The sequence below is a fragment of the Vogesella mureinivorans genome (assembly GCF_007644035.1).
GTDB lineage: Bacteria > Pseudomonadota > Gammaproteobacteria > Burkholderiales > Chromobacteriaceae > Vogesella > Vogesella mureinivorans.
Map to the genome: position 1 here is coordinate 114,680 of NZ_VMTV02000178.1, position 115,343 is coordinate 230,022.

Consider the following 115,343-nt stretch of genomic DNA (forward strand, 5'->3'; position numbering starts at 1 on the left):
CTTGGCGGTAATGTTCATGGCCGAGTTGATCACCTCGAACTTGCGGGCCTTCAGGCCGGGGATCAGCCCCTCGAACGAGGTTTCCACATAGCTGCACTTGGCGGCCAGGCGCTCGCAGATGGCGTTGCCCACCTCGATATCGAAGCCCACCAGTTTGCCGTCGGGCAGCTTGCTTTCAAACGGTGCGTAAAACGGCTCCAGCCCCATGCGGATGGCCTGGCCACCCGCCAGCGCCGGGCCGGCCAGCAAGGCAATAAGGGGGAGCAGATAGCGGCTAGCTGCGCGGGTTTTGTTCATGATGTTTCTCCTGGCCTGGTCCGGTATGGCCGCGCCGGCAGGCTACCGGCAGCGGGTGGCGGCACGAGTTGGCCGCTTGCCGGCAAGAATAGATAAAATTTCCATCGTGGACAATTTTTTTCTTGATCGCTAAGCTGTGGCCATCGAGACCCCGCACCCACAGACACCATGCACGCCATCGACCACCACGCTGCCCCCGCCGTACTGAACGCCGACGCCATCCGCCCGCACCTGCCCTACCTGCCGGTGCGCCAGATCTTGCAGCAGCTGTTTGCCGCACTGGGCCAGGGCCAGGCGGTGCAGCCGCCGCAAACGCTTACCCTGTTCCCCGGCAATGCCGGCGACATGATTACCTACCAGGGCGTGCTGGCCAGCCAGCAGCTGTTTGGCGCCAAGCTGTCGCCCTATATCGTGACCGGTGGCAAGCCACTGGTTACCGCCTGGACCAGCCTGTTTTCGATGCAGACCGGCCAGCCGCTGCTGTTTTGCGACGCCAGCCTGCTCACCGTAGAGCGCACCGCCGGCACCACCGCCCTGGCAGTAGAACAGCTAGCCCGCCCCGATAGCCGCCAGCTGGCGCTGATAGGCTGCGGCGCCGTCGGCCAGGCGCATCTGCGCCATGTACTGGCGCTGCGGCCGTGGCAGCGCATCCGCGTATTTGCCCCCGGCCTGGCCGCCGACAGCGCGCTGCAAGCGCAGCTGCTGGCAATGGATACCCGCATCGAGCTGGCTACCTCGGCCGAGGCCGCCGCGGCAGATGCCGACGTAATCATGCTGTGCACCTCGTCCGGCAGCCCGGTACTGGACGTAGCCGCGCTAAAAAAACCGGCACTGATTACCTCGATCAGCACCAATGTGGCCCAGGCACACGAGATCGCCCCGGCGCTGCTATCGCAGATGGATGTGTACTGCGACCACCGCGCCAGTACCCCTAGCCGCGCCGGCGAGATGGTGTTGGCCGCACGCCACCACCAGTGGCAGGCCGACGCCATCCGCGGCGACTTGGCCGAGCTGGTAAACAACCTCTGCCCGCGCCCGGGCTACCAGCGCCACGTGTTCTTCCGCTCCATTGGCATGGGGCTGCAAGACATCGCCATCGCCCACGCCCTGCTGCAGCGCGTACAGCAGGCGGCGTAAGCCGGTGGCAAAAGGTTGGCCGCGCTTGTGGCCAACCCCGCGCTGCGGCACTATGCGGGCTCTGCCCGGAACCAATACCCATGAGCCAAGCCGCCCACCCTACCGACCCCCTGCTGTCACGCTACGCCCACCTGGCCGACAGTATCGCCAAGCTGTTTTTCCCCTACGCCGAGGTGGTGATCCACGACCTGGCCGAACAGCGCGTGCGCTACCTGGCCAATAACCTGTCGCGGCGCGAAATCGGCGACGAATCCGGGCTGGAAGACATCGAGCGCACCATTGCCGACCGCTTTGTCGGCCCCTACGAAAAGCTGAACTGGGACGGTCGCCGCATGCGCTGCGTCAGCAGCGTGCTATTCGACGACAACGGGCAGGCCCTGGGGGTAATGTGCATCAACTTCAACATTGCCGTGTTCGAAGACATGCACGGCATGCTGGGCATGCTGCTCAAAGGCGCCGGGCTGGTAGAGCAACCAGCCGAGCTGTTCCGTGACGACTGGCAGGAGCGCATCAATACCTTCATGCACGGCTGGCTGCAGCAGCGGCAGCTGGCGCTGAACGGCCTGACGCGCGACCAGCGCCGCGAGCTGGTGGCTGCGCTGTTCGCCGAGGGGGCGTTTCAGGGCAAAAGCGCCACCCACTACATCGCCAATGTGCTGGGCCTGGGCCGCGCCACCGTATACAAGTACCTGAAAGAATTGAAAGAAGGCTAAGCGCCACCGGCAAAATCAAGGGCCAAAGATTGGCCGCAGGCAGCAAAAAGCCCACCGCATGCGGTGGGCTTTTTGTCAGGCGGGATGAGCGCGGCTCAGTCTTCCTTCTGCTGCAAAAACAGCGTCAGCGTCAGTTCGCCGTTTTCGCCCTTTACGCTGCGTACGTTCTGCAGGCTCAGGTCGGATGGCAGCAGCAGGCTGACACCGTGGCCGATGCCCACTTTGCTCCAGCTTTTTTCCAGGCGTTTGGCCACCGACTGCGCCGGTAGCGGCGCGTCGCTTTCCAGCGAGAAGCCATAGCTTTCGGCAGCGTTATCAAACAAGCGGCCAACCTCTTCCGACCCGACATAACGCTCGGCCATGCTGCCCATTTGGCGCGGCGACAGCTCGGGCTCGGTCTTGCACAGGTTCATCACTTCGTCCTTGAAGCGCACCTGCTCTTGCGGGTCGTCGATTTCTTCCGAGATCTGCTCCAGCACCTCGGCTACCACCTTGCTGCTGGTGCTGGTATCCGGCACGCGCATGGCCTGCAGGAAGTCGTCCAGCCAGAACTTGGCTTCGTTGCCCTGGCGGTCTACCGCGTACAACAGCGGGCCGTGTTCCAGCAGCAGCGCGCCTTTGTCGATCAGGCGCGGGTTGATGCCGCTGGCGTGGCTGATGTCGAACACCTCGCCACTTTCCACGATGGTAAGGAAGTCTTCCTGGATTTCGGCCTTGAACAAGCCCAGCGCGCGCACTTCGCGGTCGCCGTCACTCAGGCCGGAAAACAAAATCACCAGCAGGTCGCCGGCCATGATGTTGGGGTGCTGCGAGCGGGCGTACAGGTGCTTGGCAATGCGCTGCGACACTTCCAGCAGGTCGGCCTCGCCACGGAAGAACTGGCGGCTGTAGTGGTACAGCTCGTTCAGGTTCAGATCGCTCTCGTGGTAGAACTGGTACTTTTTCTTGTCGGACACAATGCCCTTCAGGTAGCCGTCCAGAATCAGCGCCGACACGCCCTCGTCCACCTGGGTGGCCTTGCCGGACAGCTGCAGCGGCTCGCTGCGGGCCGGGTTGCCAACACGGTGTACCACGAGGCGTTCTACGCGGGCTTCGGTTATCTGCATGATGCTTCCTGTTCAGGGCTGAAAAACGGGTGGGGATTATCGCACATCCGGCGGCCTTGGCGCCGCCCGGCACGCTGCGCCGCCACGCCTAGTCGTGACCAAACTGCAGTGCGGCCAACCTGGCGTACAGCGGCGAGGTCTGCAGCAGCTGCTCGTGGCGGCCTTCGGCCACAATGCGCCCCCCTTCCAGCACGATAATGCGGTCTGCTTGCTTCACAGTGGCCAGGCGGTGGGCAATCACCAGCGTGGTACGCCCGGCAGCGGCGTGCTCCAGCGCCTGCTGCACCAGCTGTTCCGATTCGGCATCCAGCGCGCTGGTGGCTTCGTCCAGTAGCAGAATGGGCGGGTTTTTCAGGATGGCGCGGGCAATGGCAATGCGCTGGCGCTGGCCGCCAGACAGGCGCACACCGCGTTCGCCCAGAAAGCTGTGGTAGCCCTCGGGCAGCTTTTCGATGAAATCGTGCGCGGCGGCGGCACGGGCGGCAGCGATCACTTCGTCGTCGCTGGCGTCGGGGCGGCCGTAGCGGATGTTCTCCAGTGCGCTGGCGGCAAAGATCACCGTGTCCTGCAGCACAATGCCGATATGGCGGCGCAGTGCGGCCGGGTCCAGCTGGTCTATGGGCACACCGTTAAGCAGGATGCGGCCAACTTGCGGGTCGTAAAAGCGCAGCAGCAGCTGGAACAGCGTGGTTTTACCAGCGCCGGACGGGCCCACCAGCGCCACCTGTTCGCCGGGGCGCACTTGCAGGTTCAGCCCCTGCAGCGACGGCTGGCCGGGGCGCGACGGGTAGGCAAAGGTGACATTGTCCAGCTGCAGGCCCTCGCCCTCTGGCGGCAGCGGCAAGGGCTGTGCGGGCGGCTGCACTGGCGAGCGCTGTGCCAGCAGCGCCAGCAGGCGCTCGGTGGCACCAGCTGCGCGCTGCAAGTCACCCCAGACCTCGGCCACGGCGCCAATGGCACCAGCGGTGACCACCGCGTACAGGATGAACTGCGCCAGCTCACCGCTACTCATCTGCCCGGCCAGCACGGCGTGGGCGCCCAGCCACAGCACGAACACAATGGCACCGAATACCAGCAAGATCACCAGGGCGGTGAGCTGGCTGCGCGCCACAATGCGCGCCAGCGCGGTATCAAAGCTGCGCGTGACAGACACATCAAAGCGCGCCACCTCGTGCCCTTCCTGCGCAAAAGCCTGCACTGTTTGTACGGCATTCAGCGCCTCGCCCGCCATGGCGCTGGAATCGGCAATGCGGTCCTGGCTGGAGCGCGACAGCGCACGCACGCGGCGGCCGTAGACCAGAATCGGCACCACCACCAGCAGCAGCGTCAGCAAGATATAGCCGGTCAGGCTGGGGCTGGTCACCGCCAGCATCACCAAGCCGCCCAGCATCAGCAGCACATTACGCAGGCCCATTGACAAGCTGGTGCCCACCACGGTTTGCACCAGCGTGGTGTCGGTGGTCAGGCGCGATAGCACTTCGCCGGTTTGCAGGGTCTCGAAGTATTCCGGGCTCATACCCACCACGTGCCGGTACACCGCGCTACGCAAGTCTGCGGTAATGCGCTCGCCCAGCCACGACACCAGATAAAAGCGCAGCGCGGTAAACAGTGCCAGCACGCTGGCCAGGCCAAACAGCGCCAGAAAGTAGCCGTCTACCGCCTGGCGCTGGCTAAAGGCATGGTCCACCAGGTAGCGAAACGCCACCGGCAGCAGTAGCGTTGCCGCCGCCGCCACCAGCAGCGACAGCCCCGCCAGCACAAAACGGCCGCGATAAGGGCGCATGAAGGGCAACAAACCGCCCAGCGGCGTCAGTTTTTGCAGCAGGCTTGGTTTATTCACCACAGCACCCCAAGAAAGATATAAACCCTGCAGATGGCCGCAAACGCCTGCTATTTCAAGAGCCCGGCAACGACACTGCGCCACGGCAGCCATGCACGGCATTTATTGCCAACACCGCCAGGCAAGCCAGCCAGTCCCGCCGGGGCGTGCCGTACATGAAGCTGGCAATGTGCCACAGCAGGCACAACAATGTCTCAAAACCACACCCGCCACCCCAGGCCGGCACCATAACCATAACGAGACACGCCGCATGCTGATCAACTGCGTGGCCTACCAGAACGGCCAGAAACTGGGCGATATCGCCAGCACCGACATACACGATTACCTGCGCCGGCCAGACTGTTTTGTCTGGGTGGCGCTAAAAGACCCGCTACCCAGCGAAATCAGCCAGCTGGCACGCGAGTTCGACCTGCACGAGCTGGCTGTAGAAGACGCCCAGCACGGCCACCAGCGGCCCAAGCTGGACGAATACGACGACATGCTGTTCTGCGTGATGAAAACCCTGCAGCTAGACGACGAGGGCAACCTGAACGAAGGCGAGGTGGATGTATTTGTCGGCGCCAACTACGTGCTGTCCATCCGCAATGGCACGCGCAAAGGCTTCCAGAACGTGCGCGAACGCTGCGAGCGCGAGCCGCACCTGCTACAGCACGGTGCCGGTTTTGTGTTCTACGCGCTGATGGACGCCGTGGTAGACCGCTATTTTTCGGTGATGCACCAGCTGGAAGACGAGCTGGAAGCGCTGGAAGAACGGCTGTTCTCGCGCAACGGCCAGGCACGGCAAAACATACAAGACCTGTACGCACTGAAACGCAAGCTGGTGATGGTCAGCCACGCCCTGGTGCCGCTACACGAAGCCACCGCCCGCCTGCACGGCGGGCGCGTGCCGCGGGTGTGCGGCGGCCTGCAAGACTACTATCGCGACGTGGACGACCACCTGGCGCGCATCATCCGCAACCTGGAATCACAGCGTGACATGCTGTCCACCGCCATCCAGGTGAACCTGGCCATGATTTCGCTGGACGATTCCAGCGTCAGCAAAAAACTGGCGGCCTGGGCGGCGCTGTTTGCCGTGCCCACCATGATTGCCGGTATCTATGGCATGAACTTCGAGCACATGCCGGAGCTGAAGTCGGTTACCGGCTACCCGACCACCCTGCTGATCATGGTGGTGCTGGATGGGGTGCTGTGGTGGCGTTTCAAGAAGTCGGGCTGGCTGTAGTGTCATCAGCCCGCCCGTGCGGCCAACTTGTGGCCAGGTTGGCCGCATGCAGCCCAGCAAACAGTGCCGCCATGAAAAAGCCCGCACTGTTAGACGCGGGCCCAGGCTGTCTTATCACTGACAAGACAAAACCCGCGAGCAAGGCAGGCGGGCTTTGTCAAAAGCGAAAAGCCCGTGTCTTTCAACACGGGCTTTTCAGTATTCTGGTGGCGGGGGAAGGATTCGAACCTTCGAAGGCAGAACCGTCAGATTTACAGTCTGATCCCTTTGACCGCTCGGGAACCCCGCCAGAACAGGAGGCGGATTATGTCAATGCGTCCCTCCCCCGTCAAGCCCCTGATTGCCATTTTTTTGCATTTTTTTCGATAAGCAAAAGCACGGCATGATTTATCAAATACTTACCGCACCGCCACGGTAGCGGCCATACCGCTACGCAGCACACCACAGCGCCAGCTTAATCCCAGTAACCCGGCGCGGCGTAGACCTCGCGCAGGTGGTCGATAAACAGCCGCACCCTGCCCGGCAGGAACTTGCGCTGCGCCACCACGGCATACACCGGGTAGTCTGGCGAGGAAAAGCGGTCCAGCACCGTCACCAGGCGGCCTTCGGTGATGTCGTCCTTTACTTCCCACATCGAGCGCCAGGTCAGGCCCAGCCCCTGCAGCGCCCAGTCGTGCAGCACGGCACCGTCGTTGCACTCCAGCGCGCCACGCACTTTCAGGTTCACCAGCTCGCCGCCCACCTTGAAGGTCCAGCCACGGCTCTGGCTTTCCCCTAGCGACAGGCAATCGTGCTGCTCCAGGTCGGCCAGCGCCTTGGGCGTACCGCGCTGCGCCAGGTAGGCCGGCGCCGCCACCACCACGCGGCGGTTTTCGGCCAGCCGCACGGCGATCAGGCTGGAGTCGGCAAGGTCGGAAATACGGATAGCGCAGTCGATGCGGTCGCGCACCAGGTCAGTCAGGCGGTCGGACAGGTCCAGCGTGATGCGGATATCCGGGTGCTGGCGCAAAAAGCTGGCCACATGCGGCGCCACATGGCGGCGGCCAAAACCAGCCGGGGCCGATAGCCGCAAATGCCCACGGGCGCGCGCGCTGCCGCTGGCCACGGCAGACTCTGCCTCGGCCAGCTCCCCCAGAATGCGCAGGCAATCCTCGTAAAAAGCCGAGCCTTCCTGGGTCAGCGAAATGCTGCGCGTGGTGCGCACCAAGAGCTTCACGCCCAGGCGGTTTTCCAGCGCGTCCAGCCGGCGGCCGATAATGGCCGGCACCACGTCTTCCTGCCTGGCAGCGGCAGAAAGGCTGCCTAGATTCACCACTGAAACAAAGGTTTCCAGCTGCTTTAGCGCGGCCATTGATGCACCAAAAGTAAAAAATGTTATGGCATTTTAGCGCTTTGCGCAGCGCAGCAACATGGCTACACTGACGCCATCGATACTTATTCCAAACCAATGCGCAGCCGCGCAACACGACACTAGAGAGCCTTCCATGACTGCACGTATCCAGAAGCATCGCCTCGCCGTTGCGGCCAACCTTCACGACTTTATCGAACAGGAAGCCCTGCCGGGTACCGGCATGGCCAGCGAAGCCTTCTGGCAAGGCTTCGATGCGCTGGTACACACCCTGGCGCCCAAGAACCGTGCCCTGCTGGCCGAGCGTGACCGCCTGCAAACAGAAATCGACCAGTGGCACCGCCAGCAGCCTGGCCCGATTGCCGACATGGCCGCCTACAAGGCTTTTCTGGGCAGCATCGGCTACCTGCAGCCCGCCCCGGCCGACAGCCGCATCGACACCAGCAATATTGATACCGAGCTGGCCGAACAAGCCGGCCCGCAGCTGGTAGTGCCGGTCATGAACGCCCGCTACGCCCTGAATGCGGCCAACGCCCGCTGGGGCAGCCTGTACGACGCGCTGTACGGCACCGACGCCATCAGCGAAGACGACGGCGCCACCCGCGCCGGGGCCTACAACCCGGCACGCGGCGGCAAGGTCATCGCTTTTGGCCGCGCCTTCCTGGACCAGGCGGCCGCGCTGGAAACCGGCTCGCACAGCCAGGCCGCCGCTTACCGCGTGGCCCATGGCCAGCTGGAAGTGCTGCTGCAAAACGGCAGCAGCACCGGCCTGAAACAACCGGCACAATTCATTGGCTACAACGGCGATGCCGCCGCCCCGACTGCCGTACTGCTCAAGAACAACGGCCTGCACTTTGAAATCCAGATCGACAAAAACAGCGCCATCGGTGCCCAGGACGGCGCCGGTGTAAAAGACATCGTGATGGAAGCTGCCATCAGCACCATCATGGACTGCGAAGACTCGGTGGCCGCTGTGGACGCCGACGACAAGGTGGTGGTGTACCGCAACTGGCTGGGCCTGATGCAAGGCACGCTGACCGAAGACGTAGCCAAAGGCGGCAAGACCTTCACCCGCCGCATGAACGCCGACCGCCAGTACAGCGCGGCAGCCGGTGGCAGCCTGACCCTGCACGGCCGCAGCCTGCTGTTCATCCGCAACGTGGGCCACCTGATGAGCAACCCGGCCATTATCGACGGCGAAGGCCGCGAGATTCCGGAAGGCATCATGGACGCCGTGGTCACCACGCTGATCGCCCTGCACGACCAGCAGCGCCGCGGCAACTCGCGTACCGGCTCCATCTATATCGTGAAGCCAAAAATGCACGGCCCGGACGAAGTGGCCTTTGCCAACGAGCTGTTCGGCGCAGTGGAAAGCCTGCTGGGCCTGCCGCAATACACGGTAAAACTGGGCATCATGGACGAAGAGCGCCGCACCAGCGTGAACCTGGCGGGCTGCATTGCCGCCGCCCGCCACCGCGTAGCCTTCATCAATACCGGCTTCCTGGACCGCACCGGCGACGAGATGCACACCTCGATGGAAGCGGGCCCGATGATCCGCAAGGGCGACATGAAAACCAGCAGCTGGATTCAAGCTTACGAGCGCAACAACGTGCAAGTAGGCCTGGCCAGTGGCCTGCGTGGCCGCGCCCAGATCGGCAAAGGCATGTGGGCCATGCCGGACCTGATGGCCGACATGCTGAAACAGAAAATCGGCCACCCGAAAGCCGGCGCCAACACCGCCTGGGTACCGTCGCCTACCGCCGCTGTGCTGCATGCCCTGCACTACCACCAGGTAAACGTGCAAGACGTACAGAAAGGCATGGAAGCCCAGCCGGCCGAAGACCTGCAAGACGCCCTGCTGACCATCCCGGTGGCGGCCAACCCCAACTGGAGCGCTGCCGATATCCAGCAAGAGCTGGACAACAACGCGCAGGGCATTCTGGGCTATGTGGTGCGCTGGGTGGACCAGGGCGTGGGCTGCTCCAAGGTACCGGACATCCACAACGTGGGCCTGATGGAAGACCGCGCCACGCTGCGTATCTCGAGCCAGCATATTGCCAACTGGCTGCGCCACGGCATCGTGACCGAAGCCCAGGTAACGGAAACCCTGCAACGCATGGCCGCCGTGGTAGACCAGCAGAACGCAGGTGATGCTGCCTATCAGAACATGGCAGGCCACTTCGACAGCTCGGTAGCGTTCCAGGCAGCTTGCGACCTGGTCTTCAAAGGCTGCGCCCAGCCATCCGGCTACACCGAGCCCCTGCTGCATGCCTGGCGCCTGGTGGCCAAAGCCCGGTAAAACCGCCCCATTAAAAACAAACTGCCGCATCAGCTTGTAGTATTTGCTTGCCAATTACACCAAGCTGACAGCGGACTCCCCAGCGACGCTATTTTGCGTCGCTTTTTTATTGAATTTTGCCAATATCTAACACACAAAAGCCACGCTCCTATGCCAAAATCCTATCTGCAGCAGCCGATTTATCTATCCGACAGGACCGCAGCGTGGATATACAAAGCAATCGCCCCATGGGAAACGGCAACTATCGCCCCATTTCCCTACGTCGCTTACGCATAAGCGCCAACACGCCGCGCAACCTGCTGCTGCTGGCATGGGTACTATCTACCATTGCGTGCATTGCCTTGGGGCTGGGCGCTGTCATCTTCCAGTGGTCGGGCATGGCCATGCATTTTGGCGGCGTGTCGTTTTATGTTTCTGCCTACCCGCCGCTAACTATCTGCCTGCTATGGACACTGCTGTTTGGCCTGGCCTGGGGCGCCATTCCGGCTTTCCTGTCTACCTTCATCCTGTCCGTCTATGCAGGGCTGCCCCCCGGCTGGGCAGCCTTGTTTGCCCTGGCTAACCCGCTGGGCCTGACCGTCTTCACCATCGCCTACCGCGCCATAGCGATTCCGCTTAACCTGCGCAGCATGGACTCGCTGCTGTTTTATGGCTTGCTGGCATTCTTCAGCAGCGTTTTCAGCGCCAGTGGGGCATTTATCTGGATACACACCAACCAGATGGCCTCGGGTGACGCCTTTGGCCTGTGGCAGGGCTGGTGGCTGGGCAACCTGCTGCAGATGCTGTTCATTACCGCCCCCATCCTGGCTATCGTGGCCGACCCGGTGTGCAACTGGCGCAACCGCGCACTCTTCCAGCTGGCCAATAGCCCGCGCACCAGCCTGCGCTGGATGTTGCTGGCTGCCAGCATGGTGGTGGTTGGCGTCTATATGTATATCGCCCTGTCTTTCTGGCTCAGCCACAAGGCCGTTACCGCCAGCACCGATCTGAACACATTAGCCGGCTGGCAGCAGGCCACCGAGCTGATTACCGCGTCGTCGTCATCGGTCTACATGGTGTTGTCCATCATGTTCCTGGCCATGGCGTCGCTGGGCTACCGCTTTGTGCGCAGCTGGATCGGCGAGCTGCAACAGGCTGTACGCCATGCCGAAGAAGCCAACCGCGCCAAATCCGGCTTTCTGGCGCGCATGAGCCACGAAATCCGCACACCGATGAACGCCATCATCGGCCTGTCCAACCTGGCGCTGCAGCACAGCAGCAGCCCGCGCGAACGCGACTATCTGCAGAAAATCCACCACGCCGGCAATTCGCTGCTGGTGATCATCAATGACATTCTGGATTTCTCGCGCTCTGAAATCGGCACCCTGCAGCTGGAGCAGCGCGCCTTCAAGCTGGAAAGCTTTATCGGCTCGCTGACCGACCAGCTGCGCCCGCAGCTGGACAGCAAGCAGCTGGAGCTGATTATCGACATTGCGCCGGACGTACCCCGCGTGCTGAGTGGCGACACGGTACGGCTGGGCCAGATCCTGCTGAACCTGCTGAACAATGCGGTGAAGTTCACCGACAGCGGCGAAGTCTGCCTGCACATCAGCCGCCACACCCAGCAAGCGGCGGGAGATGGCGTCGTGACCCTGGGCTTTGCCGTGAGCGATACCGGCATCGGCATAGACGAAGCCCACCTGGCACGGCTGTTCCAGCCATTTACGCAGGCAGACGAGTCCATTACACGCCGCTACGGCGGCACCGGCCTGGGCCTGGCTATCTGCCAGCAGCTGGTGGCGGCCATGGGCGGGCAGATCAGTGCCGCCAGCAGCCCGGGCAAGGGCAGCTGCTTCAGCTTTGCCATCACCCTGCCTTTTGAAGCCGGTACCGAGGTGCGCCCGCTGGCCGGGCAGAAAACCGCCTTGCTGATTCACCGCCACGACGGCATACGTGACAACACCTGCGCCATGCTGCAAGGCATGGGGCTGAGCGTGATCAGCGCCAGCGGCATCGGCACCGCCCGCGCCCTGCTATACCAGCATGGCGACGTGACCCCGGCACTGCTGCTGGCCGAGCTACCCGACCACACCAACGCAGCAGACCACCTGGCCAACCTGCGCCGGCTGGTACCCGGGCGCGAACCGGACATCCTGCTGATTGCCCCGCGCTACAGCAGCAGCACGGCAGAATACGATAGCCCGGTACCGCTACTGGTGAAGCCCCTTAGCCCGGAGCAGGTACGCCAGGCCATTCTGCACGAACAGCAAGCCCAGCCATTACCCACCACCAGCCAGGCGGCCAACAAGCGCGGCTGCCTGCAGGGCAAACAGATCCTGCTGGCAGAAGACAACGTAATCAACCGCCAGATAGCCTGCGAGCTGCTGGAAGAAGCCGGCGCCCGTGTAAGCTGCGCCGAAAACGGCCAGCAAGCGGTAGAAATGGCGCTGCACGGCCTGTTTGATGCCGTGCTGATGGACGTACACATGCCGGTCATGGACGGCATGGAAGCCTCGCGCCAGATCCGCGCCCAGGGGCTCACTACCCTGCCCATCATTGCCGTCACCGCGCATGCCTTTGACGCCGCCCGCCAGGAAGCCCTGGAAGCCGGCATGGACGAGCACCTGAGCAAACCCTATACACCCGAGCAGCTATACAGCCTGCTGTGCCGCTTCATCGGCCAGCAAGACCCGGCACCACCGGCCGGCAATGACACGGCCGCCAGCCCCCCCACCCTGCCAGGCATACAGCCAGGCCCGCTGCCCATGTCGCTCAACACCGAGCAGTTCCAGTCGCTGCTGCGCAAGTTCCGCCAACACCACGCAGACGACGCCAGCCAGCTGCGCCAGGCCTGGCAGCAAGGCGATAACGACACCATCCAGCTGATTGCCCACAACCTGAAATCGGTCGGGCACTACATCAACGCACCGCACATGCAGCAGCTAGCCAAAGAGCTGGATGCGCAAGCCAAAGCCGGCACCCCGCCCGCCCAGCTGGTAGAAGCGCTGGCGTGCGCCATCGACGACATCCAGGCCGGGTTAAGCGCCCATTTCGACCCACCGCAACACACGCACAGAGAAAGCAAATGACACGCTTTGCCACCCTAAGCCTCACCCTGCTGCTCAGCCCGCTGGCCATGGCGGACAACCTGATTGTGGACCTGGGCACTGCCGAGCGCGCCGCCCGGCTGTTTTCCTACCCCAACTGCCTGAGCAACTGCCCCGCCCCGGATAGCTCGCTGGAACAAACCGTCAGCCACTGGCTAAGCCAGAGCGTGCAGCGCGATGGCTACACCTCGGCCGTGCGTATCTACCGCAAAGATGACCGCCTGTACGCCGACCTGAACCGTGCGGCCAACCCCGCCAACAAAGACGAAAACAAATACCCGGTACCCGATGACTACAGCGATGCCATCCGCAGTTATCTGGACATCGGCGACATCGGCTACGCCAAAGCCGAAGAGCTGAAAAAGACCCCGCAGTGGCAAAGCAGCTGGCGCTTTTTCCTGACACTGGGCATGGCGCTGCGCAACCACAACACCGTCCAGCTGCTGCACTTCCCGCCAGACACCGTGCTGAACGACACGCAGGACTACCTGAGCGCCGCCACCACCGTGCGCTGGGGCAACCTGCTGGGCTTTAATGGCGTGGACGTGCGCCAGAACGGCCTGTACCAGACCATCGACGACATCGCCCCCATCGCCGCGCCCGCCAATGCCGGCGCCGCACTGGAAGGCGTGTACGACACCTTCACTCCCTACACCCTGGCGCTGATGCAAAGCTGGACTGCGCCCAAAGCCGGCCAGAGCGCCCCCCGCCCCATGGTGGTACTGGGCAGCCCGGCGCGGCAATGGCTGGCCAAACAGTTCAATCTGGGTACGCTGCGCGTGCTGGACCAGTTCCCGTTGGACATCGGCAGCAACAAACAGGTACCCGTAGCGATCGGCAACCACCCCAGCCTGATCTGGAACGCCGGCAGCGACAGCCAGGGCATCAGCATCATGCGCCAGGACCTGACCGTCGCCTGCTGGCAAGCTGCCATGGGCAAAAACCCGGCCGGCGATGCCAAAGCCACCATGGACAGCTGCACACAAACCTGGAAAAACGAAGTACAAGCCTGCCGCCTGTACTACACCTCGATCAAGAACACCAGCTACGCCACCGCCACGCAAAACTGCGCACCGGCAGTAGGCAAAAAACGCTAAGCCCCTGCAGGGCCGGCGGCTACGCCGGCCCTGCTACCTGCCCGCGCGGGCAGCCGCGCAGCCGATGCGCTACAATGGCGGCCAACTTCATACCGTGCACCACCCATGCTGAGCTACCGCCATGCCTTTCACGCCGGCAACCACGCCGACGTGCTCAAACACCTGATCCAGGTGCAGATCATTGATTACCTGGGCCAGAAAGCCAAACCGTTCTGGTATATCGACACCCACGCCGGTGCCGGCGCTTATAGCCTCACCGAAGGCTACGCCACCAAAACCGCCGAATACACCGAAGGCGTGGCCCGCCTGTGGCAGCGCGACGACGCCCCCGCGGCCGTCAAGCGCTACCTGGACGTGGTGGCTGCCATCAATACCGACGCCGACGGCGCGCTGCGCTACTACCCCGGCTCGCCGTGGTTTGCCGCCGAAACCATGGCCGGCAGCGAAAAGCTGCGCCTGTTCGAGCTGCACCCCAGCGACCACCAGCTGCTGCAAGACTGCTTTGCCGATGCCGGCCGCCGTGTACGCGTAGAGCGTGCCAACGGCTTTGAAGCCATCAAGTCGCTGCTGCCGCCACCGCCGCGCCGCGCCCTCACGCTGATCGACCCGCCGTACGAAGACAAAGCCGATTACCAGCACGTGGTTAAAGCCATGAAAGAAGCGCTGAAACGCTTTGCCACCGGCACCTACGCCATCTGGTACCCGCTGCTGCAGCGCGCCGAGATCAAGGAGATGGTGAAAGACCTGAAAGGCCTGCCCTGCCACAGCTGGCTGGACGCTACGCTGACGGTGCGCACGCCATCCAAGGACGGCTTCGGCATGCACGGCAGCGGCATGTTCATCATCAACCCGCCGTGGACGCTGCACGCCACACTGCAGGAAACCCTGCCCTGGCTAAGCCAGGCCCTGGCAGTAGACGACGGTGCCTGGCACAGCCTGGAATACCGCGAAAACTAAGCCCTGCCCATGACAAAGCGGCCAACCTTGCGTGACAAGGTTGGCCGCTTTGCTGTGTGTGCTTCACGTACAGCCCGGCTTAGAGCCTGTTCAACGTCTTTTCACGGCTGCGGCCAGTGACTACCGGATGCAGCGCCAGGAGAAGTGCCCGCCGCAGTGTCATTCACTGCCAGGGCGCTTCGACACCGCGATGCGCCGGTAGCCACTGGCCCCGCAGGGCTGGCCTGGCAAACCGCCATCTGCGGCGTTGGCCGCCTTGGCCTTGGAATGACCAAGGCCGGCAGCGTCCGCTTGGCATCTGACCCTTTGCCAGGCCAGCGCAGTCGCTAAAAGACCTTGAACAGGCTCTTACACCTGTACCGACGGCACCGACTTCATGCAGCGCAGGGTAAAGTGCGAACGGCTGTGGCGAATGCCGGAGATCTTGTATAGCTTCTCGCGCAGGAAGCGCTCGTACCCGGCGGTGCCGTCTACCGCCACTTTGATCAGGTAATCGTATTCGCCCGACACCAGGTGCGCCTCCAGCACCTCGGGCAGCGCCGCCAGCTCGGCACCAAAGCGTGCCAGCGTGTCTTCCTCGTGCGCGTTCAGGGTAACCTCGATCAACACCGTATCGCGCAGACCCATGCGTTTCTGGTCTATCAGCGCCACATAGCCCTGGATATAGCCTTCTTTTTCCAGCTGGCGGGTATGGTTCCAGCAGGCACTGGCCGACATGCCCACGCGCTCGGCCAGCTCGGCATTGGATAGCCGCGCATTGTGCTGCAGCTCGCGCAGAATCTTTCTGTCTTGCGCACTCAGGCTGTAGGTATTTTCTTCCATGGCGTAGCTCCGGTAGATCGTTCCGCCATTTTGCGCAATGGCAGAAGATTTATCCAGCACCATAGCAAAACAGCTGGCCAATCAAAAGCACCTTCTGCGGGCCGCACGGTACAGTAAACACACTGACACGCACCGCAGACAACGCGCCACCCGCGCGCTGACCACCGCCAGCCACCCACGCTACGGGCTGCACACACAGCTAGCCACCCCACAAGGGCCACAAGCTGCAGGCGTAAAACAAGGGGCATAAGCACCCGGGACAAAAGACATGCCGGCAGCGCGCCGGACGCATGCGGCCAACCTTCAGGGTTGGCCGCATGCGTGTTGGGCAGATACAAAAAACGGATACGAAAAAACCGCCCGCAGGCGGTTTTTTCAAGGACACGGTGCCGGCTTACTCGGCACTGGCCGTCGCAGCCTTGCGCTTGGCCAGGACAGTACCGGTAATCACCACCAGCGCTGCGCCTACCGCACCACCTACCTGATGCGACCAGGCAGGCAGCGTACCGATAAAGCCGGTCAGGCCTTTATCGCTCAGCAGCATGGAGCCGCCAATCCAGCCCAGCAGGCCGCCGCCCAGTGTAATCACCATCGGGAAACGGTCCATCAGCTTCATCACGATCTGGCTGCCCCATACAATGATGGGGATACTGATCACGATACCGAACACCACCAGCGGCATATGGCCACCGGATGCACCGGCAACGGCAATCACGTTATCGATACTCATCACGGCATCGGCCACGATAATGGTTTTGACCGCACCCCACAGGTGGGCACTGCCGTCTACGTCGTGGCCATCGTCGTCCTCACCCACCAGCAGCTTCATACCGATCCACAGCAGCAGCAGGCCGCCTACCAGTTTCAGGAACGGGATATCCAGAATCTGCAATGCAAACGCAATCAGCACCACGCGCAGGCCAATGGCACCCACCACGCCCCAGAAAATGCCTTTCTTGCGCAGGTCTTCCGGCAGGCTGCGGCAAGCCAGGGCGATAACGACCGCGTTATCGCCACCCAGCAGAATATCAATGGCGATAATCTGCAGCACAGAAATCCAGAAGGTGCTTTCACCCATCATTTCAAACATCTTGTCATCCTCCCTCAAAACTTTTACAACGAGCAGCCGTGATTATCGCTGCGGAAACTTTCAATTAGCTGTCAGGCCAGCACCATATCGTAAGCCAGCTTGCAAATAAGCACGCTCACCAACACCAGGAACAGCAGCCGCACAAACCCCGCCCCCTTGCGCATGGCTAGCCAGCTACCCACCAGGGCGCCCAGCACATTACACACCGCCATGGGCACGGCGTAGCCAAACAGCACATTGCCACTCGGGATAAAAAAGCACAGCGCCGCCACATTGGTGGCCAGGTTCACCACCTTGGCCGAGGCCGAGGCGTGCAGGAAATCAAAAGCAAAAAAGCGTACAAACAAAAACATCAGAAAGCTGCCGGTGCCGGGGCCAAACAGGCCATCGTAAAAACCGATACCCCCGCCAATGGCCAGGCCCACCAGCATCTCGCGCCGGCCTATCGCCACCGGCGCGTGCGTGGCACCCAGCTGTTTCTTGCGGAACGTGTAAATGGCCATCACGATCAGCAGCACCAGCACCAGCGGGCGCATATAGTGCGCCGGGATATAGCTTACTGCCGCCGCACCGGCGAACGACATGGCAAAAGCCGCCGCTGCCGCCGGCAACACCAGCCGCCATAGAATAGTCACCCGCTTCAGATAGGAGCGTGCAGCAAACACGGTACCCACCGCAGATGACATTTTATTGGTACCAAACAGCGTCGCCACCGACACCTGCGGCAGCGCGTTGAATAGCGCCGGTATCTGGATAAGCCCGCCACCGCCGACCGCTGCATCGATCAGGCCTGCCAGAAAAGCAAAGACGCACAGGAAAGCCAGCGTAAACATACATACCCCGTTTTTTTGCGAGGCGTCATTGTAACGGGATATATACCCGCTGTCGGGGCATTGCGGTTTTATCGACAAAACACTGCGTGCAGATTTTGCCCTGTACGCGGATAGTATCGGCTCTGCCCTTACTGCGCCAAAGCGCCACCACCATGAGCACCGACCTGCTGGGCTATATTGCCGCCTTTCTCACCACCACCAGTTTTTTGCCACAAGTCATCCGCACCCTGCGTACCGGCGACACCCGCAGCATTTCGTTCACCATGTACCTGATGCTGGTAGCCGGCGTAGCCGCCTGGCTAGCCTACGGCTTGCTGCTGGGGGCGCTGCCCATTGTGCTGGCCAACGGCATGACGCTGCTGCTGTCGTCCATCATTCTGGCCATGAAGTGGCGCGAGATACGCGCTAGCCGCCAAGCATCATGAAAAAAGGGGGCCACGCCCCCTTTACTTAGCCACCATCCGCGGCAGTGTCTATTTGCCTATGCTTTTCAGCAGCGGCTCTACCAAGCCAGAGAAGCCTTCCCAGATGATCTGCACCCCCAGGCACAGCAGGATGAAGGCCGTGAGGCGCAGAAACACCACCGAGCCGGTACGGCCCAGATAGCGCATCAGCTTGTCGGCGTGGGTCAGACACCACCAGGTCAGCACGCTGATCGCAGCCACTGCCGCCACCGCCGCCAGCGGGGCCACGGCAAATTTTTCCAGGCCACGGCCTGCACTGCTAAGCGACGCGCCCACGGTAATGGCTACCGAGATAGAGCCTGGCCCAACTGTCAGCGGAAAGGTCAGCGGGTAAAACGCCCGCTGCTTCAGCACTTCGCGGTTTTCTATTGTCTCTACGCCCGGCGAAGCTTCAGCCGGTGCGTCGTTCAGCATGCGCCAGGCAGCAAAGGTAATCAGCAGGCCACCGGACAGCTGCACAACCGGCAGCGACACGCCAAAAAAGCTCAGCACAAAGCCACCGATATACATGCTGCCCAATAGCAACAGAAAGCAGTAAATCGCGATGCGTCGCGCCAGAAACGCGCGCTGCGGCTGGCTATTGTGCGCGGTAAGCGAAATGAAAAAAGGCACCAGGCCGGGCGGGTTGATGATGGGCAGCAAGGCGGCTGCCACAAACAGGAACTTGCTGACAAACAGCGACATCATCGGGGTCATGCACGGGCACCAAGCTTAGTAAAGAATGAGCGGATTCTAGCATTGCCACCCGGCATTACCAGCCCGCTGGCGCAATACGGCCACCTGCTTTATGAAAAAACCTGCTAAGAACATCAGAAATCAAGCTTTGGGGTGATAAAGGCAGGCTCTACACTGCAGCCAACCTTATCCGGAGCCTCACCATGCTGCACAGACTGCGCCGCCACTGGACTATCTACTCGCTACTGGCCGTACTGGCCAGCGCCGGCCTATTACAGCTGGCCGGCACCCTGCACCTGGGTGACACCGCCCGCCAAGCGCTACTGGCTGCCAGCGGCTGGACCAGCGACCCGTTGTTCTGGACCTTCATCGCCATTGGCTTTATGGCGCAGATCATCGATGGCGCACTGGGCATGGCCTATGGCGTCACCGCCAACACCGCGCTGATGTCGGCTGGCGTGCCGCCTGCCGCCGCCAGTGCCGGCATTCATCTGGCCGAGATTTTCACGACCGGTGCATCCGGGCTATCGCATTTGAAATTCGGCAATATCGACCGCCAGCTGTTCAAGCGCCTGGTGGTACCGGGCGTACTGGGCGGGATAGCGGGCGCAGCCGTGCTGGCTTTTGTCGATGTGAGCATCATCAAGCCCGTGGTGTCGGCTTATCTGTTGCTGATGGGCATCTATATCCTGCTAAAAGCGCGCCAGCAGCTGGCGGATCGTGGCCAACCCAAACGTATTGCCCCGCTGGCTTTTCTGGGCGGCGCGCTGGACTCTATCGGTGGCGGCGGCTGGGGCCCGGTGGTGACGACCTCGCTGATCGGCCGTGGCGGCGCCCCGCGCACGGTAATTGGCTCGGTGAATGCGGCAGAGTTTTTCCTGTCTGTAGCCGGTGCCGCGTCGTTTGCGGTGTTTATCGGTGTATTCGAGCAGCTGGAGCTGATTGCCGGCTTGGTAATCGGCGGCATGGTTGCCGCCCCGCTGGCCGCGTGGACCACGCGCTACCTGCCCGCACGCGCCCTGATGACGGTGGTAGGCTTGCTGATCACTGGCTTGTCGACCTGGAACCTGTACAAAGCCCTAGCCTGAACGCACTACACCCCATCAACACAAAAGGTTGGCCGCTGCGGCCAACCTTTTGTCGTTTCAGGCACGGCGTACGGTTTAGCTGGCCTGCGCGGGCAGGGCTACACCTTCCGTGCTGAACTGGTAGTCGCGGAACACGTGCTCGGCGCTCAGCACCTGATAGCTGCCATCCGCCAGGCGGTGCGATGTGTCCTTGAGGCGGTAGGTGTAGTGGCCACAGGTCCAGCAATCGAAATTGCGCATGTGGGTACACAGGCAGGTTTTATCCATCACCTTCACCCGGCGCTCGCCCGGGTGGGCGGCTACTGCGCGGTTATAGGCCTCGATATACTGGCAGCTGCCGCTGGCATCCAGCAGGTAGCCATAGGCTTCGCAGTTGGGGCGAATGCCATCGCCAATGGCCGGGCACTGCTTGATCATGCGCATCGGGTAGCCGGTAGGCGACAGCTGGTTGACCTCGATATCCTCTTCGCTGGCGCGGAAGTATTCCTGCTTGATCTTGTCCGGCAGGCCGCATTCGTGCGTCACGGTAAAGCGGGTGGCTACCTGCACACCCTGTGCGCCCAGCTCTAGCATGCGCACTGCGTCGGCACCGGTAAACACCCCACCGGCGGCGATCAGCGGAATGGTCAGGCCCTCAGCCTGCATCCAGTCGCGAATTTCGACCAGGATGGTTTCCAGGTGGTAGTCCTGCCAGTCCATGCCGAAGCCCAGGTGGCCACCGGCCAGCGGGCCTTCGACCACGATATAGTCCGGCAAGCGCTTGGTGCGGGCGGTTTTCTTCAGGAACAGCTGCAGGGCGCGCAGCGACGACACGATGATACCCAGCTGTACCTCGTGGAAACGCGGGTGGTCTTCGATCAGTGCAAACGAGCCCAGGTGCAGGCCGGCAGCCAGGGTAATACCATCAATGCCGGCGTCCATGGCGGCACGCATACGCACACGCAGCGTGTCCTTGGGCGCGTTCATGGTGAGCTTTTCCATGCAGTTGATGAAAATCAGCCCGTCACCCTGCTTGGCTTTCATGGTGGCCTCGACGTGCAGGCGTGTCGACTCGGCCACCTCTTCCAGATCAAACTTCACTACCGACTTGTCGGTGTTTTCTACGTTGAACTTGTACTGTTTGAGCTTGTTCTTGACGTATTTGGTGTCATAGCGACGGTCTGCCACGGTAGGCAGCATGGCATCGGAAATGTGGCCGATACCACCCAGACGGGCCACTTCCAGCGCCAGGGCTGCAGTAGAAATATCCACACCCATGCCACCCTGCATGATGGGCACCAGGTCCTTGCCCGCAAGGTGCAGACGGAAATCATCCAGACAACGCATTACACATCTCTCCATTTAGATGGCCGGCATTATCGCCCAAGCAACTCGATAAAATCCAACAAAATAGAGCATTTGCTCGTTGCCGGTATTCCATACGGCTGCGGCCAACCCTGGCCTGCATGGCAGGTCAGGCAAATAATTCGGTATCACCTTCTGCGCCGGGAAATGCCACCAGCCCCTGCGACTGCAAGCCGATAGCCTGCAGCACACGGGCCGAGGCCAGGTTGGCCGGGTCGATAAAGCCCACCACCCGCGGCAGGCCCAGCTCGCCCAGGCCGTAAGCCCGCGCCGCCGCCGCGGCCTCTACCGCATAACCGTAGCCACGCGCCGCCGGCATAAAGGCATAGCCTACGTCTACATCTGGCACGTTATGGCGGCGTATCAGGCCGCACATCCCCACAGGCTGGCCATCGCACAGGCGCTCCACACACCACAGGCCGAAACCGTTGGCCGCATAGCTAGCCAAAGGGCCATCGGCCAGATACTGCTGTGCCTGCACCAGGCTGCGAACCCGCTTATCGGCAATAAAGCGGATAAAATCCGGGTCGTTCAGCAGCAGCAAGACAAAAGGGGCATCCGCCAGCACAAACTCACGCAGGCGCAAACGGGTAGTAACAATAGGGAGCATGGCAGCCAGGCCACCTGACAAAGTGACAAACAGCCGGCACTGTACCGCAGCCAGGCAGCGGCGTCTGCCCCCAGGCCCGCCAGGTGGATTTTTCGCACATAAATCCATAACCCGGCTATTGATATTACGGAAACTGCCCTCATACACTGCCCTGTTGCGCCAGATAGCCGGCAGCAAAAGACCAACTCTCCACAGGAAACCGACATGTCCATTACCGTAAACGGCGTAGAAATCACCGAAGCCATGGTGCAGGCCGAGCAGGCAAACCACGAAGACACCGCCAGCCCGCGCGACGCCGCCGTTCAACAGCTGGTACTGCACCAGCTGCTGCTGCAAAAAGCCAGCGAGAGTGGTTTTGACACGGCCAACGAAGGCCAGGCCATCGGCGCCCTGCTGGACCAGGAGCTGAGCTTCACCCCGGCGGACGAAGCCGCCTGCCAGGCGTACTACGACGCCAACCCGCAATACTTCAAGCAGGGCGAAAGCGCTGTAGCCAGCCACATCCTGCTGCCGCTGGGCCAGGGCGACGAGTTGGCCGCATCGCTGGCCAAAGCCAAGGCACAAGGCGTTCTGGAACAAGTACAAGCCAACCCGGACAGCTTTGCTGCCCTGGCAGCCGAGCACTCCACCTGCCCTAGCGGCAAACAAGGTGGCGATCTGGGCCAGTTTGGCCGCGGCCAGATGGTGCCGGAATTCGAACAAGCCGTCTTCAGCACCGAAGCCGGCCAGATCACCCCAAGCCTGGTAGAAACCCAGTTTGGCTACCACATCATCCAGGTAAAACAGCGCGCCGAAGGCGGCCAACTGGCATTTGCCGATGTGTTCCCGCGTCTGCAGCAGTACCTGAACGAAATGGCCGGCCGCCAAGCCATGCATGAATACCTGAGCTCGCTGGTAAAAACCGCCGACATTCAGGGCTTCAGCATGCCTGCCCTGTAAGTCAGCCTGATGAAAGCCCTGCCCGCCACATGGCCGGCAGGGCTTTTTGCTTTATACAGGCCGCAACAAGCACAGCCTGCTGCCCTGCGTGTTTTGGCGTAAAATACCTGCCATTCGCGGCAGCCCCACCCTGCAGCGCCGCTTATTGATTAATGGAAGACACTTTGTGAAAAACGCGTTCCTGAACCGTATTGCAGACAAATCTGCCGTCATCGGCATTGTCGGCCTGGGCTATGTCGGCCTGCCGCTGATGCTGCGCTTTGCCGAAGTCGGCTACAAGGTACTGGGCTTTGATATCGACCAGAGCAAAGTCGATGCCCTGCACGCCGGCAAAAGCTATATCGAACACATCAGCGCCGACAGCATCGCCAGCGCCCGCGCTGCCGGCTTCGAAGCCACCACCGATTTCAGCCGCGCTCCGGAAGCCGATGCGCTGATCCTGTGCGTACCGACCCCGCTAAACAAATACCGTGAACCAGACCTGTCTTTCGTGCTGAATACCATCGACAGCCTGGTACCGCACCTGCGCGCCGGCCACCTGGTATCGCTGGAATCCACCACCTACCCCGGCACCACCGACGAAGAGCTGCTGCCACGCATCGAATCGCGTGGTTTCAAGGTAGGCCAGGATGCCTTCCTGGTGTTCTCGCCAGAGCGCGAAGACCCGGGCAACCCGAACTTCACCACCCGCACCATCCCCAAAGTATGCGGTGGCATTACCGAAGCATGTCAGGAAATCGGCGTAGCGCTGTACGGTGCAGTGATCGATAAAGTGGTGCCGGTATCCAGTACCCGCGCCGCCGAAATGACCAAGCTGCTGGAAAACATCCACCGCGCGGTCAACATCGGCCTGGTCAACGAAATGAAAATCGTGGCCGACAAAATGGGTATCGACATTCACGAAGTGATTCGCGCCGCCGCCACCAAGCCATTCGGCTTTGTACCCTACTACCCCGGCCCGGGGCTGGGCGGCCACTGCATCCCTATCGACCCGTTCTACCTGACCTGGAAAGCCCGCGAGTACGGTGTGCACACCCGCTTTATCGAGCTGGCCGGCGAAGTTAACTCGTCCATGCCAGACTATGTGGTGAGCAAAATTGCCTCGGCGCTGAACGAACGCAAAAAGGCCATCAACGGCAGCAAAATTCTGGTACTGGGTATCGCCTACAAGAAAAACGTAGACGATATGCGCGAAAGCCCGTCTGTGTTCCTGATGGAAAAACTACGCGACCTGGGCGCCGAGATCAGCTACAGCGACCCGCACGTGCCCACTTTCCCCAAGATGCGCGAACACCACTTCGACCTGGCCAGCGTAGCATTATCAGCAGACACCCTGGCCACATACGACTGCGTATTACTGGCCACCGACCATGACAAATTCGACTACGACATGATCCGCCAGCATGCCCAGCTAGTAGTGGATAGCCGGGGAAAATACCTGAGCCCCGCCAGCAATATCATAAAAGCATAAGAAAATAAAAAAGCCGCCAATGGCGGCTTTTTTATTTTCACAGCAAGAAATGAATTAATCATGCTGTGTTAACGGGTCTTTCTCTTTCGCTACCTTGCGGTACACAAGCCATCGCGGCGAACGGAACCGTACGATACGCTTGTATAACCAAACATAAGTTGCGATAAATAAAATACAGAAAAGCTGCAACACCAGTTCATACTGCCAAAATAACATAGCTGGAGAAACTGTAAGCAGCGCCATTGCCCACAAATAAGGCGCTGTCATGCTATTGCGTTTAAGCAAGTGTTTAGCATTACTCCTACCGATCATCCAACGCACCAAGCGCTTGTACACTACTTGGTGAAAATGCATGCTATCAGGCATACCCGCCGCCATCTTACGCTGACGCCGCCGCAGAATAGTAAAAACTGTCTCGAAAATCGGGTAAATTAACACCAATAGAGGAAACCATGGAGATAACGTTTGGGGGTGGCGTGCCACCAGCAGCACAGCCAGCTCTGCCAGCATGAAACCAACAAAATAGGCACCGGCATCCCCCGCAAAAATCAGCCCCCGCGGAAAGTTCCACACAAGAAAACCCAACAAAGCGGCAACCAAAGACAAAGATACCGAAAACAACAGCATATCGCCCAGCTGGTAGGCAACATAGGCAAAAGCTAGGGAGGCCAGTACGCTCACGCCACCCATCAAACCGTTATAGCCATCAATGATATTCACCGAGTGACATACACCACCGACAGCAAAAACAGTCACCAGCACTGCCAACACGGGATAAGCAGCCAGCACTCCGTCTATGAGGGGCAAGCCTAAACGCACCAGCACAGCATTGAGCAACACGACACCCAGGCCCGCCGACAAAAATGCAGCAAGCAAACGCACCATGGGACTAACCCGCTTAGTCAGGTCTTCCAGCAAGCCAGCCAGAAACACGGGGAGCGATGCAACTAGCAACAAACCGATTTCTGCAACATCCGACTGCCAACCATAAACCAGTGCGCCGGCAAGAAAGCCACTGAAAACGGGCACCCCACCGATCCGAGGCGTTGGCGTAACATGGAATTTCTGTACCCCTACCAGATCGTGATCCAGCGAAAAACGCGCATGCAGATGTTGGTAGCGAATGATCAACATCGCCACCACCAGCGAGCACACAAGGCTTGAAAAAAACAAGTAGATTTCCATTAACTTACAATCAGAAAGTCCAAGCGTAAAAACGGGTCCGTATCACTAAAAAGCAAAGTTGGCACTTTGGTTTGCCATACACACCACTACTGACCGGCGCGAAGCTTAGCGACATATGGCCGGGCGAACACAGTCAGTACACCAAGCATCAATCCCAGCATAACGCCAGCAACAACAATCAGCGAACGCTTTGGTTTGGATTTCTGGTCCGGCGAAGTCGCCACATCCAGCACCTGGATCATGGAGCTGTCACGCCCCTCCTCCACCCGAGCCAGTTCGTACTGCTTAGCCATCAGTTCCAGCAGGGCTTCGTTATATTTAACGTCTCGCACAGCACGAATATATGCCAAGCCATCTTGCGGCAGACTTTTAGCCCCGACAGACAGGCTACCATCGCCGCCCTTCTCGTCCAGCTGAGCCAGCTGCTGCTTCATGGCGTCCAGCGCATCCTGGGCACGAACGAAATCAGGGTTTTTGTCTGTGGCAAAGCTGCGCATGGCCACGATCTCTACTTCTTTTGCCGCAATCTTTGCCTTCAGCTCCGCCACCGTCTTCAGAACAATACTTACCTGCCCCTCCGGGAGCACCAGCCCTGTTTTCTTTTGCAGCGCTTCGAGACCCAGCTCAGCCTTGGCCAGGCTCTGCTTGACATCTTGCAGCTGCTTTTCAAAAAACACACGACGCTTGGCAGCGTCTGTTACCGCCAAATTCTGATTGAGCCGTTTTAGCTCGACGACATATGCGTTAGCTAGGTTGGCAGCAAACTGCGGATCATGGTCATCAACATTGATCTCGATGAGCCCTGATTTCGCCGAGCTAATCATCACGGCAGCTTCCAGCGTTTTACGCGTTGAAGACAGTTTTTCCTGCTCGTATCGCGCTTGCAGATCAAACTGCTTGATCAACCTGTCAGATACCGTCTGACTCTTCATCATCGCGACGTACAAATCATTCGGGTTTTTCAAAGTGCCACCGGTTGCTACCCCTGCCATGGCCCCCAAAGACCCCAGCGCAGCTGACAGACCGCTAGCCTGCTGCTGTGGCGGCAAAATACTGGCAGATGCCGTAAACGTGGGCCGAATGGCCAAGCTAGTGACAAGGGCAATGGAACCGCAAAAAAATGTGGCAGCCAGAATGGTATTGCGCCCTTGCCATAGCTGTAATACCAGCGCATTCAGATTAATCTCGCCGTCCAGATCTTTCATATCATCTTGATTATTATTCATGGCAGTCCAGTTATTTAACTTGCACAGTTATACGCATTAGTCTTTAAGCACTTTCAAACCCGCGGCACCCAAACCAAACTGGTAAAGGATGCTGGTCCATTCTTTCAGACTTTGCGTCGTGCTGACGCCACGCTCGATTGCCTCTGGCACAATGATACTGTCACCAGGGAAAATCTTGTAACCATTCACAGAGCTGAACCAGCCCAAACCGGCACGGCTCACTGCAGTACCATCCGCTCTCAAGACATATACCTCGTCTTTATCTGCACTACGGCCAGCACCGCCTGCCAGCTGCAGATAGTCGCTAACACGGCGATTTTCCTTAAACATGAAGGCTGTGGCATTGTTAACGGCGCCAAATACATTCACTGTACCAGGCTGGCGCGGCACATACACTGCATCGCCATTTTCCAGCGGCAAATCAGGCACATCTTTCAGCTTGAGTTTGTAGCTATTGAATTCCAGCGCCACTCTGCCAATCGCCTGTACTTTACGCATGCTCTGAGCACGCTTGCGATTGCGATCCAGCTCGGCCTGGATAGACAGGGCATTCTCACTCAACGAAGTCGCGGCCAACTTAGATGCAGCTGCGGCTTCAGACTCTTTCTCGAAACGATCTACCGCTTCCGCCAAAGCCTTCTGTTGCTGGTCGCGAATACTGGGGCGGGTAAACACCATCCCGTACAAATAAGCATCGTCACTCACTCCGCCGATACGGGATAATAATTCGCGCAGCGTCTCACCCTTGGCAAGCTTGTAGACGCCCGGGTTGAGCACCTCACCATCAACCTTGACATAGTGCTGGCTAGCATTTGCCCTCAAGGCTGTTGCATCAATACTCGTCAAGCGATAAACCCCACCTTGGCGTAGTGGCAGTTTAGCCGTAGCCTGCAACAAGCCATTCAACCCGGCATAATCAGGGGTATTTTCCAGCGGTTTAAGCCAGCCTTTATCAACCAATTCAAGCTGCAAACGGCTAGTTTCTGCGACAGGCTGTACTCCGCCGGCACGTCGAATCAGAGTCGCGACACTTTCATTCGGCAGTGCTTCGTAAATGGCAGGCTGCTTCACCAGCCCGGCAATGGCAACGAGGTTACCCATAGCAGGAATATGAATGATATCGCCATCCTGTAGCGCGATATCACCGGCCTTGCTCCCCTCTGCAATGAAGGCGTACAAATCAAATGTGGCTACAGTCTTTCCGCCACGTTTGATCTCTACCCTTCGCATCGAGCCCTCTGGAGCAGGGCCACCAACAGCAAACAAGGCGTTCACTACGCTGCTCAAGGAACTGAGCTGATAGCTACCCGGCTGCCGGGCAAAGCCCGTCACAAAAACCTGAATCGCTCGGGTTTGGGCCAAAGAAACGCTCAGTTCAAAATTGGTGAAGATCTTGCTGATGGACTTTTTCAGATAGCCTTGCAGGTCTTTGAACTTGACACCTGCAACACTCACATTGCCAACTCTGGGAATATAAATTGCACCCGTTCTATCTACCTTGCTGAGCAGGTCAATATCCACCATGCCCCAACCACGGATCTGCAACTCATCTCCTGCACCAATCACGTAATCGTCTGGCACATTCATGTTCTGTAACGGTGCGAAAGTCGAAGGCGACTGGCTAAAATACGCCGCACCAAACAATGACAGCTGATCACCTGTACTGTCAGATACATAGCGTGAAAATTCCGGTAACACTGCCGCCACAGCACTCGGCGCAAGTACTTGCGTAACCGTCATTCCGTCACGCTTGCCCTGTGGGCTCGCCAGTGTTGGCGTCGAGCTTACGCCCCCCCTTTGCGCGACATCTGCATCATCGGCCGCCTGTGCGGTAGCCACCAACCCTATCAAGCCAAGCAAGCAAATCTTCTTGTTCATTGTGTCCTACCAGTTTTGTTTTATCGGGCTGCGGCCAACATGATCAGTATTGATGAGTCAAACTGAGTGATATGGCCTTGTCTGCTATCGATACGGATGGTGCCAACAGCGTGTTACGCTGGCCTTTCCACAGGGTATAACCTGCACCGTAACCAAGCAATCCACCCGCAACAACATCAGAGAGCCAGTGTTTTCCTTTTGCAACCCGGCCTGCAGAAGCCATACCACCCGCCACATAGAGCCAGGGCAGCTTGTACTCTTCGGCGAATGGCGTGATGGCTGCCATCGTGACAGCAGCATGGTTGGACGGGAAGCTGCGATCACCATTTGCAGACTGGTGCCATGCATGGGCACCAGACTCACCAGGACGAGCCCGATTGATCAGCCGCTTGCCCAATATAGACGTACCACCCGCCAACGCTGCGGATTGTAAGCTGATGATGCCGGTATTGACCAGCACAGGGTCATCAGCCAGAGTCATTGCTGCCCCGGCCGCCCCCACTGCCAGTAAAGGCGCGGCCCGCCCAGCGGCATCCCAGGCTTTCACCACCTGATTGTCACCATGTTTTGCCAGCTGCTTGTAGGTAGCCTTGTCACGCGTACTGGCCACCGCCACGGCAGAAACACCCAAGACAGTAGCGACCGCCGCCGAATCCAGCTCAGGCAGTGCCGCCAGGCTGTCGTCCATCCGCATACGCACTCCGGATGCACTGGGCCACCACGCCGGGTCTGGCAAATCACCACCCTGAGGCTCATCGTCACGTTCCCCGAGCCGACCCAATGAATCACCCACAGCCAACTGCCGCTCGACATCGGCCATTTCGCGTACCAGGTTATGCGGCACCTCCACCTGCTGACCCACATCTCGCGTCCACGGCGAGATCGACATATTGACAGTCGACTGCGTGTCCAGGGCCAACATACTGTTAAGCGGGATACTCATGAACAGGCCTTTGTCATGATAAGGACTACTCGGCGTACCAGGCGAAGTAATATCTTTACCATCGGTGTAGGTGTACCAGGCACCTGCCTCGATACCACTATTAAAGCGGCGTTTTATTTCCATCCGCACGCCACTATCCTTGGCCAGGAAGCGCCCCGCACGGCCCGTTAGCGTGATACCGGCAGGCAGCTTGTAATGCAACGAAGCCAAAGCGGTGACGGTTTTGTAATCTTTACGCCCAAACCAGCCTTGGTAATCGCGCTGCTGTACAGCTTCAGCCGTCAACTCACCTATCCAGCGTGAAGCCGGAGGGAAATAAACCAGCTGACCGGCTACACCACCAAACATTTCCTCGAACATGCCTGCCGATACCTTGCCGTATAGACGTTGGGCGGGCTGAAACAGATGCGTATACGTCAGCTGGCCTAGGCGAAATGGATTACCCTTTTTGTATTCGGCAATATCAGTGCGTACATGGGGCAATAAGCTATTGGACGGGTTGTCCAGCCTACTGACGTTCTCGAACACCTTGTAGGTAACGGCAGCATCCAGATAATTACGCGGGCTGATACGCCACTGGCCGCTGGCCTGCGCATTAACTTCGTAACGCAAGGCGCCAGACGGGTCATTGAAGTACATCACCAGTTTGGGTGCAAGACTGAACCGGTTCAGCTGCTGGTCCTGACCTTTCAGCTGGATACTTTGCCCGTCCTCGTTGGCAATCAGCCCGAGGTCGACGCCTTTGTCCAGCTCGGTGGATAAGGCATCAAAATCCTCCCGGTTTTTGTCCGGGTCGGCATGGCTGACCAAGGCTACATCCCGCAATTGCTCACGCGTCGCCTGGCCATTCAGGTAGGCAGTCAAAACCGGCAGATTGAAAAACTCGTAGTCAGCAACCGCAAGATCACGCCGATTGACACGCAGCTTGATGACACGGGTTTCGAGCGGGGCAAAGTAAAGTGCCGTGCGCACCGCACGCCCCACAGAGCGTCCCACATCACTGATACGGATGTTGGTGAAATCAAGATGCAACACCCCGTTTTGATAGGCCAGTGAAACAGCACGGTAGTCTTGCTTGTGCAAGGCATCCAGCAAGCCCAGCCTGTGCTGCGGATCACTGCGCCATGCCTGGGCATCCGGCCGTGCGCGTACTACTTGATAAGCGGCAGGTTCGTAGATTTTGGGTACAAACTCACGGTCACCAAAAGGAATACTGACAAAGGTATTGATACTGCTATGCGTACGGCTTCTTACCAGCTCTGCGCCCAACCACCCCCAGCGGTAACTTACCCCTAAAACAGTGCCATTCTGCCGCTTGCCGGCAAATGTCTGGCTGGCACGAAAATCTTTCTGGTAATTGTTGGCATCGTACTCGGCCAGCAGTGCCCAACCACCGTCGCCATAAGGCAATAACCAGCGCACACCACCGAATGCGCCATTAATCCGACCCGAGCCATAACCCAGGGTAGTATCGAAGCGGCCAAACTGTTTACTGGCTGCAATATAATGTCCGGCAAAAAGACCAGTGCCCAATATATCTGTTTTGCCCACTGCCAGATCTGGCAGAATCGCCCCCTCTTCCAGCAAGCGTAGTTTTAAATCGATAACCTTATCTTTATAGCTTCCATAGCTATCTTGATATTTCCCGGTAAAACCAGGCGTCCCCCGAATACCGACAAAACGCCCGTTCATTTGCAGGTAAGGCAGAAAAGTCAGATTGGTCCACAAGGTGCTATACGGGCTATCGTAGCTATACCCAAGCCCATACTGACCATCCACCTCCACCCGCCCATCTGGCATATTCATCAAGCCAGACTGGCCAGTGAGTGAGGGCACGGCCATGGCATAAAAGGGCAAGCATAACAAAGACAGGGCTATCGGAGTCTGGCGCATGAGATATCCGGAAGTAGGGCAAAAAAAAGCCACCCGAGCCAGGCAGGGGTAGCTTTCGACCAAGCAAATGCTTAGTGGTGAGTGGTAGTCGAGTTGCTGCTTGCCGCAGCAGCAACCGCAGCCACAGCGGCACCGATAGAAACCATAGCAGCAGTAGAGAGACCAGCAGCAGCACCACCAGCAGCAGCACCACCAGCAGCAACACCACCAGCAGCAACACCACCAGCACCAGCACCAGCACCAGCAGCAGCACTACCGCTTACAGTACCGGTAGCAACAGGAGCAGTGGTCTGAGCAAAGGTTGGCATCGCAGCAGCAGCCAAGATCATGGCAGCAATCAGGTTTTTCTTCATAAGACACTCCAGAAAAAAAAAGCAAAGGATTGGAAACCAACCCTTTGCATTATGGCGCGAACAGCTGACAAAGTCAGCCGTCATCCCGACAACTTTTGCGTAAAAGTACTATCAGGCCATCAATTGTTTGACAACGTCCACATAACCTTGCATGGCTTGCTCGGCATTTTGGCCGTGCAGTTTGCCCCATGCGTCGTATTTGGCACGGTTGATAAAGTCCATCATGCCTGGGCGCTCACCCTGCACATCACCGTCGGTGGCTTGTTTGAACAGCGCATACAGCTGCAGCAGTGTCTGGTTATCCGGGCGCTCGGCCAGGCTGGTCACGTCTTTCTGGGCTTGTTCGAACAGTGCTTTCAAATCGGACATGTTGATTCCTTCTCTATTCTGGGTGATGCGTCTGGCGCCCACCGGTTCATGTGTTGTTAGCCGCCATAGATACTGGCTGTGGCAAATTTACCATGAAACGATCGTTTCACAAGTCTTCCGGCTGCAGCGCTATGCGTTTGAAGCTGTTTACCGGCATGCCGTCTTTCCGCGCAGGGGAAAAACGTGCGGTTTGAAAACGCTGCATGACCTGCACTGCAAAATCCTCATCCAGCCCTTCCGGCAGTACCACGCGCTGCACCAGACCCTGATAGTCAATATAGACATCCAGTATCGTGTCTGGCGGCAGCTCGTCTTCCAGATCAGGCAGCAGGATGGGCTGTAGCGGCTCGGCCAGCGTGTCCAGCTCGCTGGCCGGGTAATAACGCGCCAAGGCCAGCGGGCGATCCGGCATGGCCTCGCTGGCCTGCTCTGGGTTGGCCGCATCGGGCACTGGCAGCGCCGGAGCCGCCTCCGCCGGGCGCTGCACGTCTTGCGGCGCTGTTTGCAACGGGCCTGGCGGGCTGGCCAGGCGCACGCTCAACCCAAGCTGGCTTTGGCTAGCTGGTGGCAAGCCATCCAGCAGCAAATAGCCGGCCAGATGCAGCGCCACGGCCAGCAGTGCGCTGGCCAGCAGCCGCTCGCCCTGGCTGTGTGGCAAAAAATGCATGGCTTACTTGGCTGCCAGGTTTTCCTCTATGGCTGCCAGCGGAATGGCACCCGGCACCAGCGTGCCGTTCGGGAAGATCAGCGCGGGCGTGCCGGTAATGCCCAGTTTTTCGCCCAGCGCGGCGATCTCGGCCAGCGGGGTGGCGCAGTTGTCTTTACCGGCCAGCTTGGTACCGCTACGCATGAAAGCTGTCCAGGTTTGCGCCGGGTCTTTGCTGCACCATATCTGGCGCGATTTGCGCTCGGCGTCCGGGTGCAGCTGCGCTAGCGGGTACAGGAAGGTGTAGATGGTGACGTTATCCAGCTTGGCCAGCGATTCGCGCTCCAGCTGTTTGCAGTACGGGCAGTCCGGGTCGGAGAACACCACCAGCTGGCGCTCGCCCTTGCCGCGTACGTCCTTGATGGCTTTGGCCAGTGGCAGGCTCTTCCAGTCCACCACCACTTTATTCAGCTCATCCAGACGGGCTTCGGTTACGCTGCGGCGCGTTTTGGTGTCGATCAGGTCACCGGTAATCAGGTGATCCACCTTGCCATCCACGTATACCACCGTAAATTCTTCGCGCCCGCCACGCTTCATTTTCACCACCACCTCGTACAGGCCGCTTACCGGCGCGGGCTGCACGGTGCTGACTTCGTGCTGCGGAAACTTGGTTTTGAATGCAGCCTTGACGGTGTCGGCGCTTTCTTCGGCGGCCGAGGCGCTGCAGGCCATCAGCGGCAACATCAGGGTAGCCAGCGCAAACTGGCGAAGACGGAATGACATGGTAGTCCTTTGAATACAGTTAAAAACCCACGGCGTGGCGGGCGAGCTGCCGTTTGAGCAGCGGCAGGCGGTTAGTAAGGTTCAGCCCGGTATTGCGCAGCCAGGCCAGGCCTGGCGTCTGCTTGGCATGAAACAGGCCAAACAGGGCATCGCAGGTGAGTTGCATGGTTCGGACAGCTTCCTTGCGGCTTCGTTCATAGCGGCGCAGCCCCAGCCACTGGCCGCAATCGGCCTGGCCGGCCAGCGCTGCGGCCAACCTGGCAGCGTCCTGAAAGCCCAGGTTCACGCCCTGCCCGGCCAGCGGGTGGACGGTATGGGCCGCGTCGCCCACCAAGGCCACGCGCTCGGCAATCACCTGCTCTGGCGTAATCAGGCGCAGCGGGAAGGCCGCCGCGGGCGTGAGCACATCCAGGCGCCCCAGCGCATGGCCACCGGCATCGGCCACCACCTCGGCCAGGCGCGCGGCGGGTAGCGCCAGCAGCGGCTCGGGCTGGCTGGTAGACCATACCATGCTGATACGGTTGCCGGGCATGGGCAGCCACGCCAGGATGCCATCACCCAGAAACCACTGCCGTGCGATGTCGCCATGCGGCTTTTCGCAGGCAAAGTTGGCCACCACACCGCTATGGCCATAGGGTTTGATGTTGGCCGCAATGCCGCTTTGCTGGCGCACCCACGAGTTCGCCCCGTCCGCCCCCACGATCAGTTGCGCCTGCAGCTTGCGGCCGTCTTCCAGCACCAAGCCGGCGTGCTGCGCCGCCTGCCACAGCGCTTGCGGGCGCTGGCCACGAATGACCTCTACCCCGCTAGCGTGCTGCAGCTGCTGCCAGATGGCAGCCAGCACCCAGCGGTTTTCGGCGATCCAGGCCAGCGCTGCAGCACCGGCGTCGGCCGCCGAAAAGGCAATCTGCCCGCCCTGGTCGCCACGCACATCCATGCTGGCGATGGTGCCGATGCGCGACATGTCCGGCCAGGCGCCCAGCCCCGCCAGAAAGGCGCGGTTGGCCGGGCTGATGGCATAAATGCGCGCGTCCCAGCCGTCTTGCAGGCTATCGAGCGATTCGCCCTGCCCCTCTACCAGCGCCACGCGGCGGCCTTGTTTGTCCAGCGCCAATGCCAGGGCGGCGCCCACCAGGCCGCCACCCACTACCAGCACATCGTATTGCTCGTTCATTTTCTGCTTTCTGACATGGCTGCGGCCAACCTTAACCCAAGGTTGGCCGCAGGAAAACGGCAAAGGCTACGCACCCACGCCAAACACCAGATGGCTGGCAAAGGCACGCCGCGCCGGGGCCACGGCGTCGACCGCCGACATGCCGACACCGCGCAGCGCTTTCACTAGCGGATGATGGCCGTCAAACAGCTGGATCAGCCCGTGCGTGAAGCCCACCACGGCGTGGCTATCCACCCGGCGGCTGGCGCTGTAGCGGCGCAGCACGGCGGCGTCGCCCGGGTCGGCAGCGCCCGCCAGTGCATCTACCAGCCCTACCGCATCGCGCAGGCCCAGGTTAAAGCCCTGCGCGGCCACCGGGTGCATGGTTTGTGCGGCATTACCTATCATCACCACGCGGCCGGACGTTACCCGGTTCAGCTGGCGCAGGGCCAGCGGGAACACCGCGCGCGCGCCCACGGCGGTGAATTGACCCAGGCGCTCGCCAAACGCTTGCTGCAGCTCGGCCAGCACCACGGCGTCGTCGGCGTCGCGCAGGCGGGCGGCGTCGGCATGGCTACGCGTCCACACCAGCATCATGCTGTCGCCGTGCGGCAGCAGGGCAAACGGGCCATCGCTGGCAAAGCGTTCGTAGGCGCGGTGCTCATGCGGCTGGCTGGTTTCCACCTGCGCCAGCACAGCGCTTTGCTGGTAGTCGTGCACGTGACGGCGTATGCCCGGCAGGCTTTCCGCCAGCGCCCCGCCTTCGGCCAGCACCAGCAGGCGGCTGGTCAGCGTGGCCTGCGTGCCATCGGCCTGGCGCAGTGTGACGGTGGCGTAGCGCGCCAGCGCGCGGGCCTGCTCGACGCGGGTTTGCCATAACACGGTCACGCCAGAGTCCGCCAAAGCTTGCGCCAGTGCCGCGGTCAGCACCGGATAGTCGATGACGACACCCAGGTGCGGCAGGCCCAGGTCGGTATGCTGCAGCACGGTGCGGCCAAAGCCGCCCTGCTGCGACACGTGTACGGTGTCGATGACCGTGGCCGGCAGGCTGTCCGGCCAGGCACCCGCCAGCGCCAGCTGCTCGCGGCTGTACCACGATAGCGCCAGCGCACGGGCATCGCGTACCGGCTCGTTCTCGGCGCGCGCCTCGATCAGCACCACCTGGCGGCCGGCCTGGGCCAGCCGCAGGGCGGCCAGGGCACCGACCGGGCCACCGCCCACAATCACCACATCACTATGCTGAGGTATGTTCTGCATGCTTTATTGCCGCCTGCGCGGCCTCCACATTGGCGCAGGCGTCAGGCCTGCATCAGGGCTTCGATATCGTCGATACGCTTGGGTGCCGCATCGGTGTACACATGGTGGCCCGTGGCCGTCACCTGCACATTGTCCTCGATACGGATACCGATATGGTGATACGCCGCCGGTACGCTATCGTCCGGGCGAATGTACAAACCCGGCTCGATGGTGGTACACATGCCTGGCTCAAAACAGCGCCACTGGCCACCCGGCTTGCGCAGGCCCACATCGTGTACGTCCAGGCCAATAAAATGGCCAATGCCGTGCATGTAAAAGCGGCGGTATTCACCAGACTCGATCACCCCGTCCACCGTTCCCTGCAGCAGCTTGTAATCCAGCATGCCCTGCACCAGGACGCGCAGCGCAGCATCGGCCGGCACATTGAGCGCCACGCCGGGAGCGATGGTGTCGATGGCGGCCAGCTCGGCGGCCAGCACCACGTCGTACAGGTCGCGCTGCGGGCCGCTAAAGCGCCCGTTTACCGGAAAAGTGCGCGTGATGTCGCCGGCGTAGCCGCGAAACTCGCAGCCGGCGTCGATCAGCAGCAAGTCGCCGTCGTTCAGCCGCGCATTGTTGGCCGCATAGTGCAGCGTGCAGGCGTTGGCACCACCAGCGACGATGCTTTCGTAGGCAGGGTAGCGCGCACCGTTGCGGATGAAGTGGTGCAGCAGCTCGGCTTCCACTTCGTACTCGTACATACCCGGGCGGGTAGCACGCATGGCGCGCACATGCGCCTCGGCCGAGATTTGCCCGGCGTGGTGCAGCACCGCCAGCTCGCGCTCGTCCTTGCGCAGCCGCATGTCGTCGATCAGCGGCAGCAGGTCGCCGTACTGCGCGGGGGCGTCTACCCCGGCGCGGGCGCGGCTGCGCACGCTGGCCAGCCAGCCGGCCACGCGGGCGTCGATCTGGGCATTGCCCACCGGCCAGTACAGGGCGGGGACGTTTTCCAGCAGCGTGGGCAAGCGGGTGTCCAGCTCGCTGATGCTGTAAGCCTCGTCAAAACCGAATGCTTCGGCCGCTGCTGCCGGGCCATAACGGAAACCATCCCAGATTTCCATGTCCGGGTTTTTATCGCGACAAAACAGCATGGACTTGCCACGGCGGCCGTCCAGCACCAGCACGGCTTCCGGCTCGTCAAACGCGGTGAGATACAGGAAATGGCTGTCGGCGCGGTAGGGGTAATGCGCGTCGGCATTGCGGATCACCAGCGGTGCGGTAGGCAGCACGGCAATGGCATCCCCCAGGCTGGCCAGCAGCTGCTGGCGGCGGTGTTGCAGGCTAAGTGGCATGGTGTTCATACCCGGCAGGAGAAAACGGCGCCCAGTTTACACCCGTGCACGCCACAGGGCGATGCCATGCGCGGCCAACATGACGCCGGTCAAGGCACCCGCCATGTCGGCCACGGCGTCCAGCACCTCGGCACTGCGTGTCGTGGTAAACAGCGCCTGCCCCAGCTCGGAGCCGGTGGCCCACAGCAGGCAGGCACACAGCACCGCTGGCATGAGCTGGCGTAATGGCTGGCCGCGCCACAAAGCCGGTGCGGCCAACAAGGCCGCCCAGGCCGCGAACAGGGCAAAATGCCCTACCTTGTCAAAATGCGGTATCGCCGACGGCGGCCCGCCCGCCTTGAACCACAGCAGATAGACCATCACACCCCACCAGGCCATGGCTGGCCCGTACGGTAGCAGACGGCTGATATTGGATTTCATGCCCATCCTTGCCCTGTCAGAAAAAAACCCCGGCCTGGCCGGGGTTGTCGTGCTGTAAACCACTGAAGGCTCAACGGTACCCGACACTCGCCATACGATCGCGCGGCAGGATGGTGAGTTCCACCGGGTAGATGTCCGAGCTACCCGCGTCCATCACGCGCACCTGCAGCTTCACGGCCGTATTCAGGTCTTTCGGGAAGCTGCCGGCCAGCGTCTGGTCGCTACTGTTGACCAGCAGCCAGTTGGGCAGCTCGCTGCCATCGGCCATGCGTACCGACTCGATCGTGGCATTGCCTACCAGGTCGCGGAAGGCGGCCACGAAATCACGCCCCGGCTGCACCGGCAGTACCAGCGGCATGCTGGACTGGATCACCGGGCCGTTGGCCGATACCTGCGGGCTGGCCAGCGACGGGCGGCTCAGCACGGCTGCGTACAACGATGCTGGCTGCTGTACCGGCACTTCCAGCACGCGGTTGCGGGTGGCTCCGCCAGGCAGCGCCACACCCACGCCGGCATCGGCCGCTTCGGTCGCGCCGCCATTCAGGCGCGAGTACTGCTCGGTAAAGCCGATCACGGCCGTGGTGAGGTAGCCGTTACCCTGCTCCGCCACCTGGAACTCGTTGTAGCGGTCGTAGTGGGTAGCCAGGCGGCGGAAGGTGTAGTTCAGATTGTTACTCAGCAGCAGCGGGTTATCGTCGTAGGCCAGCCAGCGGCCATTGCTGGCCTGCAGGGCGTTGCTGCCGGCATTGTTCAGCAGGCGCTTGCCAGCCACCAGCACCAGCGCGTTATTGCCGCCACCTGCCGCGCTAACACTTTGATCCAGCGTGACATTGCCTTTGGCGCGCACCCACAGGGTGCCGCCAGCCTGAATGCCCTGACTGCCGTTCACCGTGCCCACGGCCAGGTCGCCCGCGTCCTGGTAGCGCAGCTGGCCACCGGTACGTGCTGCCAGGATGCCAGCCAGGTTATTGCTGCCTTCCAGACGGGCACTGCCACCGGCCTTGATCTCGGTGCGGGTAGCCGACAGGCTGCCCGAACCCTGCTGCAGGATATCCTGCGCCGCATCCAGCAGTACCGTATCGGCACGGACGTTGGCCGCCAGTTGCAGCTGGCCGTTGGCACCGCCTGCGGCCAAGGTCGCGGTGCGGCCTGCCGCGTTCACATCACCGTTCAGTGCAATGGCACCGTTGGTGCTGCGCACGGTCAGGTCACCGCCTTGCGCCGTCAGGCCGGCGTTGATGCTGATGGCACCGGTACCGCCCAGCAGCGTCAGTGCGCCACCGTTAGCCTGCATGGCTTGCGCCACGTTGATGTCACCGCCGTCTACGCTGATGTGCTGTTCACCATGGCTGGTGACACCGCTGAGGCTGCCCACCGTGCCCACACGCAGGGTATCGGTATCGCGTAGCTGCAGGCTGCCGTTGCTGATATTGGCCGCCAGGGTGCCGATATTGTTGGCTTGCAGCAGGCTGCTGTTGTTCACCGCGCTAAGTGCCAGCTCGCCCGCCTCGATGCGGCCAACCCCGGCCTGGGTAGCGGCGCCGCCCACGGTCACAGTGGCGCGGCCGCTGCCGGCCAGCAGGCTACCCGCCTGCTGGGTCAGGTTGCGCGCGGCGCTCAGCGTGGCGTTACCGCCAGCGGTTTGCACATCGGCACCCAGGGTGATGTCACGGCCGGCTTGCAGCTGGGCCTGGCCCGCGCTGGTGGCCACACCGGCATTCACCAGCGCGTCCTGTGCGGCGTTCAGTACCACCTTGCCGCCCTGGCTCGACACGGCTTGCGCCACAGTGATGTCACCGGCCTGGTTACGCAGGGTGATGTCGGCGTTGTTACTGCTGATACCGGCGATGGCCGCCTGGCCTTCGTGGGCAGACACGCTACCCACGCTCAGGCCGTCTGCGTCCAGGTAGCTGAACGCCTTGCCGCTGCCGCTCAGGCTGGCCGCCAGCGTATCGACATTGTTACCCGTGTGTTCCAGCGTGACCTGACCGGCGCTGATGATCTTCAACGCGCCGGCACTGCCACCGCTGGCTTTCAGCGCAGCACTCTGGCTGATGTCACCACTGCTGGCCAGCTGGATGCGGCCACCCTGGCTGCTGCCGTCGGTGTCGATCTGGCCATTGATCAGCAGCTTGCCTGCCGGGTTGTGCAGGGTCACGCTACCGCCCTGGCTACCGTTGCTATTAATAGCGGCGCCCACGGTGATGTCACCGGCACCGCTGCCGGTGCGCGCCAGCAGCACGTCGCCACCGGCCACGCTGCCCGAGGTATTGATGCTGGCCTGGGTTTGCAGGGCGCCGTCGCTACGCAGCGTTACCTTGCCACCGGTACCGGTGGCCGGCTGGGTATTGATGGCCTGGCTCACCGTGAGCGCGCCGCCGCTTTGCACCAGCACACTACCCTGTGCGCCACCGGCTACGGTACGCACGCCGGATACAGCTGCCACCTGGCTGCTCGGTGCGGCCTGCGGGCCGGCCAGCGCCGAGCCCTTGCCACCGGCGGTGCCCACGGTCAGCGCGGTCTTGTCGCGGTAATCCACGGTGGCCGTTTTGCCGCTGGCGCTGGTGGCAAAGGCTGCCGTCGCCATCTGGTGGCCACCGTTGCTGCTGGCCAGCAGGCTGATCTTGCCATCGCTGCTGCTGACCGACAGTTCACCATTGCTGTCGCCTACCAGCAGGCCGTTGGTGGTATCGGTAATGTCACCATGCGCCTGCAGCTGGATGGCGCCATCGCTACTGCCACCAATGCCGCGCGTCACGTCGATGGTGTTGGCCAGCAGGATGTTGCCGTTCTGGTTACGCAGGGTCACGCTGCCGCCATTGGCGTTGCTGCCGCCCTGGCTCTTGATGCGCTGGCCCACGGTAATGGCACCGTTGGCGCCGGCATTGTGCAGGTAGATTTCACCGCCCTGGCCTGCTGCCGCACCCGAGGTATCCAGGCGGCCCTGGCTCAGGTCGATGGCACCATTGGATTCGATCACCAGCGTACCGCCGGCGGTGCTGATGGTCTGCACGCCCTGGCTGTTATCCGTCGCGCTGAACGTCCCGCCGGTAGACAGCAGGATGTTGCCGCTTTGCGAGGTGATATTGGCACCCGACTGCACCCGCATGGCCGCACTGGCGCGCAGGCCTACCGCGCCACTGCCGCTGGCCGACACGGTTTTGTCCACCACCAGCTGGCCGGCGCTGACATCCTGATGGATAGCGCTGTTGCCGCTCTTGCTCACAAGGCCGGACAGGTTGGCCGCAGTGCGGGTCAGCGCATTGTCGCCGGGCGTCAGGGCCGCCACACTGCCGATGGTCAGGCTGCCGTTGTGCTGGCGTAGCCACTGCTCGCTGCCGCTTTCCACCGCCAGCGTATCGACTGCACTGGTTTCTATGCGGTTACCGCTGGCGCCCACGCTGCCGGCGGCCGAGATCAGCACGCTGCCGCTGGTACGGATTTCGTTATTGGCATCGGCGTCCACGCCGTTAGCCAGCACATTACCGCTACTGATCAGCTGGATGCGGCGGTCGCCACTATTGCCGCTGCTCTCTACGCCTGCGGTGCTGTCAAACACGATGTGCTTGCCGCTGCCGCCGGTGCGCAGGTCGATGCTGCCGCCTTGCGTAGCGACGATGTCGCGGTTGATGGCCAGCTGGCCGTCCGCCACGTTCAGGGCGATATTGCCATCGGCACGAATGCCGGTCTGGTCGCTGGCGGCGCCACCAAAGCTGCTGCTGTTGTAAGTGGTTTTACCAACGGCATCCACTTTCACATCGCCACTGCCACTCTGGCGGGTTTTGTGCAGCCATACGTCGCCACCGGCCGCAGCGGCCAGCTTGTCGGCATCGGCCACTTCAATACGCTTGCCGTCGGCGCCAATGGTGCGGCCAGCTTGCAGCAGCACATTGCCGGTGGTCTGTACTTCGTTGACCTGGCTGTTATTCGTGGTGGTGCTGATATCACGCGCGGCCACCAGCTGCACGGTGCCGCTACCGGATGTGGCCTGGCCACCGTTGAACACGATATCGCTGCCGCTGCTGCCGGCACGCAGGTCGACCGAGCCTGCGCCGCCCGCGCTCACGTTTTTGTCCAGCGTCAGCGCACCGTTGCCTGTAGCAATGGCGATGTGGCCACTGCTGGCGGTGCTGACACCCTGCAGCGGGTTGACGCTGTCGTTGGCGGTAACGCTACCCACGGTGAGCGCGCCGCTATTGAAGTACGTCAGGCTCTGGTCGGCACCGGTAATGATGGCGGCCAGCGTGCCGATATTGTGTACGCCGCTACCGGTAGCCGGGTTGGTCAGCTCGGTGGTATCGCGTGCCAGCAGCTGCAGCTGGTCGGCGCTCAGGCTCACGTTGGCCGTTTCAGTGACTTTGCCTTTGTACGCCTGCAGGGCGATATGCTTGCCGCTGCCGCCTGCTGTTACCGACTGGGTCAGGTTCAGGTCGCCGCCGGTGGCGGTGGTATCTTCGGCTACCGACACTTGTACGTTGCCGTTCTGCGTGCTGATACCGTTTACCGCCACGTTGGCCGCGTCGGCCACGCTACCCACCTCCAGCGTATCGATATCCTTGTAACTGAACACGCCGCTACCGCTGACCGAGCCAGCCACAGTGTCCACATCGCTCAGCTTGCTGGACAGGTTCACGCCGGACACCGACTGTGCCAGCAGGGCCTTGGCGGTAAGCTTGCCCGCGCCGCTGACGGCGGCCTGTTTCGAGGACAGGCGCACCACGCCGTTGCTGCCACCGGTGCTGACATCCGCCGTCATCACCAAGTCGCCGCTGCTGCTGGCAGCGTCGGCTGCGGCCACCAGGTTGATGTCGCCGCCGTTGGTTTGCAGGCCGCTGCGGCCATCCACGGTGGCGATCTCGATGCCGTCTTTGTCTTTCAGCTTCAGCGCTTTGCCCGCACCGTCCAGACGGGCGGCCAGTTTGCCGATTTCGTTAGTCGTACGCTCCAGCGTGATATCGCCGGTGTCGCTGGCCACGTTCAGGCCGCCAGCCTTGATGTCTTGCGTTTGCGTCAGGTTGCGCACGCTGGCGTTACCGGCGGCCAGCGTCAGGCGCACGTCGCCAGGCGCGGTAATGCCGGTCTGGCTGTCCAGGTCGCCTACGACCAAGCTGCGGGTATTGCTCAGGCGCACACCCTGGCCGCTGCCGCTGATGCTGGCGGTGACTTCGTCTACCGCATTATTGCTGTCCAGCGTGGAGGTATTCACGGCCACCAGTTTCAGCTCGTTGGCGGTGATGATGCCGCTGGCTGCGGTTTCGTTGATGGCACCTTTACCGGAGGCCAGGCGCACGTCGGCGGTACCGGCGTTGACTTGCTGGGCCAGCTGCAGGTCACCCGCAGTGGAGGCAGCGTCGGCCGAGGCCTCCAGCGTGATGTCGCCGTTGGTAGTCTGCACACCGTTGCTGCCGTCTACCGTGCCGACCTGCAGCGCGTTTTTGTCTTTCACGCTCAGGGTTTTGCCGCTGCCTTGCAGCGTGGCCGCCAGGGTGCCGATGTCGTTGGTGGTATCGTTCAGTGCCACCTGGCCGCTGGCCAGGGTGAGCTTGACGTTGGCCGCCGTCACCCTGCCCTGGCCGGCGGTGGCGGACTGGCTCAGGTCGCCGGCGCTCAGGTTCAGGCGCGCCATGTTGTTTACGCTGACGCCATCGCGCTGCTGCGTGCTGCCTACGGTCACGGTGGCGCTGCTGTCGGCGCTGAGCGGGGTCACGGCCACACGGTCCAGCAGCAGCGATTTGCCATTGGTCAGTTTCAGGTCCGCGCCGCTGCCGCTCACGTTGGCTGCCAGCACGTTGATCTGGTTGGTGTTATCCAGCGTCACGCTATCCTGGCTGCTGAGCGCCAGCTTATCGGCGGTAATGATGGCCGCCGATTGCTGGCTGATGCCGCCTGCCTGGGTCGTCAGCGCCACCGTGGCGGTGCCCGCGCTGATGTTGCGGTCCAGCGTGAGGTCGCCGTTGCTCAGGGTGATATTGACCGCATCGTTGCTGGTGACAATGCCGTCGCTGCTGGTGGTGGTCTGCGTATTGGGCTGCAGGTTGGCCGCCAGCGGGTCGTTGGTGCGTACATAGCTGCCCTGGCCAATCAGCAGCGATTTGGCGTTGGTGTAGTCCAGGCGGTCGGCCAGGTTGGCCGTGAGGGTGTCCACCAGGTTGGCGCCGCCCAGTACCACGTCGCCGCTACCGTTCAGCAACAGCTTGTTGGTATTGATCACGCCGTTACCGGTGGCACCGCCGTTCACGTCCAGCACCAGCTGGCGGCTTTGCGCTGCGTCGCTGGCTTTTACCGTGAGTGCGGCGTTGATCAGCACCTTGCCGCCTGCGCCGCCCATCACCAGTGCGGTGTTGTCGCGCAGGGTAGTGGCGCTGCTGACCGTGAGGCTGCCGGTGCCATCGGTACGGCCCAGGGTAATGCCGGGGTTGGCCGCACTGCCGCTGCCAAAGCCGGGGCGGAAAATAGCCCGGCTGCTGCCATTGAACCAGTCGTTGCCCAGGTACAGTTTGTCTACCGCACCGGCGCTGCTGATATCGATATTGCGCCCGGTGCTCAGCGGGCGCACGCGCAGCTCGCCACTGCTGGCCACGTTCAGGTGGAAGTCCGAGCTGTTCACAAACTGCATGCTGTCGGCTTCGACAGTCACCACGCCGGTCGCGGCCACACTTTCGGTGGCCGAGCTACCCAGGTACATGGTCTGGCCCTTGGCGTAGATGCCAAAGCTGTTTTCGCCACCGGTGGCGCTGGTCTTGCCGCCCGAGGTACCAGACAGAGTGATGTCGCCGCTGGCGGACACAATGCTGGTTTCGGTGTCTTCGATGCGGATACCATGGTTTTCGGTGAGGAAAGCGTGGCTGCCGCCACCGCCCTTGCCGGTGATCTGGATATCGCCGCTATCGGTCTTGATCAGCGCTTTGGACGAGATGATTACCCCGTCGTAACGCGTACCGCCGGTAGGCGTAGTGGTCAGGCTGCTGGCATCACCGTCGATGGTGAGCTTGCCGCTGCTGGTTTGCAGCGTCACGCGCGAGGCACCGTCTTCGCCAATAATCACGCCGTCCTTGTTGCCGGAGCCGGCCTGGTTGGCCACCTTGCCGTTGATCGTCAGATTGCCCGCGCCAGTATTCACCTGCGTGGCCGCACCGGTAATTTTCACACCGGCACCCGCGCTACTGCTGGTGGGCGCCTGGCCGCTGATCTGCAGGTTGCCGCCCTGCGTGTTGATCACCGCGTTGCTCAGGCGTACGCCGTCTGTCACACCGTCTGCATCGCCGCCGTAGCCGGTGGCAAAACCGCCATCCTTGCCAATGAACAGATTACCGCCGCGGGTGGTCAGGCTGGCGTTGTCCAGCAGCACACCGCCAGCAGTGGCGGCGCTGTCGGCAAAGGCGTTCAGGCTGAGGGTCTTGACGTCAATACCGGTGTTTTTCAGCTTGATGGAACGTGCCGAGTTGATGGTCAGCGCATACGTCTGGCCACTGATATTGAAGGTTTGCTGGCGGTAGTCGGTATAACCGGTAGCCACCCCCGGAATGGTGCCGCCGCCCACATTGATGACCGTGTCGGCGTTCAGAGTAAGCGTGGTGGTGGTATTGGCAATATTGGACGCGGTCAGCACATCACCGCTGGAGCTCAGCAGGTTGATGGTGCCGGCTTTCAGCGCAATATCGGTATCGCCTGCCAGCGTCAGGCTGCGTAGCGCCTCGTTGCCACTACCGCCGATGCGGTCGCTGGCCTGGCTACCCAGGATGATGTTGCCGGCGGTGCTGCCGGTGCTGTCCAGCGACAGCGCCTGCGGCGACAGCGGTACCAGGTCCGGGGTGCTGGACGTGATGCTGCCATTGAAAATGATATTGCCGCCGCTGCCGGTGTAGTTGGCGCCGCTCTGCGCGCCTTGTGCATTCAGGGCCACGCTGTAGGCCTGTGCGGCCAACTTCACGTCTTTATTGAAGGTGATGTTGCCGGAGGCCGCGCTGCTGGTCTGGGTAATCTTGGTGGAAATCGGCGTGCCGTGCGCCAGGACGGCTTCCTTGTGGAAGGTGACATTGCCGCCGTTGGTGTTCACCGTGCCTTTCAGGGTGGCACTGCCGGCAGTTTTGCTGGCGGTACCAAAATCCACATTCAGCTTGCCCACGGTAGACGAGATATCCGCCCCGGTATCCAGCAGGATATCGCCACCGGCACTCAGCCCCAGCGAGGCATCGCCGCCGGCGGTTTTGGAAATATCGCTCTGGATCGTGATTTTGTTGTCGGCCTGCAGCTCTACGCTGCTGCCGGCATTCAGGGAGGCTTCGATACTGCTGGCCAGCACATTATTCACCGCACCGGACTGGCCATTGGCCGTTGGCCATGCCGTACCGGTAGCACCACCCACCACGGTGATGTCGGTGGGGTCCAGCAGCCAGCGGCCGGCCTGGCCACCCGCCCCGCCCGCGGCGCTAACGCTGCCGGATACACCCAGCACGCCGCGGCTGGAGGTTTCCACCTGGCCGCCGTTGCCCTGGCCTGCGCCTTTTGCCTCGATGCTGCCTAGCAGGCGGGTAGCGTCGGCCGACCACGCCACCACCGTACCGCCGTTACCGGCGTCTGTAGCGCTGGCGGCCACGTGCGCGCCCTGCTGGATGGTAACGCTGCCGGCTTCGGCAATAGCCGGGTCTTTACCCTGCCAGCCACCGCCCAGATACACCTGGCCGCCGCCCTGCGCGCCGGAGGCATTCACGGTACCGCTGATCTCCAGCTCGCCACCGGTTGCCACAATACGGCCACCCTGGCCGCTGGCAGCCTGGGCACGGGTGTCGCCAGCCAGCACTACCTTGCCGGCGCCACCGTCGATCCAGATTTCGCCTTGTTTCTGGTTCAGCGTATCCGCGCGCACGACGCCGGTCTGGTTGATGGCTACCGACGCCAGCGGCGCGGCCTGTTTGGCAGTAAGCAACACATGGCCGCCATCTGCTACCAGCGCGCCGGCATTGTTGATGCTGGCCTGGGCCGCGGCGGTGTCTACCTTCACTTTCAACAGGCCGGTCTGGCCTACGGTCACGCTGATATCGCGGCCTGCGGCCAACGCGACGGTGCCGCTATTGGCGGTAATGCTGCCGCTATTGTCTACCTGGGCACCGGCCAGCAGCACATAGCCACCGTCTGCTGCAGCAATGCTGCCGGCGTTACGTACTGCCTGGCTGGCACCACCGAGGGTGAATTTGCCGGACAGGAAATCTTCGTTGCTGATGGCGTGCGACGACGCCATCAGCGCGCCCACATTGATCTGGGCAGTGGGCCCGAACAGGATACCGTTCGGGTTAATCAGCATGACCTGGCCATTGGCACGCATCTGGCCAAAGATCTGCGACGGGTCGGCGCCGATGACCCGGTTCAGCACCAGGGCGCTGGCATTGGGCTGGATGAAGTTCACCGCCGCCTGCTGGCCGATATTGAAGCTTTGCCAGTTGGTAATCATTTGCTGGCTGTTTTGCAGCACGTTCAGGGTATTGCCTGCCTGCTGCAGGGCACCCTGGCCGGCCACGATCTGGCCACCGGTCGGCAGGGCATTGCCTGCCAGCTGCGCCAGTGCGGGGTTAAAGGCCATGGCCACCAACAGTGGCAGGGTACGGATGGCCAAGTGAGCGACATCGTGCGAGTGGTTTGCTTTCATTATCTTTATCCGTTCTGCAGCCGCGGTCAGAAGGCAATATTGCCGATTACCCATACACGGGCGGCACGGTTACGGCCATCGGCATCGGTGTTGTTGGCGCTTTGGTTCGGGTTACTGCCCAGCTTGTTGGCCACGGTGATGCTGACACCACCTTTGTCGTCGTAACTCAGTTTCATGCCCACGCCGGCACCGGCCAGGGTGTACTGGTTAGGCTTGCCGGCCGGCAGCGCACCGTTCCAGGTGTGCTTGTACTGTTTGATACCACCGGCATCGATAAAGCCGAACAAGGTGACATCGCCACCGGCAAATTTGCCCAGTGCGGTACGCACCTCGGCATTGGCCAGCCAGCCGTCATCCCCCAGGCCCTCGCCCATCGGGTAGGCGCGGATGCCGCTAGGGCCGCCCAGCTGCAGTTTTTCGCTGTTATCCAGGTTTTTGCTGGCCAGCTGGGCAGACAGCGACAGCGCCAGCTGGTAGTTCCCCGCCTTGTCCAGGCGCGACAGGCGGCTTACCGCCAGGTTCAGCTTCTGGAAGCCACCGCCGGTACGCGCCGAGGCGTCGTCCAGTGCGGCGTAGCCCAGGTCACCGGACAGGTCGTTGTCGCCGGCAGACAGCACGGCGCTCCAGCCCAGGCGGCCGCCCCAGCTGTCGTAGCGGTCACCGTTCAGGCCCAGGCTCAGCATGGTGATCTTGCGGTCATCCAGCATCAGGGTACTGAGGCTGTTTTTCATGTCTTTCTGGTCCAGGCTGGCGGTCAGCGTGGTGTTGGCCGTGCCCGAACGGGTGAGCGGCAGGCTGCCAAACAGCGATACCACCTTGGTGTCGCCGCTCAGGTTGCGCGGCACGTCGGTGGTAATGCCCATATCCACGTTCATGCTGGATGCCGACACACCCACCTTGGCCCCGCGGTGGCCTACCGGCAGCTGGATGGCGACCTTGCCGCTGTCCAGGCTGTCGGACTTGGTGGCGTTCAGCGACAGCTGCTCGCCGTAGCCCAGCGGGCTGTTCAGGTTCAGCTGGGTATTCAGGCGGGCGATACCGGCATGGCGGTTGCCGTAGTTGTCGGCCCACACAGCGGCATTAAACAGGCCGGCGCTTTCCACGTCGGCTTCTACCTTGGTGGTGCCGGCCACGCTACCCGGCGTCAGCTCGGCCTGCACTTTTTTGATACCCGGCACCTCGCCCGCTACCAGCAGCGCGCGCTCCAGCTCGGCAGCCTGGATAGGCTTGCCTGCCGGCGCGCCTTCGGCCAGCAAGGCTGCGACGGTGCTGTCTTTTACTGGCGACGCATTGCTGCGCACCACAATACCGTTCAGACCGGATGCGCCATCCAGTGCGCCTTCCTGCAGGGCGATGCGTACTACGCCGTCCTGGATTTTTTGTGGTGGCAGGTAGGCCTGCACCAGCGGGTAGCCCTTGGCACGCAGGTGGGCGGCCGCTTGCTGCGCGGCCGCTTCCAGCTGTGCCAGGCTCAGCGGTTTGCCCAGCTGCGCTTTCAGTACCGACTGCATCTCTTCATTGCTGGCCAGGGTCAGGCCTTCAAAGCTGAAGCCGGTCACCAGCACCTGCGGCACTATCGGCTCCGGCGGCATGGTCAGGCCCTGCACGGCAATGGCCACCGTGCCTTCGCCCAGCATGGCGCGGTTCATGCTGACCTCGGCATAGGGGTGGCCGTGCGTGCGCAGGTGCTCTGCCACGGCGTGCACGGCCTGCTCGAATTCGGCAAAGCTCAGGTCACGGCCCTGCCACGGCTGCAAGATACCCTGCAAGGCCTGCTGGTCCAGCCCTGCTTCTCCTTCAAAACGGAAGCCGCCGATAGACAGGCGAATGGCCTCGTTGTCGGTTTTTACCTCGGGAATACTGGCGCGCAGCTGTACCTTGTCACGCTTGCGCGGAAACAGGCTGGCGGGCGGCAGCTTCTGGGCATTGAAAACGACACCGGCATCCTGCGACGGCGGTGTCTGGGTAACGGCAGCGATGACGGTGTTGGCCGGCAGCACGAGGGGCAGCAGGGAAAACGCGACAACCGGCACCGTTAGGGTGGCGGGCTTGGCACGGCGCTGGCGGATAGTCTGACTGGAGTGTTCCATGGTGTTGTGATGTGACCCAGGCGCGTTTATTCAGAGAAGGTAATCTTGCAGCGCTGGCCGGATGGCAGCGCGTACTTGGGGTTGGGCAGGACCAGGCGCACACGGAACGAGCCGCTGCCTGCATCAATGACCTTGTCTACGTTGGCCACGCGTGCTTTCAGCGGGCTGCTGGACAGCTGCGGCGTCACATCGTAGCTCTGGCCGCTGCGCACCTTGCCAAACAGGGTGGCCGGCACCACGGTTTCCACAAATAGCGGGTCCAGCTGCGCAATGCGGTAGATACGCTCTTGCTTGACCAGGTCGCCGCGCTGGCGGTAGCGGTCTACCACCACGCCGTTAATCGGGCTGAACAGGCTGCGCAGGCGCAGCTGCTCGCGGCGCTCTTTGAGCTCCAGCTCGGACAGCTTGTATTCGGTCGCCATCTCGTCCAGCTCCTGGCTGGAAATCAGCTGCTTCTTTTGCAGCTCCTGGTTGCGCTGTGTCTTGCGGGCACCAAACTGCGCCTTGGCCGCCTGATATTCCACGGCGGCCTCTTCTACACCGCTTTGCAGCTTGGCCAGCAGCTGGCCAGCGCGCACCACATCACCACGGTCGGCCAATACCTGGCCCAGCACGCCGTCTACCGGCGTACCAACGTTGACTTCCAGCGAAGGCACAATCAGACACGTAGTTGCGACCGGTGCCGCCGCCGCCAGCAATGGCAAGACCAAAAACATACCGCCCAGCGTGCGGGTGGGGTGAGTGACGAGTTTGTTCATTTTTGTATTGTTTTCCCTTGTGCCGGGCTACTCGGACTGGCCAGAAAAAGACAGTGCCTGCCGTGCCCTGAAGTCTGCACTCAGCATGTGCTGACGCAGCCGACGGTGTTGCCATTCCACGTATCGCTGTGCCGCGCGGTAGTACAGCAGGCCTGTGCCACCAATTAGCGAATGCTTAGTAGTTTGTAACAATCTCGATAATATAACATTAAATTTTGCTACAAATTGCACGACCAGATCATCTTCTAGCGACAGAATGATTTCATAGCTGCCAGGGTCGCCCTGTCTGGCGCAGCGGCCAATCAGCTGGCGGTCCACGCGCGCATTATCGTGACGCTCGGTCAGGATCACATGCAGGCCACCTTTCATTTTCACGTCATCATCCAGCAGCACGTCGGTACCCCGGCCAGCCATGTTGGTGGCAATGGTGACCGCCCCGGCAGCGCCGGCCCTGGCCACCACATCGGCCTCTTCGGCGTCTTGCTTGGCATTCAGTACGCGGTGCACGATGCCGGCCGCCCGCAGGTAGCCTGCCAGCACTTCGGACGCCTTGATGCTGCGGGTGCCAATCAGCACTGGCCGGCCGGACTGTTGCATTTGTTGCACCGCGCCCACCACGGCCCGCCAGCGCTCGTCGGCAGTAGCAAACAGGCGGGCACCCAGATAGCGGCGCCTGGACGGCCGGTATGGCGGCACACGCACCACCCCCAGGCCGTAGACTTCGCCCAGCTCGCCGGCCACCTCGCGGCAGGTACCGGTCATGCCCGACAACACCAGGTAGCGGCGGAAAAACAGCTGGTAGCTGATTTTGCCTAGCGTTTCGCGCTCGTCCCCCGGTGGCAGGCCTTCTTTGACTTCTACCATCTGGTGCAGACCGCGCTCCCACGAGCGGTCGGCCATGGTGCGGCCGGTGTTTTCGTCCACGATCAGCACCTTGCCCTCGCGCACGATGTAATCGATATCCCGCCGCAGGCCGTGGCAGGCCATCAGTGCCATGCCCACCACCTCTTCGCGCCGGTTGCGCGCGCGCCAGACCGCCGGCAGGTGTGCGGCCAACCTGGTCAGCTCGTCGCGGCCCACGCCGTTCAGGTGCGGGTGCGCGCCGGGGCCGGCGTGCTCGAAATGCACGCCCACTTGCAGTGCCCGCGCCAGCTCGATGGCCTGGCGGTAGTAGGCTTCGCTTTCGCTGCCCGGGCGGCTGGCCGAGATGATGAGCGGCGTGCGTGCTTCGTCGATGAACACGCTGTCGGCCTCGTCCACAATGGCAAACTGCAAACCCGGCAGCAGTATGTTGGCCGCACTGCGCCCGCTAAGCCGCCCCAGCGCCAGCTGCATGGGGGACATTTTGTCGGCCAGCGCCAGGCGGTCGCGCAGGTAGTCGAACACCACCGATTTATTGGAGCAGTAGACAATGTCGGCCAGGTAGCCCGGCTTTTTTTCGTCCGGCTTCATGTCTTCGCGTACCAGGCCGGTGCTCAGCCCCAGCGCGTGGTACAGCGGCGCCATCAGCGCTACGTCACGCTCGGCCAGGTAGTCGTTCACCGTGACCACGTGCACCTTGCGCCCGGCCATGGCGGCCACCGCCGCGGCCAGGGTGGCAGTAAGCGTTTTGCCCTCGCCGGTATCCATTTCCAGCAAAAAGCCCTGCAGCAGGATGTAGCCACCCTTGAGCTGGGTCGGGAAATGCCGCTTGCCCAGCAGCTCGCCCGCCCGGCGGCGCACCAGGGCAAACGCCCGCGCCACGTGGCGGTCTTGCAGGCCATCGCGGCGCAGCAGCAGCTGCAGCTCTGCGGTAAGCGCCTGCAGGGCTGCCTCGTCCAGCGCGTCTACCGCCGGCTGGGCCGCATCCACCTGGCGCACAAAACGATTCAGCCGCCACGGCGACAGGCCCAGCCTGGCTTGCAGCCAGGTACGCAGGCGCTCGCTCTGGCGGTCCAGCCAGCTGCGGTCTTGCCAGTCGCGGCGCTGGGGGTAGAGGTCGGCAAGCAGGGAAAGGGCAAACATGGCTACACCGCAAATCGTTTGAGGAACATCTGGCGCAGCGCACGGTACCACTGGCTGGCCAGCGGCTCGGGCTGCTGGATAAAGCGCACGTACACGCGGTTACCCAGGGTGCGCGGCACGGCTCGGTTATCAAAACGCAGCTCGAACTGGAACAGCGCATTCAGCGCTACCGGTGCTTCCTGGCTGGCGTCCGGGTCCAGGCCGATCTTGCCACCGCCTTGCAGCGACAGCGCCAGGCTGGGCAGGTCCCGCGTGGCGCCGGGTACCTCGCGCACCATGGTGGCGGGAATCAGGCCGTCTACTTCTACCGCGCTGCGGATTTCCACGCCGATATTGTGCCGGCGCACCTGGTCGACATCGGCCTGCGGCACCACGGTCAGCAGGGTGTAGCGTGACGGGTCCAGCACATAGCCCACCACATCACCACGCGCCACGTAGGCACCGACAAAATCCAGCGTGGAAGCCACCTCGAAACGGCCGGCCAGCGGACTGCGGATAAGCAGCGCGTCCTGGCGTGTTTGCAGGTCGTGCAGGCGGTTGCGGTGGTAGGCGGTTTCGGCATCGATGATCTGGGCTTGCACGCGGTCGGTGAGCAATACCTTGTTGCGCTTGCTTTCCATCTCGGCAATCTTGGCGCGGGTTTCCGCCAGCAGCGCCCCCAGCTCCGGCTCGTCACACGCCAGCAAAGGTTGGCCGCGCACCACCTGGCTGCCAGACGGCACCAGCACGCGGCTGCCGATGCAGCTGGCAGGGGAGCGCACGCGCGACTGTTCCGACATCCAGATCACGCCTTCGGCCATGGTCCACGACGGCACCGGCACCAGCAGCACCAGCAGCAGCACGCCCAGCAGCAGCCCGCCCGCGATGGACAGCACCCGCGCCCGCACGCCTTGCAGCACCGGGTCGTCCAGCAAGAAGCGGATCTGCCGCGACAGCGGCAGCAGCAGCATGTTTACCGCGCTCCACACCGCCAACAGCACGCCGACAAAGAAAAAGCGCTCGGCCACCAGCAAAATGATGGAAAGCGACAGCATGATGCGGTAGCAAAACGAGCCAATGGCGTAGAACACCAGCCAGCCCGGCTCGCCTGGCGTGGTGGGCGGCGGGGTTTGTTCGCTACGCACACGGAAGACGTGCTGCTTGAACACATAGCCCATGTACTGGTTGGCTTTTTGCCCCAGGTTGGGGATTTCCAGCCAGTCGGAAAAAATGTAATAGCCGTCAAAGCGCACCAGCGGGTTGGCGTTGAACAGCAAGGTAGTCACCCCCGCCAGAATCACCACCTGGTGCAGTGCAGCCTTGGCCAAGCCCGGTGCTACCCAGGTCCATAGCCAGATGGCAATCGCAGCAAAGAACAGCTCGGTCATCATGCCCGCCGCGCCAATGAGCATGCGCTGGCGGCGCGATGGCAGGCTGATGGCGTAGCCGGCGTCCACGTAGGGCACCGGTATCATCACCAGCATCATCACGCCGGTTTCATGGCAGCTACCGCCAAAGGCCTTCACCACCAGGCCATGCCCTATCTCGTGAATGGCCTTGAGCAGCGGAAAGATCAGCGCCAGCAGCAGCACGTTATCCGGGCGGAACACGCGCGCGGTCAGGTCGCGGGTCAGCTCGTCCCAGTGCATGCCCGCCACCACCACGCCACTGCCCACCACCAGCAGCCACAAAGGCAGGATGAAGCGCAGCAGCCAGGCGGGGGCCAGCTGGTACAGGCGGGTAATGAACGGGTCCGGGTCGAACAGCGGTATCTTCAGCGACAGCGGGTTCATCAGGTACTGCTTGAGCTTCATGCGGCCCAGGCGCTGGCGCCGCTCGTTCAGCTCGGCCAGATCGGGGGCCTGGTCGGTCAGCAGCACGTTGGCCTGGTGCAGCTGGGTCATCAGGTTCAGCACTTCGTCCTGCGTCGGGGCGTCGTCGCCCAGCGTTTCGCAGGTGCGCTGCCAGATGGCGTCCAGCGTGAGCTCGCCATCCATCAGCGCCACGATCTGGTAGGCCGCCGGGTTCAGCTTGAGAAAGCGCCCGCTACCCTGGTCTTGCAGAATATAGTGGCGCTCGCCGCGGTAGACATGGCGTACCAGGCTGGCTTGCTGGCGCAGGCGCGGCTTGAGCGGGGCCACGCGGTACCAGGACGGGGAAAACAGCGATGCACTCATGCGCCTACCACCCCAGCCACGACCAGATATTCAGCCGCAGCCAGTCGAACAGGCTATGCGTCCAGATCCACACCAGCTTGCGCTCGCCCACGTGTACCTTGGCGACGCCATCCATGCCGGGGCGCAGTGTCGGGTTGCGCGTGGCCAGCACGCCTTCTACCCGGAACACGTTTTTGCCATCGCGCGCCTGCGCCACCGACGTTACCAGCGATACGCTAAAAGGCTGGCGCTCGCCCGGCATGGCGGTCACCATCAGCTGGCCCTGCTGCCCTACCCTGATTTCGTCGATATCGGCTTCTTCCACGTACAGAATCACGCGGTAGGAATCCAGCGGCGCAATCTCGAACAGGGTCTGGCCTTTCTTCACGGCGCCACCGAGCTGCTGCGACAAATCACCCGTCACGATAAAACCGGCAAACGGGGCGCGAATGCGCGAGCGCTCCAGCATGCTTTGCGACAGCGCCTGCTGCGCCTGGGCTTGCTCGGACTGGGCAATGGAAATCTGTATCTGCGACAGGTCGCTTTGCGCCTGCGCGTCTTGCAGCTGGTTCTGATACTGCGACTGGGTACTACGCCATTTGCTGGCTTCCAGCTGCAGGTCGCGGTCGTCCAGCTGCGCCAGCAGGCCACCCGCCGGCACCACTTGGCCGGCGCGCTTGTAGGCCTGCGCCACAAAGCCGTCAAACGGTGCCACGATGGTGCGCTTTACCGCGCCCTCCAGCTCGGACTGCGCACCGACACGGTAGTCGCCGGTGGCCAGGCCCAGAAACAGCCCCAGCGCCAGCAGCACGATGGCCGCCAGCTTGCGCCCGGCGTGCAGCGGGCCCAGCAGGCGGTCGCGCTCGGTTTTCAGTGCATCGGCTGCGCGGCGCCACCACGGGCGCTCGGCGTGGCGCTTGTCCAGCAACATGCGGCCAACAATGGGCGACAGCATGTGGGCCAGGTGGCTGGCCTCGTCCGGCAATAGCGGCTCGGCCCACTCGAACACAAACACGCCGTAGCGCTGTTTATCCAGATAAAACGGCACGCTCAGGATATGGTTGGCCGCAAAGCGCTCGGCCAGCGCGCGGTGCTCGCGGTCGATGCGCAAGCCCCCTGCCGGGCCAGCCTCGCCGGGCTGAAAGTAAAAAGCCTGCCCCTGGTCGGCGGCCTCGTTCATGGCCCGCGCCAGAAAAGCGGCCAGGTCTTGCCGCCCGGCAAACTCGGCAGAATGGGACAAGGCCTGCAGCTTGACGGTCATGCGCTGGGCAAAGCCTACCGATACGCGGTCGCAGCCCAGCGCCACGGCCATATCGGTGACCACGGCATGGCTGGCGTCGTGGGCGGTGTTTTCACCCACCACAAGCATCAGCAAATCCAGTGATTTCAGCAGCCGCTCGGTAAAAGCGGCGTTGTCTGCCGTGACGCCTGCCGCGGCGGGCAGCAGCCAGCCCTGCCCCCACTTGAGCCAGGCCAGGCTTTCGCGGGTATAGGCTGCGGCCGGCATGGACACCGCCAGCACGCCGTGCAGCTGCTCGCCCGCCACAATAGGCAGCGCCAGCACCAGCACACCGTCCTGCACCTGCTGTAGTGGCAGGCGCATATCCAGCACACGCTCGCACAGGCTGGCTAGCAGCGGCGACACGCTGTCGGCCTTGGGCCAGAGCAAGGCCGGTGCGTAGGGGCCTTCATCCGGCACATCGGACAGCACAATGGCCAGCTCGGCCAAGGCCGGCAGGCCCTGGCGGCAGCACTGTAGCCAGGCTTGCCAGTAGGCGTGGTCGTTATACGGAGCATTGGCTAGCTGCAACCAGGCATCAGGCGCGCCGGTGGTGTGTGTGGTCATGTAGGCAAACGGCAAACGGCAGACAAAGAAAAGCCGCCAGCGGCAAGGCTGGCGGCGCGATGGGGTTTAGCCCAGTTTCAGCTCGCCGTAGCGTGCTTCGTACTCTTTCAGGCCCAGCTCCAGCATGGTGAGCAGGCGCTTGGCGGCGTACGGGTTCAGTACAACGCGGTTGCTCAGGGTCACTTGCACCTGTTTCTGGTCGCTCTGCCAGGCCTGGTTGGCACCGAACAGCACCATGATTTCTTCGCGGGTACCCAGCACATTGCACACGTTGGCGTAGCTGGTCACCATGCGGGAATCATCCCAGACGATTTGCGGCACGACGGCTTCGTTGTTCTCTTGTTGTTGGCTCATGTTCATTCCTTGCATCTAGCAATGGTTACGAAAAAACGTTGTTATCGACGATTCTTGGTGCCGCGCTCGGCAGCGCGCTTGCCGCTGCCTGGCTGACGGTCCCACAGAATTTTGCTGCGGCCCGCGCTGGTGAGCGCGGCCAAGCCCAAGGCCAGATCCTGCGCCTGTGCCATCACATCACTAGCGGCGTCGGCTGCTGCGGTATTGCCCGGCTCGGCCGCGGCTGCCGGGGCGGCAGGCTGCGGCTGGGCTGGGGTGTTTTCCGGTGCAACAGGCGCGGCAGAGGATACCACATCACTACCAGTTTCAACGGCAGGCGCGGCCGTGGCGGCAGGTGTTTCCGGCTGGGCAGGTGCGGCCTCAGCGGCCGGGGTGTCGTCGGTTTCCGGCTCGGCCTGCGTGCTCAGCACCACGTCCTGCATGGCTTGCTGGGCTGGCGTGGCTGCAGGTGCCAGCTCGACCTCCACCGTGCTAACCGGCGGCAAGCTGCCCTGCAGCGGCTGGGTAGCGGTAAACAGCACATCGCCCAGTGTGGCGACAGACACCACCGGCTGCGGGCTATCCTGCTCGCCCTCTTCTGCCTGCTGGCCGCTGGCGCTACCGCCGGCTTGCGTGCGGCCAACCATGTCCTGGCCGGCGCCGGTCTGCTGGCTAGCCTGGCTGCCATTGGCCGTGCTGCCGGCAGGAGTGCTACCGGCTGCCGTGCTGCCGCTATTGGCCAGCTGCAGCGCCTGCACCACTTGCTGGTCGGTGACTGGCTGGGCCACCAGGGTGGCACCGGCTACCGAGATGACGATATCGAAGCGGGCGCTACCGTCTTGCGACAGCACGGTAAAGCGGTCTTGCTGCTGGCTGCCGGCGGCCAGGCTGGCGTTAACAGCCAGCTGGTATTGCCACTGGCCATTGGCCGCCAGGCTCAGCTGGCCGTACACGCCTGCCAGGCTGCCTGCCTGCACGGCAGCTTCGCCCTGGTCGATGTCGCTAACCTGCAGCTGGCCGGCGGCCTGCTGGCTGCCATCTGCCTTCACGCTGCCCTGGCTGTCGCCACTGATCACCGCGCTGTGGTTGCCACCCGTTACCGCAATGCTCACGGTCGTCTGGCTGCCATCCACACTGGTCACCACAAAGGTCTCGTTTACCACCGCCCCTTTGGCCAGTGCGCTGGCGTCTTGCAGCTGGTACTGCCACTGGCCGTCTGCTGCCTGGCTGAACACACCGTAGCTGCCCTGGTAACGCTGCGCCACAAAAGCGGCCTCGCCGGCGTCGCTATCGCTGATGCTGAGCTGGCCGCTGGCCAGCGTGCTGCCGCCTTGCTGCACGGCACCGGCCAGTGCACCACCGATCACGGCGGCGTGGTTGCCACCGGTCACGGTGATCACCAGCTGTACGGTGCTGCCTTCGGCGGTACGTACAGTAAAGCTGTCCTGGCTGGTGGCCCCTTTGGCAATGCTGCTAGCGTCTTGCAGCTGGTACACCCAGCTACCATCGGCCTGCAGCTGCAGCTGGCCGTACTGGCCCTGGCTATTGCCCGCCACAAACACCGCTTCGCCGGCATCGATATCGTTTACCAGTAGTTGGCCGCTGCTGCTGCGCTGGCCGTCTTGCGCGACCGCACCCGCTAGCTGGCCGCTAACGCTGGCGGCGTGGTTGCCACCGGTCACGGCCACCACCACAGTGCTGCGGCTGCCGTCTGCGCTCTGTACCTGGAAGCTTTCCTGCACGGTAGCGCCCTTGGCAATGCTGCTGCCATCCAGCAGCTGGTAGGCCCAGCTACCGTCGGCCTGCAGGCTGAAGCTGCCATGCTGGCCGGCGATGATCTGCGCCACAAACACCGCCTCGCCCGCATCGATATCGCTGATGCTGAGCTGGCCGCTGGCCTGCTGCTGGCCGTCTTTGGCCACGGCGCCGCTTTGCTGGCCGGCGATCTGGGCGGCGTGGTTGCCGCCCGTTACGCTGATGCTCACGCTGCTGCTGGTGCCGTCTTTGGCCAATACGGTGAACTGCTCTGCCACGGTCTGGCCCTTTGCCACGGCCGCGCCATTGCTCAGGGTGTAAGACCAGCTGCCGCTGGCATCCAGCTGCAGGGTACCGTAGCTGCCTGCCTGGCTACCGGCCTGGAACTGCGCCTCGCCGTCGTCGGCATCGCTGATCTGCAGTTGGCCGCTGCTGCTGTGCGTGCCGTCTTGCGCCACGCTGCCGCTTTGCTGGCCACTGATGATGGCGGCGTCGTTCACACCGATGATGTCCACTGTCAGCGTGGTGGTGGCACCGTCTACCGTTTGCACGGTAAAGCTCTCGCGGCGGCTGCTACCGGCTGCCAGCGCCTGCACATTGGCGCTGAGCGCAAACTGCCATGCGCCGTCGGCCGACAGCTGCAGCGTACCCAGCTCGCCCACAAAGCTGCCCGGCAAGAACACGCTGGCGAGGCCCGCCAGGCTGTCTTGCAGGCGGCCGCTGCTGCTGGTGGCACCGTCTTCTACCAGGCTGGACAGCTGTGCCTGCGGTTGGTCGTTACTGCCGTTGATGGTGAGGGTGACGGTGGTCTGGCTGCCATCGGTAGTGGTCAGCACAAACACCTCGCTGCGTACGTCGCCGTCGCGCAGCGCTTGCACGCGGGCATTGCTGGCGGCGTCGTTGCCCAGGGTGTAGCGCCAGCTACCGTCCACCTTGACTTCCAGCTTGCCGAAGCGGCCTTGCTGGGTATTGCTGGCCGGGTCGAAGCTGGCCACGCCACCCGACAGCGCCGGGTAGGCAATACGGCCGCTGGCGCGGGTGCTGCTGTCTTCTGTCAGCGTGCCCTTGCCGTCCAGGTCACCTTCTACTGTGCCACTGCCGCCACCGTTTTGCGGTTTCACGTAGCCGCTGGCGGTCACGCCCATTTCGCCGTACTCGCCCAGCATCACCACGCTGACAATCTGGCGCACCAGGTCGGCCAGGCCGCTACCCGGGATAATACTGTGCTGCGGGTTGGCCGCATCCAGCTCTGCGCTGCCGGACAAGGTATCCACGCCGGAGCCGCCCAGTACGATATTGCGGCCGCTATTGGGCAGCACGAAACTGTCGCTGGTCAGCAGCGGGTCGGCGGCATCGCTGCCGGTGCTTTGCACCAGCTGCAGTGCGCCTGTGGCATCAAAGTTGGCCTGGGCACCGTCGCCGGCCACCACGCGCAAGGCTGCATCACCACCGCTCAGCGTGAGGGCGTCGCGGCCAAAGCCGCCAAACACATAGGCCGTACCGGCGCCGATATTCAGCGTGTCGTCGCCACCGCTGCTGTCGCTCTGTGTGCCCACGCGCACCAGCTTGCCGCTGCCGTCTACGGCAAAGGACACGCTGCCCGCGTCGCCAAAGGCAATATTGCGGTCGCCCGCGACGGTGAGCGATTCCACCTTGTCGCTGCCTGCGCCGCCAAACAGCAGCTTGTCGCCACTGCCCACGCGGATGCTGTCGTCGCCGCCGCTTTGCGGCTGGCTGCTTTCGGCAAACAGGTGCTGGTAGCCGCTAGCGGCACCGCTGCGGCGGTAGTCCAGGTTGTCACCGGACACCACGTCGCGGCTTAGCACGCTGCCCAGCACATTGATGCGGTCGCTGCCCATGCCGCCGGCCACGATATTGAAGTCGGCCATTACGCCGGCGATGGCATCACCGGTCATAGACACAGTAATGTCGTCATTACCGCCGGTAGACGGGTCGCTATCCAGCGTGCCAAACGAAGTCAGGCGGCCGGCAATATCAAAGATCATGCTGGCGTTATCACCCGCCACCGCGCGTTCGGACGCCAGGCTGGCGGTACCGCGCTGCGACTGCAGGCTGATGGTGTCGGCACCAAAGCCGCCCACCACCACCTTGTCTCCGTCGATAGTCGACACGCCCACGCCCAGCTGCAGTACGTCGTTGCCGCCCTGGGCAATGCCGCTGCTGCTGACCGAGGCCAGCTTGCCGCTGCTGCCAAAGCTCACATTGCCGCTATCGCCCAGCACCACGCCAAAGCCTTTGCCGGCGGTGACTTTGTCGGCGCCCTGGCCGGCAATCACCACGTGCTCGCCATGCGTCAGGGTCAGCGTATCGCCCGCGCCTTGCTCTGGCAGCAGGCTGCCCACGCTGGTCAGTGCAGCGTTGCGCCCGCTGTGACGCTGCAGCTGGCCGTTATCGCCCAGCAGCACGGCATTGACCGAGGCACCGTAGACCGACAGCACGTCCTCGCCCATCCCGCCTACCAGCTGCGCCTCGCCCAGCTCGCCGGCTATCGCCCCGGTGCTGCCGATCTGCAGCGTATCGCCGCCACCGGTCACCGCGGTTTGATCCAGCGTCAGCAGGGACACCAGGCTGGCCGCCTGGCGCGCCACGTCGCCCTCGCCCGAGAACAGCAGCTGGGCGTTGTCGCCCACCAGGGTGCGGAAGGCGTTTTCGGTGCTATTGACCTGCACCCCGTCGCGGCCGTAGCCGGCGATCACGGTGATGTCACCATCGCCCAGGGTGAGCTGGTCGTCGCCGCCAAAGCCGATGTCGGTGCTTTCCAGCTTCTGCAGCTGCTGGCCACCGGCCGCGTCAAACACCACACGGCCAGCATCGCCCAGCGCCAGCACGCGCTCTACCGCGCTGCCTTCGCGCACGGTTTCGGCCACGATGCGGTCGTTGCCGAAACCACCCACGATCAGCTTGTCGCCTTTGCCGGTGCGAATCTGGTCGTCGCCACCCAGGCTGGCGGCCAGGCTGGTGGCCGACAGCACACCATAGCCCAGCGGTTTGCGACGCAGCTCGCCGTTGTCGCCAAACAGGATGTCCTGGCTACGCGCCACGCTGCGTACCACGATCTGGTCGGCACCCATGCCGCCAAACACCACTTGCAGGCCCAGGTTGGCCGCCAGGTCTTTCTGGCCCAGGCTGATCACGTCGTCGCCGCCGGTGGCGGTAATGGCATCGGTGGTCACCAGGTCGGTCAGGCCGCTGCGCGCGTCGTAGCTGAAGCGGGCATTGTCGCCTGCCACAAAACGGCCCTGGCTACCGGCCAGGTTGTCTTGCAGGTCCAGGCCGGTGACGGTAGCCGGGCTGCTGGACTGCGGCAGGCCGGTGGCATCAATATCGATCACATCGGCACCAATGCCGCCGATCACGTGCTTGATACCGTCGCGCAGCAAGATACGGTCGGCACCGCCGATCACCGGGTCGGTGCTCTGCATCTCGCGCAGCATGCCGTTGCGCGCCACGCTGTCGTAGTTCAGCTCGCCGTTATCACCCACCACCAGCTGTGCGCCATCGCGGGCGTACAGGGTGTCGGCGCCAAAGCCGCCCAGCAGCACCTTGCCACCGTCGCCGCTGGCCAGAATATCGTTGCCGCCCTTGTCGTTTACCGTGCTCTTGACCTGCAGCATCAGGTTGCGCTGGCCATTGCTGGCGTCGGCGGCGGTACGGTGGATTTCGCCGTTATCGCCCAGCAGGATGTCCTGGCTGGTGGCGGTGCCGCGGCGAATTTCACCGGTCACCGGGTCAATCTCGGCGCTCACCAGTACGGTGTCGCTGCCCATGCCGGCTATCACCATGTTCAGGCCGATATCGCTGGCCATGCCGCTGCTGGCGATGGTGATCTTGTCGTTGCCACCGGTGGCATCGGCCACGTCGGTGCTCACCAGGTCGGTCAGGCCGCCCAGGGTGTCGAAGCTGAAGATGGCGTGGTCGCCGCTGATGTAGCGGTAGTTGGCCGCAGCCGATGCCGCCGCACTCACGGTGATCACGTCGGCACCGGCACCACCGGCCAGTACGGCATTGCCGGACTGCAAGCTGATGCTGTCGGCGGCACCGGTGGTTTCGCGCACTTGCGCGTCGACGCTTTGCAGCAGGTGGGCATCCTTTTTGGCGCTGCCAAACACCACCTGGCCGCTATCGCCCAGCACCACATTGCGGCTGCCGGCGGCGTCGTTGATGCTGACGCTGTCGGCACCGGCACCGGCGATGACCACATTGCTGCCGCTACCCAGGGTAATGGTGTCGGCCTCACCTTGTTCGTCAAAGCTTTTGCCCACACTGGTTTGCGCGGTCAGGGTCAGGCGGGTATCGGATTTCAGCGTAAAGCTGCCCAGGTCGCCCAGCACCAGGCTATTGCCGTTGCCCAGCGTGATGCTGTCCTGCCCCAGGCCGCCCAGTACCACATGGTTGCCGTTGAGGCCGACGATGGTGTCGTTGCCGCCACCACCGTTGGCCGTGGACTGCGCCTGGCTGGCGTCGCCGTCTTTCAGCTCGCCACGGGCTTCGAACGCCAGGCGGCCAAAGTCGCCTACCACGGTGTCGTCACCGCCACCGGTGTAGAAGCGGTCGGCACCGCTGGAACCCATCAGCACGTCGTTGCCGTCGTTGCTGTCCAGGCCGCCGATCAGCACTTGCGCGCCCGGCAGGTCGCCCAGCTTGGCGTTCTGGATGGTGGTGCCGTACCAGGTCCAGGCACGGCTTGGCAGCAGCTCCCACGCCGGCTTGCCGGACACCAGCTCGACCAGCTTGCCGCTTTCTTTCATTTTCAGGGTATCGGCTACCAGCAGGTCGTTGCCTTCCATGCCCACCAGTACGTCGTTACCCTTCATGCCCAGCATCACGTTCTGGCTGGCATCGCCTACCAGTACGTCGTCGCCGGCGCCACCGATCATGGTGTGGAAGCCGCGCACGGTGACCTTGGCCGCCTCGTTGGTAAAGCGGCTTTCCGACGGCACGTCGGCCAGCGGGCCTTTTACGGCCGCCGGGATGGTGTAGGCACGGCCGCTTTCGTTGATGCGCACGCCGCTGTTGTACTGCGACAGGTCCAGGATATTGCGGGCACCGGCTTTTTCGTTGCCGCCGGACACACCAACACCACGGGTGGGGCCGCCGTAGAGGCTGTTGGTAATGGCGGCCTGGTTGGCAAACACGAATACATCGCTATTGCTGCCGCCAATCAGGTTTTCCACGCCCAGGAAGCGGAACAGGCGGTCGCCAAAGTTATTGTCGCCATTGGCTTTGCCGGCGGCGGTATTGGTGATGACACCTTCGTCCAGCGCCTCGTCAGCCGTGATCAGGCTATCGAGCTTGGCAGCGGCTTTGCTGCCCATACCGGCCTGCAGTGCGGCGACGTCTTCGGCCACATTGCTGACATTGATATGCAGCATGGCGTCTTCGGCCGACATGTCGATGGTGTCGTCACCCTGGCCACCCACAAACAGGCCCACTTCGGTGACAGCATCGAAGGTCATCAGGTTGCTGCCGGCAGACACGTTCAGGCCAGCGGTATCCAGTACCAGGCTGCTGGCCACGGCCGAGAAGTCGAACACGTTGGCCGCACCGCCGCTATCGTCGTCGTGCACGGTGGCGCTGGCCCAGTTTTCCAGGAAACGGTAGCTATCGCTGCCGCTGCCGCCGATCATCTCGGTACTGCCTCCGCGCGCCAGCAGCAGGTCGTTACCGGCATTGCCACGCAGCGTGGTGGTACCGGTACCGCCGATCAGGATATCGTTCTGGGCACCACCAAGAATCTGGTCTTTGCCAGCACCGCCCACCAGCACGGCCTGGATGGTTTTCAGGCCGCTGGCGTCGATAATGTCATTACCCTTGCCGGCGTAGCCCAGGATGCGCTTCACACCGCTATAGGTCTTGACGTACTCCACGCCGTCCAGCGTGGCGGTGATTTCGATCTCGCCGTTACCGATTTCCTTGATGACGAATTTCTCGTCGCCGTCTTCGATATTGCGGTTGATGCGGTCGCGGGCCTGTTTGTCGATGTCGCTGCCGTAGGTGGCGTCCACGTCGATCAGGTTGGCACCGTCAAACGAGCCCATGTGCAGCACCCAGGTGCCGTCGCCGTTGTCGTCGGACGCCAGAATCGGCATGCACGGTGTCGGGGTCCACTGCAGCTCGAACAGGTCCACTTCCAGCAGCGTCTTGTCGAACACGGTGGCCCAGCCAAACAGCACAAACAGCTTCACGTACACGTCCACGTACAGCGAGCCGGCAATGCTGGCCTCTACCACGTTCAGCGGGTTGCACATCAGGGCATTGATGATTTCCTTGGCGCGGAACTTGCCGTCATTGGCGCCCGGGCCTTCCTCGTCCCAGAAGTCCACTTCGCCTTTCAGCTTCAGGCCTGCTTCGATACCGGCGCGCAGCACACCGGCGTTGAATTCACCGTAGATGGCCAGCTTGGCCAGCACGTCGATTTCCGGCAGATCGATACCGTTCTTGAAGTTATCGCTGACATAGAAGCCGTCGAAGATATCCAGCGCATTACCCGAGTCGATAAACTTGATGATGCCGCTGGTATCAAAGCCCAGCGTCAGGTTCACCGCAATATCCAGCGAACCGCGCATGCCCACTTTCAGGCCCGGGAACACAAAAGCCCCGACATCGATCATCACGCCCACGCCCAGGCTAGGCGGGGTGTAGGTCACCAGGTCTACCGGCTTGCCCATGATCAGGTCCAGCACTTTGGACAAGTCTTGCAGCAGCGGTATCTTGAAGGCGTTATTCGGGTTGTTCAGCTTGTCCAGGAAGCCTTTGGTGCCGCTGGCACTTGGCGTCTTGGCCGGGGTGCTGCTACCACTGCTGGCTGCCGGTTTGGGTGTATCCAGCGCCTTGTTCACGTCCTGGGTCTGGCCGGTGAGCGACGCCCCTTTACGGCTGGCGGCATTGGTCAGGTCGCCTGCCAGGTTGAACACGCGCCCTACCGGGATAATCAGGCCTTCGGCGTCTACCGGAATGCTGTTGAACAGCTCCATCATGGTGACAAAGGTCTTGATGAACTCGATACGCTTGTCACCCTTGCCCAGGTCGGAAGCCAGGTCCAGCAAGCTGTAATTCTTGCCTGCCAGCTTGGACAGGCCCGGAATCGGCGTGGTGAGGCCATCGATAATCGGCTGCAGCGGCTTGGTAATGCTCTGCACCTTGGACACGATCGGCCCCAGGAAGTCGCTGAAGAAGCTGCCGACATCAATGCCCAGCTCGGTAATCCACACCTGCGGCGAGGTGGTGAACAAGCTGTCGTAGCCAATGGCCGCCGGGTTGTTCTTCAGGCCCCAGGTCAGGTGGAAGTCGGCCACCAGGCGCGGCAGTACCTTGCTGCCTTCGATGGACAGGTCCATCTTGAAGTTGGCCTGCGCCTTGCCGGTGACTTCGGACTTGAACAGGTCGCCAAACTTGCCGCGCGTCATCTCGCCAAAGGTGATGCGGCCATCGTTGCTGCCGGCACGGTCGATCATGTCGATGGCAAAGCTGCCATGGAACCAGGTGCGCGAGCCGATATCGCCGCGGTTGCCTGCGTCAAACAGGCCGCCGGCACCATCCTTGGTGTACGGGGTCAGTTTGCTGGCGTCAGGGCCGACAATAGCGTTGCCGTGGTCGTCGGTAAGCTTGCCTTGCAGGAAGAAGATCTTCGCTGTCATCGAGGCCGGCTGGGTGCTGTCTTTGAGCTTGGCGGCATCGGCCGACAGGGTCACGGCCTTGCCGGCAAACTTGTCACCCGCAAACACTACTTTGTGGCCGGTCACCTTCTTGGTGGCCGGGTCGGCCTGCGCGGTAACCGTAATGCCGGTGTACGACTTGCTGACCGCCTTGTTCAGCGCTGCCTGAATCTGGCTGGCCGACGCGCTGCGGCTGATGGCCGCCGTGGTGTAGGTCTTGCTGCCATCGCTAAAGCTCAGCGTGTAGGTGCCGGCATCGCCTTTGGTAAAGTTGAAGCTGCTTTCCGTGGCGCCATTGGTTACGTCCAGCTGGCCACCGCCGCTGCCGATCAGGTAGGCATCAAAGCTGATGCTGATCTCTTTGACCGTCTGCGCTTCGGTGAGCTGCCACGGGTTGAGGATTTCCGGGTTGGCCGCGGTGTACGCCGCTTGCTGGTCTGCCGCTACCACGTACTGCCCATCCGGCAGGCCGGCCTTGCCGGCCATATTGCTGACCAGGTACAGGCCGTCGGTGGTGTTCACGCCAAAGCCCAGGTAGAAGTCCCAGCCCAGATCCAGCTGTACGCCGCCTTCCACCTCTAGCGACAGGCCCGGCAGACCCATGTCGAACGACAGGTCGATATCGCGCGACAGCAGGTTCTGCCCCAGGTGCATGCGGAACTGCAGCGCCTTGGCTTCTTGCAAGGCGTCGTGGCCTGCCAGAGTGTTGACGACGTCACCACCCTTCTTGTCGCCACGCTTGTCGTCCTTGGTACCGGCCAGGGTGTAGCCCAGGCGTGTACCATTGGCCACATTGGCCAGGCCCATGGCCAGGAATTCCACCACGATGTCGTCGGCGGTAATCAGGCTGTCGCCGTTGTAGTCTTTCAGGAAGTTCAGGAACGGGTTATCGCCGGCAGCCTCACCCTTTTCCAGCCACTGATCCAGCGACGCGGCCTGAATCTTGCCGTCGCCGTTACTGTCATTGGTAAAGGCTTCAAACAGCACCTGGCGCAATGCGTTGTCCATGCCGCCGTAGGTGTCTACCGTGCTGTTCACAAAGTCGCTGATCTTGGCAATCACACTGCTACGGAAATCACCGACAAACTGCGTGCCCTTTTTCAGCTGGCTGCCAATCAGCGGCAACGGCAGCGAGGCCATGGCGTCCAGGCTCTTCTGGATACCTTTCAGTGCGTAATCGATGCCGTCAATGATGATGGCCGGGTTGCGAATCAGCTGGATCAGCGGGTTTTTCAGCGCCATCACGCTGTAGACCTTGTCCAGGTTTGGCAGCGCGTAGTTGATGATCTTAGTGGCGTCGTATTCGCCCGCAGTCTTGATCTGCGCCGAGCTGACCGCCACACCTTGCAGCATGGCCTGGGTCAGGGCTTTCAGGCTGTTGATGCGGACTTCGACATTGCCCACCTGATAGGTGCTTTCCAGGCCCGGAATCAGTACCTGGCCCAGCGCTACCAGCTCGCTATCCAGCTCTACGCTGGCGGGCAACAGCACGCTGGCGGTACCGTCAAAATCCACCTCCAGGTCATTGAACAGCGTACCGAACGGGCTGGCTTTCAGCTTGGTGGTGTCGGCGCTTACCGTCACCATCTTGCCGGCCAGGGTAGCGCCGCCAAAGCGGATGCTGAAACCGCCGTAGTTTTTGTCTACCACCACTTCGATACCGCTATAGCCTGCGCCCAGCGCCTGGTTCAGGCGGGTTTGCAGCTCGGTGGCGCTAATGTCGTAGGCCAGGTTGGCCGCAACATAATTCACCCCGCCAGCGCTGAACTTCAGATCAAAGGTGCCGCTGCTGCCGGCCACCACCGACACGCGCGCCACGGTGGCGGTTTGCAGGCCGCTCGGGTCTTTACCCGCCACCACCGGCACCACGGCTACCGCGCCCTGGTGGGTCAGCTTGGCGGTATTGGCGGTCATGGCCGCCACGGACTTGCCGGCCAGGCCACCGGCAAAGCGTACGTCCCAGCCCTGGGCCAGGTTGGCCGCATTGTGGGCGGCCACGCTAACAGCTACCGCCACCTCGCCTACTTTCACCGCCGCCAGTTTGGCGCTCAGCGCGCTGGCCACGTCGGCAGCGCTGGCGTTCCAGGCGATGTCGTCGGTGGTGTAGGTTTTGCCGGCGATCTCTACCGACAGGGTAAAGCTGCCGCCCGAGCCGCTAGGTACGCGCACCCACTGGATGGTATCGGCGCTACCCAGCGCGGCCTCGCCGGCTTTCAGGGCGTGGGCGGTCACGGTAATGGTCTTGCCGGTGAGCGCAGTACCGCCCAGGTTCACTTTCCAGCCCTGGCTCAGGTCGGACGGGTTCACCGCCGTCACACTCACGCTGCCCTTGATGGCTTGCGGGCCAAAGAACAGCGCTTTTTCCAGCAGCGCCTGCATGGCGTCGGCGTCATAGCTGCGGCTAAAGCTGTCGGTGTAGAAGGTGCTGCCCCCTACCACCAGCTTCAGGCGGTAGGTTTCATCTGCCGTCGAGGCGGTATCGTCGGCTGCCGGCACCAGCTTGATGACCGCACCGCCGGTATTGCCGCTAATGCTGAAGTTGGCCGCAGCATCCTGCCACTGCAGTGCCACGCTATCGCCCTGCTGCAGCACGCTTACCGCCACGGCAGACGACAGATAATGGCGGCCGTCGCCATGGCCGGCACTGCCGGCGGCTTCGTCGTTCAGGTACAGGCCGGCACGGGCCAGTACGCTGGCGATACCGTTGCTGATCTTCAGCGACAGCGGCCCCAGGCCGGCGGCAAAGTTCAGGTCCTGGCCATCGACCTCCAGCCCCAGCTGGGCAAAGGTGCCTTTGTCGTCTTTGTAGTTATCGGCGGTGCCGTTATTGTCGTGGTCAAAGACAAACAGCTCGCCGGAATCCAGGTCTACACCCAGCGCGATATTCAGCATGGCGCTGGATTTCAGGCCGATCTTGGCGCTGCCGCCCACATCGGCCAGCGTGCTGACCGCCCCCATCAGCTGCTTCACGGTATCGCCGCCGATCAGGTCGCCCAGTTTTTCCAGGTCCATGGCCAGCGAGAAGTTCTGGTCGGCCAGCTTGATCACGTACGGGATGGTAATGGCCAGGGCATTGGTCTTGGCGTCGTAATCGATATTGATGCCGAACACGTCCGGGCGCGCCGCGTCGTAAATCGGCATGCCAAAGCTTTCCGACAACACCTTGCGCAGCTCGGTCACGCCCTGGGCCGGGTTGCTGCCCAGTTTGTCCAGCGCGTGCGCCAGCGCAGACGCCACGTCCAGCATGTCGTTGACGCTGCGGTCGATCAGCGGAATGTTCTGGTTCAGGAAGGCAAAGCTGTCCATCTGGCCCAGCAGGTTGCCCACCATTTTCAGGCCGTCGATCAGCTGTACCCACGACAGCTTGCGCAAACCCATCAACACGTCGGCACCGGTTACGCGCACGTCTACCGCGTCTTTCAGGCTGCTCACGCCTTTCCATACGTCGATGATGGGCAGGCTGATATCAATGCTCGGGTTGGCATCCGGCGGCAGCAGGTTCAGGCCGCCAGCGTCGACCTTGATGCCTTCTATCGTCAGGCTGGCGGTAGGCTGGGTACCCACGCCGTAGGTGGAGTCGCTAAAGGTAATCGGGGTGAAGTAGTCCTTGATCAGGCTACGGCCCACCACGGTCATGGCGGCGGCGGTGGGCGCGGTAAACTTCAGCACCGCGTTTTGTTGCTCCACGCTGCCGTCCAGCTTGTACAAATCGCCCAGCGTGACAAAGGTGTGGCTGGCAAACGGCACGGTCGCCAGCGGCGGCACTTGCTTGCCTGCCCAGGCTGTCAGCGCGGCCTTGATGGCGGCGTTCACGTCGCCGGCCAGGTGGGCCAGCGAGGTATTGTTGGCCGCATCGGCAGCCAGTACGGTGACATCCAGCGCAATGGCTTTGCCGCCGTTTACCGCCGGGTCGGTCAGCGTCACACGCAGACCTACGTCCAGCGGCAGCTGGCCGGTAACGGGGTCGACAGCCAGCGCGCCCAGGGTTTTGCTCTGGCCGGCGGTGAGGGTAATGTCGGAACGCGAGCCCAGCAGGCTGTCGTTGCGGCTGCCGGCATCCAGCAGGTCGCTCACGTACACGCGGTCGCCGGCCTGGCCGGACGCGCCGTTCTGCATCTGCACGTTCACGCCGGCATCAATCGCGGCTTTCATCTGGTCCATGGTCATGGACACAAAACCCAGCTTGCCGGTGGCGCTGAAGTCTTCCACCCCGGCCACGATCTTGCCGCCCAGCAGGGTGTCCTGCAGGAACAGCGACACGCCGCGCGCCTTGTAGATCACGCCAGGCTGGATACCCAGCTGCTGTACCAGCGGGTCGGTATCCGCCACGCGGAAGCTCAGGGTACTGATGACCTGGCCCTGGGTAACAAACGCCAGCACCTTGCCCTGGCCCTGGGTCAGCACTTTTACCTTCAGCACCTGGCCCAGGTTGCTGATGGCCTGCCCGTTGGCCTGCACTTTGCCTTCCAGCGGGCCCAGTGTGGTGATGGCGTCCAGTGCGGCCTGGATATCGGCCGCCAGGTGTTCCGGTGTGGTGTTGTCGGCAAAGGCAGACTGGTTGATCGCCACGTTGATGGCGTTGTCTTCGCCGGTGGCGGTCATGCCGCCGGTGGCTTGGTCGTCGGCACCGTTGATGATCAGATCGAAGGTGCTACTGGCCGACAGCTTGCCATTGGCGGGCATGTCCACGGTGACGGCGGCCATTTTCTGGCTGCCGCTCAGGCCCAGCACATTGGCGGCGGCATTGATGCTGCGGGTCTGGCCATCCACGGTCACGCTGACGGCCTGGCCGGACAGCGTGACTTCCTGCAGGCCGGTGCCCGACACACCCAGCTGCAGCTGTTTCTTGCCCGCTACCTCTACCAGGCTAAAACGGGCGGCCTGGCCCAGCTTGCTGTAATTCACCACGGCCAGCTTGCCATTGGCCTTGACTGCGGTGGCATCCAGCACGGCGTTCAGGTCTGCCAGCAGGTCTTCCACGCTGTTGTTGTCGGCCTGGCGGGCGGCGTCCAGCGTCAGCGCGTAACGCTCGCCATCAATATCAATAGTGAATTTGGCATCAATGGCCGGGTTGGTGCTGGCGTTGTACGCTGCTGCCTGGTTGAACAGTACGCGGCCAACGTTGGCCACACCGGCGCTGGCATTGGCTTGCAGCTCGGCTTTGTTCACCGTGCCGCCTACTGCGCTGAAATTGTCCGGGCGGTTGAAGTCCAGGCCGATGGTGGTAACAAAGTCGATACCGGCATTCAGCACCAGGTTGCCCTTGGCGCTGAAATCCCCCACCGGTGCCAGATCAAAGCCGAAGTCCAGCGGTACCAGCTGCTGCGGCATGGCCGGGGTAAAGCGCAGGTCGAACATGAAGTCCATGGCCTGGGCGTCAAAGCGGGCTGTCACATTGAAGGTTTCACCTTTAGGCAACAGCTCGTTTACCGCGTCTTGCAGCACGGCGGCAAACTCTTCCAGGGTATTGAACTTCGGCCCGCTCTGCGTGCGCGCCTCCTGGCCCAGTACGTCCAGGCCCAGCAGGTCTACCCCGGCGTAGCCTTTGTCACCGGCAGCTTGTGCCGCGCTCTTGAGCTGGCTGCTGTTGAGCAGCAGCGTGGGCAGGTCTTCACCGGCCAGGCTGCCACCGTAAACGATATCAAAGGTATCCGGCAGGCCGGCCACGGCAGCCACGGTGACATCGGCACCGGCAATGGCTTTCGGCCCGGTCGAAAAGGCTTTGCGCAGGCCCAGCTCGATCAGCTTGGCCTGGCGGATAGCCAGCGCTTCTTCGGCGGTTTTGCCTTCTTTCAGTGCCGCGATGGCGGCATCGTCCAAGCCGGCTTTTTTCAGCTCGGTCTCTTGCTGCGCGGCGCTGGCGCCGTAGGCAAACGGCTCGTTCAGCGTGTAGTACTCGCTGCCCACACGCTGTGCAAAGCCGTAAGTGCCCCCTACCGCATTGCTGATGGTGAGGCGCTGCACTTCGTTTTTGGCCACGCTGGTGGCGGTAGCGGCCGCGCCCTGTTGCAGGCTGTAGGCCACCATTTGCGCGCCTGGCTTGGCGCGCAGGCTCTGATAGGTGGTGGTAAAGGCGGGCTGGTCGCCGGTGGCCAGCTTGCCGGCAAAGGTAATGTCAAACGCACGGGTGCCTTCGGGCACGCGGGTACCTACCGGCTCGTTCATCACCGATACGGCCACGCTCACGCTGCCGTCGATGCCGGCATTGGTGAAGGCGGTATTGATGCGCTCTTGCAGCTGGCTGGCGCTGATATCCACGGCCAGGCCGTTGATCTCTACTTTCTTGCCCGCCTTGTCGGTGAACTGCAGCTCGAACTGCGATGCAGCAGCCATGGCCGCATTCACAATGCGCAAGCGCTGCACCTCGGCCACCTGGGCGGTGCCAGGGGTGACCACATCGATAGACACACCAGCAGACGGACGAATGGCAAAGTACGCAAAATCGTCCACATTCACCGGCTTGAACTGCAGCTTGCCCCAGGTGATACCACCGGCTTTCAGCTGCGGCTCGATGGCGCTGACCTGCAGCATGGCCGCCGACACGGCTTTGGCTTTTACCTTTTCTACCGTGGTGTCCACGGTGCGGGTGAGCTCCACGCCGGCCACCACCTGGCCGGCCAGCTCGCCGGTGAAGGTAATCAGCCACTGGCCGTCCTGGCCGGCTACGCTGACATTGCCCGCCCCCACACCGTCCAGGCTAGCCAGCGCATCTTGCAGCGCGGCACGCACCTGCTCGTCATCGAAGCCGGTAATGGTCAGGGTCTTGCTGGCCGCGGTGCTGCCGGCCAGCTTCACGCTGAAGCTGGTGCTGCCGCTGGCGGCAGCTTGCAGGGCCAGCTCCTGCACCGGGCTGAATACCAGCTCGGGTACATCACGGCCGGACAGGCGGCCCTGGAAGCTGATGGTCCATTTTTGCGGGCTGCCGCTCACCACCACATTGCCGCTACCGATATCCGGCATGGCTTCCAGAATGGCTTGCAGTTCTTTGGCAGTGGCCAGCGCCGGGAAGGTGGCCGACAGCGCCCCCTCGCCCAGCTGCACGCGCATCAGGCCGCTGGCGGCGGCCAACACCACTTGCTGTACTTCGCTACGGAAGCGGCCTTCCTGTACCGAGGCCAGGGTCACGGTGGGGTTCACGGTATTGGCCAGGTTGCCCACCTGCAGCTCGGCCAGCGCCACACCCGCCAGGCTACCGCCAAAGCTCACTTTCCAGGCACCGCGCTCGGCCAGCGATACGCCCAGCTCTATGCCCTTGATATCGCCCAGCTTGGCACCGCCTGCGGCGGTAGCGGCCAACAGCTGGCTGCGGATATCGCCCGAGCCCATATTGCTGTTGAGCGTGCCGGTGGTGTAGGTCTTGCCATCGTGCGTAAACGACAGGGTAAAGCTGGCCGGCGTGGTGGCCGCCGCGCTCACGGCCACGGTTTGCACCTCGCCACGCTTGTTCACGCCCGGCTTGAACTCGATCAGCTCTACGCCGCGCACTTCCCCGGCCGGCACGTAGCTACCCGCTTTCAGGCCGCCAAAGTAGACGGTCATGTCCGGGATGTTCTGCTGGGCGTAGCTACCCTTGAAGGTAATCTTGAACTTGGGCGCCGAGCCGTAGTTGGTTTTCTTGCCGCTGGCGTCCAGCGGGTCTTTCTGCGGGAAGCTTACCTCCACATTACCCTTGCCCACGATGCCTTCCAGCGCTTGCTGGATCGCCAGCGCCTGGGCGTCTACCGCGTTGTTCAGGTAACGGATGGGGCCGGTCTTCTTGCCGTACAGCTCCAGCTCGAAGGTGCCGCGCTCATAGCCGGTAAAGGCCAGCACTTTGACCTCGCTCACCCCCACACTGTGCGACAGCGTCTCGCTCACCGCTGCGGTGGCATTCGGCGGGGCCACAAAGCCTACCGACATGGCGTTGACGCCGCCAACCTCCATGCTGGCTGCCAGCTGCGCCGGGGCAGTATCGGTGAAGGTGATACGGAAACCACTGCTGCGGTCGCCGCTTACCGTGATCTTGCTGGCATTGATATTGGTGGCGGTAGCGACCGCCTGCAGGATATCGTTTTGCAGCGCAGCAAGACTCTTGTCTGCCAGCAAAGAGAAGCCCGCGGCGACGCCCCCGTTGGTCGCCGCAAAGTTGACCTGGCCTTCGCGCATGCCCGGCTTGAACAGGAAGCTGCTGCTACCCGCTGTCACCACCAGGCCGGCCACGCTTTCCTTGGCCATGAAGGCCTTGCCGGCCAGGCTGCCGATAAACTCGATGCGGAAACCATCGGCGCGGCTGCCCGTCACTTTCAGGTTGGCCGCATGGGTGCCAAATACCGTGGCCACGCCGGCCTGCAGCTTGCTGGCGATGGTGGCGTCGCTATCGCCAGCGCCCAGCACGACGCTAGCCGTGGTGGCATTGCCCACGTTTTTCAGCGTGAGCGTGCCGTTGGCGGTGCCGATATCCAGCAACAGCACGGCGTTGTCGGCCTGGCCGCCCTGCTGTAGCTGGGTCACCTTGGCCGCATCGCCGTTAGCGCTTTGCTGGCTGCCCTGCGTGCTGCTATTGCTCTGGCCTTCGGTAACCCATACTGGCAGGCTGTTGTTCAGTTTCAGCGCGCCGTTCATTACCTCGGCCACTTTGCCGTTGATCAGCTCTGCCAGCTCGTTAATGCTCTTGAAGCCGGCCGTTTCTGCCGCCTTCACGGTCACGGTGTACTTGCTTGGCACCGTATCGCCCGGGCGTTGCAGCACCAGGTCAAACGCCACGTCGTCGGCCAGTACCGGCGAAATGGCTTTATTGGCAGTCAGGTCCATCGCGGTGATGCCCTGCAGGCGCTCGTTCAGCACCTTGGTCCAGCCGTAGCCAAAGTCGAATACATCGCCCAGGTCGGCGCCGCTGAACGGCACCTTGATGTCAAACAGGTCAGAATCGCGGAACTGGTTGAGGAAGTCGCCCACATTGGCCAGCAGCTGCACCATTTGCGCCGGCGTCATATTGGACAGGCTGGCCAGGTTGGTGAAGTTTTCCTTGCGGATAACCGGCTTGGCGGTCTTGATGTCTTCCAGCGCCAGCGGGGTGGCTTCGGTGCCCCACTCCACCACCACTTTCGGGTTGGCCCCGCCGGTCAGCTTGGTGAGGTCGCCACCAAACAGGTTGGCCTTGATCGGCAGGTCGGCCACGGCGTACACGTCGGCCTTGGCGTTGACGTGGTCGCCCAGCTTGCCCACATCGCCCAGCATCACGCGCTCGCCGTTACGGTCTGCATTGCCGGCCTGCGCCGACAGGCCCACATTGGCGTTGGCCTGGAACTGCATGGTGCCGTTGTCTATCTGGCCATCCAGCACACCCAGCGATACCCCTGCGTTGAAGTTCTGCATGCTGGCGCTGGCCTTGGCCGATATCTCGCGCGCCTGCATGAACAGCTTGCCGCTGGCGGCATTGGCCAGGGTGTCGAAGTTAAAGCCAAACGACAGGTCCAGTTTCACCTCGCCAGTCAGGTCGATATCGCCGCTGCCCTTCAATTTCAGGCCCAGGCTATCCAGGCCGGTGCCCAGGTTAAACGGCAGGCTGGTGGTTTTGCTCAGGTCCAGCTTCAGGTCCAGGCGCAGCTCTTTGCTGGCGCCCTCGCGCTGGGTACGCACCGTGGCGGTGCCGCCCGACAGCATGCTGCTGTTTACCGTCATGGCGTCCACATCCAGGCGAGCCAGCGTGCCGGCAAACGTTACCTGGTAGCGGCCATCCAGCTGCGCCACGTCCAGCAGCAGGCCATTCAGCGTATTTCCACCGCTGGTCTTGGCGGCCAACAAAGCGGCTTTTACCGCGTCGGCAGAGGCGTTATGCAGAATGGCTTCTGTACTGTAATCGTCGCCGTCGTGGCTGAAGATGAGCGTGAAGCTGCCGCCCGTTGCCCCGCCCAGGTCAACAATCTGCTGCTCGTTACTGCCCTGGAACTCCAGGCCGCCACCCACGGTAAACGGGCCGGTCTGCGTTTCGCCATACTGGTTAGGGAACAGCGACTGCAGGCCGCTGTAGTCACCACTAGCGGACAGATAGTCTTTCAGCAGGCTGATCAGACCACTGTAGGTGTGCGGGCCGGTCTTGTTGTAGTAGTCGTCCAGCACCGAGAACTTGGTGCCGTCCACCACGCGGCGGAAAGACAGCACGTCGCCCAGCTTGCGGCCATCTTCGCTCTGCATGATGCCGCCCAGGCTTTCACCGACAAACGGCAGCTGGCTGGACATGAAGCCCATGCCGTCCAGCGAGTCGCCCACGCTGGCCGCCTGCGCAAAGATGGCTTGCAGGTTTTCCTTGGCTTTCGCGCCGTCGATGCTGACATCAAAGAAATACTGCGGGGTCAGCTTGCCCTTGATGATGTCGGAGCGGATAGCCAGCGTCGGGTTGCCAAACATGCCCATATCCACGCCGCCCAGGCTGGCATCAAACACCAGATTGCCTTCCAGCGATGCCGCCGGGGTCACGGCAAACAGGCTGCCCACGGTCTTGCCCTGGCCGGACAGCGCCGCCAGGTCTTTCAGCGTAATGCGGCCTTTGCCGTCGCTATTGTCCGGGTCGGTTACCACCACCTTGGCGGCGGCTTTTACCGCAAAATCGCTATCCACCAGTTTGACCTGGGCCAGGTCGCCCAGCAGGCTGGCCTTGGCATCCAGGCCGTAAACATTCAGCGCCGCGCCTGCGTCAAAGCGGTTGATACGGAAATACAGGTCGGCGTTGGTCGGTACCGGCAGGTTCAGGCTGTTGTCACCGCTCTTGGTGCCTACCGCCAGGCCGGCTTCCAGGTCGGCGTGCAATACCAGGCGGCCAATGGCGCTACCGCTGGCGGTAAAGTTGGCAATCTTGGTGGCGGCGTCGCCGGCCAGGTTGGCCAGACCAAAGCTGAACTGCTGCTGCAGGCTGCGATCCAGGTTGATCTTCACGCCCAGGCCCAGGGTAATTTCGTTGCCTGTGGTATCAAACATCGGCAGCACGGCAAACTCGGGGCCGCTGACATCGCCGGCAAACACCCCGTCCAGCACCACGGCATCCATGTCCAGCGTCTTGAGCGCGTCGGCTACGCCGCTTACCCAGGCATCCGCCTTGTTGAACATGGCTTTGGATGCCGACTTGACCCAGCCCAGCAGGCCGGACAGGTCGATGCCGCGCAGGTTGGCGCCGTCAAAATTGAAACCTTTGAAAGCAGGCGTGGCAAAGCTGATGCCTTTGAGGTTGGCAAAAGACAGGTCCAGCTTGCTGAAATCAAAGGTGATGTCCGGCAGCTTGATACCCGACAGGTTCACCGACGGCAGCTTGAAGCCCTGGAACAGTTTGCCCAGCCAGTCGCTGGCATCTGCCGGCTGCGTCATGCCGGCCGAGGTCCAGTTGATGCTGTCGAACAAGCCGCGCAGGCCGCTCAGGTCCAGGCCACGGAAGTCGGCAAACGAGAAATTGATCTGCGGCAGGCTCAGGTCAAGGTTCAGCTTTTGCAGCTTCAGCTTCAGGCCGATCAGGAACTCGCCCACGTTCAGGGCGCCAGCAAAGCGCGCGCCGCTGAAGTCTGGCAGATGCACGCCGTCAAAACCCCAGCTACCCGGCAACTTGAAGCCGCTGAAATCGAAACCGCTGAAATCCACATCGCGGAAAATACCCGCCAGGCTTGGCCACTTGCCGGTAGTAAAGCTCAGGCCAGACCAGATACTGCCTGCCCAGTTGGTGTCAAAGTCCAGCACCAGTTCGCCAAACTTCAGCTTGCTCAGGTTGGCAAAGCTCAGATCAATGCCGGAGAGGTTCAGCTTGAGGCCGCTGAAGTCCAGGCCGGACAAATCCCAGCCGCGCAGCGACAACAGGCCGTTGGCACTGAAATTGAAATCCAGCGACGGCAGGTAGCCGCTGATACCGGTCAGCCAGCTTGGCAGCGAAAGGCCGCTGCCGCTGCTGTTGAAGAAGAAGCCGCTGCCGCCATCAAACTTGAACACGCTGGAGAAGTCGATGCTCGGCCAGGTCACGTCTACGGCAAACACGCCTTTCAGGTTGATGCTGCCGGCAAAAGTAACACCGCTGAAGTTCACCCCGCGCAGGTTCACGCCGGACCAGTCGAAGTTCTTGATGGTCAGGTTCTGGAACACCGAGAAGTCGATGAACGACAGGTCCCAGCCCTGCCAGTGGTAGCCCTGGCCATCCAGTGTGACACCACGCTTGCCCAGGTAGATCACGTTTTCAGACAGCTCGGTACCGAATACCGCTTTCACGGTGCGGTCTACCACCATGCCGTCCAGGAAGGTGTTGCCGTCGTAGCTGGCCCAGGCAAAGCTGGCGCCAATGGCCAGCGCGTTTTCCAGCCGCGCACCGGACAGGTCGGCACGCGCCAGGCTGGCATTGCGCAGGTTGCTGTCGCTCAGGTCGGCACCTTCCAGCAGCGCACCGCTGAGGTCGGCCCCGGACAGGTCTTTACCCACCAAATTGGCCGCGCTCAGGTTGGCATTGGCCATGTTCACGCCGCGCAGATCGACTGTCGTCCAGGTAATGCCCTGCAGGTCGGCACCGTCGAAATTGGCGCCGCGCAGCGATGTCTTGGCGTCAAAAATCGCGCCTTGCAGGTTCGCGCCGCTAAAGTTCACGCCATCCAGGTTCAGGCCGCTGAAATTGGCCCCGCTGAGGTTGGCGCCGCTAAAGTCGTAGCCGCGCAGGTGATTAGCGCTTTGCTTGCTGAAATCGTAATTGGCCAGGTCTTCACCAGACCAGTCGCGGCGGTTGGCATCCAGCGGCAGGCCGAACTTCTTGGCCAGCTCGCGTTTCAGGTGCTGCGTAGCCTCGCGCAGGGTGGGCCAGCCGGTTTTTTTGTTCGCTTCGGCGGTATCGCTGAAGGTGTATTTGGCAAAGAAGTCCTGCGCAGCCTGCTTCAGGGCAAATACCTTGATATCGACTGCGTCGGTGTCGTCGCTGTCAAAGCCCAGCAGCTCGTTGATGCTCTGGTCCAGGCCAGGCACTTTGCTGTTCAGCAAACCCACGCCCAGCACGTTCTGGTTGGCCGTGCTGTCTACCTTGTCCAGCACCTCCAGCAACTTGTCGCGCAGGGTGTCTGTCAGGCGCACGTCCAGCGTGGCGTCGGGGCGCTGCAGTACCAGCTTGCCGGTGGTGGCGTCGGGCTTGAACAGCACCGGGGCGTCCAGGTTGATCACCGGCAGGCCGAAATCATTCAGGTTGAAGCCCTGGCCTTTGGCATTCAGGGTAATGGCACCGGACAGGCTGGCGACGCTGTCGCTGTGGATCAGGCCAGCCAGGCCGCCTTGGGCGGCGGCGATTTCAGACAGGTACACGCGGCCTTTGCCATCGCGGTTGTCCGGGTCGTCCAGCACGGCTTTTACCGCGGCTTTCAGGCTGATATCGGCCTGTTCGATGCCCACGTCCAGCAAGCCCGCCACATTCAGCAGCGCCTGCAGGTTTTGCAGCTGCAGCTCGGCCTCGGCTTGCAGGCGGTTCACATTGATATAGGTTTGTATCTGGTCGGCGCTGGGCACGGTGAAGTTGGCCGCACCATTGCCTACGGTCTTACTACCCAGTACCACGCCCAGGTCGATATCGGCTGCGGCCTTGATATCGGCCAGCGCAGTGCCGGACAGGGCAAACTGCGGCAGCAGCTTGCGGGCAGCCTCGGGCAGGTCGCTGCTACCCAGCGCAAAGCCCATGGCCACCTGGCGGTTCAGGTTGATCTGGAAATTCAGCGCAATGCGGATCTCGGTACCGCTGGTATCCAGCGTGCCGCGGAAGTCGAAGAGCGGGCCGTCATACAGGTGGGCACTGGCTGGCGCCTCGGCCGCTTTTTGCACACCGGCCCATTTGGCCGCGCCCGCATACCAGCGGGTATCGCCATCGTACAAGGCACCTTTGGCGCTGGCGGGCGTGCCGCTTACCAGCAGCAGGTTGGCCGCACGCAGGTTGGCCAGGGACAAATCGGCGCCGGTCACGGTAGCCCCTTGCAGGTTGGCGCCCGCCAGGTTCAGACCGCTCAGGCTGATATTGGACAAGTTCAGGCCGGACAAATCGGCACCGGCGAACACGCCTTTGAGCGTGGCCGGCAGGCTGATTTGCGGGTCGCCGCTGGCAGCGGTAAGCGCCGCCAAACCGCGCAGGTCTGCCTGGCTGAAATCGGTTTTATCGCTTAGCGTGGCGCCCGCCAAGCTGGCACCGGCAAAGACGGTGCCGACCAGACGGGTGCCGGACAGGTCGACACCGTTAAAGTCGATACCGCTGAAATCGTAGCCGGACAGGTTCAGCCCGGCCAGCGAGGCACCCTGCTTGATCACCAGCGCACTGCCGCTGGCGGTGGTGGGCACGCTATCGGTTTTGGCAAACAGCGCACCGTCCAGCTTGGTGGCGCTGCTCAGCGTGGCGGTGGCCAGATCGGCTTTGGCCAGGTAAGCCGTGCTCAGGTCGGCACCTTCCAGGTTGGCCGCACCGAACTTCACGCCGTACAGGTTGGCCGCCACCAGCTTGGCGTTGGCCAGTTTGATACCGGACAGGTCCAGACCGCTGAAATTGAAACCGCTCAGGTCAAAACCGCTCAGGTCGGCGGCACCGGTAAGCGGGTCCAGGTCGATGGCGGTGCCGGTGGCACGCAGCAGCTCGGCCGGCAACACCCCGCTAAACAGCGCGTTGGCCAGGCTGGTGCTGGCCGATACCACGCTACCGGCAAAGCTGGCGCCGACCAGCGAGGCTTTGTCGAACACCGTGGTGCTGATATCTGCCAGCTCGAAGTTGGCCGCACGCAGGTCCAGGCCGCCCAGGTTCACGCCCTTCAGGCGCGCGCCGCTGAAATTCACCCCTTCCAGGCGTGCCGCACCGGCTTTGCCCGTGCTGCGGTCTACGCTGCCATCCGGCTTGCGGGTGGCAAACACGGCAAAGCTCAGGTTGGCCCCGGCAAAGGTGGCACCGGTAAGATCGGCACCACTGAAGTCGGCACCGGTAAGGTCGGCACCGTTAAAATTGAAGCCGCGCAGGTTCAGGCCGGCAAAGCTGACGTTGGCCAGGTTTTTGCCCGACCAGTCGCTCTGGCTGGCGTCGAAATCGATGGCTACTTTTTGCGACAGCGCCGTGTTCAGCGCATTCACCAGGCCCAGCAGCGTGGCATCGGCGGCATCGGCCGGCGGGGTGGCCGCCAGCTTGGTGCTGTTAAAGTAAGCGTTGGCCGCATCGCTCAGATTCAGCAAGCGGTTGAAGAAGCTGCTGCCGGGGTCGGCGCTCTTGCTGCCAAACAGCTCGGATAGACTCTTGCCGATGCCAGGCAGCTTGATGGACAGGAAATCCGGGTTAAACGCGCCGTCGCCTGCGGCTTTCAGCTTGTCCAGCACGTTCAGCAGCTGGGTTTTCTGGGTAGCAGACAGCAGCACGTCTACGCTCACCGACGGTGCCTGGTACACCACCAGGCCTTCGTCGCTGAGACGGAACAGCTGGTCGGTATCCAGCGTGATGTACGGCGTGCCAAAAATATCGGTAAAGCTCTTGCCATCGATAGTAGGCTGCACGTCCAGTTTTACGCCAAACGACGCATCCAGCTTGGTAGACGGCGTCAGCGTGGCCAGCTGTTTCCACCAGTCGGCCGGGTTGGCCGCTTTTAGCGCCGCCAGCTCGCTCCAGCGCAGCAGGCCCTCGCCAGACGGGCCATTCAGCGACATGCGCCCGCCCACGGCCAGCGCAAACTGGCCGTTGACCAGGCTAGCGCTACCCAGGTTGGCCAGGCTGATGCTGGCGGCCAGGTTGGCTACGCCCAGCGATGCGGCCGCGTCCAGGCGGTTCAGGCGGAAATACGGGTCGATCGACGCCGGCAGCGGGACGTTTACCACCCCGGCCACGTTTTTATCCAGCAGGCCGATACGCGCGCCAATGTCGAAATTCAGCGCAAACACCGCCCGGCCCAGCGCCGTACCGCTGACATCAAACACCGGCAGCATGCTGCTATTGGCCAGGTCGGCCGTGCTGAAATGGAAGTTGGCCTCGAAGCTGCGGTCCAGGTTGGCCTGCAGGTTCAGGCGCAGGTCCAGCGCGTTGCCGTTAAAGCTCAGGCCGCCCGAGAAGGCAAAGGCCGGGCCGCTGGCGCCGGTAGCCAGAATGTCTTCTACCACCAGCTTGTTCATGCTCTTGAGCAGGTCGGCGCTCAGCAGCGACGGCAGCTTGGTCAGCGCGTCGTAAAACGCCTGGGCCGCGCTCTTGATGGCGCCCACGACACCACTGAAATCCACCCCGGACAGCAAAGCGCCATCCAGTTTGAGGTCGGCCAGCGACACGTTGCGCAGGCTGGCAAACGACAGGTCTACGCCGCTGAAATCCAGGCCGGACAAGTTGGCGCCGCTAAAATTGACGCGCTTGAAGCCGGCAAACTTGAACGTAGTCAGCGCCGACAGGCCGGAAAAATCCACCCCGCTGAAATCGGCCCCGGTAAACAGGCGCTTCACGCTGGCAGACAGGCCGCTGAACAGGCCGGCCAGGTTGCTGGTGCCGGTAAAGCGGGCACCGGACAGGTCGACAACCAGGCTGTCAAAGCTGATGCCGCTAAAGCTCAGCCCGCTGAAATTCACGCCACGGAACTTGCCCAGCAGGGTGCTGATGCCGGACAGGTCGATACCACGCCAGTCGGCCCAGGAAAAATCGGTACTGATATCAAACGTGGCACCGCCCAGGCGCGCGCCCCCGAAATCCACACCACGGAACAGCGACCCCAGAAAGGACTTGCCGCTGAAATCCAGGCCGGACAAGTCCCAGCCACTGAAATTGAAACCGTTGAAGTTGCTGGTGGTGTGCCACAGCTTGAAGCTGCCTGTACCGCCAAGCGACAGGTTGATGTCGGTAATCAGGTTATCCAGCTTGGTCAGCGCGTCGGTCAGCACGCTGCCCCACTTCACCTGCCAGCCAAAGGCGCCGCTCAGGTCTACGCCGGACAGGTTGGCGCCGTCAAACGTTACGCCGCGCAGGTTGGCGCCGGCCAGCTTGAAGCCGGACAGGTTGACGCCGGAAAAGTCGATACCGGACAAGTCAAAGCGTGACCAGTCCAGCTTCAGCGCGGACAGGTCCAGCCCCCACTGCAGCTGTTTCCAGCCACTGTTGGCACCAAACAGGCTGCCCAGATTGATATCGCTGATCAGGTTGGTGACATCCGGCAGCTTAAGCTGCGGGAAGCGTACGCCCGCCCAGTTCACGCCAAAGGCCGCCGCGCCGGTGAAATTCACCCCGGCAATGCTGGCACCGGCAAAGTTCACCCCGCGCAGGTCCAGGCCGGCAAAGCTCACGCCGTCCAGCCAGGCACCGCTGAAATTCACGCCGCGCAGGGTGGCCAGGCTAAAGCTGGCGCCGTTCAGGCGGGCACCGCTAAAGTTGATACCGCTCAGGTCCAGGCCATCAAAACGCGCACCGCGCAGGTCGGCACCGCTAAAGTTCATGCCGCGCAGGAAATCCAGACTCAGGCCTTTGCCGCTGGCAAAAGCGGCAAAGTCGAAGCCGCTCAGGCTCTTGCCAGACCAGTTGAACTGGGTGGCATCAAAGGCTTTCTTGAAGGCATTGCTCAAGGTAGCCGACAGGCTGGCCACCAGGCCGCGGATGCTAGGCAGGCTGCCGCCGCTGAAACCGTCAAAATAGGTTTTGGCGGCGTCTTTCAGGTTGAATACGCCACCAATACCCGCGGCGGCTTTGTCGTTGCTGTCGTTCAGCAGCTGCGCCAGCGACTTGCCCACGCCGGGGATTTCCTGGTCGAACAGGCCAAACGGCAGCTTTTCGCCCAGCTCTTTGGCACCGCCGAGCATGTCCAGAATGGACTGCTGCAGCTCGGCACTCAGCGAGACATCCAGCGATACCGCCGGGCTGGTCACACTGATTTTCTCGCCGCTGGCGACGCGGAACAGCTCGTCGGTTTCCAGAATCAGCGTGGGGGTGCCGTAAGCCGACAGGTTGAAATTGCCCAGCGTGGCGTTCAGCGGCAGCGTGGCGTTAAGGCTGCCGGTGGCATTCACCGCAAAGCCGCTGGCGATGACCTCGCTCGTCAGCTTGGCCAGCGGCAGGCGGCCTTGTTCGTCGCAGAAGCCTTCGGCAAAACGCAGCTCGGCGCGGCAGCTCAGGTCGATGCTGCCATTGTTGACCGATACGGCGGCCGCCCCGCTCCCAAACACCTGGCGCGACAGGCCAACGGTGGCGCTGACATTGCGCGCGGCCAGGTCCAGCCCCACCACCAGCGGGGCCACGCGCAGGAAGGCGGCGTTGGCCAAAGTGCCATCCAGGCCAGTCAGGCCGGCCAGATTCAAGCCGATATCCACCTGGCCACGCAGGCCCAGTACGGCGTCCAGCTCGGACAGCGCGTCAATGGCAAAGCCGGCTGCGGCCAACTTCTGGCTGATGTCCTGCGACAGCACGGGGCTAACGGTCAGCGTGCGGCTGGCGTCAAATTGCAGGCTAAGGCGCAGCTCGCTCCAGTCGCCCGCCAGTAGCGCACTCACGGTAAACGGGCTACCGGCCACGCCGCTATTGATTTCGTCTTGCAAGGCGCTGGCCAGGCTACCCAGATTGGTGGCGGCGGCAATGGCGGCGGCGGCTTTATCAAAGCCCAGCACCTTATCCAGATTACCCAGCACGCCCGGCGTGGCGGACAGGGCGCTGCCCAACAGCTCGCCCAGGGTTTTGTCCAGCAGCGGTACTTTGTTTTGCAGCTGCGGCAGGTTCACCAGCTGGGCGGCAGCGGCATTCCATTTATCCATGGCCTGGCCCAGTGCCGACTGGGCCGAGGCACCCAGCGAGATATCCCCGCTGAACTGCTCGACCTTGTCCACGGTAAAGGTGTTGCCACCCATGCTGACGACAGTCTTGCCGCTGCCGTCTTTGCTCAGGCCTGCCAGGCCTTGCAGCTCTACACGGTCCTGCGCGTCCTGGCCGGCGGTGAGGCTGGCGATACGGCTGGCGTCTTCGATCACAAAGCGGTTAGTGCCCTGCCCGCCGATCAGGTGCAGGCCGGCACCGCCGGTAATGGTGAGGGTGCCCAGCCGCGTGGGGTCGGCATAGCGCACGGTGAGGCCGCTCTGGCTAGCCGTTACCACCAGGTCACCCGCGACCTGGCTCAGGTCTACCGTGTCGCCATTCTGTACGGTCAGGCTGCTATCCGGCAGGCCATTGGCCACCGGGTGGCTGGCCAGTACGCCCAGGTAGTCCAGCGTGCTCATGGCGAACAGCGGCTGTACTTGCAGCTGGCCGGTGGCCATTTCCAGCAGCCAGTCGGCGCCCTGTGCCAGGTTGCCGGTACGGTCGTCGGACGCGGCCACATCGGCACCCACGACGCGCGACAGGGCCTCGACAAACGCGGCACCCCGGCTGCCTTTGGCCACATCGCAGCCATACAGCAGCACGTCGGCACCACTGGCCAGCGCACTGCGCCAGCCCAGCAGCGTGTCGGCGCGTTCGGCCAGGTTCATGTCGTCCAGCACGCTGCTGCCCAGCTGCAGCGAGGCCTCGCTACCGTGGGAAATCACGTGTACGGCGCGTATGCCCTGGTACTGGCGCAGCCAGCCGCTCATTTGTTCCAGGCCGTCGCGGCTGGCGTCCAGCACCACCACTTCCAGCTGGCCCGGGGCGCGGCCTTCATCCGGGCGCGACACCACTTGCGCCAGCAGCTGCTCGTAGTCCTGCACGGCGGGGTCGACAAACACTACCTCGTTTACCGCCTGGCGCAGCGCGGCGTGCTGGCCGGCCAGGCTGCCGGCAAACTGGCCCAGCAGCAGGTCTTGCGGCACTACGATGGCTTCGTGGTTTTGCTGCTGCGGCGTAGGCGGCAGCACCAGACCATCAGCCGACAACAACAGCCTTGGCTCTACCTGCTCGACAAACAGGCTTGGCTGGCGGCCAACCTGGCGAGCCCGCCCACCCGAAGGGACTTTCAGCAAGGAACGAATCCACAGGGCGGGATTACGGCCAGTGTGCGGTTTTTTCTTCGGTTGACGGCTCATGTTGTGGCTCCAGCAAGTGCTGCAATGCCAGCCGGGTGAGGGCTGGCAGGTTTTTGTTTTTTATCGTTTTTACGCCGCGTTGCGGCTTACTGCATCAGATCGGCAAGATCGACAAGATCATCGCGGCTCAGCGCGCCTACAGCCTGTTTCAGCTTGAGGCGGTTCACCAGATAGTCGTATCGGGCTTGCAGGTAGTCGCGGCGGGCGGAGTAATACAGCCGGTAGGCGTCGGCCACGGCAACCACACTGGCCACGCCGGCTTTGTAGCCTTCCTGACGGGTTTGCAGGGCGCTGTCCTGGGCAATAACCGCCTTGCGCAGGGCTTCCAGCATCGAGGCGCTGGTTTCTACGCTTTGGTAGGCGGCGCGGGCGGCGCGCTCGGTTTTACGCTCTTCCTGCTCGCGCTCCAGCATGGCTTTTTCCAGGCGCACACCGGCCTCGCGCACCAGCGAGCTGGTCATGCCGCCTTCAAAAGCCGGCATGCTGAGCTTCAGCGCCAGCTCGGTGTTTTGCTGCTTCTGGCCGCCACCGTAGAACGAGCCCTTGCTCGCCTGCCCATTGGCGGTGCCCACCAGGGCCAGCGTGGGGTAGTAGCCGCCCTTCTGGCGCTGGATCTCTAGCGCGGCAATCTGCTCGGCCAGCTTGCGCGACTGCAGCGCAATATTCTGGCTTACCGCAGCGTCTACCCAGGCTTCCGGGCTGGCTGGCTGCGGCATGGCAGGGTCGAAATGGGCTTTGAAGGGTAGCAAGGCGGCGACATCGCTCCCTACGATTTCCTTCAGTGCGCTACGGGCGTCCTGCAGGCGGTTGCGGGCTTCGATTTCGCGGGCGCGCGACAGGCTGTAGCGCGACTCGGTATCGTGCACCTGGGCGATGGTGCCCAGGCCGTTATCCAGGCGGGACTTGGCCAGCTCGTACTGCTTTTGCGTGGCTTCGCGCTCGGCGCTGGACAGCTCCACGCCATCCAGTGCGGCCAACAGGCTCAGGTAGCTGGAGGCGGTACGCAGCAGCAGGTCTTGCTCTGCGGCCACCACGTTCAGCTTGGCCTGTTCTACCGCCAGCCCGGCTTGGTCCAGCTTGACGATGGCGGGCATTTTCAGCACCGGCTGGCTGATGGTGAGCGACCAGCTGCTGGACGGGTAGGAGGTACTGCCGGTCGGGAAGGCTTTATTGGGCGCTTCGGTAATTTTCTGGTGCGCCATCGAGCGGCTGACATCGATCACCGCGGTAGGCAGCAAGGCGGCACGTGCTTGCGGCACGGCTTCGGCCGAGATCAGGAAATCGGTTTTGGCGGTCAGGTATTTCGGGTCGTTTTCCAGCGCGCGCTCAAACAGCGATGGCAGGCCGGACTGCACCAGTGCAGGGTTGGCCGCACGGGGCTGGCTGGCCTGGCCCGACAGCACAACCGGCTTGATCAGCATTTTGGGGCGCTGCAGGTCGGCAGCATCCTGGCGCTGGCGCAGCTCCAGCGATACCGGCTCGCCGGCAAACGCCGCCAGCGCATTCGCACCGTGGTCGCCCGGGACGTGGCCTTTGCCATTGAGTGACACAATCCAGCGGTTGCCTTGCGTTTGCAGGCCGGACGCCAGCAGGGACTGCGGGCGCTGCAAATCAAAGATCACCCGGGCCGAGCCCAGGCGGGTTTCTTCCAGGCGCACACCGCGCAGGGTATCGCTCTGGCTGCTGATACGGGGCAGCAGCGGCTTGATGTCTTCGGCGCGCGCGCCCAGCACATCCACCACCAGGCGCGGTGGCTTGTCCAGGGTAAAGGCGCTGTAGCGGCGGCCATCCAGGTTGTCGGCAAACACCGACAGCGCACCGGCCGATTCGGCGACTTGCATGGCCGACATGCTGGCGGCCTGCTCGCCCACCGGGGCATCCGGCACAAACGACACCAGGATCTCGCCCTTGCCCGCGCTCACTACACCGTCACCTGCGACCACGTCGGCGTCGGCGGCCAGCTGCACCAGCAGGCGGCTACCGCCGTTTTCGCCATCCAGCGCCGACATTTTCTTCAGCAAGGGGTTGCGCGCCAAGTCGGTAGCGGCAATCACGCGCTCCAGGCTTTTACGGCTGATACCGGCCAGCTCGAACACCACCTGGCGGCCATCCGAATCAAACGACATGGCGGCTTCCAGCGTGGCCGAGCCGATCAGGCGCAGGTCGGCACGCCCTTCACGGTTCACCACCAGCATTTGCTCCAGCGCCGGCTTGGGGGGCAGCACACGCTTGGCGTCTGGCGCAAAGACCATTTCCCAGCGCGAGCGCTTGTCCAGCGTAGAAACCAGTTTTTCGTCCAGCACCTTTACCGGGCGCGCAAACTCGATACGCAGCGGCGTCAGGCCCTGGCTAGGCAGCAGGGTATCGATACGTTTGATGAAGGGATGGGCACTGAGCTTGGCCAGGCTGGCATTCAGCGCTGCAGCATCGATATCTTTCAGCAGCAACACGACTTCGGTGCTGTCCTGGATTTGCAGGCCGCTATGCAAGGTGCCGGCAGGTACGTCCAGCTGCAGGCGCAAAGCCTGGCCTTCGGCCTTGATGCTGACATGGGCTAAACCGGCTGCCATGGCGGGTGTCAGACCCGACAACATCAGGGCCAGAGTCAGAATTCTCAGGGGTTTCTTGCAGATATCCAAAGTGTGCCACCCTTGCTATGTATCGGTATGCCGGCGGCCCGCTGCGGGCAAGAAAGCCGGATTTTTTAGTTAGCCAATTGTATTGAAATAGGGGCAATACTGCTACATTGCTTTAAGCAAAACGTACAAAGTGAATCACCTTAATGCTAAAAAATCACAAAACCCGCCACCGCCTGCCATTGCGCTGATGCCACCGCCATTTAAAATACCAATCAGATACCAAAAAAAGGCCAGTGCCCGGCCGCAGGCATAAAAAAAGCGGACCGAAGTCCGCTGTAGAAGCCTTGAATGCCAGGAGTTTTCAAGGAAAAGGTGCCGTGCCGCCAGGCAGCACGGGTAAAACGCTTATTTCCAGTCTGCCGGGAATTTGTAGCCAGGGTACTTAGGCTGGGCCCAGGCGCGGAATTCTTTCGATTTGTAGGCCGCAATCACGTCTTTGGCCCATGGCTTGTTCACGTCAGCCGCCTTGATCACGCCCCAGTTGACGTAGGCGTAGCTCTTTTCCTGGAATACGGCCTCGGTCAGCTTGATGCCGGACGAGATGGCGTAGTTGCCGTTTACCACGGCAAAGTCCACGTCCGCGCGCGAGCGTGGCAGCTGGGCAGCTTCCAGCGGCACGATCTTGATCTTCTTCACGTTCACTTCGATGTCACGCTCGGAAGCGGTCAGCGGGTTGATGCCTTTTTTCAGCTTTACCCAGCCCAGGTCGTTGAACATCACCAGGGCGCGGGCAAAGTTGGACGGGTCGTTCGGGGCGGATACGGTGCTGCCCTCTTTCACGTCTTTCAGTGCTTTCAGCTTGCCCGGGTACACGCCCAGCGGCGCGGTAGGCACCTGGAACACTTCTTTCAGGCTCAGCTTGTGTTCTTTGGCAAAGTTATCCAGGTACGGCTTGTGCTGGAATACGTTTACATCCAGCGAGCCTTCCTGCAGCGCCAGGTTCGGGCGCACGTAGTCGGTGAACTCCACCAGTTTTACGGTGTAGCCTTTTTTCTCCAGGATCGGCTTGATGGCCTGCTTTACCTGGTCGCCAAAGTCGCCCACGGTGGTACCGAACACGATTTCTTTTTTGGCCGGGTCAGCGGCGTGTACGTTGGCCGCAAAGGCCAGACCGAGGGTGGCAACCGCCAGTGTCTTGAGGGCAAAACGACGCATTTTTATGCTCCTTGTGAGAGGGATCTCTTTGTCTTGATCGGGGTTAACGTTTATCGAGGCGGGCCGCCAGGCGGTTACCGGCAAACTGGATCAGCTGCACGATCACCACCAGCAGCAGCACCATGGCGATCATCACTTCGCTCTGGAAGCGGTAGTAGCCGTAGCGGATGGCCAAATCGCCAATACCGCCGCCACCCACCACACCGGCCACGGCCGAGTAGCTCAGAAAACTGATAGTGAGGATGGTGAGGCTGGAAATCAGGCCGGCACGCGCTTCGTTAATCAGTACTTTCACGATGATCTGCGCCGGGCTGGCGCCCATGGCTTCGGCCGCCTCTACCACGCCGCGCGGGATCTCGCGCAGGGTTTGCTCTACCAGGCGGGCAAAATACGGAATGGCGGCAAACGACAGCGGCACCGCAGCGGCGATAGGGCCAATGGTGGAGCCCACCAGCACGCGGGTCAGCGGCACCAGCGACACCATCAGGATGATGAAGGGGAAGGAACGCACCAGGTTCACCAGCCAGCCCAGCACGCCATTCACCGTGCGGTGGGCAAACAGCTGGCCCGGCTGCGTCAGGTACAGCAGCACGCCCAGCGGGCCACCCAGCAGGATGGCGGCGGTCAGGCCGATAGCCAGCATCAGGCCGGTTTCCAGGCTGGCTTGCCAGATTTCCGGCGCCAGGTCGGACAGGTTGGCCAGCGCCTGTGCCAAAGTCAGCTCTTCCATTTACGCTACCTCCAGCAGGGATTTGGCCAGGGCAGACTGCGCGCTGACCTGCTTGTCTTGCACGGTCAGGATTTCCACCACTTCGCCAGCGTCCAGCAGGGCGGCACGGTGGCAGATGGAGCGGATCACGTGCATCTCGTGGGTCACGATGACCACGGTCACGCCAAAGCGGGTGTTGATGTCTTGCAGACAATCCAGAATGGACTGGGTGGTTTTCGGGTCCAGCGCCGAGGTGGGCTCGTCGGCCAGGATCACGTGCGGGCGCGGTGCCAGCGCACGGGCAATGCCCACGCGCTGCTTCTGGCCGCCGGACAGCTGCGCCGGGTAGTGCTGGGCACGGTCGGTCAGGCCGACAATGTCCAGACACTCGGCCACGCGGGCGTCGATATCGGCCTGCTGCCAGCCGGCAATTTCCAGCGGAAAGGCAATGTTGTCGGCCACGGTGCGGTTGGCCATCAGGTTGAATTGCTGAAACACCATGCCGATATTCTGGCGGGCACGGCGCAGCGCGCTGGCAGACAGCGCGGTGAGCTGCTGGCCATCTACGGTAACGCTGCCGCTATCGGGGCGCTCCAGCAGGTTGATCAGGCGCAGCAGCGTGGATTTACCCGCGCCGGAAAACCCGATCAGGCCAAAAATCTCGCCGGCACGGATATGCAGGCTGGTATCACGTACTGCATCAAACCAGCCGCCTTCCGGCTTCTGGAAGCGCTTGTGTACGTTTTTCAGGTGAATCATGTGAACTCCAAAGCAAAAAAGCCCGCCGGGTGGTCGCTGGCGGGCTTTAAGCTGGGGAATTTTCACTATCGAAAATTCTGGTGGCAGTGGCTGGCACTACCCCCACGCTTTAGCTGTTTTACGCCCGCAAGCTGTGTCAAATCGGCGTTAAATCAAAAACTTGATCGCAATTGAACATCACTCGTTCATTTGTGTCAAGCATTTATTACCACATTGGTACCACTCTATAGCATGCCCTTGCGGCCAACCTTATCAGGCGGGCCGCCCCTACCCCGCTAGCGTGGCTGGCAGCTCACCATCAGCTGCCCCAGCTCGCCAAAGCCCAGCGTAGCCTGCTGGCCCGGCTGCAGCTGGACAACACCAGCGTAAGAGCCGGTAATCACCGCCTGCCCCGGCAGCATGCCCTGCCCTTGCTGCTGCAGATGGCCTACCAGCCACAGCAGTGGCGCCAGCGGGTCGCCAGCCGGGTGCACGCCAGCCAGCAGCGCGTCGCGCTCGCCCTGCTGCACCCGCACAGGCAGGCTCGACGCGGCCAGCGCGGCGGCCAACGGTACGGCTGGCCCCAGGTGCAAACCCTGGTTCACCAGACCATCGGCCAGCGCCTGTAAAAACGGCGGCTTGGTCTCGGCGTCAAAACGGCTGTCGATCAGCTCCAGCGCCAGGTGCACACTGCTGACGGCAGCCAGTATCTCTTCCCTGCTATACGCCGTGGCGCGCGGCGGCAGCCCCTCGGCAAACACAAACGCCAGCTCCGGCTCCACGCGCACCACGCCATCCCGCACCCACGCCTGGCAGGTATCGCCGTGGCTGATGGTGCTGGCGTAAATGGGTGCCAGCACCAGCCGCTCGTCCGACGGCATGCCGCACTTCCAGCCACCAATGCCATTGCCCAGCAGATTGCTTACGGCCTGCTGGATGGCCAGCGCGTCTTGCAAGGTGGCCGGCGCGTGTGCTGCGGCCAACAGCGGGCCCGGCTGCCCGGCCAGGCGGCGCGATGCCAGGGTAATGGCGGCTTGCTGGATGGCGTTGCTGTCCATAAAAGGTGGCTTTCGTCAGATGAAGGTGGGCTTTTTTACCGGCAAGCCGCCGGCTTGGCAAGCCCCGGCCACACCGCTGGCCGACAGCACCGCCAGGCCAGGCGCACGGCAGCAGAACCCGCCGGCCACCCTTATTTGGTCAGGATGAGTTTGTTCTGCTTGGTAATCTGCAGCCGGTATTGCTGGCCGTTATGTTCGATCAGCAATGCCTTGCGCTGGGCAAACAGGCTATCGCTGCTGATGATGTCTACCAGCTCGGCAGGCAGCGCAGTCTCCTGCACCCGCTGTGCGGCAGCATGGTTTACGGGGGTGGAATGCATGTTATCGCCCTGAATGACGGGTAAAACGTATTGGTTCTGTTATCGGCAACAGGCATGGCAGCGGATGGCTGCCATGCCTGCGCGGTTCAGACCGGCTTCAGCTTAGTAGGTGAAGTTGGCGGTCAGGTTAGCGGTACGTGGGGCACTCGGGGTGTAGCGGTTACGGTTGTTGTTCAGGCTGGTCATGTACTTCTCGTCCAGCAGGTTGTACACGTTCAGCTGCAGGCTGGTGTGCTTGTTGAGCTTGTAGCTGGCCATGGCGTCCACCACAACATAGTCCGGCACACCGGCGATAGCACCACTGGTCACGGTCTTGTTGTTCTTGTACTTACCGGTGTAACGCGCACCACCACCGATGGTCAGGTCATTATTGACCTTGTAGCTGGTCCACAGCGTGGCGCTCAGCTTGGGCGACCAGTCGGAACTGATGCCGATACCAGCGGTAGTAGCCGCCTCGACAACTTCGGTTTCCATATGCGCCACACCGGCGGTCACTTGCCATGCCGGGGTAATGTTACCCACCAGGCCCAGCTCCACACCCTTCACTTCACGCTTGCCGTACTGCACATAGCTGTTAGTGACGGTGTCCAGCTTGGCCAGCTCGTTCTTGTTGGTGGTCTGGTACAGCGCAGCGGTCAGGCCCAGTTTGTTGTCCAGCAGGTCCCACTTGGTACCCAGCTCCAGGTTGTCGGTTTCTTGCGGGTCCAGCGCAGTATTGCTGGTGCTGGTCGTCGAGCTGGACAGCTGGAAGTTGTCGCCACCGGCCGGTTTTTGCGAGGTAGCGTAGGACAGGTAAATGCTGCCATTGGTCGCTGGCTTGAACAGCACACCAACCTTGCCACCCAGCAGATTGCCGGATTTTTGCAGATCGGTAGGCACCAGCGTCCCTACTGGCAGCGTCGGGTGGCTGGTAGCGGTGGACAGCGCCACGTTATTGGTTTCGGTGTTGTAGTGCTCGAAGCGCAGGCCACCGCTCAGCTGCCACTGCTCGTTCAGCTTCAGGGTGTCAAAACCATACAACGCAACGGTATTGGTGGCGCCCGCGCTCTTTGCCCCGGTCAGGTACGGGGCAAAGCCGGTCACGGCATCGTTGGGGTTCGGGTTATAGGCATTGGCTGCAGCGACGGTACCCAGGCCACTGCGGGTACGGGTTTCTTGCGACTCATGCATCAGCTCCACACCCACCAGCAGGTCGTGCTCGATGCTGCCGGTCTTGAACTGGCTTTGCAGGTTGGTCTGGTTAGCCAGAATGGTGTTTTCTTGCAGCAAGCTTTGGCGAGAACGGCTTACCGTCCACGTGGAGGCATCACCTGCACCGATGGTTGCCCCACCCGGTGCGGTCAAGATGCGGTCGACATTGGATTTGCCGAAGCGGGTGACATTGGTGAGCTTATTGCCGTTGGCAAACGTGTGCTCCAGCTTGCCGGTCAGCATATCTGCCGTAACATCTTCGTAGTCGCTGTTCAGGCCGTAGAAGTTTTCACTGTTCGCTTCGGCAGCAGTGCGGCCCGCCAGACCGGTATTGGTATAGCCCGCCAGACCCAGCGCGGAGGCACCACCATCAGGAATATTGTCTTGCTTGACGTGCTGCAGGTTCAGGCTGAACACAGTATTGGTGCCCAGACCGGTAGCCAACGACAGCGCTACGCCGTCGGTGTTTTTTTCCACCACATTGCGGCCAGCCACGCCACCTTGCTGGCGCAGCAGGTTTACACGTACCGCAGTGGTGTCGTCGATGACTTTGTTGGCATCCAGGGTGAAGCGCTGGTTGTCGGCAGTGCTGGCACCGATGCTGCCGGAGATATTGTCTTCCAGGTTGGCCGTTTTGCTGATCAGGTTGATATAACCACTGGTAGCACCACGGCCAATGTCTGCGCCGGCAGCCCCCTTCACCACCTCCACCTGCTCCAGATTAAAGGCATCACGCGATACGGCACCCAGGTCACGCACGCCATCCACAAACGTGCTGGCTTGCGCAGCAAAACCACGCATGTAGAACGTATCACCGGCGCTGGTAGCACCACCTTCGCCCAGCTGCATGGTAATACCCGGTGTGTTCTGCAGCGCCTGCATCAGCGATACGGCACCTTGTTGCTGCAACACTTCCTTGCTGATCACGGTCACGGTTTGCGGGGTATCCACCAGCGGCTGGGTCAGCTTTGCCGAAGCCGATTTGGTTTTCTTGATGGCCGGGGTGCTTTGCTCCGGGGCCGATACCTTGGTGGTGGGCAAGGTGGCTTCGGTTTGTGCCAGTACCAGGGCAGGCATGGTCAACAGGGCGATGGCAGCAGCTTGACGACCCAGGGTCTTGCCGCTCTTGATGTATGCAGAGTGAGCCAAGTGGTTCTCCAGTCGGTATTACGTGAGTGGTTTTGCTGGCTTACTGCAGATAACACCCGAGGCGACGGGCTAACAGCTGGCTGGCTACGTGTGGTTTGCTAGTTCATTAATGATAACTAATATCATTAATATTTCGCAACACCTTTTCATGCACGATTAACACAAGCCCTACATTGACAGTGGCACGCCACCTGAACACCTTCACACGTGCCACGCGGCCCGCGTGGCACGGCGGGCGCGCTGGCGCATAAAAAAACCGCCCACTGCGAGCAGTGGGCGGCGTAGGCGCATGAACCGGCCTTACAGCAAAAGCGCCTGGCTTAGTACATGAAATTGGCTGTCAGCGTGGCAGAACGGCCCGGGGCGATGTTGGCGTAGTGCGGCGACGATACCGCGTTGTAATACACCTTGTCGGTGAGGTTCTGGATATTCAGCTGCAGCGAAACATGCTTGTTCAGCGTGTAGCTGGCCATGGCGTCATAACGCCAGTAGGACGGCACCCACTTGGTGTTATTCACGTTGGCGTACACTTTGGACACATACGTCGCCCCGCCGCCTACGGTCAGGCCAGGCAGCACGGTGTAGGTAGACCACAGGCTGAGGCTGTCTTCTGGTGTAGTCGGGAAAAAGTTGCCGTTATAAGGCGACGCCACATACACCGGTGCAGCGGTGGTACCCACGTTCAGGAAGCCGTTGTCCACCACTCTGGCGTTCAGGTGGGTATAGCCGGCGAAGACTTGCCAGTCCCTGCCGATATTGCCGCTGGCAGACAGCTCGTAGCCTTTCACGCGCTTGCGGCCAACGTTTTGCGTGGTGCCATCTGCGGCCGTTACCCGCGCATTTTTCATGTCGGTATCAAATACCGCGCCAGCCAGCTGCAGCGCACGGTCAAACAACTCCCACTTGATACCCAGCTCGATATTGCGGCTTTCCTGCGGGTCCAGGTTTTGCACGGCGGTGGTCAGGCCATCCAGGCCATCGCCGCCATCATTGCCCGGCGGGGTGCTGGCGGTACCGTAGGAGGCATACACACTGCCCTGCGCCACCGGCTTGTACACCACGCCAGCCTGGTAGTTCCAGAACTGGCTATGGGTGCGCGCCGACACGGCTGCCGTTGCGGTGCTACCCGACACATAAGCCGGCGTATGCAGCTTGGAGGTGTAATCGTCCAGGCGCAAGCCGCCATTGATCGACCAGCGCTCGTTCAGCTGTGCCGTATCAAAACCGTACAGCGACTGGGTGGTCGTTACCACGCTGGTGCGCGCCGGCGACAGGCTGCGGGTGTAGACCCACGGGTCGTTCGGGTTGGGGTTGTTCAGCGTGGTGCAGTTATAGCCCGTGGCGGCACCGGCGCTAGCGCAGGTGGTGTTGCCGGTGAGCAGGTTATTGGTGCCGGGGCTAAACACATAGCTGCCACGGTTGGTTTCTTCGCGGCTCAGCTCCAGGCCCAGCACATAGCTGTGCTGGATGCCCGCCAGCTCGATCTTGCCGTCCAGGCTGGTCTGGTTGGTGGCCGTTTCGGTTTCGGTAATACGGCTATTGGTACGGCGCCATACATTGCCGTACAGCACCACATTGCCTTTGCTGTCGTCCGGCTGCGTCCACACATAATCGTTGGTGGTTTTGCCGTAGCGCATCACGTTGCGCAGCGTCATGCCGTTGCCAAAGGTGTGTTTGGCATCGATGGTGGCAATATCGGCCTCGGTCTTGTGGAAGTCTCGATTGACCAGGCCGTAAAAAGTATTGCGGTCCACGCTTACCGGCTGGCCGTCGCCATTGCGGGAAACATTGCTACCGGAGCTGAACGGGTTATTGAACGGGATACCGCTATCGGGCAGATCGTCCGATTGCATGTGGTAGTAGCTCAGTACCAGGCTGGTGTCCGTGCCCAGGCCAAAGCCCACGCTGGGGGCAATGCCCCAGCGGCTGTAGTTCACGGCATCGCGGCCGGCTACGTCGGCGGCATACGCCATGGCGTTCAGGCGAAACGCCGTGGTATCGCCCAGTGTGCGGTTGATATCCAGCGTGCCACGACGGTAGTCGTCGGTACCCACCCCCAGCGAGCCACGGGTGAACTCTTCCAGCTTGGGTGCCTTGCTGACCAGGTTCACGCTGCCGCCTGCCGAGCCACGGCCGCCGTAGGCAGAACCGGGGCCTTTGCTGACCTCGACCTGCTCCAGATTGAATACCTCGCGCGACTGCGAGCCGCTATCGCGCACGCCATCCACAAAGGTATCGCTCTGCGACATGAAGCCGCGGATATAGATATTGTCGCCAATCGGGTTGCCACCTTCGCCCGAGCCCATGGTGATGCCAGGGGTAGCACGCAGCGCTTCGGCCAGCGACACGGCGCCGCTTTGCTCGATCACCTCGCTGGGAATCACCGCGATTGTCTTGGGGGTGTCCAGCAGCGGGGCGGTGTATTTCTGCGACGACAACGTTTCGGTCTTGTAGGCCGGCACAACGGGGGCGGCTTCTACTTTTACGGTGGGCAAAACGGTGTCGGCAGCGCAGACAGCGCCAGCAGGCAAAGCCAGCATCAGGGCAGACGCCATGGCAGAGCCCGGACGCCACGGCTGCTGGCCATGCTTGCGGCTAGAAATGAAAGCCATCAAAAAAACTCCTTGTTATGGGGCGAGTGCGTGATTTGGCTGGCTTGCTGCATGACACCGTAACTGGCTACAAACAACTGGCTGGCTACATTACGGCAATGATAAGCACTATCATTTCTATACAACAATACGTGTTAACAATCGTTCACACTTTCATCAGCAGCCCGCCAATAAAAAACGGCCAGCACAAGGCTGGCCGTGTCGGTGTGGCGGCAAGATCACCGGCTGTCAGTACACGTCGCGGCAGTAGCGGCCTTCGGCGGCCAACTCGTCCAGCACCGCGTCGCCCAGCACCTGGCGCAGCACGGTATCCACCCCGCTGGCCATACCCGCCAGGCTGCCGCACACATAAATGGCGGCGCCATCTGCCACCCACTGCTGCAGCCGCTCGGCCTGCTCGGCCAGCACGTGCTGTACATAGCGCCGCTGCGGCTGATCGCGCGAGAAAGCGGTATCCATGTGCTGCAACACGCCCTGCTGCTGTAGCGCCTGCAGCTCGTGGCGATAGTAGAAATCGTGGGTGCTCTGGCGCTCGCCAAACAGCAGCCAGCCCGGCTGCGCTGCGGCCAACTGCTGGCGCGCGCGCAGGTGGCTGCGCAGCCCGGCCAAGCCGGTACCGTTACCGATGAGGATAAGCGGGCGCGTGGCGTTGTCGGCCAGGCGGAAGCGGCGGTGCGGGCGGATGCGCACGCTCAGCAGCTCGCCCAGCGCCAGGGTTTGCGTGAGGTGCTGCGAGGCCAGGCCCACCTGCCCTTGCTCGCCCACCCGCACGCGCACCAGCAGCTGCAAGCTGCCGTCTGCCGGAATCGAGGCAATGGAATACTCGCGCGGCCGGCCCGGCTCGGCGGGCACCTGCACCTCTACCAGGTCGCCAGACTGCCACGACGGCAGCGCGCCGCCATCGGCCGGGCGCAGCGCCAGGTGATAAGTGGCCGCACCGCAGCTACCTTCGTTCAGGCAGTGGCGCTCCACCAGCTGCCACTGGCCAAAGGGGCCGGGCACCGGCAACAAAGGCTGCGCGGCCAGCGCCGTATCCTGCAGGCCAGCCAGCTCGGCCAGCTGGTGCTGCCAGGCGGCCAGGGCGGCCTCGTCCAGCGCGTCTACATCGATACGCGGGTACAGCGGCTGGGCGCCGCTATCGGCCAGCCAGCTATCCAGCGCGCGGCCAAAGGCGCAGAACTGTGCGTAGCGGCGATCGCCCAGCGCCAGCACGGCGTATTGCAGCCCGGCCAGCGCGGCAGGCTGGGCCAGGTTGGCCGCAAAACGGCGCGCCATATCGGGCGGCTCGCCCTCGCCTGCCGTGCTGGCCACCAGCAGCAGACGGCTGGCCTGCTGCAGCGCGGTGATATCCAGCTGCGCCAGCGACAGGCATTGCACCTGCACACCTGCCGCCTGTAGCGTGGCCACGGTTTGCTGTGCTACCGCCTCGGCCTGGCCACTTTGGCCGGCATAGGCCACCAACAGCGGTGCTGCCACCGTGGCAGCCTGGCGGCTACGGCGCCACTGGCGCCAGGCCGCTACGCAAACACCGGCGTAAGCCAGCCCCAGGCCGGCGGCCCAGATCAAGCGTGCTTGTTCCATTATTGTTCTTCCATCATGTCCAGAAAGGCGCGGCTGTAACGCGCCTGTAGCTGCTCGCCATCGCGCAGCAAAAAGGCGGCAGCCAGGCCTTGCTGCTCGGCCAATGCCATGCCTGCCTGCGGGCCCAGTACCGTCAGCGCGGTAGACCACGCGTCGGCAGCCATGCACTCGGGGTGGATCACCGTCACCGAGGCAACGCCACGTACCGGCTGGGCGCTACGCGGGTCCAGCGTGTGCGCGCAGCGCTCGCCCTGGTGCCAGAACACTTTCAGGTAGTCACCCGAGGTGGCTACCGACAAGCCGTGCAGCGCCAGCCGCGGTGCGGCCAACCCTGCGCCCTGGCTATCGTCCGGCAGCGCCAGCGCTACCCACCACGGTTGGCCGTCCGGCTTCATGCCCTCGCCACGCAGCTCGCCGCCCACCTCCACTAGAAAATGCCGGTAGCCGTACAGGCGCAGGTAGCGCGCCAGCAGGTCTACGCTAAAGCCTTTGGCCACCGACGACAGGTCCAGCTGCACGCCGCCGGGCTGCCGGGCGCGGCGGTTGGCCGCATCCAGCTGCAGGTCTTGCCAGCGGCACTGCGCCAGCAGCGCGGCGGCCTCTTCGGCGGAAGGCGGCGCAAAACCGGGGGCGTCGTAGCGCGGCGCCGGGCCAAAGCCCCAGCGGTTTACCAGCGCCCCGGCGGCCGGGTTGTAGGCACCATCGCTGGCTGCAGCCACCTGCAGCGCATAGTGCAGCACGGTGTAAAAGCCGCCCGGCAGCGTGTGCCAGCTACCCGCGGCGGCGCGGTTGAAGCAGCCCAGGTCGGAGCCGGCTTCCCAGTGGCTCATCTCGGCCACCACGCCTTCCAGCTGCTGCTGCAGGCCGGCGGCCAGAAAATCGGGGAGGTCGCCATCAATCGCCACCAGCACCTGCCAGCTGGTACCCATGCTGTGGCCGGCAAAGCGCACCACCCGGGCGGTGGCCGGCGGACAGGCCGGGTCGATATGGCGCGGAATCAGGATGGCGCTCATGCAGTTTTTCGCTCTTTCAATGTCAAGCGGCAGGCACAAGGCCTGCCGGGGTCACCACGGGCAAGCGGGCATACTGCCCGGCCTGCCCCGCTAGCGTGTTACGGCAACACTTCCAGCGTGGCGGTGTAGCTGGCGCGGAACGGCGGCATAGCCGGTGGCATGGCTGCCGGGGCGGCCTGGCCTGGCTTGCCGGCTACCGGCGGCTGGCCGCCTTGTGGCATGGCATCGCGTTTGGGCCAGCTGGCGTTGACCCAGTACATGCCACCTTGCTTCCAGCTCACCTTGATTTCGCCTTTGGCATCGGTGGTGTACACCTGCTCGTCCAGCAGGCCGCTGTGGCGCACGCCGCCGCGCACCACACTCACCGGCATACCGGCTACCGGCTTGCCATCCATCAGCAGACGGAAGCTGCTGTTGTCACCGGCAAACAGCTCATTGGGGTGGCTGATGGCTTGCAGCTCCAGGCCCTTGCCAACCGGCTGTTGCACGCCGTTGCTCGGCTTGCCGGCGGTGACAAAAGTCTCAATGCGGCTCACGCTAAGCGACTTGCTCACGTCGGTGGCACCAGCGGGGATCTGCTGGTCAATGGTGGCCGGGGTGCCGCGCACGCGTTTTACTTCGTTGCCCAGCTTGTAGCTGGCCATGGCACCTTCGCCCACCAGCGAGACACGGTAGCTGCCCTGCTGCTTCAGCTCGATATCAAAGCTGTTGCGAAAGCGGCTGCTAGTGATGTTTTGCGGGTTCACCGCCGCGCCATCCGGGCCGGTGATGGTGAGGCCGTCCAGCTTGAGCGGCTGGTGCTCAAAGTCGAACAGCGCTTCGGAGATGGCAGCGTCCACAGTCACCCACGGCTTGTCGCCTTCAATGGCACCGGCAGAAGGCAGCAGCCAGCCACGGTGGGCCTGGGCGGTAAGCGATACCAGGGCCAGCGCGGCCAGGGCAATGATCTTTTTGTTCATGGCGAATCGTCCTGCTTATTTGGCGGTAACGGTAATCTTGCCCAGCTCGCCCTTACCCTGGGCGCTGGTCTGTTTTTCGCCTTTAGGCGGCCATTGCAGCGGCACACGTACCAGCTCGCGGCCACCGGCTTCACGCGCCACCTCTACCACCACCTGGTAGGCGCCCGGTGCCAGCTTGCCCAGCACCGATTTATTGTCGGCAAACACCAGGGTGTGCTCGCCCGGTGCGCGGGTGGCGCTGGACACGCCATCTACCGGCAGGGTCAGCTCGCGGCCGCTCTTGCGCCACCACTGACGCATGTCGTTTACCCACTTGGTGCCGGCGTTGTCTTTCTTTTTCAGGTCGTACCACACCGACAGGTTGCCGGCGAACTGCTGGTCGGCGGTTTCCAGCCACATGGCCAGATAAGGGCGGTGGTACTCGGCCACATTCAGCTGCGGCAGTTCTACTTTCACGGCCAGGTTGGCCGCCATGCCTGGTGCGGCGGCAGACGCCAGCGCCAGCGCCACGGGGTAACGGTATTTCATGCTCAAACTCGCTAGGAGGGGGTGGATAAAGTGCAGCCGGGGCTGCAATGCAAAATCGGTTTAAAACAGCCGCGGGTCGTACGGCGCCCGTAACGGCAACTGCGGGCTGCCCAGCAGGGCCGCACTGAAGCCGGCGCCCAACGGCAGCGGCGTGGCGTCTGCCACAGCGGACAGGATGGCTTCTGCCCCTGCGCTTATGCGCTCGGCCGGGTCCAGCCACTGCGCGCGCATGCCGCCCTGCGCCGGCACGTGCAGCAGCACGCAATCAAACGCCAGGCTGGTGGGCAGCAGTGGCAGCGCCCTGCCCTGGCGCCTGGCCAGCTGCGGGTAGCTATCGATACCGCGTGCGGCCAACAACGCCTGCAGCAGCGCTACCTTGTCGCGGCTATTGCCGTAGCCCTGTGCCATCACCTGCTCGGCAGCACGCGGCTGCAGCGCATGGCTGCTGTAGGCCAGGTGCTGGGCCGGCAGCTCGGCTACCCACTGGTACAGCGCCTGCATTTCTTTCAGGCGGTCGCCATTGCTCGCGGCCACCAGCTGTGCCGCCTTGTCCTTGATGGCCGCCGACGGCTGCGGCTGCGGCCATAGCTGGGCATACGCCTGCCCCAGCGCAGACCAGTCGCGGTAGGCCGAATAGGCTAAGTGCGGCACCGGCTGCGTGCCGTCGCCCGCCAGCTGCCACTGCGCCTGCCACTGCACGCGGCCATCGGCCAGCCGCTGTTCGGCTACGGCACTGTTCGCCGCCACCTTCAGCCCCAGGCTGTGCGGTGCCGTCAGGGTAAAGCGCACCAAGCGCGGGTTCTTCACACTGGCTGGGTAAAAGTCCCCCTGCCGGGCCTGCAGTGCCAACAGCTGGCTAGCGGTACGAAAGCGGTACACCACGCGCGCGCCCTTCTGCGCTTGCGGAAAGGTCACATCCAGGCTGCGCATGCTTTGCGTGTACGGGTTGTCTTGCGACTGGCTGTACGGCTGGTCTGCCACGGCGGTAGCCGGTACCGGTACGCGGCGCCCATCCGGCAGCACGGTGTAGGCCTCCAGCAGCGAAACCTGTTGCCACTCAGGGTGGTATTCCAGCTGGCGCACACGGTTGTGCGCCACGTCGGTGTCGTCTTCCAGCAGGATGTCGCGTGTCATCTCTTGCACACGACTGTCAGGCTGCAGCTGCACATCAACGTGGTACAGCAGATTGACTTCGGCCCAGGCCGGCAGGCTGGCTAGCAAAAACAGGGGAAACAGGCGCGGTGCTTTCATCTTGTTAATAATAATCTATTTGAGAACTATTATCATGTCAAAAACGCAGCCAGCCACAATCCAAAGGCATAAACCACGCGCACTTCATTCAATCCGCAGCCCTGCCACACCACACCGTGGCAGGGCTGCCTGCCTTATAAGCTGGCCCGCCCCGGCCAGCCGCCACCCAGCGCCTTGATCAGCGTAACGGTGGCCTGCTGCCGTGCCAGCCGCTGCTGTAGCAGGCTGTCGCGGCTGCTGGCGTGGCTTTTTTGTGCGGCCAGTAGCGTGGCCATATCCACCAGGCCTTCGCGCTGGCGAATGCGGGTGAGCTGCAGGGTGCGCTCGGCCTCGCGGCTGGTTTGCTGCTGCAAGCGTTCCTGCTGGCGCGCCAGCGCCACGGTATTCAGCGCGTCTTCTACCTCGCCCAGCGCCGTCAGCGTGGCTTTGCGGTAGCTGTGCAGCAGCAGCTGGCGTGCTGCCTGGCTGCTGGCTACCTGGGCGCGCAGCTTGCCGCCGTCAAACAGGCTTTGCGCCAGGCTGGCCCCCAGGCTCAGGCTTTGCGTGGCGCCGGATAACGACAGCAAGGCGGTGGAGGCCAGGCCGGCACTACCGGACAGCTGCAGGCTGGGGTACAGCGCGGCGCGGGCAGCGTCCAGGTTGGCCGCAGCGGCTTCCAGCTCGCTTTCTGCCTTTGCTATATCCGGCCGGCGGCGCAGTACCTCGGATGGCAAACCGGCGGGTACGTCCGGCACCGCTAGCGCCAGTAGCGGCTCGCTGGCCACACTAAAGCCCTGCGGCAGCTGGCCAGCCAGCATGGCCAGGGTGTTAAGCAGCGGCTGCTGCTGGTTTTGCAGACTCAGCACGCTGGCCTGCTGCGCCAGCCAGCTGCTGCGTACCTGGCTGACATCCAGCTCGGTCGCCGCGCCGTGCCGTAGTTTGGCTTCGCTGATATCCAGCAGCTGCCGGCTATCGCGCAGGTTGGCCTGTGCCAGCGCCAGGCGGTCGCGCACGGCTTGCAGCTGGAAGTAAGCATTCACCACCGCGGCCAGCAGGGTCTGCCGCGCCGTGGCCAGGTCGTACTGGCTGCCTTGCAGGTTGGCCGCAGCGGCACGCTGGCTGGCGGCCACCTTGCCCCACAGGTCTACCTCATAGCTGATGCCGGCAGACAGGCTGCTGCTTTTGCTGGTGCTGCTGGCGCCACGAGCGGTCTCGGTTTCGCGCTGGCTGCTGCTGCCGGACAGGCTGATGGCCGGAAACAGGCTGGCGGCGCTGCTATCGGCGCTGGCTTGCGCCTGCTGCAGCCGTGCGGCAGCCTGTGCCAGGTCCGGGCTACCGGCCAGCGCCTGGTCTACCAGGCGGTTCAGCTCGGCGGCGCCAAACAGCTGCCACCAGCTATCGTTCAGCACGGCGGCGCCAGGCTTGGCCGCACTAGTTGCCTGCCAGGCAGCTGGTAGCGGCAAGGCGGTGTCTTGCGGTGGCGTGGTTTGCGCGCAGCCGGCCAGCAGGGTGGCCAGCACGGCCAGGGTAAGCGTCTTGTTGTGCATGAAAACTCCTAATCCGACGCCAGTGCCGTCACCGGGTCCATCTGGGCGGCCTTGCGTGCCGGCAGGTAGCCAAACAGCAAGCCGGTGGAAAACGCGCAGCCAAAGGCCAGCAATACCGGCATCAGGGTGATCTTGACCGGGGTATCGAAGGCGGCGATCAGCCAGGCGGTACCCAGTCCGGCCGCCACGCCGATGACACCACCGATGGCGGACACCACCAGCGCTTCGATCAAAAACTGCTGCAGGATATTGCGCTCGCGCGCGCCGGTGGCCATGCGGATGCCGATCTCGCGGGTGCGCTCTGTCACCGACACCAGCATGATGTTCATCACGCCGATACCCCCTACCAGCAGCGAAATGGCGGCGATGGCGCCCAGCAGCAGCGTCATGGTGTTTTGCGTTTCTTCGGTGGTGGCGATGATGGACGCCATATTGCGGATCTGGAAATCCACCTTGCCGTGGCGCTCGGCCAGCAGCTGCTCTACCGCGGCCTGGGTTTCATCGATACGGGCCACATCTTTCACCGCCACGTTCACATTACGCAGGCTGCGCGCACCGGAGATACGCAGGTTATTGGTGGCGTACGGCACGATGATCACGTCGTCCTGGTCCTGGCCGCTGGGCGAGGCACCCTTGCGGCTCATGATACCCACCACCTGCAGCATCACGTTATTGGCCATGACGAACTCACCCAGCGGGCTGGGGTTGCCGGGAAACAGGTTCTCGGCAGCGGTTTTGCCCAGCACCGCCACACCGGCGTAGCTTTCGTCGTCGTCTTCGGTAAAGAAAGTACCGCTGGACAGCGCCCAGTTACGCGCCAGCGGGTAGCTGGCCGAGGTGGCAATCAGCGTGGTGCTGACGTCGTTTTCGCCGGCACGCAGCGTTACGCTGTTTTGCTGCTCCGGCACCGCTGCCAGCACGTTGTCCACCTGCTTGTTGATGGCGGCCACGTCTTCCAGCACCAGCGTGGACGGGCTGAAGCCGCGCTGGTTGCTGCCGCCGGGGCGCACCAGCAGCAGGTTGCTGCCCATGGCGCTGATATTGTCCACCACGCGCTGCTTGGCGCCGTCGCCGATGGCCATCATGGCGATGACCGAGCCCACGCCAATGACAATACCCAGCAGCGTGAGCACGGCGCGAAACAGGTTGCCGCGCAGCGAGCGCAGCGCCAGGCGCACCGTTTCCAGCAGGTCGGCCAGCGTGCTGAACGCACGGTGTACCAGCGGCGGCTGATAGTTGGCCGCCGCCTTACCCTGGCTGCCGCTATCGCTGAGGATATGGCCGTCGCGGATTTCGATGACGCGGCTGGCGTGCGCGGCCACTTCTGCCGCGTGGGTAATCAGGATCACGGTATGGCCGCGCTGCGACAGGTCTTTCAGCAGGCGCATCACGTCGGCACCGCTCTTGCTGTCCAGCGCGCCGGTGGGCTCGTCTGCCAGAATGATGCGCCCGCCGTTCATCAGCGCGCGGGCAATGGATACCCGCTGCTGCTGGCCGCCGGACAGCTGGCTGGGGCGGTGGTACAAGCGCTCTTCCAGCCCCAGCTCGCGCAGCAGCTGCACGGCGCGCACGCGGCGCTCGGCGTGCGGCACACCGGCGTACATGGCGGGCATTTCCACGTTCTCCACCGCGGTGCCGGCGGCAATCAGGTGGTAGCTCTGGAACACAAAGCCGAACTCTTCGCGGCGCAAGCGCGCCAGCTCATCACGGCTGAGGCCGCTGACGTCCTGGCCACGAAACCGGTAGCGGCCGCTGCCGGGGCGGTCCAGGCAGCCCAGGATGTTCATCAGCGTGGACTTGCCAGAACCGGACGCCCCGACAATGGCCAGAAACTCGCCCTCGTAGATAGACAGGTCTATGCCGTGCAGCACGGTGCTTTCCAGCTCGCCCTGGCGGTAAGACTTGCTTACCCCCGACAGCTGGATCAGCGGCACGGCTTGCTGCGGCTGGCTCATCGGCCGGCCCCCATGCCTGGCGCGCCCATACCCGGTGCGCCCATGCCAGCCGGCGGGCCCATCTCGCCACTACGGCCTGTACCCTTGCGCGCCGCTTCCTTGTCTTGTGCCTTCTCGCCCACGATCACACGCTCGCCGGGCTTGAGGCCCGCCAACACCTGGTAGCTGACACGGTCGGTAATGCCCACGGTCACTTGACGCTCCACGATGCTGTTGTCCGGCAGCACCACGCGCACCGTACCTTCGCGCACGCGCTGCTGGCGGCCATTCCCTACCCCGCTCCACACCGGCAGCTCGCGCGGCTTCACGCGGGCCGTGGTGGCCGCAGGGTTGGCCGCAGCAACGGCTTTGCCGGTGCCGGCTGCGTCGCCACGCTTGGCCGGTGGCTCGTTACCCGCTGCGCGCGGGCCTGCCGGCGGCATGCCGCCCTCGCCCTGCGCCTGGCGCTGTTCGGCGCGGCGGGCTCGCCAGGCTTCGCGCTGCTCGGGTGTCATGCTTTCAAACTGTTTGCGGCGCGCTTCGCGCTCGGCATCGGACAGCGGCGCACCGCCAAAGCCGGCCGGGCGCTCACCCGCAGGTGGCATGCCGGCAGCGGCCATCTCTGGCTTGGCACTGTTTTGACGGTTGGCCGCAACTGGGGCTTTGGCTTCCTGGCCTTGCGGCGCAGCGGTGGCGCGTGGCGGCTGGCCTTTGCCAGCACTGGCCTCGCCACGCGGCGGTGCGCCAGCCGGGCCGGATGCCTCGCTGTCACCACGGCGGCTACCCGGCGCCATGCGCGCCAGCTTGACCGCACCAGCAGGTACCACCAGGGTGTCGTGCGCCTCGGCTGCCACAAAGAACACCTGCGCGGTCATCTGTGGCAGCAGGTTGCGCTGCTGGTTTTTTACGTCGAACAGCGCGTTGTACAGCACCACGTTGTTGTTTACCGTGGGGGTGGGTTCTACCTTGCGCAGCTCGCCCTGATAGCGGCGGTTGCGGCTACCCAGCGTGGTGAAGTAAAGCGGCATGCCGGGGCGCAGGCGTGTTACGTCGGCTTCGGACACCTGGGTTTGCACTGTCATGGTGGACAGGTCGGCAATGCGCAGCAGCGTGGGCGACGACTGGCTGGCGTTGATGGTTTGACCCTGCTTGAGCGAGATGGACACCACCACGCCGTCCATCGGCGCCAGAATCTGCGCGTACTTGAGGCTGGTTTCGTCTACGCGCAGGGTGGATTCGGCCTGCTCGATCTGGGCTTTTACCGACGCCAGCTGCGCCAGGGCGCTACGCACGCTGGCCTGGGCTTGCTGCAGGCTGTCTTCGCTGGTGGCGCTGTCGCGCGCCAGGTTTTGCTGGCGCTGCAGCTGCTGTTCGGCCAGCTTCAGGTCAGACTCGCGCGCTTGCTGTGTGGCTTGCAGGTTTTTCAGGGCGGCGCGGCGGGCGTCTACCGTGGCGCTGTACACGGTAGAGTCGATTTCGGCCAGCAGGTCGCCTTTTTTCACCACCGAGCCCACCTCGGCATAGATCTTTTCCAGCTGCCCGGACACCTGGGCCCCCACGTCTACGTAGTCGCTGGGCTGCAGGCTGCCGGTGGCGGTGACCAGGTCTTCGATATCACCTTGCTGTACGGTGGCGGTCAGGTAGCGCGCCAGGGCGTCTTCCTGGGCGTGGTAATGCTGCCAGCCATACCAGCCGGCAGCCGCCAGCGCAGCAACAATGCCGCCAGCCAGCGCCATGCGCTTGCCGGTGCGGCGACGGGGGGTAGAAGGAGTCGGGTTCATGTGGGCTTAGTGAATAGTCAGTAGGGCAATCAGGGCGGGCAGCAGCAGCCCCAGGCCGAATAGCGGCCAGGTGGACGGGCGGTTACCGGCGTGTTTTTGCAGGATCAGCAGGCCGGTGACGCAAAACACCACACTGCCGATAGCGATCAGGTCGATATACCAGCGCCAGGTATCGCCAGTATGTCGACCTTTATGCAGATCGTTGAAATAGGCCAGCCAGCCGCGGTCGGTGACTTCGTGCTCTACCAGCTTGTCGGCCAGGCTAATGCGCAGCCAGGCGTCGCCACCGGGGCGCGGCATGGGCAGGTACACCTCGTCGGCAGACCATTCCGGCACGGCGTCGGCCACATGGCACTGGCACACGCCGGCCAGCCAGGCCAGGGTGTCGTGTGGCAGCGTAGGCGGCGGTGCCTCGCTTTCGGCCAGCAGCTGCAGGCGGTCCAGCTGGGCAGCGGGTAGCGGGTACTGTTTGCTGGTGATGGCCGGTTTGGCCTCGATCTGGCTGGCGTGGTTCAGCGTAAAACCGGTAATGGCAAACAGCAGCATGCCGCCCAGGCAGATAGCCGAGCTGATCCAGTGCCATTGCAACAGAGTACGCAGCGCCAGGCCGCCAGCCGGGTTGGCCGCAGGGCGGGCGCGGCGCGAAAAGAGTAGAAAAGCCATGTGCGGGTTCGGTTTCTGATGTCAAAAAAAGAACTGACTGGCTTGCCGCAGGGCGCGGCTGGCTTGTACAGCGAGGGGCGATGTTAGATATAACAGGAATGATTTGCAATAACCGGCATGCGCTTTTTGCGGCCTGCTTCACAATCCTTAATGAAAAGCCGCACAGCGTTTACATTCCAGCCAAGCCTGGTCGGCAGCCCGGCCGCTAGCCGGGCAAACGCAAGGTAGCCTGCAGGGGCAAATGGTCTGACAGCGCAGACCACGGCAGGCCACGGCACACCGCCGCCTGCTGTACTTCCAGCCCGCGCACGTAGATGCGGTCCAGCGGCAGCAGGGGCAGGCGGGCCGGAAAACTGCGGCCATGGTGGCCGTGCAGCCTGGCGTGCGCCTCGTACAGGCCGGCTTCCTGCCACAGATGGCGGTCGGCCTCGCGGCGCCAGTCGTTGAAGTCGCCGGCCAGGATCAGCGGCATGGCCGGCGGGACGTGCCGCGCCAGATAGTCCAGCAATACGCGGTACTGGCGGCGGCGGTCGTGTGCCAGCAGATTGAAGTGGCCGCACAGGCAGGCCACCGGTGTGGGCCAGCCCACCGGCTGGATGATGGTATGCAGCAGGCCACGCTGCTCCAGCCGGCTTACCGTCAGGTCGTGGTTGGCCGCCAGCTGCTGCGCAAAGCGCGACAGCACCGCATTGCCATGGTGGCCATGGTCGTAGCGCGCATTCATGCCATAGCAGGCGTCATACCCTAGCGCCTGCGCCAGATAGCTGTGCTGCGGCCAACCTTCCTGCCCCGCCGCCCGCCCGTCGTGCCGGCCTTGCACCTCTTGCAAGAACAGCACGTCGGCTCCTTGCTGCCGTAGCGCTGCCGCCATCTGTGGCAGATGCACGCGCCCGCCCAGCGGAGCCATGCCCTTGTGCAAGTTGTAGGTCAGAACCGAAATATGATTTACATACATATCAAACACTTAGCCATTATTCACCGCCCAAAACACAACAAAAGAATGCACAACGCAGGCATTAAAAATCAATGAGTTAAAACGTAATTCTGACAAAGCAGCCCCTTATCAGGCTACTCGATCAAGGACGATAGCAACCAGCCACAACGCAAAAAAAGCCCCCACGCCGAAGCGTAGGGGCTTTTCTCATCTTGTAACCTTGGCCGCACACTCGCCCTAGCCGCCCGCCAGGCGGGGCTGCATGTCCAGATACAGCAGGTAGTACAGCGTGACCACGCCATCGATACCCAACACGTCTTCCTGCGTCATGCCCTGGGCTTGCTCGCGGCTTACGCGCTCGCACCAGCCGGGCGACAGCAGCCAGCCACGCGCCTGGGCCAGCTGGCTGGCCGGGCGCTGCTGTGCGGCCAACTCTTGCTGCAGCAGGTAGCCGGACAGCAGGCAGAACTGACGCTCGGATGGCTGAGCTTCCAGCTGCGCGCGCGTCATACCGGCAAAAGCCGCCACACGCGGCACCATCTGTTTGTGCTGCAGGGCTTGCTGCAAGCGCTTTTGCTGCTGCGGGGAAAAGTCCGGGGCAGACAGAAAATCGATCAAGGCGTCGGATGGCTCGGCCACAGCGGCAGAGGCCTGCGGTGCAGGCTGAGCGAAAGCGCATGGGCCAACCGCAAACAAGGCACACAATGCGGCGGCCAGAAAAGATTTATGCATGAAAGAGCCCGATACAGGGTAAAGGCTAGCAGGATGCAGCCATGACAAAGGGCTGACATGATAAGGCAAAATCACCCGGCAAGCATGCCGGCATCCGCACCCACCTGCAGCCGCCCAGGGCCAGCACTGCTATGATGGTGCCCATGTGTGTGAACTACCTCCCCGCCCACCGCCACCAGCTGGCCGAGCATTTTGCTGTCAACCCGCCCGCAGAACACTGGCCGGACGAATGCTGGCAAGACTACGCCGCGCCCATTATTACCACCGCCGCAGACGGCTCGCTGCAGGCACTGGCGGCCAACTACGGCTTTGTGCCCCGGCGCCACCTGCCCGGCGGCCTGCGCCTGACGACGCTGAATGCCCGCGCCGAAACGCTGGGCCGGCTAGCCACCTACCGCGACGCCTGGCACGGCGGGCAGCGCTGCCTGGTGCCGATGCTGGCTTTTTTCGAACCCTGCTATGAAAGCGGCCGCGCGGTACGGCACCGCATCGGCCTGGCTAGCGGCAGCCCGTTTGCCGTAGCCGGCATCTGGCGCAGCTGGGCCGAGCCCGATGGCAGCACCAGCCATGCCTTTAGCCAGATCACCATCAACGCGGACACGCACCCCCTGCTGCAGCGCATGCACCGCCCCGGCGAAGAAAAACGCAGCCTGGCGATTGTGCCGCCACCGCACTACCAGCAGTGGCTGCACGCTGGCACTGCCGCACAAGCGCACACCTTGCTACAGCCCTACCCTGCCAGCCTGCTGCAGCACGGGGCGGCACCACCTGGCCCGGTGACCATGGAGCTGTTCTAGCCCCGCGCCATCAGGCGGCCGGCTGGGTAGCCAGCCAGGCCTTCAGTACCGCCAGGGTTTGCACAAAGCCGGGCCACTCGGTCTGGATGGTGGGCAGGTCGGCGGCTTTGCCGGCTTTTTCCAGCAGCTCGGCCGCATCGCCCAGCATCATGGCACCCACCATGCGGCTGGCCCCCTTGATGCGGTGGGCGCTCCACGCCACGCGCTCGGCGTTGTTCTCGCTTACCGCCGCCTGTAGCACGGCCACGTCTTCGTCGTTGGCCAGCAGGAATTCATCCAGAATGGCCCGCTCCATCATCCAGTCGCCGCTGCTGTACACCTCTAGCACGCTGCGGTCTATCGGCATGGCCATGGCAAAGCTCACCGTATCATCGTGGCCCACGCTGTCTTGCACCGCGTCGCCCTGGGGCGGCTTGCGCTGCTCGCTTTCCTTGATGGCTTCGTCGTTGGCCTGGGTGATCCATTTTTCCAGCATGGCCTTAAGCGTGCCCAGGCTCAGCGGCTTGGTCATGAAATCGTCCATGCCCGCCGCGCTGGTTTTTTCCAGCTCTTCATGCGAGGCATTGGCCGTGCAGGCAATGATGGGGATATGGCGCGAATCGAACACGATGCCTTCGTAGTAGCGTATGGTGCGTGCCAACTCGTAGCCATCCATTTCCGGCATGTGGCAGTCGGTCAGAATCAGCGAATACTCGCCTTTTTGCCATTTATTGACCGCTTCGACACCGTTTTCGGCGGCGTCTACCGGGTAGCCCAGCAGTTCGAACTGCTTCAGTGTCAGCTTGCGGTTGGTGGGGTTGTCTTCCACAAACAGCACCGGCAGCAGGTTGGCCGCCACTTCTGCTTTGCTTTCCAGCACGTCTTCTGCGGTGATTTCCACCGGCGCGCTGCGGATATCTGCCAAGTCACCCAGTGGCAGGGTAATGTCCAGCGAGGCCGTGGTACCCACGCCTTCCTGGCTTTCCATGGCTACCTCGCCATCCATCAGCATGGCCAGGCGGCGGCAGATGGTCAGGCCCAGCCCGGTGCCACCAAAACGGCGTGCGGTGGAGCTTTCGGCCTGGGTGAAAGGCTCGAATAGCCGGCCCAGGTTCTCGCGCGAGATACCAATACCGGTGTCTTGCACCTCAAAGCGCAGCCTTTGCTCGCCGGGGCGGGTTTCCAGGCTACGCACCCGCAGCGTGACGGCGCCTTCTGCGGTAAATTTCAGCGCGTTACTGCAGAAGTTCTGCAGGATCTGGCGCAGGCGCAGCGGGTCTACCAGTACGGCGGGGGCCAGCTGCGGGTCGATTTCCAGGTGGAATTGCAGGTTTTTGCGCGTGGCCATGTCCTCATACAGCTGGTGCACTTTATGCATGATGTCGGCAATGGACGCGGTTTCCGGCGTGATGTCCAGCTTGCCGGCTTCGATCTTGGAAAAGTCCAGAATGTCGTCGATCAGGCGCAGCAGGGTGCGGGCCGATTCCTGGATGGTTTCTACCGATTCGCGCTGCTCGGCTTCCAGGCGGGTCAGTGCCAGCAGCTCCAGCATGCCCAGCACACCGTTCATGGGGGTACGGATTTCATGGCTCATGGCGGCCAGGAAGCCGCTCTTGGCACGGTTGGCTTGCTCGGCCAGGTCGCGCGCCAGCAGCAGGTCGCCTTCCTGCATTTTCAGGCTGGTAATGTCGGCATGGATGCACACCGAGCCGCCACCCGGCGTGGCGTGGTCGCTGACCTGGAACCAGCGCTCGCCTACCTGCAGCTGGAACGAGGCGCTGCCACTGGCGTGGCGGCGCAGGCGCTCGGCCACCCAGCTGGCGTTATCCATGCCGACTTCGGGGTGCTCGCCCTCTTCCAGCGCGGCTTTCACGATGGATTCAAACGTACGGCCGCGCAGCTGTTCGGGGGTAAAGCCCACGCCCACCAGCTCGGCAAAGCGGCGGTTGCACAATACCAGCTTGTCGTGCACGTCAAAAAAGGCAAAGGCTTCCTCCAGTGTTTCAATGGCCACTACCAGCTGGCTGCGTGCTTCGGCGGCCTCGTCGCGCGCATGCAGCAGGCCTTCTTCGGCGGCGCGGCGGTCGGACACGTCCATACAGGCCAGAATCATGTCGTGCTCGGCCATGCCGGGGAACAGCAGCTGGCCGGTGAACATGACCCATACCGGCTGCCCCCCTACCCGTACGCATTCTATTTCGGTACTGAGCTGGTGATCGTGCTGGCGGGCGTGTTCCAGCTGGGCGAACAGGGCGTGCCATTCTTGCTCGGTGGCCAGCACTTCTTGCAGGTTCAGGCCCTGCAGGCCATCCTGCCCGGCACCGAACAGGGTTTCGGCGGTACGGTTGGCGCGCACAATGGCGTAATCGCGGTTCAGCCGCAGCAGGCCCACGGGCGAGGCGCTATAGATGGCCTCTTCTTGCTGCAGCACTTCGCGCAGGTGGCGTTCTGAGTTACGCCGGCGGTCTTCTTCGGCATAAAAGCTGACAATGCTGCCGCAGGTACCCAGCATGGGCTGCAGCGCCTGGTATTGCTCGTCGCTCAGGTGGCAGTCTTGCAGGCCCGCCACCATCACGGTACGCGCGTCTACCTCTACCGGCAGATACACCCAGTCTTCCTCGCGCACGATGCGCTGCTGCGCCCCCAGCTGCAGCGCCTGTACGTGCGGCTTGCGACGGAAGTCTTCTACCCAGTCCGGCAGGTTGGCCGCACCGATGCTGGCCTGCACATGAAACGACGAGTTTTTATCGCGCCCGGTTTCCAGCGCCAGAATCAGGCCGGCGTCCAGCCCGAAGTAGTCCAGCAGGATGCGCAGTATTTCGTGATACACCGCATGGCGCGGGCTACGGGCAAACAGCAGGCCTTCTACGCGGTGAATGCCGGACAACAGCTGCAGGCTCTTGGCCAGCGATTTTTCCGCTACGCGCCGCTCTTGCTCGTTACGCACGATCAGCAGGTAGTGGTCGCGCCCGCGCGTTTTCTCGTTAAGTACACTGATCGACACGCCTGCATAAAAAATATTGCCATCGGCGTGCATGCCGCGCCCGGGTAGCGACTGGTCCAGGCCATCGCTGTTTTCCATCCAGTCGCTGTCTTGCGAGTCGATGATCAGCAGCTCGCCAATCGGCACATTGCACAGGTGCTCCTTGCTGCGGCCAAACATGCGCTCGGCGCCCTGGTTGGCCACCACCACTTTGCGCTCGTCGTCTACGGTGAGAATGGCATCGGCAGCGGCATCCAGCAGGTGCTGCAGGCGCTGCAGCGGGTACAGGATGTGCGTGCGCAAGCGGCGCAGCAGATAGATGTACAGGCACATCACCAGCAGGGTAAACAGGATGTTCAGCGCCAGGCCGGTAATATAGCCATCCAGATAGCTGTTGACGCTATCCCGGGTATGCCGTGTCAGCGCCAGGAAAAAATCGTCCAGCTGCTGGCTTAGCGCAGCCCATGCCTGGGTATGGCTGCCTTTACCCGCCAGTATCTGGCTACGCCCTTCCAGCTGCTGCAGCTGCTGGTCGGTTTGCCGGTTCAGGGTAAGGATGGCGCCATTGAGATTGCGCAGGCGGTCTTGCAGCTCTGGTTGATCCAGAAAACGCATGCTGTCGCGCAAGCGGTCCACAATCAGCAGCGCGCGCTCGCGGTTGCGGGTGAGCTGGTACTCGTCAGAGGAGTTTAATTTGCGCTTGAACTCGGCACGCAGATTAAGCGCATGGGCTTCGTCGTTCAGCACCTGGCTCAGGCTCCAGATGTCAAACTTCACCTCGGCCATACGGTTCAGCTTGGGGTCGGCCTCGTCGCCCAGGTCGTAGGTGTCCTGGCGCAGGGCTTTGTCTATGGAGCCAAACACCGACGCCATGGAAAGCCGCCAGCCAAAACTGGCGTTTTCTTCTATCTGGTAGGGCTGGCGCTGCAGGATTTTGTCGATATCCACGCGCCGGCCAAGCAAATGCTGATGCTTGGCCACGATTTCGGCATGCAGGTCTGCATTGTGGTTATCCGGGCGTGGCATGGATAGCGCGCGGGACAAAGCCTGGT

The 115,343-nt window shown here is 62.6% G+C and carries 63 protein-coding genes and 1 tRNA gene (2 of these 64 running past the window's edge); 13 read left to right on the top strand and 51 right to left on the bottom strand.

What is annotated here, in order from left to right; translation table 11 throughout:
- On the bottom strand, positions 1-297 hold the start of the coding sequence (locus tag FLQ44_RS06855; protein ID WP_147693717.1) for a transporter substrate-binding domain-containing protein. 486 nt of this gene lie to the left of the window's left edge; 297 of the gene's 783 nt are visible here — the first part of the coding sequence; the start codon lies at positions 295-297; its stop codon lies beyond the left edge, outside the window.
- On the opposite strand from FLQ44_RS06855, the gene FLQ44_RS24565 reads away from it, so the two are divergent.
- The 3 genes from FLQ44_RS24565 (at position 296) to FLQ44_RS06865 (ending at position 2,147) form a co-directional block, all read left to right on the top strand.
- Positions 296-430: a hypothetical protein gene (locus tag FLQ44_RS24565; RefSeq protein WP_276607832.1), complete on the top strand. Its 135-nt coding sequence runs from the start codon at positions 296-298 to the stop codon at positions 428-430. The two genes, FLQ44_RS06855 and FLQ44_RS24565, sit on opposite strands and share 2 nt — an antisense overlap.
- A 35-nt stretch (positions 431-465) precedes the next feature.
- Complete coding sequence (locus tag FLQ44_RS06860) at positions 466-1,434, top strand: ornithine cyclodeaminase family protein (protein WP_147693719.1); 969 nt, start codon at positions 466-468, stop codon at positions 1,432-1,434.
- Between the two features lie 80 nt (positions 1,435-1,514).
- Positions 1,515-2,147, top strand: a complete 633-nt coding sequence (locus FLQ44_RS06865; protein WP_147693721.1) for a helix-turn-helix transcriptional regulator — start codon at positions 1,515-1,517, stop codon at positions 2,145-2,147.
- Between the two features lie 95 nt (positions 2,148-2,242).
- On the opposite strand, the gene FLQ44_RS06870 is transcribed toward FLQ44_RS06865, so the two are convergent.
- Both FLQ44_RS06870 and FLQ44_RS06875 read right to left on the bottom strand, forming a co-directional pair.
- Positions 2,243-3,253 carry a nucleoid-associated protein gene (locus FLQ44_RS06870; RefSeq protein ID WP_147684831.1) on the bottom strand — a complete coding sequence of 337 codons (1,011 nt, stop codon included), beginning with the start codon at positions 3,251-3,253 and terminating at the stop codon, positions 2,243-2,245.
- An 88-nt stretch (positions 3,254-3,341) separates the two neighbouring features.
- A complete protein-coding gene (locus FLQ44_RS06875; protein WP_147693723.1) occupies positions 3,342-5,093 on the bottom strand; it encodes an ABC transporter transmembrane domain-containing protein in 1,752 nt (583 codons plus the stop codon).
- A 250-nt stretch (positions 5,094-5,343) separates the two neighbouring features.
- Here FLQ44_RS06875 and corA point away from each other — a divergent pair, with 250 nt between their 5' ends.
- Positions 5,344-6,315, top strand: coding sequence for a magnesium/cobalt transporter CorA (gene corA, locus FLQ44_RS06880; protein ID WP_147693725.1), 972 nt, complete (start codon positions 5,344-5,346; stop codon positions 6,313-6,315).
- A gap of 204 nt (positions 6,316-6,519) precedes the next feature.
- On the opposite strand, the gene FLQ44_RS06885 is transcribed toward corA, so the two are convergent.
- Together FLQ44_RS06885 and FLQ44_RS06890 are read right to left on the bottom strand one after the other, a co-directional pair.
- Positions 6,520-6,604, bottom strand: a tRNA-Tyr gene (locus tag FLQ44_RS06885).
- Positions 6,605-6,769: 165 nt separating this feature from the next.
- On the bottom strand, positions 6,770-7,666 hold the full coding sequence (locus tag FLQ44_RS06890; RefSeq protein WP_147693727.1) for a LysR family transcriptional regulator: 897 nt from the start codon (positions 7,664-7,666) through the stop codon (positions 6,770-6,772).
- A gap of 133 nt (positions 7,667-7,799) precedes the next feature.
- On the opposite strand from FLQ44_RS06890, the gene FLQ44_RS06895 reads away from it, so the two are divergent.
- The 4 genes from FLQ44_RS06895 (at position 7,800) to FLQ44_RS06910 (ending at position 15,102) form a co-directional block, all read left to right on the top strand.
- A complete protein-coding gene (locus FLQ44_RS06895) occupies positions 7,800-9,962 on the top strand; it encodes a malate synthase G (RefSeq protein WP_147693729.1) in 2,163 nt (720 codons plus the stop codon).
- A gap of 227 nt (positions 9,963-10,189) precedes the next feature.
- Positions 10,190-13,030 carry an ATP-binding protein gene (locus tag FLQ44_RS06900; protein ID WP_147693731.1) on the top strand — a complete coding sequence of 947 codons (2,841 nt, stop codon included), beginning with the start codon at positions 10,190-10,192 and terminating at the stop codon, positions 13,028-13,030.
- A complete protein-coding gene (locus FLQ44_RS06905; protein WP_147693733.1) occupies positions 13,027-14,145 on the top strand; it encodes a hypothetical protein in 1,119 nt (372 codons plus the stop codon). The genes FLQ44_RS06900 and FLQ44_RS06905 overlap by 4 nt, the downstream gene beginning before the upstream one ends.
- A gap of 105 nt (positions 14,146-14,250) precedes the next feature.
- Positions 14,251-15,102 carry a 23S rRNA (adenine(2030)-N(6))-methyltransferase RlmJ gene (locus tag FLQ44_RS06910; protein ID WP_147693735.1) on the top strand — a complete coding sequence of 284 codons (852 nt, stop codon included), beginning with the start codon at positions 14,251-14,253 and terminating at the stop codon, positions 15,100-15,102.
- 348 nt (positions 15,103-15,450) lie between these two features.
- Here the strand turns inward: FLQ44_RS06910 and FLQ44_RS06915 are convergent, their stop codons facing one another.
- The 3 genes from FLQ44_RS06915 to FLQ44_RS06925 form a co-directional block, all read right to left on the bottom strand.
- A complete protein-coding gene (locus tag FLQ44_RS06915) occupies positions 15,451-15,924 on the bottom strand; it encodes an Lrp/AsnC family transcriptional regulator (protein ID WP_147684815.1) in 474 nt (157 codons plus the stop codon).
- Positions 15,925-16,318: 394 nt separating this feature from the next.
- Positions 16,319-17,014, bottom strand: coding sequence for a TerC family protein (locus FLQ44_RS06920; protein WP_147693737.1), 696 nt, complete (start codon positions 17,012-17,014; stop codon positions 16,319-16,321).
- Between the two features lie 71 nt (positions 17,015-17,085).
- Positions 17,086-17,847: a sulfite exporter TauE/SafE family protein gene (locus FLQ44_RS06925; RefSeq protein ID WP_147693739.1), complete on the bottom strand. Its 762-nt coding sequence runs from the start codon at positions 17,845-17,847 to the stop codon at positions 17,086-17,088.
- A gap of 152 nt (positions 17,848-17,999) precedes the next feature.
- Between FLQ44_RS06925 and FLQ44_RS06930 the strand changes: the two genes are divergently transcribed.
- A complete protein-coding gene (locus tag FLQ44_RS06930) occupies positions 18,000-18,272 on the top strand; it encodes a SemiSWEET transporter (protein WP_147693741.1) in 273 nt (90 codons plus the stop codon).
- A 48-nt stretch (positions 18,273-18,320) separates the two neighbouring features.
- Here the strand turns inward: FLQ44_RS06930 and FLQ44_RS06935 are convergent, their stop codons facing one another.
- Positions 18,321-19,007 carry a MarC family protein gene (locus tag FLQ44_RS06935; RefSeq protein ID WP_240801202.1) on the bottom strand — a complete coding sequence of 229 codons (687 nt, stop codon included), beginning with the start codon at positions 19,005-19,007 and terminating at the stop codon, positions 18,321-18,323.
- Positions 19,008-19,189: 182 nt separating this feature from the next.
- On the opposite strand from FLQ44_RS06935, the gene FLQ44_RS06940 reads away from it, so the two are divergent.
- Entirely contained in the window at positions 19,190-20,074 is an 885-nt protein-coding gene (locus FLQ44_RS06940) for a sulfite exporter TauE/SafE family protein (RefSeq protein ID WP_147693743.1), read from the top strand.
- A 75-nt stretch (positions 20,075-20,149) separates the two neighbouring features.
- Here FLQ44_RS06940 and FLQ44_RS06945 read toward each other — a convergent pair whose 3' ends face one another.
- Positions 20,150-21,400 (bottom strand): nitronate monooxygenase, encoded by a 1,251-nt coding sequence (locus FLQ44_RS06945; protein ID WP_147693745.1) that lies wholly within the window; start codon positions 21,398-21,400, stop codon positions 20,150-20,152.
- 127 nt (positions 21,401-21,527) lie between these two features.
- Positions 21,528-22,028 (bottom strand): GNAT family N-acetyltransferase, encoded by a 501-nt coding sequence (locus FLQ44_RS06950; RefSeq protein WP_206208710.1) that lies wholly within the window; start codon positions 22,026-22,028, stop codon positions 21,528-21,530.
- A 204-nt stretch (positions 22,029-22,232) separates the two neighbouring features.
- On the opposite strand from FLQ44_RS06950, the gene FLQ44_RS24570 reads away from it, so the two are divergent.
- Entirely contained in the window at positions 22,233-22,967 is a 735-nt protein-coding gene (locus FLQ44_RS24570; RefSeq protein WP_147693746.1) for a peptidylprolyl isomerase, read from the top strand.
- 166 nt (positions 22,968-23,133) lie between these two features.
- Positions 23,134-24,438, top strand: a complete 1,305-nt coding sequence (locus tag FLQ44_RS06960) for a nucleotide sugar dehydrogenase (RefSeq protein ID WP_147693748.1) — start codon at positions 23,134-23,136, stop codon at positions 24,436-24,438.
- A gap of 54 nt (positions 24,439-24,492) precedes the next feature.
- On the opposite strand, the gene FLQ44_RS06965 is transcribed toward FLQ44_RS06960, so the two are convergent.
- The 39 genes from FLQ44_RS06965 to FLQ44_RS07155 form a co-directional block, all read right to left on the bottom strand.
- Entirely contained in the window at positions 24,493-25,623 is a 1,131-nt protein-coding gene (locus FLQ44_RS06965; RefSeq protein ID WP_170252860.1) for an MraY family glycosyltransferase, read from the bottom strand.
- 86 nt (positions 25,624-25,709) lie between these two features.
- Entirely contained in the window at positions 25,710-26,849 is a 1,140-nt protein-coding gene (locus FLQ44_RS06970) for a GumC family protein (RefSeq protein WP_147693750.1), read from the bottom strand.
- Positions 26,850-26,885: 36 nt separating this feature from the next.
- Positions 26,886-28,727 (bottom strand): SLBB domain-containing protein, encoded by a 1,842-nt coding sequence (locus FLQ44_RS06975; protein WP_147693752.1) that lies wholly within the window; start codon positions 28,725-28,727, stop codon positions 26,886-26,888.
- A gap of 43 nt (positions 28,728-28,770) precedes the next feature.
- Positions 28,771-31,563, bottom strand: a complete 2,793-nt coding sequence (locus FLQ44_RS06980; RefSeq protein WP_147693754.1) for a YjbH domain-containing protein — start codon at positions 31,561-31,563, stop codon at positions 28,771-28,773.
- 71 nt (positions 31,564-31,634) lie between these two features.
- Positions 31,635-31,916 (bottom strand): hypothetical protein, encoded by a 282-nt coding sequence (locus FLQ44_RS06985; RefSeq protein WP_147693756.1) that lies wholly within the window; start codon positions 31,914-31,916, stop codon positions 31,635-31,637.
- 111 nt (positions 31,917-32,027) lie between these two features.
- Complete coding sequence (locus tag FLQ44_RS06990; protein ID WP_147693758.1) at positions 32,028-32,285, bottom strand: acyl-CoA-binding protein; 258 nt, start codon at positions 32,283-32,285, stop codon at positions 32,028-32,030.
- Positions 32,286-32,391: 106 nt separating this feature from the next.
- The gene (locus FLQ44_RS06995; RefSeq protein ID WP_147693759.1) at positions 32,392-32,952 is read right to left on the bottom strand and encodes a hypothetical protein; all 561 of its coding nucleotides are present in this window, start codon (positions 32,950-32,952) and stop codon (positions 32,392-32,394) included.
- A 3-nt stretch (positions 32,953-32,955) separates the two neighbouring features.
- Positions 32,956-33,714: a DsbC family protein gene (locus FLQ44_RS07000; RefSeq protein WP_147693761.1), complete on the bottom strand. Its 759-nt coding sequence runs from the start codon at positions 33,712-33,714 to the stop codon at positions 32,956-32,958.
- Between the two features lie 19 nt (positions 33,715-33,733).
- Positions 33,734-34,888, bottom strand: coding sequence for a UbiH/UbiF family hydroxylase (locus FLQ44_RS07005; protein WP_147693763.1), 1,155 nt, complete (start codon positions 34,886-34,888; stop codon positions 33,734-33,736).
- A 66-nt stretch (positions 34,889-34,954) separates the two neighbouring features.
- A complete protein-coding gene (locus FLQ44_RS07010; RefSeq protein ID WP_147693765.1) occupies positions 34,955-36,124 on the bottom strand; it encodes an FAD-dependent oxidoreductase in 1,170 nt (389 codons plus the stop codon).
- A 41-nt stretch (positions 36,125-36,165) separates the two neighbouring features.
- Positions 36,166-37,455 (bottom strand): aminopeptidase P N-terminal domain-containing protein, encoded by a 1,290-nt coding sequence (locus FLQ44_RS07015; RefSeq protein ID WP_206208712.1) that lies wholly within the window; start codon positions 37,453-37,455, stop codon positions 36,166-36,168.
- A 36-nt stretch (positions 37,456-37,491) separates the two neighbouring features.
- On the bottom strand, positions 37,492-37,875 hold the full coding sequence (locus tag FLQ44_RS07020; RefSeq protein ID WP_147693769.1) for a VanZ family protein: 384 nt from the start codon (positions 37,873-37,875) through the stop codon (positions 37,492-37,494).
- A gap of 70 nt (positions 37,876-37,945) precedes the next feature.
- A complete protein-coding gene (locus FLQ44_RS07025; RefSeq protein WP_170252862.1) occupies positions 37,946-47,518 on the bottom strand; it encodes a two-partner secretion domain-containing protein in 9,573 nt (3,190 codons plus the stop codon).
- Positions 47,519-47,544: 26 nt separating this feature from the next.
- Positions 47,545-49,608 (bottom strand): POTRA domain-containing protein, encoded by a 2,064-nt coding sequence (locus tag FLQ44_RS07030; RefSeq protein WP_147693773.1) that lies wholly within the window; start codon positions 49,606-49,608, stop codon positions 47,545-47,547.
- A gap of 26 nt (positions 49,609-49,634) precedes the next feature.
- Complete coding sequence (locus tag FLQ44_RS07035) at positions 49,635-50,366, bottom strand: efflux RND transporter periplasmic adaptor subunit (protein ID WP_147693775.1); 732 nt, start codon at positions 50,364-50,366, stop codon at positions 49,635-49,637.
- Between the two features lie 27 nt (positions 50,367-50,393).
- Positions 50,394-52,370: a preprotein translocase subunit SecA gene (locus FLQ44_RS07040; RefSeq protein WP_147693777.1), complete on the bottom strand. Its 1,977-nt coding sequence runs from the start codon at positions 52,368-52,370 to the stop codon at positions 50,394-50,396.
- Between the two features lie 2 nt (positions 52,371-52,372).
- Complete coding sequence (locus FLQ44_RS07045) at positions 52,373-54,526, bottom strand: PqqD family peptide modification chaperone (RefSeq protein ID WP_147693779.1); 2,154 nt, start codon at positions 54,524-54,526, stop codon at positions 52,373-52,375.
- Between the two features lie 4 nt (positions 54,527-54,530).
- Entirely contained in the window at positions 54,531-56,351 is a 1,821-nt protein-coding gene (locus FLQ44_RS07050; RefSeq protein WP_147693781.1) for an efflux RND transporter periplasmic adaptor subunit, read from the bottom strand.
- A 66-nt stretch (positions 56,352-56,417) separates the two neighbouring features.
- Complete coding sequence (locus tag FLQ44_RS07055; RefSeq protein ID WP_206208714.1) at positions 56,418-56,705, bottom strand: DUF3467 domain-containing protein; 288 nt, start codon at positions 56,703-56,705, stop codon at positions 56,418-56,420.
- 41 nt (positions 56,706-56,746) lie between these two features.
- Positions 56,747-86,059, bottom strand: a complete 29,313-nt coding sequence (locus FLQ44_RS07060; RefSeq protein WP_147693783.1) for a VCBS domain-containing protein — start codon at positions 86,057-86,059, stop codon at positions 56,747-56,749.
- Between the two features lie 86 nt (positions 86,060-86,145).
- A complete protein-coding gene (locus FLQ44_RS07065; protein WP_170252864.1) occupies positions 86,146-88,629 on the bottom strand; it encodes a TolC family outer membrane protein in 2,484 nt (827 codons plus the stop codon).
- A 414-nt stretch (positions 88,630-89,043) separates the two neighbouring features.
- Positions 89,044-89,853 carry a MetQ/NlpA family ABC transporter substrate-binding protein gene (locus tag FLQ44_RS07070; RefSeq protein WP_147693787.1) on the bottom strand — a complete coding sequence of 270 codons (810 nt, stop codon included), beginning with the start codon at positions 89,851-89,853 and terminating at the stop codon, positions 89,044-89,046.
- Between the two features lie 43 nt (positions 89,854-89,896).
- On the bottom strand, positions 89,897-90,583 hold the full coding sequence (locus FLQ44_RS07075; protein WP_147693789.1) for a methionine ABC transporter permease: 687 nt from the start codon (positions 90,581-90,583) through the stop codon (positions 89,897-89,899).
- The gene (locus FLQ44_RS07080; protein ID WP_147693791.1) at positions 90,584-91,321 is read right to left on the bottom strand and encodes a methionine ABC transporter ATP-binding protein; all 738 of its coding nucleotides are present in this window, start codon (positions 91,319-91,321) and stop codon (positions 90,584-90,586) included.
- A 275-nt stretch (positions 91,322-91,596) separates the two neighbouring features.
- Positions 91,597-92,358 (bottom strand): fumarylacetoacetate hydrolase family protein, encoded by a 762-nt coding sequence (locus FLQ44_RS07085; RefSeq protein ID WP_147693793.1) that lies wholly within the window; start codon positions 92,356-92,358, stop codon positions 91,597-91,599.
- Positions 92,359-92,489: 131 nt separating this feature from the next.
- Positions 92,490-92,678: a hemin uptake protein HemP gene (gene hemP / locus FLQ44_RS07090; protein WP_147693795.1), complete on the bottom strand. Its 189-nt coding sequence runs from the start codon at positions 92,676-92,678 to the stop codon at positions 92,490-92,492.
- 102 nt (positions 92,679-92,780) lie between these two features.
- On the bottom strand, positions 92,781-95,018 hold the full coding sequence (locus tag FLQ44_RS07095; protein ID WP_206208718.1) for a catecholate siderophore receptor Fiu: 2,238 nt from the start codon (positions 95,016-95,018) through the stop codon (positions 92,781-92,783).
- Positions 95,019-95,338: 320 nt separating this feature from the next.
- Entirely contained in the window at positions 95,339-97,630 is a 2,292-nt protein-coding gene (locus FLQ44_RS07100) for a TonB-dependent receptor (protein WP_147693798.1), read from the bottom strand.
- A 228-nt stretch (positions 97,631-97,858) separates the two neighbouring features.
- A complete protein-coding gene (locus tag FLQ44_RS07105; protein WP_147693799.1) occupies positions 97,859-99,211 on the bottom strand; it encodes a sulfite reductase subunit alpha in 1,353 nt (450 codons plus the stop codon).
- Positions 99,211-100,224 carry an FAD:protein FMN transferase gene (locus FLQ44_RS07110; RefSeq protein WP_147693801.1) on the bottom strand — a complete coding sequence of 338 codons (1,014 nt, stop codon included), beginning with the start codon at positions 100,222-100,224 and terminating at the stop codon, positions 99,211-99,213. The genes FLQ44_RS07105 and FLQ44_RS07110 overlap by 1 nt, the downstream gene beginning before the upstream one ends.
- A 98-nt stretch (positions 100,225-100,322) precedes the next feature.
- On the bottom strand, positions 100,323-101,183 hold the full coding sequence (locus tag FLQ44_RS07115; protein WP_147693802.1) for a DUF4198 domain-containing protein: 861 nt from the start codon (positions 101,181-101,183) through the stop codon (positions 100,323-100,325).
- A 15-nt stretch (positions 101,184-101,198) separates the two neighbouring features.
- Entirely contained in the window at positions 101,199-101,711 is a 513-nt protein-coding gene (locus FLQ44_RS07120; RefSeq protein ID WP_147693804.1) for a DUF2271 domain-containing protein, read from the bottom strand.
- Between the two features lie 60 nt (positions 101,712-101,771).
- A complete protein-coding gene (locus tag FLQ44_RS07125) occupies positions 101,772-102,962 on the bottom strand; it encodes a DUF3857 domain-containing protein (RefSeq protein ID WP_147693806.1) in 1,191 nt (396 codons plus the stop codon).
- Between the two features lie 134 nt (positions 102,963-103,096).
- Positions 103,097-104,488, bottom strand: a complete 1,392-nt coding sequence (locus FLQ44_RS07130; protein WP_147693808.1) for an efflux transporter outer membrane subunit — start codon at positions 104,486-104,488, stop codon at positions 103,097-103,099.
- A gap of 8 nt (positions 104,489-104,496) precedes the next feature.
- Positions 104,497-106,443 (bottom strand): MacB family efflux pump subunit, encoded by a 1,947-nt coding sequence (locus FLQ44_RS07135; RefSeq protein ID WP_147693810.1) that lies wholly within the window; start codon positions 106,441-106,443, stop codon positions 104,497-104,499.
- Positions 106,440-108,203 carry an efflux RND transporter periplasmic adaptor subunit gene (locus FLQ44_RS07140; RefSeq protein WP_147693812.1) on the bottom strand — a complete coding sequence of 588 codons (1,764 nt, stop codon included), beginning with the start codon at positions 108,201-108,203 and terminating at the stop codon, positions 106,440-106,442. The genes FLQ44_RS07135 and FLQ44_RS07140 overlap by 4 nt, the downstream gene beginning before the upstream one ends.
- 6 nt (positions 108,204-108,209) lie before the next feature.
- Positions 108,210-108,866, bottom strand: a complete 657-nt coding sequence (locus FLQ44_RS07145; RefSeq protein ID WP_147693813.1) for a PepSY-associated TM helix domain-containing protein — start codon at positions 108,864-108,866, stop codon at positions 108,210-108,212.
- A gap of 205 nt (positions 108,867-109,071) precedes the next feature.
- Positions 109,072-109,821, bottom strand: a complete 750-nt coding sequence (locus FLQ44_RS07150) for an endonuclease/exonuclease/phosphatase family protein (protein ID WP_147693815.1) — start codon at positions 109,819-109,821, stop codon at positions 109,072-109,074.
- 216 nt (positions 109,822-110,037) lie between these two features.
- Positions 110,038-110,532: a hypothetical protein gene (locus FLQ44_RS07155; protein ID WP_147693817.1), complete on the bottom strand. Its 495-nt coding sequence runs from the start codon at positions 110,530-110,532 to the stop codon at positions 110,038-110,040.
- A gap of 143 nt (positions 110,533-110,675) precedes the next feature.
- Between FLQ44_RS07155 and FLQ44_RS07160 the strand changes: the two genes are divergently transcribed.
- Positions 110,676-111,329, top strand: a complete 654-nt coding sequence (locus FLQ44_RS07160) for an SOS response-associated peptidase (RefSeq protein ID WP_206208719.1) — start codon at positions 110,676-110,678, stop codon at positions 111,327-111,329.
- 10 nt (positions 111,330-111,339) lie between these two features.
- On the opposite strand, the gene FLQ44_RS07165 is transcribed toward FLQ44_RS07160, so the two are convergent.
- Positions 111,340-115,343, bottom strand: partial view of an ATP-binding protein gene (locus tag FLQ44_RS07165; RefSeq protein ID WP_147693821.1) — the 3' portion only. It continues 298 nt past the right edge of the window; only the last 4,004 of its 4,302 coding nucleotides appear in the window; its start codon lies beyond the right edge, outside the window; the stop codon is at positions 111,340-111,342.

What these genes read in the sequence shown, in the direction of transcription:
- FLQ44_RS07075 (WP_147693789.1), bottom strand. Translation starts at nt 90,583, where the DNA reads ATGGAAGAGCTGACTTTGGCACAGGCGCTGGCCAACCTGTCCGACCTG.
- FLQ44_RS07070 (WP_147693787.1), bottom strand. Translation starts at nt 89,853, where the DNA reads ATGCGTCGTTTTGCCCTCAAGACACTGGCGGTTGCCACCCTCGGTCTG.
- FLQ44_RS07110 (WP_147693801.1), bottom strand. Translation starts at nt 100,224, where the DNA reads ATGAGCGCCATCCTGATTCCGCGCCATATCGACCCGGCCTGTCCGCCG.
- FLQ44_RS07025 (WP_170252862.1), bottom strand. Translation starts at nt 47,518, where the DNA reads ATGAAAGCAAACCACTCGCACGATGTCGCTCACTTGGCCATCCGTACC.
- FLQ44_RS07080 (WP_147693791.1), bottom strand. Translation starts at nt 91,321, where the DNA reads ATGATTCACCTGAAAAACGTACACAAGCGCTTCCAGAAGCCGGAAGGC.
- FLQ44_RS06995 (WP_147693759.1), bottom strand. Translation starts at nt 32,952, where the DNA reads ATGCATTTTTTGCCACACAGCCAGGGCGAGCGGCTGCTGGCCAGCGCA.
- FLQ44_RS07085 (WP_147693793.1), bottom strand. Translation starts at nt 92,358, where the DNA reads ATGGACAGCAACGCCATCCAGCAAGCCGCCATTACCCTGGCATCGCGC.
- FLQ44_RS24570 (WP_147693746.1), top strand. Translation starts at nt 22,233, where the DNA reads ATGTCCATTACCGTAAACGGCGTAGAAATCACCGAAGCCATGGTGCAG.
- FLQ44_RS07145 (WP_147693813.1), bottom strand. Translation starts at nt 108,866, where the DNA reads ATGGCTTTTCTACTCTTTTCGCGCCGCGCCCGCCCTGCGGCCAACCCG.
- FLQ44_RS07100 (WP_147693798.1), bottom strand. Translation starts at nt 97,630, where the DNA reads ATGGCTTTCATTTCTAGCCGCAAGCATGGCCAGCAGCCGTGGCGTCCG.
- FLQ44_RS07160 (WP_206208719.1), top strand. Translation starts at nt 110,676, where the DNA reads ATGTGTGTGAACTACCTCCCCGCCCACCGCCACCAGCTGGCCGAGCAT.
- FLQ44_RS06890 (WP_147693727.1), bottom strand. Translation starts at nt 7,666, where the DNA reads ATGGCCGCGCTAAAGCAGCTGGAAACCTTTGTTTCAGTGGTGAATCTA.
- FLQ44_RS07120 (WP_147693804.1), bottom strand. Translation starts at nt 101,711, where the DNA reads ATGAAATACCGTTACCCCGTGGCGCTGGCGCTGGCGTCTGCCGCCGCA.
- FLQ44_RS07045 (WP_147693779.1), bottom strand. Translation starts at nt 54,526, where the DNA reads ATGAGTGCATCGCTGTTTTCCCCGTCCTGGTACCGCGTGGCCCCGCTC.
- FLQ44_RS06945 (WP_147693745.1), bottom strand. Translation starts at nt 21,400, where the DNA reads ATGCGTTGTCTGGATGATTTCCGTCTGCACCTTGCGGGCAAGGACCTG.
- FLQ44_RS06865 (WP_147693721.1), top strand. Translation starts at nt 1,515, where the DNA reads ATGAGCCAAGCCGCCCACCCTACCGACCCCCTGCTGTCACGCTACGCC.
- FLQ44_RS06965 (WP_170252860.1), bottom strand. Translation starts at nt 25,623, where the DNA reads ATGGAAATCTACTTGTTTTTTTCAAGCCTTGTGTGCTCGCTGGTGGTG.
- FLQ44_RS06900 (WP_147693731.1), top strand. Translation starts at nt 10,190, where the DNA reads ATGGGAAACGGCAACTATCGCCCCATTTCCCTACGTCGCTTACGCATA.
- FLQ44_RS06985 (WP_147693756.1), bottom strand. Translation starts at nt 31,916, where the DNA reads ATGAAGAAAAACCTGATTGCTGCCATGATCTTGGCTGCTGCTGCGATG.
- FLQ44_RS07135 (WP_147693810.1), bottom strand. Translation starts at nt 106,443, where the DNA reads ATGAGCCAGCCGCAGCAAGCCGTGCCGCTGATCCAGCTGTCGGGGGTA.
- FLQ44_RS06925 (WP_147693739.1), bottom strand. Translation starts at nt 17,847, where the DNA reads ATGTTTACGCTGGCTTTCCTGTGCGTCTTTGCTTTTCTGGCAGGCCTG.
- FLQ44_RS06870 (WP_147684831.1), bottom strand. Translation starts at nt 3,253, where the DNA reads ATGCAGATAACCGAAGCCCGCGTAGAACGCCTCGTGGTACACCGTGTT.
- FLQ44_RS07150 (WP_147693815.1), bottom strand. Translation starts at nt 109,821, where the DNA reads ATGTATGTAAATCATATTTCGGTTCTGACCTACAACTTGCACAAGGGC.
- hemP (WP_147693795.1), bottom strand. Translation starts at nt 92,678, where the DNA reads ATGCATTCCACCCCCGTAAACCATGCTGCCGCACAGCGGGTGCAGGAG.
- FLQ44_RS07050 (WP_147693781.1), bottom strand. Translation starts at nt 56,351, where the DNA reads ATGACCACACACACCACCGGCGCGCCTGATGCCTGGTTGCAGCTAGCC.
- corA (WP_147693725.1), top strand. Translation starts at nt 5,344, where the DNA reads ATGCTGATCAACTGCGTGGCCTACCAGAACGGCCAGAAACTGGGCGAT.
- FLQ44_RS07035 (WP_147693775.1), bottom strand. Translation starts at nt 50,366, where the DNA reads ATGAACAAACTCGTCACTCACCCCACCCGCACGCTGGGCGGTATGTTT.
- FLQ44_RS06910 (WP_147693735.1), top strand. Translation starts at nt 14,251, where the DNA reads ATGCTGAGCTACCGCCATGCCTTTCACGCCGGCAACCACGCCGACGTG.
- FLQ44_RS06920 (WP_147693737.1), bottom strand. Translation starts at nt 17,014, where the DNA reads ATGTTTGAAATGATGGGTGAAAGCACCTTCTGGATTTCTGTGCTGCAG.
- FLQ44_RS07140 (WP_147693812.1), bottom strand. Translation starts at nt 108,203, where the DNA reads ATGAACCCGACTCCTTCTACCCCCCGTCGCCGCACCGGCAAGCGCATG.
- FLQ44_RS07155 (WP_147693817.1), bottom strand. Translation starts at nt 110,532, where the DNA reads ATGCATAAATCTTTTCTGGCCGCCGCATTGTGTGCCTTGTTTGCGGTT.
- FLQ44_RS07065 (WP_170252864.1), bottom strand. Translation starts at nt 88,629, where the DNA reads ATGGCAGCCGGTTTAGCCCATGTCAGCATCAAGGCCGAAGGCCAGGCT.
- FLQ44_RS07130 (WP_147693808.1), bottom strand. Translation starts at nt 104,488, where the DNA reads ATGCACAACAAGACGCTTACCCTGGCCGTGCTGGCCACCCTGCTGGCC.
- FLQ44_RS06950 (WP_206208710.1), bottom strand. Translation starts at nt 22,028, where the DNA reads ATGCTCCCTATTGTTACTACCCGTTTGCGCCTGCGTGAGTTTGTGCTG.
- FLQ44_RS07125 (WP_147693806.1), bottom strand. Translation starts at nt 102,962, where the DNA reads ATGAAAGCACCGCGCCTGTTTCCCCTGTTTTTGCTAGCCAGCCTGCCG.
- FLQ44_RS06905 (WP_147693733.1), top strand. Translation starts at nt 13,027, where the DNA reads ATGACACGCTTTGCCACCCTAAGCCTCACCCTGCTGCTCAGCCCGCTG.
- FLQ44_RS07060 (WP_147693783.1), bottom strand. Translation starts at nt 86,059, where the DNA reads ATGAGCCGTCAACCGAAGAAAAAACCGCACACTGGCCGTAATCCCGCC.
- FLQ44_RS06975 (WP_147693752.1), bottom strand. Translation starts at nt 28,727, where the DNA reads ATGAACAAGAAGATTTGCTTGCTTGGCTTGATAGGGTTGGTGGCTACC.
- FLQ44_RS06970 (WP_147693750.1), bottom strand. Translation starts at nt 26,849, where the DNA reads ATGAATAATAATCAAGATGATATGAAAGATCTGGACGGCGAGATTAAT.
- FLQ44_RS07000 (WP_147693761.1), bottom strand. Translation starts at nt 33,714, where the DNA reads ATGTCATTCCGTCTTCGCCAGTTTGCGCTGGCTACCCTGATGTTGCCG.
- FLQ44_RS07015 (WP_206208712.1), bottom strand. Translation starts at nt 37,455, where the DNA reads ATGCCACTTAGCCTGCAACACCGCCGCCAGCAGCTGCTGGCCAGCCTG.
- FLQ44_RS06930 (WP_147693741.1), top strand. Translation starts at nt 18,000, where the DNA reads ATGAGCACCGACCTGCTGGGCTATATTGCCGCCTTTCTCACCACCACC.
- FLQ44_RS07005 (WP_147693763.1), bottom strand. Translation starts at nt 34,888, where the DNA reads ATGAACGAGCAATACGATGTGCTGGTAGTGGGTGGCGGCCTGGTGGGC.
- FLQ44_RS07105 (WP_147693799.1), bottom strand. Translation starts at nt 99,211, where the DNA reads ATGGAACAAGCACGCTTGATCTGGGCCGCCGGCCTGGGGCTGGCTTAC.
- FLQ44_RS07055 (WP_206208714.1), bottom strand. Translation starts at nt 56,705, where the DNA reads ATGAGCCAACAACAAGAGAACAACGAAGCCGTCGTGCCGCAAATCGTC.
- FLQ44_RS06895 (WP_147693729.1), top strand. Translation starts at nt 7,800, where the DNA reads ATGACTGCACGTATCCAGAAGCATCGCCTCGCCGTTGCGGCCAACCTT.
- FLQ44_RS06935 (WP_240801202.1), bottom strand. Translation starts at nt 19,007, where the DNA reads ATGACCCCGATGATGTCGCTGTTTGTCAGCAAGTTCCTGTTTGTGGCA.
- FLQ44_RS07010 (WP_147693765.1), bottom strand. Translation starts at nt 36,124, where the DNA reads ATGCAGAACATACCTCAGCATAGTGATGTGGTGATTGTGGGCGGTGGC.
- FLQ44_RS06990 (WP_147693758.1), bottom strand. Translation starts at nt 32,285, where the DNA reads ATGTCCGATTTGAAAGCACTGTTCGAACAAGCCCAGAAAGACGTGACC.
- FLQ44_RS06980 (WP_147693754.1), bottom strand. Translation starts at nt 31,563, where the DNA reads ATGCGCCAGACTCCGATAGCCCTGTCTTTGTTATGCTTGCCCTTTTAT.
- FLQ44_RS24565 (WP_276607832.1), top strand. Translation starts at nt 296, where the DNA reads ATGATGTTTCTCCTGGCCTGGTCCGGTATGGCCGCGCCGGCAGGCTAC.
- FLQ44_RS07040 (WP_147693777.1), bottom strand. Translation starts at nt 52,370, where the DNA reads ATGTTTGCCCTTTCCCTGCTTGCCGACCTCTACCCCCAGCGCCGCGAC.
- FLQ44_RS07115 (WP_147693802.1), bottom strand. Translation starts at nt 101,183, where the DNA reads ATGAACAAAAAGATCATTGCCCTGGCCGCGCTGGCCCTGGTATCGCTT.
- FLQ44_RS06915 (WP_147684815.1), bottom strand. Translation starts at nt 15,924, where the DNA reads ATGGAAGAAAATACCTACAGCCTGAGTGCGCAAGACAGAAAGATTCTG.
- FLQ44_RS06860 (WP_147693719.1), top strand. Translation starts at nt 466, where the DNA reads ATGCACGCCATCGACCACCACGCTGCCCCCGCCGTACTGAACGCCGAC.
- FLQ44_RS07030 (WP_147693773.1), bottom strand. Translation starts at nt 49,608, where the DNA reads ATGGAACACTCCAGTCAGACTATCCGCCAGCGCCGTGCCAAGCCCGCC.
- FLQ44_RS07020 (WP_147693769.1), bottom strand. Translation starts at nt 37,875, where the DNA reads ATGAAATCCAATATCAGCCGTCTGCTACCGTACGGGCCAGCCATGGCC.
- FLQ44_RS06940 (WP_147693743.1), top strand. Translation starts at nt 19,190, where the DNA reads ATGCTGCACAGACTGCGCCGCCACTGGACTATCTACTCGCTACTGGCC.